General features: G+C 71.9%; 110 protein-coding genes and 1 tRNA gene (1 of these 111 cut by a window edge). 48 read left to right on the top strand and 63 right to left on the bottom strand.

Features of this window, described 5'->3' with window-relative positions:
* The 3 genes from J2X60_RS14670 to J2X60_RS14660 all read right to left on the bottom strand — a co-directional run.
* Positions 1-911 carry the 5' portion of an ABC transporter permease gene (locus J2X60_RS14670; protein WP_070417091.1) on the bottom strand. Its footprint begins 70 nt before the window's first position, so the window shows 911 of its 981 coding nt (coding positions 1-911); its start codon is at positions 909-911; its stop codon lies off the left edge, out of view.
* Entirely contained in the window at positions 908-2,638 is a 1,731-nt protein-coding gene (locus J2X60_RS14665; protein WP_309888456.1) for an ABC transporter substrate-binding protein, read from the bottom strand. Before J2X60_RS14665 ends, J2X60_RS14670 begins: the two co-directional genes overlap by 4 nt.
* A 255-nt stretch (positions 2,639-2,893) precedes the next feature.
* Positions 2,894-4,000: a LacI family DNA-binding transcriptional regulator gene (locus J2X60_RS14660; protein WP_070417092.1), complete on the bottom strand. Its 1,107-nt coding sequence runs from the start codon at positions 3,998-4,000 to the stop codon at positions 2,894-2,896.
* Between the two features lie 208 nt (positions 4,001-4,208).
* On the opposite strand from J2X60_RS14660, the gene J2X60_RS14655 reads away from it, so the two are divergent.
* Positions 4,209-4,364, top strand: a complete 156-nt coding sequence (locus J2X60_RS14655; RefSeq protein ID WP_156794780.1) for a hypothetical protein — start codon at positions 4,209-4,211, stop codon at positions 4,362-4,364.
* 81 nt (positions 4,365-4,445) lie between these two features.
* On the opposite strand, the gene J2X60_RS14650 is transcribed toward J2X60_RS14655, so the two are convergent.
* Positions 4,446-5,147, bottom strand: a complete 702-nt coding sequence (locus tag J2X60_RS14650) for a GntR family transcriptional regulator (protein WP_254790679.1) — start codon at positions 5,145-5,147, stop codon at positions 4,446-4,448.
* 107 nt (positions 5,148-5,254) lie between these two features.
* Between J2X60_RS14650 and J2X60_RS14645 the strand changes: the two genes are divergently transcribed.
* Positions 5,255-6,400, top strand: a complete 1,146-nt coding sequence (locus J2X60_RS14645; RefSeq protein WP_309888460.1) for an MFS transporter — start codon at positions 5,255-5,257, stop codon at positions 6,398-6,400.
* Positions 6,401-6,468: 68 nt separating this feature from the next.
* On the opposite strand, the gene J2X60_RS14640 is transcribed toward J2X60_RS14645, so the two are convergent.
* Positions 6,469-7,632 carry a Vms1/Ankzf1 family peptidyl-tRNA hydrolase gene (locus tag J2X60_RS14640; protein ID WP_092384694.1) on the bottom strand — a complete coding sequence of 388 codons (1,164 nt, stop codon included), beginning with the start codon at positions 7,630-7,632 and terminating at the stop codon, positions 6,469-6,471.
* A gap of 193 nt (positions 7,633-7,825) precedes the next feature.
* Between J2X60_RS14640 and J2X60_RS14635 the strand changes: the two genes are divergently transcribed.
* The 5 genes from J2X60_RS14635 (at position 7,826) to J2X60_RS14615 (ending at position 16,300) form a co-directional block, all read left to right on the top strand.
* Positions 7,826-9,190, top strand: coding sequence for an extracellular solute-binding protein (locus J2X60_RS14635; RefSeq protein ID WP_309888453.1), 1,365 nt, complete (start codon positions 7,826-7,828; stop codon positions 9,188-9,190).
* Positions 9,187-10,284: a sugar ABC transporter permease gene (locus J2X60_RS14630; RefSeq protein ID WP_309888451.1), complete on the top strand. Its 1,098-nt coding sequence runs from the start codon at positions 9,187-9,189 to the stop codon at positions 10,282-10,284. Before J2X60_RS14635 ends, J2X60_RS14630 begins: the two co-directional genes overlap by 4 nt.
* Entirely contained in the window at positions 10,281-11,216 is a 936-nt protein-coding gene (locus J2X60_RS14625; RefSeq protein WP_092384698.1) for a carbohydrate ABC transporter permease, read from the top strand. Before J2X60_RS14630 ends, J2X60_RS14625 begins: the two co-directional genes overlap by 4 nt.
* Positions 11,213-14,227 carry a glycoside hydrolase family 2 TIM barrel-domain containing protein gene (locus J2X60_RS14620; protein WP_309888449.1) on the top strand — a complete coding sequence of 1,005 codons (3,015 nt, stop codon included), beginning with the start codon at positions 11,213-11,215 and terminating at the stop codon, positions 14,225-14,227. Before J2X60_RS14625 ends, J2X60_RS14620 begins: the two co-directional genes overlap by 4 nt.
* 90 nt (positions 14,228-14,317) lie before the next feature.
* A complete protein-coding gene (locus tag J2X60_RS14615; RefSeq protein ID WP_309888447.1) occupies positions 14,318-16,300 on the top strand; it encodes a lectin-like domain-containing protein in 1,983 nt (660 codons plus the stop codon).
* A gap of 144 nt (positions 16,301-16,444) precedes the next feature.
* On the opposite strand, the gene J2X60_RS14610 is transcribed toward J2X60_RS14615, so the two are convergent.
* A complete protein-coding gene (locus J2X60_RS14610; protein ID WP_071294394.1) occupies positions 16,445-16,864 on the bottom strand; it encodes a DUF3151 domain-containing protein in 420 nt (139 codons plus the stop codon).
* 288 nt (positions 16,865-17,152) lie between these two features.
* Here J2X60_RS14610 and J2X60_RS14605 point away from each other — a divergent pair, with 288 nt between their 5' ends.
* The gene (locus J2X60_RS14605) at positions 17,153-18,721 is read left to right on the top strand and encodes an ABC-F family ATP-binding cassette domain-containing protein (protein ID WP_309888445.1); all 1,569 of its coding nucleotides are present in this window, start codon (positions 17,153-17,155) and stop codon (positions 18,719-18,721) included.
* 21 nt (positions 18,722-18,742) lie between these two features.
* Here J2X60_RS14605 and J2X60_RS14600 read toward each other — a convergent pair whose 3' ends face one another.
* The 11 genes from J2X60_RS14600 to J2X60_RS14550 all read right to left on the bottom strand — a co-directional run bounded on the left by J2X60_RS14600 (position 18,743) and on the right by J2X60_RS14550 (position 28,392).
* Positions 18,743-19,438 carry an SDR family oxidoreductase gene (locus tag J2X60_RS14600; RefSeq protein WP_309888443.1) on the bottom strand — a complete coding sequence of 232 codons (696 nt, stop codon included), beginning with the start codon at positions 19,436-19,438 and terminating at the stop codon, positions 18,743-18,745.
* 106 nt (positions 19,439-19,544) lie between these two features.
* Complete coding sequence (locus J2X60_RS14595) at positions 19,545-20,033, bottom strand: VTT domain-containing protein (RefSeq protein ID WP_309778243.1); 489 nt, start codon at positions 20,031-20,033, stop codon at positions 19,545-19,547.
* 36 nt (positions 20,034-20,069) lie between these two features.
* A complete protein-coding gene (locus tag J2X60_RS14590) occupies positions 20,070-21,101 on the bottom strand; it encodes a YihY/virulence factor BrkB family protein (RefSeq protein ID WP_309778242.1) in 1,032 nt (343 codons plus the stop codon).
* A 4-nt stretch (positions 21,102-21,105) separates the two neighbouring features.
* Positions 21,106-21,624 carry a hypothetical protein gene (locus tag J2X60_RS14585; protein ID WP_070417102.1) on the bottom strand — a complete coding sequence of 173 codons (519 nt, stop codon included), beginning with the start codon at positions 21,622-21,624 and terminating at the stop codon, positions 21,106-21,108.
* Positions 21,625-22,021: 397 nt separating this feature from the next.
* Positions 22,022-23,065, bottom strand: a complete 1,044-nt coding sequence (locus J2X60_RS14580; protein WP_070417103.1) for a Gfo/Idh/MocA family protein — start codon at positions 23,063-23,065, stop codon at positions 22,022-22,024.
* A 70-nt stretch (positions 23,066-23,135) separates the two neighbouring features.
* The gene (locus J2X60_RS14575; protein WP_070417104.1) at positions 23,136-24,062 is read right to left on the bottom strand and encodes a prenyltransferase; all 927 of its coding nucleotides are present in this window, start codon (positions 24,060-24,062) and stop codon (positions 23,136-23,138) included.
* Positions 24,059-24,439, bottom strand: a complete 381-nt coding sequence (locus tag J2X60_RS14570; protein ID WP_071294389.1) for a lycopene cyclase domain-containing protein — start codon at positions 24,437-24,439, stop codon at positions 24,059-24,061. Before J2X60_RS14570 ends, J2X60_RS14575 begins: the two co-directional genes overlap by 4 nt.
* Positions 24,436-24,777: a lycopene cyclase domain-containing protein gene (locus J2X60_RS14565; RefSeq protein ID WP_070417106.1), complete on the bottom strand. Its 342-nt coding sequence runs from the start codon at positions 24,775-24,777 to the stop codon at positions 24,436-24,438. Before J2X60_RS14565 ends, J2X60_RS14570 begins: the two co-directional genes overlap by 4 nt.
* Positions 24,777-26,408 (bottom strand): phytoene desaturase family protein, encoded by a 1,632-nt coding sequence (crtI, locus tag J2X60_RS14560; protein ID WP_309888437.1) that lies wholly within the window; start codon positions 26,406-26,408, stop codon positions 24,777-24,779. The genes J2X60_RS14565 and crtI overlap by 1 nt, the downstream gene beginning before the upstream one ends.
* A complete protein-coding gene (locus tag J2X60_RS14555) occupies positions 26,405-27,337 on the bottom strand; it encodes a phytoene/squalene synthase family protein (protein ID WP_071294387.1) in 933 nt (310 codons plus the stop codon). The genes crtI and J2X60_RS14555 overlap by 4 nt, the downstream gene beginning before the upstream one ends.
* Positions 27,334-28,392: a polyprenyl synthetase family protein gene (locus J2X60_RS14550; RefSeq protein WP_071303425.1), complete on the bottom strand. Its 1,059-nt coding sequence runs from the start codon at positions 28,390-28,392 to the stop codon at positions 27,334-27,336. The genes J2X60_RS14555 and J2X60_RS14550 overlap by 4 nt, the downstream gene beginning before the upstream one ends.
* Before the next feature lie 21 nt (positions 28,393-28,413).
* On the opposite strand from J2X60_RS14550, the gene idi reads away from it, so the two are divergent.
* The 6 genes from idi to J2X60_RS14520 all read left to right on the top strand — a co-directional run bounded on the left by idi (position 28,414) and on the right by J2X60_RS14520 (position 35,942).
* Positions 28,414-28,956 carry an isopentenyl-diphosphate Delta-isomerase gene (gene idi / locus J2X60_RS14545; RefSeq protein ID WP_309888434.1) on the top strand — a complete coding sequence of 181 codons (543 nt, stop codon included), beginning with the start codon at positions 28,414-28,416 and terminating at the stop codon, positions 28,954-28,956.
* A 350-nt stretch (positions 28,957-29,306) separates the two neighbouring features.
* The gene (locus tag J2X60_RS14540; RefSeq protein ID WP_309888432.1) at positions 29,307-30,356 is read left to right on the top strand and encodes a magnesium and cobalt transport protein CorA; all 1,050 of its coding nucleotides are present in this window, start codon (positions 29,307-29,309) and stop codon (positions 30,354-30,356) included.
* A 130-nt stretch (positions 30,357-30,486) separates the two neighbouring features.
* A complete protein-coding gene (locus J2X60_RS14535; protein WP_070417111.1) occupies positions 30,487-31,509 on the top strand; it encodes a LacI family DNA-binding transcriptional regulator in 1,023 nt (340 codons plus the stop codon).
* A 435-nt stretch (positions 31,510-31,944) separates the two neighbouring features.
* Entirely contained in the window at positions 31,945-33,468 is a 1,524-nt protein-coding gene (mmsA, locus tag J2X60_RS14530) for a multiple monosaccharide ABC transporter ATP-binding protein (RefSeq protein ID WP_175473765.1), read from the top strand.
* Complete coding sequence (gene mmsB, locus J2X60_RS14525) at positions 33,465-34,757, top strand: multiple monosaccharide ABC transporter permease (protein WP_309888430.1); 1,293 nt, start codon at positions 33,465-33,467, stop codon at positions 34,755-34,757. Before mmsA ends, mmsB begins: the two co-directional genes overlap by 4 nt.
* Before the next feature lie 78 nt (positions 34,758-34,835).
* Entirely contained in the window at positions 34,836-35,942 is a 1,107-nt protein-coding gene (locus J2X60_RS14520; RefSeq protein ID WP_309778232.1) for a substrate-binding domain-containing protein, read from the top strand.
* 122 nt (positions 35,943-36,064) lie between these two features.
* Here the strand turns inward: J2X60_RS14520 and J2X60_RS14515 are convergent, their stop codons facing one another.
* Together J2X60_RS14515 and J2X60_RS14510 are read right to left on the bottom strand one after the other, a co-directional pair.
* The gene (locus J2X60_RS14515) at positions 36,065-36,442 is read right to left on the bottom strand and encodes a HepT-like ribonuclease domain-containing protein (RefSeq protein ID WP_309888428.1); all 378 of its coding nucleotides are present in this window, start codon (positions 36,440-36,442) and stop codon (positions 36,065-36,067) included.
* Positions 36,439-36,954 (bottom strand): XRE family transcriptional regulator, encoded by a 516-nt coding sequence (locus J2X60_RS14510; protein WP_083403123.1) that lies wholly within the window; start codon positions 36,952-36,954, stop codon positions 36,439-36,441. Before J2X60_RS14510 ends, J2X60_RS14515 begins: the two co-directional genes overlap by 4 nt.
* Positions 36,955-37,108: 154 nt before the next feature.
* Here J2X60_RS14510 and J2X60_RS14505 point away from each other — a divergent pair, with 154 nt between their 5' ends.
* The gene (locus J2X60_RS14505) at positions 37,109-38,110 is read left to right on the top strand and encodes a hypothetical protein (protein ID WP_309778225.1); all 1,002 of its coding nucleotides are present in this window, start codon (positions 37,109-37,111) and stop codon (positions 38,108-38,110) included.
* A 5-nt stretch (positions 38,111-38,115) separates the two neighbouring features.
* Entirely contained in the window at positions 38,116-38,859 is a 744-nt protein-coding gene (locus J2X60_RS14500) for a hypothetical protein (RefSeq protein ID WP_309888424.1), read from the top strand.
* 25 nt (positions 38,860-38,884) lie between these two features.
* Here J2X60_RS14500 and dcd read toward each other — a convergent pair whose 3' ends face one another.
* Positions 38,885-39,472 carry a dCTP deaminase gene (gene dcd / locus J2X60_RS14495; protein ID WP_070417116.1) on the bottom strand — a complete coding sequence of 196 codons (588 nt, stop codon included), beginning with the start codon at positions 39,470-39,472 and terminating at the stop codon, positions 38,885-38,887.
* A gap of 88 nt (positions 39,473-39,560) precedes the next feature.
* On the opposite strand from dcd, the gene J2X60_RS14490 reads away from it, so the two are divergent.
* Complete coding sequence (locus tag J2X60_RS14490) at positions 39,561-40,652, top strand: GNAT family N-acetyltransferase (protein WP_309888423.1); 1,092 nt, start codon at positions 39,561-39,563, stop codon at positions 40,650-40,652.
* An 82-nt stretch (positions 40,653-40,734) separates the two neighbouring features.
* Complete coding sequence (locus tag J2X60_RS14485; protein ID WP_309888420.1) at positions 40,735-42,780, top strand: cytochrome c oxidase assembly protein; 2,046 nt, start codon at positions 40,735-40,737, stop codon at positions 42,778-42,780.
* Between the two features lie 27 nt (positions 42,781-42,807).
* Here J2X60_RS14485 and J2X60_RS14480 read toward each other — a convergent pair whose 3' ends face one another.
* Both J2X60_RS14480 and J2X60_RS14475 read right to left on the bottom strand, forming a co-directional pair.
* Positions 42,808-43,155 carry a hypothetical protein gene (locus J2X60_RS14480; protein WP_070417120.1) on the bottom strand — a complete coding sequence of 116 codons (348 nt, stop codon included), beginning with the start codon at positions 43,153-43,155 and terminating at the stop codon, positions 42,808-42,810.
* The gene (locus J2X60_RS14475) at positions 43,145-44,212 is read right to left on the bottom strand and encodes a DUF6177 family protein (RefSeq protein ID WP_309888418.1); all 1,068 of its coding nucleotides are present in this window, start codon (positions 44,210-44,212) and stop codon (positions 43,145-43,147) included. Before J2X60_RS14475 ends, J2X60_RS14480 begins: the two co-directional genes overlap by 11 nt.
* Before the next feature lie 210 nt (positions 44,213-44,422).
* Here J2X60_RS14475 and J2X60_RS14470 point away from each other — a divergent pair.
* From J2X60_RS14470 to J2X60_RS14430, 9 genes are all read left to right on the top strand, one after another.
* Positions 44,423-44,493 (top strand) — tRNA-Gly (locus J2X60_RS14470).
* Positions 44,494-44,585: 92 nt separating this feature from the next.
* Entirely contained in the window at positions 44,586-45,539 is a 954-nt protein-coding gene (gene bla / locus J2X60_RS14465; RefSeq protein ID WP_309888416.1) for a class A beta-lactamase, read from the top strand.
* A gap of 69 nt (positions 45,540-45,608) precedes the next feature.
* Positions 45,609-46,877, top strand: a complete 1,269-nt coding sequence (locus J2X60_RS14460) for an FAD-binding oxidoreductase (protein WP_309888414.1) — start codon at positions 45,609-45,611, stop codon at positions 46,875-46,877.
* The gene (locus J2X60_RS14455; RefSeq protein ID WP_309888411.1) at positions 46,874-48,004 is read left to right on the top strand and encodes an FAD-dependent oxidoreductase; all 1,131 of its coding nucleotides are present in this window, start codon (positions 46,874-46,876) and stop codon (positions 48,002-48,004) included. Before J2X60_RS14460 ends, J2X60_RS14455 begins: the two co-directional genes overlap by 4 nt.
* The gene (locus J2X60_RS14450; protein WP_309888409.1) at positions 48,001-49,563 is read left to right on the top strand and encodes an ABC transporter substrate-binding protein; all 1,563 of its coding nucleotides are present in this window, start codon (positions 48,001-48,003) and stop codon (positions 49,561-49,563) included. The genes J2X60_RS14455 and J2X60_RS14450 overlap by 4 nt, the downstream gene beginning before the upstream one ends.
* Positions 49,560-50,915, top strand: a complete 1,356-nt coding sequence (locus J2X60_RS14445) for a M20/M25/M40 family metallo-hydrolase (protein ID WP_309888407.1) — start codon at positions 49,560-49,562, stop codon at positions 50,913-50,915. The genes J2X60_RS14450 and J2X60_RS14445 overlap by 4 nt, the downstream gene beginning before the upstream one ends.
* A gap of 38 nt (positions 50,916-50,953) precedes the next feature.
* Entirely contained in the window at positions 50,954-52,069 is a 1,116-nt protein-coding gene (locus J2X60_RS14440; protein ID WP_309778206.1) for a glycerate kinase, read from the top strand.
* A gap of 151 nt (positions 52,070-52,220) precedes the next feature.
* A complete protein-coding gene (locus J2X60_RS14435) occupies positions 52,221-53,267 on the top strand; it encodes an NAD(P)-dependent alcohol dehydrogenase (protein ID WP_229085913.1) in 1,047 nt (348 codons plus the stop codon).
* Between the two features lie 147 nt (positions 53,268-53,414).
* Complete coding sequence (locus J2X60_RS14430) at positions 53,415-54,374, top strand: helix-turn-helix transcriptional regulator (RefSeq protein ID WP_309778204.1); 960 nt, start codon at positions 53,415-53,417, stop codon at positions 54,372-54,374.
* Here the strand turns inward: J2X60_RS14430 and J2X60_RS14425 are convergent.
* Genes J2X60_RS14425 through J2X60_RS14410 form a run of 4 tightly spaced genes read right to left on the bottom strand, consistent with a single transcriptional unit; the run spans position 54,371 to position 58,171 of the window.
* A complete protein-coding gene (locus tag J2X60_RS14425; protein ID WP_309888406.1) occupies positions 54,371-55,771 on the bottom strand; it encodes a hypothetical protein in 1,401 nt (466 codons plus the stop codon). The genes J2X60_RS14430 and J2X60_RS14425 overlap by 4 nt on opposite strands.
* The gene (locus tag J2X60_RS14420; RefSeq protein WP_309778200.1) at positions 55,761-56,540 is read right to left on the bottom strand and encodes a TIGR03943 family putative permease subunit; all 780 of its coding nucleotides are present in this window, start codon (positions 56,538-56,540) and stop codon (positions 55,761-55,763) included. Before J2X60_RS14420 ends, J2X60_RS14425 begins: the two co-directional genes overlap by 11 nt.
* Positions 56,527-57,558 (bottom strand): permease, encoded by a 1,032-nt coding sequence (locus tag J2X60_RS14415; RefSeq protein WP_071303407.1) that lies wholly within the window; start codon positions 57,556-57,558, stop codon positions 56,527-56,529. The genes J2X60_RS14420 and J2X60_RS14415 overlap by 14 nt, the downstream gene beginning before the upstream one ends.
* Before the next feature lie 28 nt (positions 57,559-57,586).
* Positions 57,587-58,171 carry a TetR family transcriptional regulator C-terminal domain-containing protein gene (locus J2X60_RS14410; RefSeq protein ID WP_309888403.1) on the bottom strand — a complete coding sequence of 195 codons (585 nt, stop codon included), beginning with the start codon at positions 58,169-58,171 and terminating at the stop codon, positions 57,587-57,589.
* Positions 58,172-58,268: 97 nt separating this feature from the next.
* Between J2X60_RS14410 and J2X60_RS14405 the strand changes: the two genes are divergently transcribed.
* Positions 58,269-58,583 (top strand): multidrug efflux SMR transporter, encoded by a 315-nt coding sequence (locus J2X60_RS14405; RefSeq protein WP_071303405.1) that lies wholly within the window; start codon positions 58,269-58,271, stop codon positions 58,581-58,583.
* A gap of 1 nt (position 58,584) precedes the next feature.
* A complete protein-coding gene (locus J2X60_RS14400) occupies positions 58,585-58,974 on the top strand; it encodes a multidrug efflux SMR transporter (RefSeq protein WP_309888401.1) in 390 nt (129 codons plus the stop codon).
* A gap of 99 nt (positions 58,975-59,073) precedes the next feature.
* Here the strand turns inward: J2X60_RS14400 and J2X60_RS14395 are convergent, their stop codons facing one another.
* The 4 genes from J2X60_RS14395 to J2X60_RS14380 form a co-directional block, all read right to left on the bottom strand.
* Complete coding sequence (locus J2X60_RS14395) at positions 59,074-60,213, bottom strand: LLM class flavin-dependent oxidoreductase (RefSeq protein ID WP_070417138.1); 1,140 nt, start codon at positions 60,211-60,213, stop codon at positions 59,074-59,076.
* A 105-nt stretch (positions 60,214-60,318) separates the two neighbouring features.
* On the bottom strand, positions 60,319-61,266 hold the full coding sequence (locus tag J2X60_RS14390) for a DUF4436 family protein (RefSeq protein WP_309888399.1): 948 nt from the start codon (positions 61,264-61,266) through the stop codon (positions 60,319-60,321).
* Positions 61,263-63,683, bottom strand: a complete 2,421-nt coding sequence (locus tag J2X60_RS14385) for a hypothetical protein (protein WP_309888397.1) — start codon at positions 63,681-63,683, stop codon at positions 61,263-61,265. Before J2X60_RS14385 ends, J2X60_RS14390 begins: the two co-directional genes overlap by 4 nt.
* 96 nt (positions 63,684-63,779) lie before the next feature.
* Positions 63,780-64,574 (bottom strand): phosphatase PAP2 family protein, encoded by a 795-nt coding sequence (locus J2X60_RS14380; RefSeq protein ID WP_309888395.1) that lies wholly within the window; start codon positions 64,572-64,574, stop codon positions 63,780-63,782.
* Positions 64,575-64,914: 340 nt separating this feature from the next.
* Here J2X60_RS14380 and J2X60_RS14375 point away from each other — a divergent pair, with 340 nt between their 5' ends.
* Positions 64,915-65,367, top strand: coding sequence for a DUF4383 domain-containing protein (locus J2X60_RS14375; protein ID WP_309888393.1), 453 nt, complete (start codon positions 64,915-64,917; stop codon positions 65,365-65,367).
* A gap of 158 nt (positions 65,368-65,525) precedes the next feature.
* Here the strand turns inward: J2X60_RS14375 and J2X60_RS14370 are convergent, their stop codons facing one another.
* The 12 genes from J2X60_RS14370 to J2X60_RS14315 form a co-directional block, all read right to left on the bottom strand.
* The gene (locus tag J2X60_RS14370) at positions 65,526-66,848 is read right to left on the bottom strand and encodes an AAA family ATPase (protein WP_309888390.1); all 1,323 of its coding nucleotides are present in this window, start codon (positions 66,846-66,848) and stop codon (positions 65,526-65,528) included.
* Positions 66,845-68,779, bottom strand: a complete 1,935-nt coding sequence (locus J2X60_RS14365; RefSeq protein WP_309888388.1) for a cytochrome c oxidase assembly protein — start codon at positions 68,777-68,779, stop codon at positions 66,845-66,847. Before J2X60_RS14365 ends, J2X60_RS14370 begins: the two co-directional genes overlap by 4 nt.
* Before the next feature lie 166 nt (positions 68,780-68,945).
* Positions 68,946-69,233: an HU family DNA-binding protein gene (locus tag J2X60_RS14360; RefSeq protein WP_022908191.1), complete on the bottom strand. Its 288-nt coding sequence runs from the start codon at positions 69,231-69,233 to the stop codon at positions 68,946-68,948.
* A gap of 288 nt (positions 69,234-69,521) precedes the next feature.
* A complete protein-coding gene (gene rpsN, locus J2X60_RS14355; RefSeq protein ID WP_070417144.1) occupies positions 69,522-69,827 on the bottom strand; it encodes a 30S ribosomal protein S14 in 306 nt (101 codons plus the stop codon).
* 2 nt (positions 69,828-69,829) lie between these two features.
* A complete protein-coding gene (rpmG, locus tag J2X60_RS14350; RefSeq protein WP_022908193.1) occupies positions 69,830-70,000 on the bottom strand; it encodes a 50S ribosomal protein L33 in 171 nt (56 codons plus the stop codon).
* Positions 70,000-70,236, bottom strand: a complete 237-nt coding sequence (gene rpmB / locus J2X60_RS14345; protein WP_022903747.1) for a 50S ribosomal protein L28 — start codon at positions 70,234-70,236, stop codon at positions 70,000-70,002. Before rpmB ends, rpmG begins: the two co-directional genes overlap by 1 nt.
* Before the next feature lie 297 nt (positions 70,237-70,533).
* On the bottom strand, positions 70,534-71,229 hold the full coding sequence (locus tag J2X60_RS14340) for an alpha/beta hydrolase (RefSeq protein ID WP_309888386.1): 696 nt from the start codon (positions 71,227-71,229) through the stop codon (positions 70,534-70,536).
* 10 nt (positions 71,230-71,239) lie between these two features.
* Entirely contained in the window at positions 71,240-71,653 is a 414-nt protein-coding gene (locus J2X60_RS14335; protein WP_070417146.1) for a Fur family transcriptional regulator, read from the bottom strand.
* Positions 71,650-72,597, bottom strand: coding sequence for a metal ABC transporter permease (locus J2X60_RS14330; RefSeq protein WP_309888384.1), 948 nt, complete (start codon positions 72,595-72,597; stop codon positions 71,650-71,652). The genes J2X60_RS14335 and J2X60_RS14330 overlap by 4 nt, the downstream gene beginning before the upstream one ends.
* Complete coding sequence (locus J2X60_RS14325) at positions 72,597-73,478, bottom strand: metal ABC transporter ATP-binding protein (RefSeq protein ID WP_396127804.1); 882 nt, start codon at positions 73,476-73,478, stop codon at positions 72,597-72,599. The genes J2X60_RS14330 and J2X60_RS14325 overlap by 1 nt, the downstream gene beginning before the upstream one ends.
* On the bottom strand, positions 73,475-74,386 hold the full coding sequence (locus tag J2X60_RS14320) for a metal ABC transporter solute-binding protein, Zn/Mn family (RefSeq protein WP_309888383.1): 912 nt from the start codon (positions 74,384-74,386) through the stop codon (positions 73,475-73,477). Before J2X60_RS14320 ends, J2X60_RS14325 begins: the two co-directional genes overlap by 4 nt.
* A gap of 115 nt (positions 74,387-74,501) precedes the next feature.
* Positions 74,502-75,767 carry a PTS transporter subunit EIIC gene (locus J2X60_RS14315; RefSeq protein WP_070417148.1) on the bottom strand — a complete coding sequence of 422 codons (1,266 nt, stop codon included), beginning with the start codon at positions 75,765-75,767 and terminating at the stop codon, positions 74,502-74,504.
* A 178-nt stretch (positions 75,768-75,945) separates the two neighbouring features.
* On the opposite strand from J2X60_RS14315, the gene J2X60_RS14310 reads away from it, so the two are divergent.
* Positions 75,946-76,182: a PTS transporter subunit EIIB gene (locus J2X60_RS14310; protein WP_022907163.1), complete on the top strand. Its 237-nt coding sequence runs from the start codon at positions 75,946-75,948 to the stop codon at positions 76,180-76,182.
* Positions 76,179-76,631 (top strand): glucose PTS transporter subunit IIA, encoded by a 453-nt coding sequence (locus J2X60_RS14305; protein WP_070417149.1) that lies wholly within the window; start codon positions 76,179-76,181, stop codon positions 76,629-76,631. Before J2X60_RS14310 ends, J2X60_RS14305 begins: the two co-directional genes overlap by 4 nt.
* 93 nt (positions 76,632-76,724) lie before the next feature.
* On the opposite strand, the gene J2X60_RS14300 is transcribed toward J2X60_RS14305, so the two are convergent.
* Positions 76,725-77,456: a GntR family transcriptional regulator gene (locus tag J2X60_RS14300; RefSeq protein ID WP_309888379.1), complete on the bottom strand. Its 732-nt coding sequence runs from the start codon at positions 77,454-77,456 to the stop codon at positions 76,725-76,727.
* A gap of 115 nt (positions 77,457-77,571) precedes the next feature.
* Here J2X60_RS14300 and J2X60_RS14295 point away from each other — a divergent pair, with 115 nt between their 5' ends.
* The 5 genes from J2X60_RS14295 to J2X60_RS14275 all read left to right on the top strand — a co-directional run bounded on the left by J2X60_RS14295 (position 77,572) and on the right by J2X60_RS14275 (position 82,962).
* The gene (locus J2X60_RS14295; protein WP_309888374.1) at positions 77,572-78,195 is read left to right on the top strand and encodes a response regulator transcription factor; all 624 of its coding nucleotides are present in this window, start codon (positions 77,572-77,574) and stop codon (positions 78,193-78,195) included.
* Positions 78,188-79,390: a histidine kinase gene (locus J2X60_RS14290; protein WP_309888372.1), complete on the top strand. Its 1,203-nt coding sequence runs from the start codon at positions 78,188-78,190 to the stop codon at positions 79,388-79,390. Before J2X60_RS14295 ends, J2X60_RS14290 begins: the two co-directional genes overlap by 8 nt.
* 97 nt (positions 79,391-79,487) lie before the next feature.
* On the top strand, positions 79,488-81,527 hold the full coding sequence (locus J2X60_RS14285; protein WP_309888370.1) for a DUF2156 domain-containing protein: 2,040 nt from the start codon (positions 79,488-79,490) through the stop codon (positions 81,525-81,527).
* The gene (locus J2X60_RS14280) at positions 81,524-82,804 is read left to right on the top strand and encodes an alpha/beta hydrolase-fold protein (RefSeq protein WP_309888368.1); all 1,281 of its coding nucleotides are present in this window, start codon (positions 81,524-81,526) and stop codon (positions 82,802-82,804) included. Before J2X60_RS14285 ends, J2X60_RS14280 begins: the two co-directional genes overlap by 4 nt.
* Positions 82,801-82,962, top strand: coding sequence for a hypothetical protein (locus J2X60_RS14275; RefSeq protein ID WP_309778173.1), 162 nt, complete (start codon positions 82,801-82,803; stop codon positions 82,960-82,962). Before J2X60_RS14280 ends, J2X60_RS14275 begins: the two co-directional genes overlap by 4 nt.
* Before the next feature lie 41 nt (positions 82,963-83,003).
* Here the strand turns inward: J2X60_RS14275 and J2X60_RS14270 are convergent, their stop codons facing one another.
* From J2X60_RS14270 to J2X60_RS14250, 5 genes are all read right to left on the bottom strand, one after another.
* Complete coding sequence (locus J2X60_RS14270; RefSeq protein WP_309778172.1) at positions 83,004-83,579, bottom strand: GNAT family N-acetyltransferase; 576 nt, start codon at positions 83,577-83,579, stop codon at positions 83,004-83,006.
* 79 nt (positions 83,580-83,658) lie between these two features.
* Complete coding sequence (locus J2X60_RS14265; protein WP_309888366.1) at positions 83,659-85,251, bottom strand: dihydrolipoamide acetyltransferase family protein; 1,593 nt, start codon at positions 85,249-85,251, stop codon at positions 83,659-83,661.
* 41 nt (positions 85,252-85,292) lie between these two features.
* Positions 85,293-86,252: an alpha-ketoacid dehydrogenase subunit beta gene (locus J2X60_RS14260; protein ID WP_070419276.1), complete on the bottom strand. Its 960-nt coding sequence runs from the start codon at positions 86,250-86,252 to the stop codon at positions 85,293-85,295.
* Between the two features lie 86 nt (positions 86,253-86,338).
* Positions 86,339-87,475, bottom strand: a complete 1,137-nt coding sequence (locus tag J2X60_RS14255) for a thiamine pyrophosphate-dependent dehydrogenase E1 component subunit alpha (protein WP_309888364.1) — start codon at positions 87,473-87,475, stop codon at positions 86,339-86,341.
* A gap of 23 nt (positions 87,476-87,498) precedes the next feature.
* Positions 87,499-88,578, bottom strand: a complete 1,080-nt coding sequence (locus J2X60_RS14250; protein ID WP_309888362.1) for a histidinol-phosphate transaminase — start codon at positions 88,576-88,578, stop codon at positions 87,499-87,501.
* A 71-nt stretch (positions 88,579-88,649) separates the two neighbouring features.
* Here J2X60_RS14250 and J2X60_RS14245 point away from each other — a divergent pair, with 71 nt between their 5' ends.
* The 3 genes from J2X60_RS14245 to purB all read left to right on the top strand — a co-directional run bounded on the left by J2X60_RS14245 (position 88,650) and on the right by purB (position 91,062).
* Positions 88,650-89,048 carry a phage holin family protein gene (locus J2X60_RS14245; RefSeq protein ID WP_309778167.1) on the top strand — a complete coding sequence of 133 codons (399 nt, stop codon included), beginning with the start codon at positions 88,650-88,652 and terminating at the stop codon, positions 89,046-89,048.
* A 119-nt stretch (positions 89,049-89,167) separates the two neighbouring features.
* The gene (locus J2X60_RS14240; protein WP_070419277.1) at positions 89,168-89,680 is read left to right on the top strand and encodes a low molecular weight protein-tyrosine-phosphatase; all 513 of its coding nucleotides are present in this window, start codon (positions 89,168-89,170) and stop codon (positions 89,678-89,680) included.
* Positions 89,677-91,062: an adenylosuccinate lyase gene (gene purB / locus J2X60_RS14235; RefSeq protein ID WP_070417158.1), complete on the top strand. Its 1,386-nt coding sequence runs from the start codon at positions 89,677-89,679 to the stop codon at positions 91,060-91,062. The genes J2X60_RS14240 and purB overlap by 4 nt, the downstream gene beginning before the upstream one ends.
* Positions 91,063-91,113: 51 nt before the next feature.
* Here purB and J2X60_RS14230 read toward each other — a convergent pair whose 3' ends face one another.
* Positions 91,114-92,028, bottom strand: a complete 915-nt coding sequence (locus J2X60_RS14230) for a LysR family transcriptional regulator (protein ID WP_309778165.1) — start codon at positions 92,026-92,028, stop codon at positions 91,114-91,116.
* A 72-nt stretch (positions 92,029-92,100) separates the two neighbouring features.
* On the opposite strand from J2X60_RS14230, the gene J2X60_RS14225 reads away from it, so the two are divergent.
* Positions 92,101-93,177, top strand: coding sequence for an EamA family transporter (locus tag J2X60_RS14225; protein WP_309888360.1), 1,077 nt, complete (start codon positions 92,101-92,103; stop codon positions 93,175-93,177).
* On the opposite strand, the gene J2X60_RS14220 is transcribed toward J2X60_RS14225, so the two are convergent.
* Both J2X60_RS14220 and J2X60_RS14215 read right to left on the bottom strand, forming a co-directional pair.
* Positions 93,146-94,123 (bottom strand): DUF1731 domain-containing protein, encoded by a 978-nt coding sequence (locus tag J2X60_RS14220; RefSeq protein WP_309888359.1) that lies wholly within the window; start codon positions 94,121-94,123, stop codon positions 93,146-93,148. The genes J2X60_RS14225 and J2X60_RS14220 overlap by 32 nt on opposite strands.
* Before the next feature lies 1 nt (position 94,124).
* Positions 94,125-94,790 carry a DUF4166 domain-containing protein gene (locus tag J2X60_RS14215; protein WP_309888357.1) on the bottom strand — a complete coding sequence of 222 codons (666 nt, stop codon included), beginning with the start codon at positions 94,788-94,790 and terminating at the stop codon, positions 94,125-94,127.
* Positions 94,791-94,837: 47 nt separating this feature from the next.
* Between J2X60_RS14215 and J2X60_RS14210 the strand changes: the two genes are divergently transcribed.
* Positions 94,838-95,758 carry a cation diffusion facilitator family transporter gene (locus tag J2X60_RS14210; RefSeq protein WP_070419278.1) on the top strand — a complete coding sequence of 307 codons (921 nt, stop codon included), beginning with the start codon at positions 94,838-94,840 and terminating at the stop codon, positions 95,756-95,758.
* A gap of 37 nt (positions 95,759-95,795) precedes the next feature.
* On the opposite strand, the gene J2X60_RS14205 is transcribed toward J2X60_RS14210, so the two are convergent.
* Both J2X60_RS14205 and J2X60_RS14200 read right to left on the bottom strand, forming a co-directional pair.
* Complete coding sequence (locus tag J2X60_RS14205) at positions 95,796-96,407, bottom strand: hypothetical protein (RefSeq protein WP_309778159.1); 612 nt, start codon at positions 96,405-96,407, stop codon at positions 95,796-95,798.
* A 167-nt stretch (positions 96,408-96,574) separates the two neighbouring features.
* Positions 96,575-97,849, bottom strand: coding sequence for an MFS transporter (locus J2X60_RS14200; RefSeq protein ID WP_309778157.1), 1,275 nt, complete (start codon positions 97,847-97,849; stop codon positions 96,575-96,577).
* A 48-nt stretch (positions 97,850-97,897) separates the two neighbouring features.
* Between J2X60_RS14200 and J2X60_RS14195 the strand changes: the two genes are divergently transcribed.
* Positions 97,898-98,827 (top strand): LysR family transcriptional regulator, encoded by a 930-nt coding sequence (locus J2X60_RS14195; protein WP_309888354.1) that lies wholly within the window; start codon positions 97,898-97,900, stop codon positions 98,825-98,827.
* Between the two features lie 73 nt (positions 98,828-98,900).
* Here J2X60_RS14195 and J2X60_RS14190 read toward each other — a convergent pair whose 3' ends face one another.
* The 7 genes from J2X60_RS14190 to J2X60_RS14160 all read right to left on the bottom strand — a co-directional run bounded on the left by J2X60_RS14190 (position 98,901) and on the right by J2X60_RS14160 (position 106,517).
* Positions 98,901-99,689: a hypothetical protein gene (locus J2X60_RS14190; RefSeq protein ID WP_309888352.1), complete on the bottom strand. Its 789-nt coding sequence runs from the start codon at positions 99,687-99,689 to the stop codon at positions 98,901-98,903.
* Entirely contained in the window at positions 99,679-100,218 is a 540-nt protein-coding gene (locus tag J2X60_RS14185) for a sigma-70 family RNA polymerase sigma factor (protein ID WP_309888350.1), read from the bottom strand. Before J2X60_RS14185 ends, J2X60_RS14190 begins: the two co-directional genes overlap by 11 nt.
* Positions 100,219-100,322: 104 nt before the next feature.
* Positions 100,323-101,771, bottom strand: coding sequence for a DHA2 family efflux MFS transporter permease subunit (locus tag J2X60_RS14180; RefSeq protein ID WP_309888348.1), 1,449 nt, complete (start codon positions 101,769-101,771; stop codon positions 100,323-100,325).
* A 19-nt stretch (positions 101,772-101,790) separates the two neighbouring features.
* The gene (locus tag J2X60_RS14175) at positions 101,791-102,054 is read right to left on the bottom strand and encodes a hypothetical protein (protein WP_070417166.1); all 264 of its coding nucleotides are present in this window, start codon (positions 102,052-102,054) and stop codon (positions 101,791-101,793) included.
* Positions 102,051-102,710 (bottom strand): DUF308 domain-containing protein, encoded by a 660-nt coding sequence (locus tag J2X60_RS14170; protein WP_309888345.1) that lies wholly within the window; start codon positions 102,708-102,710, stop codon positions 102,051-102,053. The genes J2X60_RS14175 and J2X60_RS14170 overlap by 4 nt, the downstream gene beginning before the upstream one ends.
* Positions 102,711-102,810: 100 nt before the next feature.
* On the bottom strand, positions 102,811-104,781 hold the full coding sequence (locus J2X60_RS14165; protein ID WP_309888343.1) for a lectin-like domain-containing protein: 1,971 nt from the start codon (positions 104,779-104,781) through the stop codon (positions 102,811-102,813).
* 98 nt (positions 104,782-104,879) lie between these two features.
* Positions 104,880-106,517 carry an alpha-amylase family glycosyl hydrolase gene (locus tag J2X60_RS14160; RefSeq protein WP_309888341.1) on the bottom strand — a complete coding sequence of 546 codons (1,638 nt, stop codon included), beginning with the start codon at positions 106,515-106,517 and terminating at the stop codon, positions 104,880-104,882.
* Between the two features lie 103 nt (positions 106,518-106,620).
* Between J2X60_RS14160 and J2X60_RS14155 the strand changes: the two genes are divergently transcribed.
* From J2X60_RS14155 to J2X60_RS14135, 5 genes are all read left to right on the top strand, one after another.
* Positions 106,621-107,178 carry an NAD(P)H-dependent oxidoreductase gene (locus J2X60_RS14155; RefSeq protein WP_309888339.1) on the top strand — a complete coding sequence of 186 codons (558 nt, stop codon included), beginning with the start codon at positions 106,621-106,623 and terminating at the stop codon, positions 107,176-107,178.
* A gap of 138 nt (positions 107,179-107,316) precedes the next feature.
* The gene (locus J2X60_RS14150; protein WP_070417171.1) at positions 107,317-107,829 is read left to right on the top strand and encodes a MarR family winged helix-turn-helix transcriptional regulator; all 513 of its coding nucleotides are present in this window, start codon (positions 107,317-107,319) and stop codon (positions 107,827-107,829) included.
* A 92-nt stretch (positions 107,830-107,921) separates the two neighbouring features.
* Positions 107,922-108,428 carry a Dps family protein gene (locus J2X60_RS14145; protein WP_144756919.1) on the top strand — a complete coding sequence of 169 codons (507 nt, stop codon included), beginning with the start codon at positions 107,922-107,924 and terminating at the stop codon, positions 108,426-108,428.
* A 10-nt stretch (positions 108,429-108,438) separates the two neighbouring features.
* Entirely contained in the window at positions 108,439-109,239 is an 801-nt protein-coding gene (locus tag J2X60_RS14140) for an SDR family oxidoreductase (RefSeq protein ID WP_309888336.1), read from the top strand.
* An 8-nt stretch (positions 109,240-109,247) separates the two neighbouring features.
* Complete coding sequence (locus tag J2X60_RS14135) at positions 109,248-110,441, top strand: FAD/NAD(P)-binding oxidoreductase (protein WP_309888334.1); 1,194 nt, start codon at positions 109,248-109,250, stop codon at positions 110,439-110,441.
* Positions 110,442-110,533: 92 nt separating this feature from the next.
* On the opposite strand, the gene J2X60_RS14130 is transcribed toward J2X60_RS14135, so the two are convergent.
* The 3 genes from J2X60_RS14130 to J2X60_RS14120 form a co-directional block, all read right to left on the bottom strand.
* Positions 110,534-111,613 (bottom strand): alpha/beta fold hydrolase, encoded by a 1,080-nt coding sequence (locus J2X60_RS14130; RefSeq protein WP_309888332.1) that lies wholly within the window; start codon positions 111,611-111,613, stop codon positions 110,534-110,536.
* Between the two features lie 89 nt (positions 111,614-111,702).
* Positions 111,703-112,578: an SMP-30/gluconolactonase/LRE family protein gene (locus tag J2X60_RS14125; RefSeq protein WP_092384822.1), complete on the bottom strand. Its 876-nt coding sequence runs from the start codon at positions 112,576-112,578 to the stop codon at positions 111,703-111,705.
* A gap of 48 nt (positions 112,579-112,626) precedes the next feature.
* A complete protein-coding gene (locus J2X60_RS14120; protein WP_309778134.1) occupies positions 112,627-113,460 on the bottom strand; it encodes a DUF1206 domain-containing protein in 834 nt (277 codons plus the stop codon).
* Positions 113,461-113,644 lie beyond the last annotated feature (184 nt).

The following is a 113,644-nucleotide window of genomic DNA, read 5'->3' as shown; positions in this document are numbered from 1 at the left end:
ACGGTGATCATCAGGAAGAGGGCCTGCATGAGCGGGTAGTCCTGCCCGATCACGGCGTTGAACAGCAGGTAGCCGATGCCCGGGTAGCCGAACACCTGCTCGACCAGGACCGAACCGCCGACCACACCACCGAGGGCCAGACCGAAGCCGGTCAGGTTCGGCAGGATCGCGTTGCGGGCCGCGTACCGGATCGCCACGGTGCGACCACGGAGGCCGTTCGCCTCGGCGAAGGTCACGTAGTCGTCACCGAGGGTGTTGATCATGGCGTTGCGCATGCCGATGATCCAGCCGCCGAGGCTCGTCACGAGGATCGTGATCGCCGGCAGGACCGCGTGCTGCAGGGCATCCCCGAGGAACGCACCGTTCAGCCCCGGGGTCGTCGTCGCGGAGTAGGCGCCCGTGGTCGGGAACCAGTGCAGGACGTAGCCGAGGAAGAACAGCAGCAGGAGCGCCGTCCAGAAGTACGGGAACGTCGACATGAACGAGCCCGACAGGGTCGGCAGCGAGTCCAGCCAGGTGCCGCGCTTCCAGGCCGCGCCGACACCGATCAGGGTGCCGAGCACGAACGCGAGGATCGTCACGACGCCGACGAGGATCAGCGTGTACGGCAGGGCCTGGGCGACGAGGTCGCCGACGGGCTGCGGGTAGAACGTGTAGCTCGTGCCGAAGTCGAGGGTGATGACCTGGTGCAGGTAGCTGACGTACTGGTCCCAGAGGTTGCCGCTCGGGACGCCGAGCTGGGCCTCGATGGCCTTCTTGGTGGCGTCGGTGACCGGGCCGTTCTGGCTGAGCTTCGCGAGAGCGGCGTCGGTCGGGCTGCCGGGCATGAGTCGCGGGAGCACGAAGTTCAGCGTGACCGCGGCCCAGAGGGTCAGGACGAAGAGGACGAGTTTCTGGAGGATGTACTTCACTTCTGGTCCTCTTCGGCCTTGATGATCGCCCGGCCGGCTGCGCTGTCGCGGAGCCGCAGCTTCGAGAAGATGAGCAGCGGTGCCGAGTCGTAGTTCTGCGGCGCCATGTAGGGGTCCTCGGCGCTGGGCCAGCCGACGAACTTGCCGGTGTTGAACAGGCCCCAGAGTCCGCCGTAGTACATGCCGATCACGGGCAGGTCGTCGTACACGATCTCCTGCAGCTGGTTCAGGATCTCCTGCTGCTTCGCGGTGTCCGTCGTCGCCTTGTACTCGTCGAGGAGCTTCTGCGTGTCGGCGTTCTGGTACCGCTCGAAGTTGTTCACCGTCGACTTGCCGACCGGCTGGTAGAAGTCGCTGCTGAGCAAGGAGTTGAACGCCTGGTAGACGTCACCGTTGCCCATGCCGCCCATCGCCATGTCGAACTGTCCGTTGTTGATGTTCGACTGGTAACCGGCGGGCTGCGGTGCCTGGATCGACACCTTGATGCCGATGGCCGTGAGGTTGCGCTGCACGGTCTGCGCGGCGCGGAGCCAGTCCGAGTAGCCGTTCGCGGTCATGATCGTGATGGACAGCTGCTTGCCGTCCTTCATGATCTTGCCGTCCTGCTCGGTCCAGCCGGACTTCGCGAACGCCTGCTTCGCGGCGTCGACGTCCTGCGCGATCATGCCCTGGTCGGGGATGTCCGGGTTGAGGTACTTCTCCTGGTTCGGCAGGATCAGGCCGGTCTGGCCCGCCGCCGCCAGGTTGCCCTCGGACGCGGTCTCGGCGATGTCGTCGCGGTCCAGGGCGAGGGAGATGCCCTTCCGGACGTTGACGTCGTTGTACGGCGCCTTCGTCAGGTTCGGGATGAGACCGATGACGCCGCCGGCCGGGAACCACCACGTGTTCGTCTTCGACGCCGCTCCCCAGGTGCCCTTCACGTCGGAGATGAAGGAGTACGCCCAGTCGTAGCCGCGCGTGACGGTGTCGAGCTGCGTGTTCGTCGCCGGGAGGATCAGGTGCTTGATGGCGATCTTGTCGGCCTGCCAGTACTTCGGGTTCTTGTCCATCGAGTACTGCTGGTCGGTGTAGTTGCCGAGCACGAACGGACCGGTCCCCACGGGGTTCGGGTCACGCCACGTCGTCGGGTCCTTCACACCGCCGTAGTGCTTCTCACCGAGGATGTACGTCGCGCCGATGATGTTCAGGCTCGGCACGTCGTCGCCCTTGAGGTGGAAGACGACGTGGCCGTCCGTGCTCTCGATGCTGTCGATGTGCTGCCAGGCGCCCTTGACGTCCATCGCCGGGAACTTCTTGAGCAGGTCGAACGTGAAGACGACGTCCTTCGCGCTGAACGGCGAGCCGTCCGACCATTCGACGCCCTTGCGGATCGTCATGTCGATCGTGCGCGCGTCCGGCTGGTCCCAGCTGCTCGCGAGCCACGGGGTGCCCTTGCCGTCGAGGGGGTTGATCTCGATGAGCGGCTCGTACATCCACTTGCTCGCCGTGCGGGCGTTCGCGATGTACGGGTTGAAGTTGCGGTCGAACAGCGGGTTGCCGTGGTCCGCGTTGATGAGCATCGTGTCCTTGCCGATGCTCGGGTCCGGCTGGGACCGGACCTGGATGCTGCAGCCGGTGGCCGCGAGGGCCACGACCGCGATGCCGGCGATGGCCGCGATGAGGCGGCCTCTCCGTCCCCGGCGGGTGCCCGGGGTGCGCGCTGGGACGCGCTGTGGGGGAAGCGTCATTGCTCGGTCGACCTCCGTGTCGAGTCGGTACGGAGACAATGTATGCGCTTACATCACGTCGCGCAACCGGGCGGGTTGTTTCGCGGGGCGGCACGTGTGCGCGCGGTCCGGACCGCAGTGTGAGAGGTTCCGACCAGCGTGCGGGGGCGCGAGCGTCCCACGGTGCGCGGAACCTCGCACACTGCGGCGGCGCGGCGACGCGGGTGCTCGCGCACTGCGGCGACGCGGGACCTCGCACACCGGCGCAGCCGCCACCTACAGCGCCGGCGGGCAGCTCTCGCGCAGGAGCACCTCGACCGGCAGGCGCATCGCCCGCGGCGGCCCCTCGCGGCGCTCCAGCCGGTCCACGATCGCCCGCACCGCCGCGCGCCCGAGCTCCCCCATCGGCTGGTGCACGGTGGTCAGGCGCGGCGACGAGAACCGACCCGCGTCGATGCCGTCGAAGCCCGTCACGACGAGGTCCTCCGGCACCCGCACACCCCGCGCCCCCGCGGCGTCGAGCACCCCGAGCGCCGACTGGTCGTTCGAGCAGACGATCGCCCGCGGGACGGCGTCCCCGTCGAGCAGCTGTGCCGCGAGCTCCCGGGCCCGCGCACGCCCGAAGTCGCCGTGCACGACACGCACCGACGACGCCGGCACCCCGTGGTCCTCGAGCGCCTGACGGAACCCCGCGGAGCGTTCGATGTCGTCCGGCGAGTCGATCGGCCCCGCCAGGTACACGAGCGACGACCGGATGCCGAGCCGCCCGATCACGTGCGCGCCGAGTGTCCGCATGCCCGCGGCGTTGTCCACGCTCACCGAGTCGAACCCGTGCGAGCGACGGTCGTCGGCGAGCACCACGACCGGGATCCGTCGGGCGACGTGTTCCAGCAGGTCGTCCGGCACCGTCTGGGCGAGCACCGCGAGACCGTCGACCCGGCCGGCGACGTCGTTCACGATGACGTCCCGCGAGGACCCCCGCCCCGCGGCCACCATCAGCGCCAGACCACGCTGCCACGCCTCGGTCTCGGCGCCGCGCAGGACCTCGTCGAAGTACAGGTTGGACGAGAACGGCTGCGTCACGTGCCGCCGGTCGTCGACGACCCGCACGCCGCCGTCCGTGACGAGGTCGGGGCGTTCGTCCGGCACGACGTCGAACCCGGGCAGCAGCAGTCCGACCACGCCGGTGCGCTTGCCCGCGAGGGCCCGCGCGTTCCCGGAGGGGACGTACCCGAGCGTCCGGATCGCCGCCTGGACCCGGTCGCGCGTGCCCTCGCGGACGGCGTCCGGCGTGCGGAGCACACGGGAGACGGTGGCGATGGAGACGCCCGCCGCGGAGGCCACGTCGTAGACCGTGGGAGGTGCGGTGCGCTGCTCGGCCAAGCCCGTCCCTCCTGTCCGACGTCCGCTGGTGTCGTGCCGCGAGCCGCGCGGCCGGACCATCCTAGGCATGGTGCCGGCCGGGACTTTCCCACATGTGACGGAAACCCCTTGCGCGATCCGGACAGCGCGCGCGACACTGTCACGACCTCAGCACGTCCCGTGAGGAAGCGCACCAACGACGGTGCCCACACACACAGGAGAAGACGCGATGTCCCAATCGACACGGTCCGGCAGCAAGAGCGCGATCCGGCTCACCACCGACGAGGCCGAGGTGCGCGACGCGCTGCTCGACCACTCCGACGGCGGCAACGCCTGGATCTTCGACCAGATCGACGCCGCCGAGGACGCGGCGACGAAACCGTAGCGGCCTTCCCGGAGGCGCGGTGCGGGTCCGCCCCGCACCGCGCCCTCCGCGGGTGGGCGCGTCCACGGCACGGCCGTCGCGTCAGCGCTCGGTGCTGCCCACGATCGCCATGCCGGCGCCACGCAGACGCCGGCGCTCCTGCGCGATCCACGCCAGCAGCCGGTCGTTCGTGCCGGCGACGTGCGCCGCGAGCAGCTCGGCCGCGCGGTCCGCGTCCCCGGAGCGCACGGCGTCGATGATGGCGCTGTGCTCCTCCCACGCGGCGTCGCGGGCCTCGGGCGTGCGCACCTCGATCCAGCGCGTGCGCTCCAGTCGGGTGAGTGCGTCGGCGATGGCGTCGGTGATGAACCGGTTGCCGCCGAGCGCGGCGAGGTCGAGGTGGAACGTCGAGCCCATCCGGATGCCGGCCTGCTGGTCGGGCGTCGGCCGGAGGGTGTCGAGGTGGCCGCGGACCTCGGCGAGCTGCTCCTCGGACGCGCGCGCCACCGCGAGCCGGGCGGCGGCGGGTTCGAGGACGCCGCGGAGTTCCGCGAGCGAGGCGATCTCGTCGAGGTCGATCGGGGTGACCGTCCACGAGCGACCCTCGTGCAGGATGAGCCCTTCGCGCTCGAGCCGCGACAGGGCTGCGCGCACGGGGGTCCGTGAGGCGTGGAACCGCGCCTCGAGCCCCCGCTCGGAGATGCGCTCCCCCGGGGCGATCTCGAGCGTGAGGATCGCGGCTCGGAGGTTGTCGTAGAGCTGGCTCGTCTGCGACACGGGCGCTGCGTCGGTCGTCTCGGTCACGGCGATCCAGCCTAGCGGCGATCCGGACCGGATGGTATACCGTTATGGTATACCAATCCGTTCCACACTGAAACGATCCCGTGACCACCACCTCCCGCGCCTGGACGATGCTCGGCCTCGGCGTCGCCGCCCAGGCCGCCGGCACCCTCGCGGTGTCCGCCCCCGCGCTGCTCATCCCGTACCTGCACGCCCACGGCACGACGCTGACCCTCGCCGGACTCCTGGCCGCCGCGCCGACGTTCGGCATGGTCCTGACGCTCATCGCCTGGGGCGCGATCACCGACCGCGTCGGCGAGCGCGTCGTCATCGCGGGCGGGCTCGTCCTCACGACCCTCGCGGTCGTCGGGGCCTGGCTGGCAGCGGGTGACCCGGTGCTGCTCGGCCTGGCGTTCCTCGCCGCCGGCATGACGAGCGCCTCGACGAACGCCGCGAGCGGACGGGTCGTGGTGGGGTGGTTCCCGAAGGAGCGGCGCGGCCTCGCGATGGGCATCCGACAGATGTCGCAGCCGCTCGGGGTGACGCTCGCGGCCGTCACGGTCCCGCAGCTCGCCGAGGCGGACGGCATCCGCGCGGCCCTCGTCCTGCCCGTCGTCCTGTGCGCCGTGCTCGCCGTGCTGTGCGCGATCGGCATCGCGAACCCGCCCCGGCCCGCGCGTGCGGACGCCCCGGTGGAGCACGTCGCGAACCCGTACCGGGCGAACGGGTTCCTGTGGCGGATCCACGCGGTGTCGGTCCTGCTCGTCGTGCCGCAGTTCACGCTGTCCATGTACGGCCTGGTGTGGCTCGTCGGCCTCGGCTGGTCGACCCCGGCCGCGGGACTGCTCGTCGGGGCGTCGCAGTTCGTCGGCGCCGTCGGGAGGATCCTCGTCGGCGCCTGGAGCGACCGCGCCGCCTCGCGCGTCGGGCCGCTGCGGATCGTCGCGGTGAGCGCCGCCGTGGTGATGGGGCTGCTGGCGGTGGTGGACGCCACGCACCTCGCCGCCGCCGCGGTGTTCCTCGTCGTCGCCACGAGCGTCACCGTCGCGGACAACGGGCTCGCGTACACGTCGGTGGCCGAGGCCGCGGGGCCGTTCTGGTCCGGGCGGGCGCTCGGGGCGCAGAACACCGGGCAGTTCATCGCGGCGAGCGCCGTGGGTCCCGGGGTCGGCGCGCTCGTCGGGGCGCTCGGGTTCGCGGCGTCGTTCTCGATCGTGGGGGTGTTGCCGCTGCTGGCGCTGCCCCTGGTGCCCCGGCGCGATCGTTCCCACGACTGACCGCGGGACGGACGGGAGGCGCGGTGCCAGGCGGCACCGCGCCTCCCGTCCGTCAGGTCGTCACCGCATCAGGCGGGCACGGCCGGCCCCACCGGCCACCGCAGCAACGCCGCCGCCGCGACCCCGCCCGGCAGCGACGCCGCGTTGACGAGCACGAGCTCCGCGTCCGTCAGCACCGCCGCACGCACGAGCGCGCACACCGCCGGCACCGCTCCGATGACGGGCGTCCCGGCAGCCTGTTCCGGTGCCGTCGCCACCCACGGGGCACCGGCGAGCGCGAGGAGCGTCCGCTCCCCGACCGCCACGGCGTCGAGCGCGACGACCGATCCCTGCGCCTGTTGCAACGCCCCGACGACTGCTCCGAGCCCGGTCACCGCGAGGTTGTCGCCCCGACCGACGTGGGTGCGGAGCAGGTCCTCGAGGTCGTGGCGTCGGGTGGCGACGACTCGAGCGAGCGCGGTCTCGACGTGCTCGACGAACGCCTGCTTCGACGAGGCGTCGGCGCGGGGGTCGCCCGGGAAGACGGAGGTCAGGGCACGGGTCTCCGACGACAGCGCCTTCACGAGGAGCTCCCGCGCGGTGACGTCCCCGGCGACCACGACCAGTCCGGGTCGGAGTGTCCGGACGGCCTCGTCCACGGCGGCGGCGGTCTCCGACGAGTTCTGCTTCCAGATCTCCTCGGTGTGCTGCTGCCAGTGCGGCTGCTTCCACCCGGTCCCGGCCTTGGCGTAGTGCAGGGTGTCGTTGCGCCCCTGGACCTGCTGCTCACCGCCGGTCGCGTCGAGCGGCGCGTGGCCGAGTCGGTAGGCACGGAAGGCTCCGCCCTCCTTGCCGGCGTGCACCACCAGGAACGGCAGGTCGACGGGCCGGTGGGCGACGAGCGGCACGAGGTCGGGGACGGCACCGACGCCGACCGACTCCGCGCCGTGCAGGTGGCCGGGCAGGACCTCGCTCAACACGAGCGCACCGTCGTGGACCAGCACGTACCGGGTGACGGGCGAGGGGACGCCGGGTTCCTGCTCGAACTCGCCGGCGACGAGGTCGACCACGTCGTCGGTCGCACCCTGCGCACGGAGTGCCTCCTCGACCGCACGCAGCTTCAGCGCCGCCTGCCGTCGGGGGTCCTCCACGTTGCCGGAGACGTCGGCGTACGCCCAGGCCCAGGTCCCACCGCCCTCCAGCCGCTGTCCCAGGATCCCGTGCAGTTCGCTCGTCGCGTTGGTCGACGTCATGGCAGCTCCTCTCGGACGGATGCCGGGGCTGTCACGGACCCCGACGTTTCGTGTTGGCCCACACTCCACCCCGGCGGGGCACGGTGTTCCACGTCCGGAGGGAACGTCCAGAGTCTTCGTGAAAGTACAGCTGCGCTCGGTTTTGTGGTTGGGTTGGAGGCATCCCGCTCGACGACGAACCGGAGTCCCGGCAATGACGCCTCCACCGAACCGACGGCCCATCTCCCGACGACAACTGCTGGGCTTCGGCCTCGGCGCGGCCGCGACCGGACTGCTCGCCGGCTGCGCGGTGCCGGGCTCGACCAACGTGAACAAGGCGGCGCTGATCCCCGCCGCTACGAGCGGGCAGAAGGTCGAACTGACCTACTGGGCCTGGCTCAAGGACCTGCAGAAGGTCTGCGACGTCTGGAACAAGACCCACCCGGACATCCAGGTGACCGCGAACTGGATCCCGGGCGGCAACAGCGGCGGGTACCAGAAGATGTACTCCGCGCTCGCGGCCGGTGGTGGCCCGGACATCGGGCAGGTCGAGCTCCGTCAGATCCCCGAGTTCATGCTCGCCAACGGCTTGGTCGACCTCGCCCGCTACGGCGCGAAGGACTTCGAGTCGAAGTACGACGACGCCGCCTGGGCGCAGGTCTCGTTCGTGGACGGCATCTACGGCATCCCCCAGGACACCGGCCCCATGGGCTTCTACTACCAGACGGCGCTCCTGGAGCAGGCCGGCGGCGAACCCCCGACGACGTGGGACGAGTGGCGCGACCTCGCCGAGAAGGTCCGGAAGACCGGGGCGCAGAACTACCTCGAGGTCTTCCCGGTCTCGGACGCCTCCCCCTTCGCCGCGTACGCGCAGCAGGCCGGTGCCCGGTGGTTCAAGGTCGACGGCGACGAGTGGGTCGTCGACATGACCGACGACAAGACCCTGATGGTCGCCGAGTTCTTCGACGGCGTGATCGACGACAAGCTCGTCGACACGAGCGCCGGCGCGTACTCCCCCGGCTGGTACGCCTCGGCCGCGAGCGGCAAGATCGCGGCCGTCACGAGCGCGAGCTGGGGCGACGCCCTCATCGAGTCCGTCCAGGGCGGCGAGGGCAAGTGGAAGGTCGCACCCATGCAGAAGTGGGGCGACACCGGGTTCGGGTCGAGCGCGATCGGCGGTTCGACGGCCGCGGTGCTCGCCAACGCGAAGCACCCGAAGGAAGCGCTCGAGTTCATCACGTGGATGACCACCTCGAAGGAGGGCATCGACGCGATGATCAAGTACTGCGGCATCGGGTGGTCGCCCGCGAAGGACTACATCGGGGCGCAGCGCGAGCAGCCGAGCAAGTGGTTCTCCGGGCAGAACTACAACGAGGACGTCTTCGTCCCCGCCGCCCAGGAGCAGAACGTCGAGTGGTCCTGGTCGCCCGTGACGCAGTCGGCGTTCACGAGTCTGCAGAACCAGTTCCGCCGCAAGCTCACGAGTGGGCTGAAGCTCACCGACGCGGTGGAGCTCGCCCAGAAGGAGATCGTCCAGTCCTTCAAGGACAAGGGCCTCAGCGTGAGGACGGCACGATGACCACGACGCAGCCGAAGAACGGCTTCCGCACGAGCACGAAGGCCACGGTCGCCCAGAAGCGCGCCCCGTGGATCCTGCTCGCACCCTTCCTCGCCCTGTTCGTGCTGACGTTCATCATCCCGATCATCAGCGCGCTGTTCCAGTCGTTCACGACCGTCGACCGCGAGGGGCTCTTCGGCGAGGACGGCGTCGTCGGCAGGTTCGCCGGGTTCGACAACTACGCGATCGCCCTGCAGGACGCCGGCTTCGTCGCCTCGATCGGCCGCATGCTGCTGTTCGGCATCGTGCAGGTCCCGGTGATGATCATCGCCTGCACGATCCTCGCGCTGCTGCTCGAGTCGGCGAGCGCCCGCTGGCCGGGCTTCTTCCGTGCGATCTACTTCATGCCGTACGGCGTCCCCGGCGTCATCGCGACGATCCTGTGGTCGTTCCTGTACGTGCCGGGCCTGTCGCCGATCGTGTCGCTGCTGCAGGGGATCGGGCTCCAGCCGGACTTCCTCGGCGCGAACAGCGTGCTCTGGTCGATCGCGAACATCGTCACGTGGACGTACACCGGCTACAACATGCTCATCATCGTGGCGCAGCTGAAGTCCATCCCCGGCGAGGTCTACGAGGCCGCCAAGGTCGACGGCGCGAACGCGTTCCAGGTCGCGTGGCGGATCCAGATCCCGCTCATCGCGCCGGCACTCGTGCTCACGACGGTGTTCTCGATCATCGGCACGCTGCAGCTCTTCGCGGAGCCGCAGATCCTGTCCACGGTCGCCCCCGCGATCGACACCGAGTACACGCCGAACTACGCCGCCTACACGAACGCGTTCGCGTTCAACGAGTACGGCGTCGCGAGTGCGCAGGCGGTCATCATCGCCCTGGCCGCGTTCATCCTGTCGTTCGCGTTCCTCGCGTTGACGAACCGTCCGCCGAAGGACGAGCGGGATCGCCGCAAGCGGGCGAAGCGGGACGGCCAGGAGGCGCGGGTCGCGCTCCAGACGCGCGTCGCGTCGGCCGGGACGGTCACCACCCAGGCCGCACCGCGCCTCCAGGGCCGATCCGGTCCGGACCACGGCACCACCGTCACGAAGGGGGCGGACGCATGAGCAGCGAAGCCATCGAAGCGCCGGCCACCGCGAAGACCGCGGTCCCGGTGGACACCACGTCGATCTCGGCGCACCAGCGCCGCAAGCTCGACCGATCCGGCAAGTCGCAGATCGTGGTGACGGGCATCCTCGTGATCGTCGCGATCTACTTCCTCGTCCCGCTGTACTGGGTGATCATCGCCGCGACGAAGACCACCGGCGCACTGTTCGCCACGAACGGGTTCTGGTTCGGCGGCGACTTCGCGCTGTTCAGCAACCTCCAGCAGGTGTTCACGTACGACGGCGGCATCTTCGTCCGCTGGATCGCGAACAGCATCCTGTACTCGGGCGTCGGCGCCGTCCTCGCGACGTACTTCGCCGCGGCGGGTGGCTACGCGCTCGCGAAGTACGAGTTCCGGGGTCGGCAGCTCGTGTTCGGCACGATCCTCGGCGGCGTGCTCGTGCCGGGGACGGCGACGGCCCTGCCGCTGTTCCTGCTGTTCTCGACGCTGGGCCTGACCGACACGTACTGGAGCGTGCTCATCCCGAGCCTCGTCTCGCCGTTCGGCCTGTTCCTCTGCCGGGTGTACGCCGCGGCGTCGGTGGACACGGCACTCCTCGAGCAGGCACGCATCGACGGGGCCGGCGAGCTCCGGATCTTCCACACGATCGTGCTCCGGCAGATGACGCCGGCACTCGTCACCGTGTTCCTGTTCCAGGTCGTCGGCATCTGGAACAACTTCTTCCTGCCGCTCATCATGCTGGCCGACCAGAAGCTCTACCCGATCACACTGGGACTCAACAACTGGCGCTCGCAGGTGGACCGGCTGCCGGAGTTCTACCAGCTCACCACCGGCGGGGTGCTCGTCTCGGTCATCCCGCTCGTCATCGCCATCATCGTCCTGCAGCGCTTCTGGCGCGGGGGCCTCACGGAAGGATCGGTCAAGGGTTGACCATCGCCGCACTCTCCTCCACCACCCCCGGTTCGGACACCCGGCTGGCCCCGCGGGCCTGGCTGCACACGGACGCCCCCGCCCTGTCGTTGAGCGGGGAGTGGGACTTCCGGTGGTCGCCCGTCGCGGACGTCCCCGAACCGGGGCCGGAGGACGAGTGGGGCACGATCCCGGTGCCGGCGCACTGGGTGCTGCACGGGCACGGCGCGCCGAGCTACACGAACCTGCAGTACCCGTTCCCGATCGACCCGCCGCACCCGCCGGAGGAGAACCCGACCGGCGACTACCGCCGCACCTTCGACGTCCCGATGTCCTTCGACGCCGCGGCCCGGGTGCTGCTCCGGTTCGACGGGGTGGAGTCGCACTTCCGGGTGTGGGTGAACGGCGTCCTCATCGGATGGTCGACCGGGTCGCGGCTCGCGACGGAGTTCGACGTCACGTCCGTACTGCGACAGGGGTCGAACGAGGTCCGCGTCCGCGTGCACCAGTGGTCGGCGGCCTCGTACCTCGAGGACCAGGACCAGTGGTGGCTGCCCGGGATCTTCCGCGACGTCACGCTGCTGGCGCGGCCGACCGCCCCGATCGACGACGTGTTCGTCCGCGCCGGGTGGACCTCGACGCTCGGATCCGCCGCGACCGCGGGCACGGCAGCGTCCGGCCGACCGTCGACCGGCACGGGGACGATCTCGTTCCCGACCGTCGATGCTGCGTTCCCGGTGCGCTTCACGGTGCCCGCGCTCGGCGTCGACGTCTCGTGGGCGTCCGCCGACGAGGTCGGACCGATCACCGTCGAGGGAGTCGAGCCGTGGAGCGCCGAGCTCCCGACGCTGTACGACGCGACGCTGTCCACCGGGACCGCAGCCGGTGGGAGCGCCGGTGGTGAGACCGTGTCGCTGCGGCTCGGCTTCCGCACCGTGTCGATCGAGGGCGATCGGTTCCTGGTGAACGGCGAGCGCGTGGTGTTCCACGGCGTGAACCGGCACGAGACCCACCCCGTGCGCGGTCGGGTGTTCGAAGAGGAGCACGCACGCGCCGACATGGCGCTCATGAAGCGGAACAACGTCAACGCCATCCGGACGTCGCACTACCCGCCCCACCCCCGCGTGCTCGACCTCGCCGACGAGCTGGGCTTCTGGGTGATCCTGGAGTGCGACCTCGAGACGCACGGGTTCATCTTCACCAGCTGGGTCGGCAACCCGTCGGACGACCCGGCCTGGCGCGAGGCGTACCTCGACCGCATCGCGCGGACCGTCGAGCGCGACAAGAACCACGCGTCGATCGTGATGTGGTCGCTCGGCAACGAGTCCGGGACCGGCCGCAACCTCGCCGCGATGTCGCAGTGGGTACATGACCGCGACGACGAACGTCCGGTCCACTACGAGGGCGACTACACCGGCGCCTACACCGACGTGTACTCCCGCATGTACCCGTCGCTGCAGGAGACCGAGTCGATCGGCGGCGGTCCGGCAACGCCCCTGCTCGGCTGCGGCCCGGCCGAGGCGGCTCGCCAGCGGTCGAAGCCGTTCATCCACTGCGAGTACGTGCACGCGATGGGCAACGGACCCGGCCAGATCGCCGAGTACGAGGCCCTCGTGGACAAGTACCCGCGCCTGCACGGTGGGTTCGTGTGGGAGTGGCGGGACCACGGGCTGCTCGCCCACACCCCGGACGGACGGCCCTACCACGCGTACGGCGGCGACTTCCACGAGGTCGTCCACGACGGCAACTTCGTGATGGACGGCCTGGTGCTGCCGGACGACACCCCGACGCCGGGGCTGGCCGAGTTCGCGGCCGTCGTGGCACCGATCCGGCTGTCCGCGTCGGACACCACCGTGCTCATCGAGAACCGGTACCACTCGGCCTCGACCGCGGGACTCCGGTTCCACTGGACGCTGTCCCGGAACGGCGTCGTGGAGCACGAGGGCCGGTTCACGCCCGGTGTCGTCGCGGCGCGGTCGTCCGCCACGGTGCCGGTGCCCGACGAGGTGCTCGAGGCCGCGACCGCGGCGCTCGCCCCCGGTGACGAGCTGTGGTTCGACGTCACGGCGGAACTGGCGGGGCCGACCGCGTGGGCGGACACCGGCCACGTCCTGGCACGCACCCAGACGCTCGTCGCATCGCGCGAGGCGGACGTGCCACGGGCCTCCGGTCAGGGGTGGGACGGCGACCGACTCGGGGACGGGACGTTCTCGGCCCGCGGTGACCTGGTGTCCTGGAAGGGGCACGAGGTGGCCGGGCCGCGGCTCGAGCTGTGGCGGGCACCGACCGACAACGACAGTCTGGCGTCGCAGGGCGGGTACGAGACGGCCGACCCGGTGCTGACGCACGGCGTGGGCGACCCGGACGCTCCCCCGTCGGCCACACGCTGGCGCGAACGCGGTTTGGACCGGCTCACGCACCGGCTCGTGTCGGTGTCGCGGACGGACTCCGGGCTCGAGCAGCGGGTCCGCGTCGCGGCGGCGAACAGCGGCTGGGGCGTCGACGTCACGCACCGCTGGGCCCTGACCGACGCCGGGCTGCTGCTGCAGACCGACGCGGTGCCGTTCGGCGCGTGGGACGTCACGTGGCCACGGATCGGGGTGCGGTTCGACCTGCCGGCGTCCCTGGCCGACTCGGACGCGTCGTGGTTCGGCACGGGGCCGCTCGAGTCGTACGCGGACTCGTCGCACGCCGCCCGCGTCGGACGCTTCTCGGCACCGGTGCGGTCGCTCGGCGTCGAGTACTCGATGCCGCAGGAGACCGGGCACCGGCCGTCGCTGCGCGAGCTGTCGGTCGGGCCGTTCACCGTGTCGACCGTCGGCTCGCACCGTGCGGGGTTCACCCTGTCGCCGTGGACCGCGCAGCAGATCGGTCGCGCGATGCACCCCTACGAGCTGCCGGTGTCGGAGCACCTGTACCTGTACCTCGACGCCGCGCAGCACGGCCTGGGGTCGCGTGCGTGCGGCCTCGACGTGCTGCCGGAGCACCAGCTCTGGCCGCAGGCGTTCTCGTGGAGCGTCGTGCTCGGCTGAGCGCAGCCCGGAAGTCGTATATCTGATACATATTCCTTGCGCCCGCGTCGGGCGTCCGGAAGGGTCTTCTCCACCAGCAGAGAGGACCCCATGCACAGCACTCCCAGGCGCGCCGTCGCGAGCGCCGCCCTGACCGCACTCGTGGTGGTCGGCGGCGGCCTCGCGACCGCGGTCGCCACGACGTCCCCCGCGCACGCGGTCGCGCCGTTCCCGGTCACCGACCCCTTCGTCGGCCTGCCGATCGGCACGACGATGCCCGCCGGCTGGACCCGGATCGCGACGGACGACGGACAGGCAGCGATCGTCGACCACGGCGCCGCCGGACGGTGGCTGCGGCTCACCGACGACACGAAGCGGGTGAGTTCCGCCGTCTACAACGAGTCGCCCTACGACTCCAGCCACGGCCTGACGGTCGAGTTCGACCAGCGGATGTGGAGCACGACGGACACCGGGTACGCCGACGGGATCGGGTTCTTCCTGCAGGACGCCGCCGTCCCGCTCGACGCGATCGGGCCGGTCGGTGCCGGCCTCGGCTACCACGACGGCACCCGCCCCTGCGAGGAAGGCCTCGACGGCGGGGTCGTCGGGATCGGGTTCGACCGGTTCGGCAACTTCGCGCGTCCCGACGTCGTCCCGAACGCGATCACCGTCCGGGGTCCGGAGCGCGAGTGCTACCCGGTCCTCGCGACCACCGGGGACCTCGGCGACGGGTTCCTCGAAGACCGCGAGACCACGGCCGAGGCGGCGACGCACCGTCACGTGCAGATCGATCTCCTGCCGACCGACGCCGGCGGGATCCGGGTGCTCGTCGCCATGTCCGAGCCGGCCGACCCCGGCGCCGACGCGGGCGAGCTGCGCGAGGTCGTCAGCGCCGACCTCCCCGCCACCGCGCTGCCGGAACAGGTGCGGTTCGGCTTCAGCGCATCGACCGGTGGCCGGACGCAGTTCCACGAGATCCGGAACCTGCGGGCGACGCAGCCGACCGACGTCGTCACGACCGCCCACACGCTGACGAACGCGCCGGTCACCCCCGGCGAGGACGTCACGTTCGAGCTGCGGTCGGTGAACGACGGGCCGGCGACGATCGGCGGAGCGGTCGACGCCGTCGCGCGCACGGTGGCGGTGACCGAGGGACTGCCGCTGACGGACGTGCGGTGGACGTGCCGTGCTGAGGCCGGGGCGACGTGCGGCGCCACTGCGGGACAGGGTGCGGTCGCCGCCGACTGGTCGGGCCCGCCCGGCGGTGCGGTCACGATCACGGTGCGGGGGACGGTGCCGGTGACGACCCGCTCGGGCCTCCACACGATGCCCGTCGAGAGCGTCACGGACTTCACGACCGACCGTCTCGACGCAGCCCGCCCCGCGATTGCGCTCGACGGTTCGGTGACCGACGTCGAGCTGCCGAACAACGCCGACCGGACCGCGTTCGAGGTCGTCCTGCCCGAGGCCGTCGCGGTCGACGACGAGGGCACGACGAAGCAGGGCGAGCCGGTGACGATCGACGTCCTCGGGAACGACCCGCTCGACGGGAGCTCGGCGGACCCGGACTCCCTGCGCTTGAGCGGCGACGGGATCGAGGGGGCGGAGCTCTCGGCGGACGGCAAGCGGCTCCGGGTCCCCGGCGAGGGCGTCTGGACGGTCGAGGGCGTGCAGGTGACGTTCACCCCGGAGTCGTCGTTCTCCGGACCGGCGACGGCAGTGCGGTACCAGGTGACGACGCACGCGGGGCAGACCGTGGTGGCGGTCGTCCGGGTCGTGGTGGAGCCGGTCGAGTCGGTGGTCGTACCGCCGACGCCGGACCCGGCCGCGGGCTCGGGCTCGGGCGGCGGCGCGGGGTCGGGGGCCGGCTCGGACGCGGGGCCGGGCGCTGCCTCAGGCGCTGGTGGCCGCGGAGCGTCCGACGCCGTGGCCGAGCGGGCGAGCGCGCGGGGCGTGCTGGCGTACACGGGCGTGTCCGGGCCGGCCGTCCTCGTCACCGGGGCCGTTGCGGCGCTGCTGCTCGCCGCGGGTGCGTGGGTGCTGCTCGCGCGGCGGCGCGCCGCGGCCGCGGCCGCGGCCGCGGTCGCGCGCTAGCCGCCGACGGCTCGCCGCGAGGCGGCGCGGCTCGCACAACGGAAGTCACCTCGAACCAGGCGGAAGCGTGGTTCGAGATGACTTTCGTTGTGCGACGGCCGGGCGCGCCAGCGCGAGCGCGCGGGCCGCGGGGCGCGGGGCGCTCTACGCGCTCAGCGCCGGGATCGCCGCCGGGTCGGACGCGTCGAGGAACTCCGTCAGCCGCTCGGGCTCGCCCGGCTCCTCGATCGCCGAAGCCGCCCGCCGCAACGCGAACAGCGCCCGCAGCACGCCCCGGTTCGGCTCGTGCGACCACGGCACCGGCCCGGCACCGCGCCACCCCGCCTTCCGCAGCGCATCGAGCCCTCGGTGGTACCCCACCCGCGCGTAGGCGTAGGACTCGAGGGTCGCCCCACGCTCCCACGCCTCGTCGGCGAGCAGTGCCCACGCCAGGCTCGACGCCGGGTGCGACACGACGACGCTCGCGACGGGGGCGTCGGCGGCGAGGGCGGCGGTCACCTCCGGCTCGGCGGGCAAGAGCGTCTCGGGGTTCGCGGTCGGGTTCGGCAGCAGGTTCTCCGGCATGCCCCCAGCCTGTCACGGCTCGAGGGCCTTGCGCGGCGCGAGACTCCCGGCGTACCGTGGGCGGGTCCTCGTCGTCATCGCGAGGCCACCGGTGCGGGACGACCGACCGGCGGTGCGGGTGGCGGTCACGCAGGGCTCCCCGACGGAAGTGGACGAATTGCTGTCGATCACCGGATCTGCTCAGCCCTCGCGCTGACACCGTGATCGTCGCGCCCCGTCGGGCGCTCCGCCCTCCCGTGGCGGGTCCGGTGTCGTGCGCCCAGCATCGACCACCGGGGAGGCACCCGTATGCCCATCAATCCGTCCGTCGTCCTGAACGACCTCAGTTTCGCCTGGCCCGACGGCACCGTCGCGCTGAGCCACCTCACCACCGCCTTCGGCCGTGGCCGGACCGGCCTGGTCGGGAGGAACGGTGCCGGCAAGTCGACCCTCGTCCGGCTGGTCACGGGTCGGCTCCACCCCACGTCGGGCACCATCACGACATCCGGCCCCGTCGACCACCTGCCGCAACGCCTGCAACCGCAGAACGACGACGCGGTCGCCGACCTCCTGCGCATCCGTCCGACCCTGACGGCCCTCCGCGCGATCCTCGGCGGTGACGCCGCTCCGGAGCACTTCGACGCCGTGGGCGACGACTGGGACCTCGAGGAACGTACGGCTGCGGCGCTCGACGGCATCGGCCTCGGCGCCGACCTCGAGCGTCCGGTGAGCACCCTGTCCGGAGGCCAGGCCGTCCTCGTGGCGGTCGCCGGCATCCGGCTGCGGGGGCTCCCGATCGCGTTCCTCGACGAGCCGACGAACAACCTCGACCGCCGTGCGCGAAGCATGTTGCTCGACATGGTCGACGACTGGCCGGGCACCCTCGTCGTCGTCAGCCACGATCGCGAGCTCCTGGAACACGTCGACGAGGTCGCCGAGCTCCGCGCGGGCGGCATGACCGTGTTCGGCGGGACCTTCAGCGCCTTCGAGGAGCACCTCGCGGTGCAGCAGGCCGCCGTCGAACGCGAGGTCCGGGTCGCCGAGCAGCGACACCGCACCGAGAAGCGGCAGCGCATCGAGGCCGAGACGAAGATCGCCCGTCGGGCCCGGTCCGGGGCGAAGGCCGCCGAGGGGATGCCGAAGATCTTCGCGAACGAGATGCGGAAGCGCGGCGAACAGACCGCCGGGCGGCTCCGTACCGGGTACGCCGAGGACGAGGCCGCCGCACTCGCCACCAAGCGCGAGGCGGAGGGACGGTTGCGCGTCGACGAGTCCATCCACGTGACGCTCCCCGACCCGGACGTGCCGGCATCGCGGCAGATCGCGACCATCACGCTGCGCGGGCGGAGGACGATCGTGCAGGGCCCGGAACGCATCGCCGTCGCCGGGGACAACGGCGTCGGCAAGACGACGCTGCTCGAGCAGCTCGTCGGGGTCCCCGGCGCGCGGGCGCACCCGTTGCCCGACACGGCTGCGGTCCCCCACGTCGACCGCATCGGCTACCTGCCGCAGCGGAAGGACTCACTCGACGACGCGCTGTCGGTGCTCGAGAACGTCCGGCGGGATGCCCCGCACGTCCCGCCGGCGGAGGTGCGGAACCGGCTGGCGAAGTTCCTGGTCCGTGGGGACACCGTCGACCGCCCGGCCGGCGCGCTCTCGGGCGGGGAGCGGTTCCGAGTGGCGCTGGCGAGCCTCGTGCTCGCGGATCCGCCGCCGCAGCTGCTGGTGCTCGACGAGCCGACGAACGACCTCGACGTGACGAGTGTCGACCAGCTCGTGGACGCGCTCCGGGCGTACCGGGGAGCCCTCGTCGTGGTCAGTCACGACGAGACGTTCCTCGACCGCCTCGACCTCACCACGAGGATCGAGCTCAGGTGACCCGCCCCTGGACGCAGCGGGTCAGCGCCGCCGCGTCGGCCGGATCGCCAGCGACTCGATCGTGCCCCGCTCCGGCAGGTCGACGACGGTCCGGACGGCGTCGGCAACGTCCGAGGGCGCGAGGTAGTAGTCGGTGTCGTAGTTCTCGCCGAGCTTCTCGGTCAGCGCCCGCTGCATGTCCGAGTCCGTCCGGCCCGGGTGCACGCTCGACACCCGGACGCCGTTCGCCCGTTCTTCTTCCCGCAGGGCATCGGCGAACGCCCGCAGCGCGAACTTCGACGCCGCGTACACGCCACCGCCGGGGCCGGAGTGGAACCCGGACCCGCTGTTGATCGGCACGACGATGCCCCGCGCCGCGCGGAGGGCCGGGAGGGCGAGCCGCGTCAGCTCGGCGACCGCGAACACGTTCGTGGCGAAGACCTGCTCCCACACCTCGCGCGGGGTGTCCGCGACGGTCGTGCCCTGCTCGACCCCGGCGGAGTGCACGAGGACGTCGAGGCGCTCCGGCAGCGGCGGGAACTCGCCCGCGCCGAGGTCGCCCACGAACGGCGACGCGCTGGGCAGCTCGGCGACGAGCGCGTCCACGGCGGCGGCGGTCCGGCCGCCGACGAGCACGTGGTGCGTGCGTCCCAGGTCGAGCGCGATGGCCCGGCCGATCCCACGGGTCGCGCCCGTGACGAGTGCGGTCGGACGGACGGGAGGCGCGGTGTCGGTCATGCGCACCACCCTACGGAAGCCGCGGGGCGAGCTGGCACCGCGCCTCCTGGACTGTGGAGAACCGGACGACGGCCGCGGGGCGGGCCGACACCGCGCCTCCTGGCCGTCAGACCCGGGACGTGTCCGCGGCGAGACGGCGACGACGCCGGACCGTCCACACGGCGACCGAGGCGGCCGCCGCCAGCACGACGAGCACGATCACGCCCCACGGCGACCCCGCGAAGGCCGCGAGCACCGCCCAGAACAGCGCGATCCCCACCGTCGCGTACACGAACGCCCACGCCACGCACCCCGGGACCATCGCGATCGTGTACCGCCACCACGGCACCCGGGCGATGCCGGCGGCCGCGTTCATGATCGTCTGCAGCCCCACGGTGAGGAAGCTGACCGTGACGACGGGCAGCCCCCAGCGGTCGAGCAACGCAGAACCCCGTCGGACCGCCGCCGAGTCGAGCCAGCGGCCCCAGCGGGACCGCGCCGCGCCGGTGACCGCGAGCCGTGCCAGCCAGTAGGTCGCCTGCGCGCGGCAGACCACCACGACGAAGAGCGCGAGGACCAGCCACCAGAACGGGAGCCCCTCGAGGAAGGACGGCACGGGCGAACCGTAGCGACCCCGACCGGGAATGTCCCGTCAGCGGCGGTCGGCGTCCTCGCGGATCTTGATGCCGTCGAGGACGTCCTGCGCGCGCTTCTCGTCCTGCTTCTCGATCTGCCGGGTGTCGCGTTCGGGCAGCTGGATGTCCTCCTCCGCACGGATGCCGGCCTGCAGCTGCCGTCCACGCTCGAGCTCGGCGTCGAACTCCGCGCCGAAGAGCAGCGCGTTGTTCGTGATCCACACCCACAGCAGGAAGACGATCACGCCACCGAGGGATCCGTACGTGGCGTTGTAGTTCGAGAAGTTCCCGACGTAGAAGCCGAACCCGACGCTGGCGACGATGAGGATCAGGATGGCCAGGATCGACCCGCCGCTCACCCACCGGAACTTCGGCTGCTTGACGTTCGGCGCCCAGTAGTAGAGCACCGCGACGACGATGATCGCGATGACGAGCAGGATCGGCCACTGCACGATGCTCAGGACCGTCGCGGCGGCGTCGCCGAGGCCGATCACGTCGCCGAAGCTGCGGGCGAGCGGGCCGGACACGAGCGCGAGCAGGCCGAGGACGAGCAGGACGACGGTGAAGAGCGTGACACCGAGCATGGTCGGGCGGAGCTTCCAGATCGGACGCCCCTCGCGGACGTTGTAGATCCGGTTCATCGCGCGGCCGAACGCGCCGACGTACCCGGAGGCCGACCAGAGCGCACCGACGACACCGATGATGAACGTGATCGGCGCCGCGGGCGAGCGGACGAGTCCTTCGATGGGGTCCCGGAGCAGGCTGACGACCTGTTTGCCCCCGATGTTGTTCACGAGGTCGAGCAGCGTGTCGATCGTCTTCTTCGGGTCGGACACGAGCCCGAGGATCGACACGACGGCCAGCAGACCGGGGAAGAGCGCGAGCACGGTGTAGTAGGTCAGGCTCGCGGCGAGGTCGGTGCACTGGTCGCTGGAGAACTCGCGGAGCGTCTTCTTCAGCGTGTAGACCAGCGTGGGCTTGGTGAGGTCCGCCGGGCTGTCGGGCTTGCGGGGGTCGTCGGGTTCGGGCTTGTGCTGCTCGCGTGCCACGGGACTACCCCCTCGCCTTCAGTGCCTGCTTCGAACGCTTGGCGGCCTGCTTGCGGTTCTTCGTCGCCCGGCGCTGGACCGCGGCGATGCCGGCACGCTGCTTGACGCGTGCGCGGTGCTGCGGGTCGCGTTCGAGCGACTCCTCGGCGGCCTTCGCACGGGCCTTGCGCCCCTTGCGTCCGGGCTGGCTCTGCTCGGCGGCGCCCGGGCCGTCGCCACCACGGGCCCCGAACGGCAGCAGCGCGGTGAAGGCCGACGACGCGGGCGGCTCGGCGAGGTGGCCGGCGGGGTTGTTGCGGATCGCGATGCCGACGACGATCGCCGCGACACCCGCTGCAGCGGTCACGCCCATCGCCACGAGCGGGGTGGGGTCGCGGTGCCAGCGCTGCTTGGTCTTCGCGATCGCCAGGCGGGTGCGCGCCGGGATGTCCGCACGACGACGGATCTCGGTCACGGTGTCCGTGATGCCCTCACGTGTGCGGACGTTCGCGAGTTCGAGCTCGGGGAGACTGTCCTTGGCCATTCCCCATTTCGTACACGCTCGGGCCGGGGTCGTGTCCAGCCCCGGGCGTGTCCCGCGCACGGCGGACGCGGCCGGCGGCGTGCCGCCGGTGCCGGGGCCGGTGCCGGTGTCGGTGTCGGTGTCGCGAAAGCGACAGATCCGCGGGCCGGCCCGCCGTCCGTGTCGCGAAAGCGACAGGGTGCCGCGGGAACGCGACGGCAGACCGTCGCTTTCGCGGGGCGGGAGCGCGACCGGACGGCGGCCGGGAGGCGCGGGTCGGGCCCGCACCGCGCCTCCAGTCCGTGCCGCCGGAGCGACAGATCCGTGGGCCGGCCCGTCGTCTGTGCCGCGGAAGCGACAGGGTGCCGCGGGACCGCGGCGGCAGACTGTCGCTTTCGCGAAGCCGGACCGCCGGGCGTCAGGACGGGACGACGACGTCCTCGGGCAGGCCGGACGCCGCGGAGCGGCCCGCCGCCTCCATGAGCGCGAGGCTCCGCAGGTTGTCGCGACCGCTCGTCGCCGGCGCGGGACCACCGGACACCGAGCGCGCGAACGCCTGCAGCCCGCCCTGCCGGTCGGTGTGCGCCATCGTCGGCAGCTCGACCGCCTCAGCCTCGTCGTCCTGCGTCCGGCGGACCGTCACGCGGTCCCCGGCCACCGCGTTCGGCTCCCCCGAGCGGCTCGTGAACCACAGTTCGCCGTCCTCGCCCTGGATGCTCCACTCGCCCGCCCAAGCCGTCCGGGGGCCGCGCGAGAGCCAGCTGCCGCGGTAGCTGACCACGAGGCCGTCGTCGAGCTCGATGATCATCGAGGCGACGGCTTCGTCCTGGTACTTGCTGTACGACGGGTACGACGACTTCGCGAACACCCGGACGGCCTCGCGACCGGTGATCATCCGGAGGAGGTCGAAGTGGTGGATCGCCATGTCGTTGATCATCGCGTGCGGGAACCGGTAGTGCGGGTGCTCCTCGAACGCGAGGTCGTTGTCCCACTGCCGGAAGTCGACGTTGATCGCCGAGAGCTCGCCGACGGTGCTCGCGGCGAGCAGGTCCTGCACGACCCGGGGTGCGGGGTACCAGCGGTAGTTCTGGCTGACCTGCAGCACGAGCCCGAGCTCCTCGGCACGACGGACTGCGGTGACGGCCTCGTCCGTGGTGTTGGCGAAGGGCTTCTCGACGAGGACGTGCTTGCCGGCCTCGAGCGCCTCGAGGGCGAGCGGCACGTGCGTCACGGCGGGGGCGGTGATCACGACGGCATCGGCTTCGACCCCGGCGAGCGCCTCGGTGAGGGACGCGAACGCCGCCGACTCGGGCAGGCCGAGGTCCGAACGCACGGCGTCCAGTGTCGCCGGGACCGGGTCGACGATCCCGACCACCTCCACTTCGGTGACCTCCGGGATGGCGGTGCGGGCCCAGTTGCCGCCCCACCCTCCGAGACCGACGTGGATGATCCGGACCGTCATGCGTGCACTCCTTCGTGGCTGGCGCCCCACGACTCCCGCGGCGCGTGCGTCCAGTCTGTCAGGGCACGGGTCAGTGCGTGAACGCGTACGCGATGAGTGCCATCGTCACGATGAACCCGGCGAGGTAGTTGATCCAGAGGAACCGCTTCCACCCGGCGTTCGCGGACTCGGCGCCCGCGTCGGTGACGTTCCACCACGGCAGCACGTTGAGGGCGTACGGCACGACGACGATCGCGGCGATCGGACCAGGGAACGCCGAGAACAGCAGTGCGACACCGGCGACGAGGTACGCCACGAACGCCAGGCGCACGGTGGCGCGGGCACCGATGACGGTCGCCACGGAGCCGATCCCACCGGCCCGGTCGGCGAGGACGTCCTGCACGGCGCCGAACGCGTGCGACGCCACGCCCCACAGGAAGAACGCCACGCACACGGCGACGAGCTGCCCGGTCCAGTGCGGGCCGGCGAGCGCCAGGCCGTAGATCGCCGGCGACACGAAGTGGGTGCTCGACGTGAGCGAGTCGAGGAACGGCTTCTCCTTGAAGCGCAGCCCCGGTGCCGAGTAGGCGATGACGGCGAACACGCTGATCGCGAGGACGAGCCACGACCACGGCCCGTTGCCGGACACCGCGCCGAGCACGACGAGCGCGACCAGGAACGGCACGTTCGTGACGACGACGGCCCACAGCGTGGTGCGGTGCACGCTCTTGTCGAGCAGGGCACCCTCGACCCCGCCCTTGCGCGGGTTCCGCAGGTCGGACTCGTAGTCGAAGACGTCGTTGATGCCGTACATCGCCAGGTTGTAGGGCACGAGGAAGTACACGACGCCGACGAGGAACGCGACGAGCGAGAACCCGCCGCCGCCCTCGACGCCGACCCCGCTGCCGAGCAGGTACGCGGCGCCGAACGGGTAGGCGGTGTTCACCCAGCTGATCGGCCGGGACGACACGAACAGGGCGCGCAGGGTCGACGGCCTGGAGGCGGTGCTCGCGTTCATCGGGTCGGTTCCTCTTCGTGGGATGGCCGGGTGGGTCGGTCGAACAGGACCCACAGGCTGGGGAGCAGCACGATCGCGGCGATCGAGTACGCGAGGTCCTCGACCGGGATCGCCCCGATCTTCGCACCACTGATGAGCGCCGGGTCGTACGCCACGATCCGCAGCGTCACGATGACGTTGTCGAACACGATGGTCATGACGAGCAGCGCGATGCCGGCGACGAGCCCGGTCACGAGGGCGATCCGCCGGCCGGTCGGTGCGCGGCGGCCCCGGGCACGAGCACGTCGTGCGGCGACGACCCCGGCGGCGACGGCGACCACCGCGACCGCGGCGAAGAACGGCAGCGCGAGCAGGGCGTACGCGCCGGAGCCGGTCACGATCGGCTCCGCTCGGCCCGCCGCAGGCCCCGCGCGACGAGGGGCTGCACGAAGCCGACCAGGTTCATGGTCGTGTAGCAGAGCAGCAGGAGGAAGAAGAGCTCCTCGAGCGGGACGTCCGGCGCGAGGAGGACCCCGGTCAGCAGGTTCTGCGGCCCGATGAAGAAGATGCCGAGGGCGACCCCGAGCACGTCCCACAGCAGGAAGAACGCGACGCCGACGACCATCACGGCCGCCGCACGCCACGGCGCCCGCCAGAAGAACAGGTGCAGCCGGGCGTCGAGGACGGTCATGCCGACGAGCGACACCAGCAGCCCGGCGAGGTAGAGCCCGGGCATCAGTCAGTGGCGCCGGGTCGCCGGAGCGGTGCCGGGAGCGGTTCGGTGCTGGTGTCCCCGTGGATGCGCTTGAGGAGCACCTCGGCGCTGATCAGGCACATCGGCAGCCCGATGCCCGGGATCGTCGAGGCACCGGCGTAGTAGAGCCCGTCGACCTTCGCCGAGGCGTTCTTCTCGCGGAAGAACGCGCTCTGCTTCAGGGTGTGCGCCGGCCCGAGCATCGAGCCGCTCCAGGCGTTGTAGTCGTCGGCGAAGTCGCGGGGACCGATCGTCCGGCGGACCCGGATCCGGTCGCGGAGGTCCGGCACCCCGGCACGCTCCGCGACGACGTCGATGGCGCGGTCGGCGATCCGCTCGACCTCGTAGTCGCCGGCACCGTCGATGCCGCCCTTGCCGATCGACAGGTCGGCGGGCAGCGGCACGAGGATGAACAGGTTGCTCGATCCCCGCGGGGCGACCGAGGCGTCGGTCTCCGACGGAGCGCAGACGTAGATCGACGCCGGGTCGGGGACGTGCCGGTCGGCACCGAAGATCGCACCGAAGTTCGCCTTCCAGTCCTCGGTGAACACCAGCGTGTGGTGCAGCAGCCCCGGCACGGGCCCGTCGACGCCGAGGTAGACGAGCACGGCGCTCGGCCCCGGGTCGCGCTTCGCCCAGTGTGCTGCGGGGTACGTGCGGTGCTCCGCGTCGAGCAGCTGCAGCTCGGTGTGCCGGAGGTCGGCGGCGCTCACCACGAGGTCGGCGGGCGCCGTGTGCTGCGCACCCGCGCGGTCGCGGTGGACGACACCGGTGACGTGGCCGTCCTCGACGACGATGCGCTCGACCTTGGCGCCGGCGATGATCTTCGCGCCCTCACGGCGGGCGACGCGTTCGACGGCGGAGATGACCTCGGTGATGCCGCCCTTCGGGTAGAGCACCCCGTCGGCGAGGTCGAGGTGGCTCATGAGGTGGTACATGCTCGGCGCCGCGTACGGGCTCGTGCCGAGGAAGACCGCCGGGTAGCCGAGGACCTGCCACAGGCGGCGGTCCTTGACCGCGGACTCGGCGAAGGTGGAGAGCGGCTCGATGAGGAGGCGCGCGAGCTTCGGCAGCCGTCGGAGGACGTCGGGGGCCGCGAGCTTCGTGAGGTCCTGGAAGGTCGTGTAGAGGAACCGGCGGATCGCCATCGCGTAGGTGTCCTCGGACGAGGCCAGGTACTTCCGCATCCGTCTGCCGGCGCCCGGCTCGACGGACTCGAACAGGGCGATGTTCGCCTCCCTGTCGGCACGGAGGTCGATCGGGTCGTCGTAGCCCTCGCTGTACACGCGGTACCCGGGGTCGAGCTTCTCGAGGTCGAGTTCGGCGTCGGCCGAGGTGCCGAGCAGCTGGAAGAAGTGGTCGAACACCTCGGGCATGAGGTACCAGGACGGGCCGGTGTCGAACCGGAAGCCGTCCTGCTCCCACGACCCGGCGCGGCCGCCGAGCTGCCCGCGCTGCTCGAGCACGGTCACCGAGAAGCCGTCCCGCGCGAGCAGGGCGGCGGACGCGAGTCCGCTGATGCCGCCGCCGACGACGACGGCACGTCGGGCGGGCACCTTGCGCCTGGTCGTGGTGCCGGCGTCCTTCGGACTGGAGGCGCGGGGCGGGGTCACGCCGTGCCTCCCGTCCGGTGGTGGGTCGCGCGCGACCGCAGCGGCGCACGTCCGGCGAGCACCTGCGCGGCCAGGCGGGCCTTCACCGGGTTCGGGACGCGCACCCGGGTGGTGACCAGGCGGTCAGCGGGCGTGGCGGCGATGCGGTCGTTGAGCTCCTGGAAGAGCGCGTGCGCCAGGCCGACGGCGTTCCGCGCGTCGGCCGGCAGCAGCCGGACGGTGCGGGCGGCCCGGTCGAGGTCGGACTGCACGTCGGCGACCAGCCGGTCCTTCGTCGCTTCGTCGAAGCTGCGGATGTCGACCCCCGGGAAGTAGGAGCGGCCGAGCACCTCGAAGTCGGCGTGCAGGTCGCGCAGGAAGTTCACCTTCTGGAACGCGGCACCGAGCGCTCGGGCACCGTCGACGAGCACGGTGCCGTCGAAGGTCGGCCGGCCGGCGCGGTGGACGAACGCGCGCAGGCACATCAGGCCCACCACCTCGGCCGAGCCGTACACGTAGCGGTCGAAGGACTCCTGGTCGTGCTCGGTCCGCTCGAGGTCCATCCGCATCGAGGCGAAGAACGGCCGCGTGAGCTCCGGGCCGAACCCGGTGACCCGAGCGGTCCGCGCGAAGGCATGCACCACCGGGTTGACGGAGAAGCCGAGCGCGATCGCCCGCTCGGTGTCGGCCTCGAGCTCGTCGAGGACCGTCCGGGCGAGGTCGTGGTCGAGTCCGGCCTCGGTCGCGGGCCCGTCGACGACCTCGTCGGCGACCCGGACGAGGGCGTACACGTTGCGGATGTGCTCACGCGTGTCCTTCGTGAGCAGCCGACTGGCGAGCCCGAAGGACGTCGAGTACCGGTCGATGACGACGCCCGACGCGGCCTCGGCCGTGGCGTCGTAGAGCGGGAGCCGGGTCGTGGGACGCGGCTCCGTTCGGCTGTGGCTCACCGGGCGCGCTCCACGAGTTCGGTCACGAGGGCCTCCAGGCGGTCGGCGAGGTCGTACGGCAGTCCGGCGAGCTCGGCACGGGCGAGTGCGGTGTGCTCGGCGATCCGCGATTCGGCGGCGGCCCGGGCGCCGCAGGTGACAAGGGTCGCACGGAGTTCGGCCGCGCGCTCCTCGCTGAGGTCCGGGTCGCCGAGGTACGGCGCGATGTCCGGCCAGCACTCGGTCGTCGCGGCGTGGGCGATCAGCATCGTGCGCTTGCCCTCGCGCAGGTCGCCGAGGACGGTCTTGCCGGTCGTGCCCTCGTCGCCGAAGACCCCCAGCAGGTCGTCGACGATCTGGTAGGCGATCCCGATCTCGCGGCCGAAGGCACCGAGGGCCTCGACGATCGGTTCGGCGGCGCCGGCCAGCACCGCACCGGACTGCAGTGGCGCCTCGAACGAGTACACGCTCGTCTTCGCACGCTCCATCTGCAGGACCTCATCCACCGTCGGCATCACCCCGAGGGCGAGGTCGACGTCGGTCATCTCGCCCGCGGCGCTGGCGAACACGGCCTCGTCGAGGAGCTCGAGCAGTCGGGCACGTCGGTCACCCGTGACGCCGGCCGACTCGATGAACCGGGGTGCGCCCGCGAGCGCCAGGTCGCCGGCGATGACCGCGGCGCTCATGCCGCGGTGCTCGGCGGTGGGCAGCGGCAGGCCGCCCGTCGTGCCGGTGTCGCGGAAGGACCCGGCGACGTTCGGCTGGCCGCGGCGCGACCAGTCGCGGTCGATGACGTCGTCGTGCACGACGAGCGCGGTGTGCAGCAGCTCGTACGCGGCACCGACGTGCGCGGCCGCGTGCAGGTCGTCGCCGCCGAGGCCGGTGTAGGCGGTGAGGACCATGCGCGGGCGGAAGCGCTTCCCGCCCATGCTCGCCTTGCGGAGCACCCGCCAGAGTTCCCCGGACGGTCGTCCATACCGCTCGGCGCGAGCCGACGACACGGCGAAGAAGCGCTCGAGGCAGTCGTCGACGAGCGCGAGGTCGATGTGCGCCACGGTGGCCGCTTCCTCGCTCATTGGCCTAACCTATCGATGCAGATGACGACTTTCCCTGAATCCGTGGTGCTCCTGGCCGATGACCGTACCCCGATCGGTACGGCGGACAAGTTCACGGTGCACACCGACCACACGCCCCTCCACCTGGCCTTCTCGTGCCACGTGCGGAACACCGACGGCGACGTCCTGGTGACCCGTCGTGCGCTGTCCAAGACGACGTGGCCCGGGGTGTGGACGAACACGTTCTGCGGCCACCCCGGTCCCGACGAGTCGTTCGAGGACGCGATCGCTCGACGGGCCTCGCGTGAACTCGGCATCACCGTCCGCGACGTCGAGCTCGTGCTGCCGGACTTCCGGTACCGCGCAGTCGACGCCTCCGGGATCGTCGAGAACGAGGTCTGCCCGGTCTTCCGCGCGGTCACCGACGACGTCCCGGCTCCGGCCGACGACGAGGTCGCCGAGTACGCCTGGGTCTCCGAGGCCGCGCTGCGCGAGTCGGTCGCCGGTGCGCCGTTCGCGTGGAGCCCGTGGCTCGGGTGGCAGCTCACCGAGCTCGCGACGGCCGGTCTGCACATCACCCGCTGACCCCCGCCGGCCCGGCCCCGCCCCGGCGGCGAGCCCGAGACTCGGCTCCGCGGACACATCCGCGCGCCGATCGCCACGGAACTGTCCGCCGGGCCGAGACTCGGCGCCGTTCCGGGGCGTGTGAGCGTTCGTTCACTTGGCCCCGCCGATCCGGCGGAGTAGGGTCGGGCGTCGGCTGCACGGGCAGCCCACGGACGACGAAGGGCAGGTGAGGCGCGATGTCGGGTGACCATCCTCGATCGGGCCGGCCGCCCCTGACGGTCGTCGCCGAGCCCGTTCGCTGAGCAACCCCTCCCCCGGACCTCTCCGGGGTCACTTCGCGCCTGCCTGCTCCCGAGAGGAGCACGCACATGGCACTGATCGACAACGCGATCTACGTCGAGGGACGTCGCGTCGGGTCACCGTCGACCCTGTCGCTCGCCACCGGGGGCGACCTCGCCTGGATCGGGCTCTTCCGCCCCGACGACACCGAGCTCGAGGCCGTCGCGACCGAGTTCGACCTGCACGAGAACGCGGTGGAGGACGCCCGCAAGGGACACCAGCGCGCGAAGCTCGAGCGGTACGGCGACACGCTCTTCCTGGTGCTCCGGCCGGCGTGGTTCGACACCACTGCCGAGACCGTCGAGTTCGGCGAGGTGCACCTGTTCGTCGGCGACCGGTTCGTGGTGAGCGTCCGGCACGCCGAGCGTCCCGACCTGGCGGCGCTCCGTGCCCGGGTCGAGGCCGACCCGGAGTTCCTCGCCCGGGGCTCCGAAGCCGTCACCGCCGCCGTGCTCGACGAGGTCGTCGACGGCTACGCCCCCGTGGTCGAGATCCTGCAGGACCACGTCGACGCCATCGAGGACCAGCTGTTCGCCGGGCAGGTCGACCCCGGCGTCTCGAAGCGGATCTACCAGCTCCTCAGCGAGGTCCTGGCCTTCCAGCGCGCCACGAAGCCGGTTCCGGCGATGGTGAAGGGGCTGCTCCGCGGCGCCGACAAGTACGGCGTCGACGACGAGGTCCAGCACCGCCTGCGGAACGTGCTCGACCACGCACTGCGGGTCACCGAGCGGGTGGACTCGTTCCGGGCCCTGCTCGAGAACGCCCTGACGCTGCACGCGACCCTGGTGTCGCAGGAGCAGAACGAGGCGATGCGCCGCATGACGAGCGCCAGCCTCGCGCAGGGCGAGGAGAGCCGCCAGCTCGCACACGCCGCGCACCGGCAGGGCGAGGAGGTCAAGAAGATCTCCTCGTGGGCGGCGATCCTCTTCGCGCCGGGACTCATCGCCGGGGTCTACGGGATGAACTTCGACCACATGCCCGAACTCCACTGGCGGTACGGCTACCCGGTCGCGATCCTCGGGATGCTCGCCCTGATGGGCGTGCTCTGGGCGATCTTCCGCAAGCGCAACTGGCTCTAGGCACGTCCTGTCCCCGGCCAGGCAGCGACGGCTCAGGTGGCGTGGACGCTCGAGGCGTGCATAATGATCTGGCTCGGAATGTGAACGTGCACATGGGCGTGCCACGGCCCCGGGCAGGAAACGAGTAGCAATGGCGTCGACGCGGGCACAGCAACCGCGGTCGCCCAGCATCCGCGACGTCGCGCGGGTTGCCGGTGTGTCCCACCAGACGGTGTCTCGGGTGCTCAACAACTCGGACGCGATCCGGGCCGAGACCCGCGACCGTGTCCTCGCGGCGATGGAGCAGCTGCAGTACCGGCCGAACCGTGCCGCACGGGCACTGGTCACCAGCCGGACCCGAACGATCGGTGTGCTCACCGCGCAGCGCTCGCACTACGGGCCGGCGGTGACGATGCAGGCGATCGAGGACGCCGCGGTCAGCCGCGGGTACTCCGTGACGACGGCGAACATCGCCGAGCCGACCGACACCGCCGTCCGCGACGGACTCGGGCACCTGCTCGACCAGGACGTCGAGGGGATCGTGGTCATCGCGCCGCAGCAGCGGGTGTTCGACCTGATCGAGGAGCTCGGGATCCGGACGCCGTACGTCACGATGCGCTCGAGCGTCGGCGAGGACCCGACCGCACTCTGGGTCGACCAGATGGAGGGCGCCCGGCTCGCGACGGCGCACCTGCTCGACCTCGGGCACGAGTACGTCCGGCACATCGCCGGACCCCAGGACTGGATCGAGGCGGACGCCCGGATGCAGGGCTTCCTGCGCGAGATGTCCGACCGCGACATGCCCGTCGTCCCGCCGATCCTGGGCGACTGGTCCGCCGACTTCGGGTACCACGCCGGCCGGGAGCTCCTGCGCTGGCGGGACTGCACCGCGATCTTCTGCTCGAACGACGCGATGGCGCTCGGGGTGGTGCACGCCGCACGCTCGTACGGCCTCGACGTCCCCGGGGACCTGTCGGTGGTGGGCTACGACGACATCCCCGAGGCGAAGCACTTCTGGCCGCCGCTCACGACCGTGCAGGTGGACTTCGCCGAACTCGGCCGACGGTGCGTGGACCTGCTCCTGCCCGGCGACGACGACGCCGTCCTCCGGCCGATCGACATCGTGCCCCAGCTCGTGGTGCGCGGCTCCACGGGCGCCCCCCGCAAGCGCTGAGCGCCGCGTCGGGCGCCCGTGCGGGGTGGGCGCGCCCGTGTGCAGACGGGAGGCGCGGGGCGGCGCCGACCCGCGCCTCCAGGCAGTCATCGACCCACCCGGGTACCCCAACGCGGGGGACGTGCGGTGCCCGGTTCCGCCAGATCACGCGGCCCGTTACACAAACGCGACCAAACCGAATTGACAGGCGCGCCGATCGCGTGCGTAGTATTACCTCCGTTCCGCCGATGTGAACGGTCACATGACCGTCACGACGCGGATCTCCGGACGCGACAACGAAGTCCACACAGACCTCCTGTGCCTTCGCTGCCGCTCGCAGAACCACCCGAAGGACTGCCGCATCGCAGCGGCAGAAGGAGATGCACCGTGGCGTCAACCCCGATCGACACCGGCCTCGAGACCCGGTCGATCACCGCACCCGAGACGATCCTCGAGATGCGCTCGATCACCAAGGAGTTCCCTGGTGTCAAGGCGCTGTCCGACGTCTCGCTCAGCGTCCGTGCCGGCGAGATCCACGCGATCTGCGGCGAGAACGGCGCCGGCAAGTCGACCCTCATGAAGGTCCTGTCCGGCGTGTACCCGTACGGCACCTACGACGGCGAGATCGTCTTCGAGGGCGAAGAGGTCCGGTTCAAGGACATCAAGCAGTCCGAGCAGTCCGGCATCGTGATCATCCACCAGGAGCTCGCGCTGATCCCGGAGCTCTCGATCACCGAGAACCTGTTCCTCGGCAACGAGCCGGGCAAGTTCGGCGTCATCGACTGGACGAGCGCCCAGCTCCGTGCACAGGACCTGCTCGCCCGCGTCGGCCTCGCCGACGACCCGGACACGCAGATCAAGAACATCGGCGTCGGCAAGCAGCAGCTCGTCGAGATCGCCAAGGCCCTGCACAAGGACGTCAAGCTCCTCATCCTCGACGAGCCGACCGCGGCGCTCAACGAGAACGACTCGCAGCACCTCCTCGACCTCATCGTCGGGCTGAAGGCCAAGGGCATCTCGAGCATCATCATCAGCCACAAGCTGAACGAGATCGAGCAGATCGCCGACGAGATCACGATCATCCGCGACGGCAAGACCATCGAGACGCTGAACGTCAAGGGCGACGGCGTCAACGAGGACCGCATCATCCGCGGCATGGTCGGCCGGTCGCTCGAGAGCCGCTTCCCGGACCGCACCCCGAAGATCGGCGAGACGTTCTTCGAGGTCCGCGACTGGACGGTCCAGCACCCGCTCGACTCCTCGCGCCTGGTCTGCAAGGGCTCGAACTTCCACGTCAAGCGCGGCGAGATCGTCGGCTTCGCGGGTCTGATGGGCGCCGGCCGCACCGAGCTCGCGATGAGCATCTTCGGTCGCTCCTACGGCACGTGGCTCGGCGGGCAGATCATCAAGGACGGCGAGGAGATCAAGGTCACCAACGTCCAGCAGGCGATCGAGCACGGCATCGGCTACGTCTCCGAGGACCGCAAGGCACTCGGCCTCAACCTGCTCGACACCGTCAAGCGGTCGACCGTCGCGGCCGACCTGCAGAAGATCTCGAAGGCCGGCGTCGTGGACTCCCTCGAGGAGTACAACGTCGCCGAGAAGTACCGGAAGCTGCTCCGCACGAAGGTGCCGACCGTCGAGGAGAACGTCGGCAAGCTCTCCGGCGGCAACCAGCAGAAGGTCGTCCTGTCGAAGTGGATGTTCACCGACCCGGACATCCTCATCCTCGACGAACCGACCCGCGGCATCGACGTGGGCGCCAAGTTCGAGATCTACGGCATCATCCAGCAGCTCGCAGCCGAGGGGAAGGGCATCATCCTCATCTCCTCCGAGCTCCCCGAACTCCTCGGCCTCTCCGACCGGATCTACACGATCTTCGAGGGCCAGATCACGGCCGACATCCCCTCGGAACAGGCCGATCCAGAAACGCTCATGCGCAGCATGACCTCCGCGCGGAAGGGCGCTCTCGTCTCATGAAGAACCTGAAACTGCTGTTCGGCAAGGGCAACAGCATCGGCCAGTACGGCATGATCATCGCGTTGATCGCGATCGTGATCTTCTTCTCGATCACGACCAAGGGCCTGATCCTCGAGCCGACGAACGTCATCAACCTGTTCCTGCAGTACTCCTACATCCTCATCCTCGCGCTGGGGATGGTGATGGTGATCATCGCCGGCCACATCGACCTGTCGGTCGGTTCGGTCGCGGCGTTCGTCGGCATCATCGTCGCGCAGTCGATGTCCGTGTGGCACTGGCCGGCGTGGGCCGCGATCATCCTCGGCCTGGCCGTCGGTGCCCTCGTCGGTGCCTGGCAGGGCTTCTGGGTGGCGTTCGTCCGGGTCCCCGCGTTCATCGTGACGCTCGCCGGTCAGCTCATCTTCCGCGGTGCGAACCAGATCATCGGTCAGTCGACCTCGGTGCCGACCCCGGACTCGTACAACGCCATCGGCGCCGGCTACCTCGGTGACTTCGGCCCGGACTTCGGGTACTCCAACGGCACGCTGCTCATCGGTCTGGCCACGATCATCGCCCTGATCGTCATCGAGGCCCGCGGCCGCTCCCGCCGCAAGAAGATGCAGGCCGAGGTCCCGCCGCTGTGGGTGTCGATCGTCCGCACGGGCGTCCTCGTCGCCGTCACGCTCGTCGCGACCTACCTGTTCGGCGCCGGCCCCGTCGGTACGTCGATCCCGATCGTCGCGATCATCCTCGGTGTCCTCACGATCATCTACGGCTTCATCACGAAGAACACGATCTTCGGTCGCCAGGTCTACGCGGTCGGCGGCAACGCGAGCGCCGCGGTGCTCTCCGGTGTCAGCGCCCGCAAGGTCAACTTCTTCGTCATGGCGAACATGTCCGTGCTCGCCGCGGTCGCCGGCATGGTGTTCGTCGGCTACTCGAACGCCTCGGGTCCGGCTGACGGCACCGGCTGGGAGCTCGACGCGATCGCCGCCGTGTTCGTCGGTGGCGCCGCGGTCGCGGGTGGCATCGGCACGATCTCCGGGTCGATCATCGGTGGCCTCGTGATGGCGCTCCTGTCGAACGGCCTCCAGCTCATGGGCATCGAGTCGAACAAGGTGCAGATCATCCGTGGTCTCGTCCTCCTCGTCGCGGTCGCCTTCGACGTCTACTCGAAGTCCCAGGGCCGCCCGTCGCTCATCGGCGGCATGATGCGGCAGTTCCAGAAGAAGGACACCGAGCAGAACACGGTGGCGGCCCAGCAACCGCAGTCCATCCAGGACCAGCCGGAGAAGGTCAACACCCAGTAAAGACGTGGCGCCCCGGGCGACCGGGGCGCACGAACCCCTCACCACAGCACCACCCCTCAACGAAGAGAAAGCACTCACATGCGCAAAAAGCTCATCGCCGGCATCGGCCTGGCGCTCGTCGCGGGCCTCGCCCTCAGCGGCTGCTCGGCTCGCGGCACCTCCGGCTCGGACTCGGGCTCGAGCACCGAGATCAAGAAGGGCGACCTCATCGGCGTCGCCCTGCCGGCCAAGACGTCGCAGAACTGGGTGCTCGCGGGCGCCGCGTTCGAGAAGTCGATCGAGGACGCCGGCTTCAAGGCCGACATCCAGTACGCCAACGCCGGCAACCCCGTCCCGGACCAGCAGTCGCAGATCTCGGGCATGGTCACCAAGGGCGCCAAGGTCGTCATCATCGGTGCCGCCGACGGTTCGCAGCTCGGCTCGCAGGTCAAGGCCGCCAAGGCGAAGGGCGTCACCGTCATCGCCTGGGACCGCAACATCCTGAACACCAAGAACGTCGACTACTACGTGGCGTTCAACAACTACAAGGTCGGCCAGCTGCAGGCGCAGGCACTCCTCGACGGCCTCAAGGCCGAGAAGGGTGACGGCCCCTACAACATCGAGCTGTTCGCCGGTTCGGCGGACGACGCGAACGCCACCGTGTTCTTCAACGGTGCGATGAACGTCCTCGAGCCGAAGATCAAGGACGGCACCGTCAAGGTCACGTCCGGCCAGGAGACCTTCCAGAAGGTCCAGACCAAGGGTTGGCTCGCGCAGAACGCCCAGTCCCGCATGACCGACCTGCTGTCGCAGTACTACTCGGGTGACACCAAGCTCGACGGCGTCCTGTCGCCGAACGACACCCTCGCCCGTGCGATCCTGACCGCGACGAAGGCCGCCGGCAAGCCGAACCCGGTCGTCACCGGCCAGGACTCGGAGACCGCGTCGATCCCGCTCATCATGCAGGGCACGCAGTACTCGACGATCTACAAGAACACCACCGAGGAGGCCCAGGCCGCCATCGACCTGGTGTCCGACCTCTCGAAGGGCAACAAGCCCGACACCAAGATCGACAAGACGAACAACTACAACGGCGTCAAGACGGTCCCGGCGATCGAGCTCACCCCGATCCTCGTGACCAAGGAGAACGCCGTCGAGGCCTACAAGGGCAACGACACCCTCGAGGCACTCGCCAAGAAGGGCTGATCTCCCCGATCACACGACGACGGCCCCGTCTCGCTCCGGCGAGACGGGGCCGTCCCGCGTTCGCGGCGGGGCCACGGTCGGACGGGAGGCGCGGTCCGGGGCCGACCCGCGCCTCCCGTCCGTCACCGCGTCAGGTCCGCTGCCCCTGCCGCGCCCCGACGGTCACCGCGCGCTGCGTGCGCGGCGCGCAGGCGGTGGACCGCCTCGCAGAGCGACGGCACGTCCACCCGGGCCGTCCCGAACACGACGGCCGGCGTCGTGTCGAAGTACCGCCGGGTGAGGCGTTCGCCGAGGAGCGACACCCGCGACCACGGGATGCTCGGCTCGGTCGACGTCACCGCGCTCGGGAGCATCCGGACCGCCTCGCCGATCTCGACCAGTCGCATCCGGACCGCGTCGTACACGAGGCCCTCCGGCAGTGCGTCGTCGTCGACGTAGGCACGGATCACCCCGCAGGCACGGATCACGTCGTCGAGCCGGTCCCCGACGTCGCGGCTCACAGCGGCACCGCGTCCCGGACGGCGTCGGCGCCCATGCCGGCGGCGTCCACCACGTCCACCCGCACGCCGAGGAGCTGTTCCGCCTCGTCCTGGATCCGCATGAGCGCGAAGATGCCGAGCCCGGGGTCGAGGTCCACCATCAGGTCGACGTCGCTCGCCGGGCCGTCCTCGCCCCGGGCCACGCTGCCGAAGAGCCGGGGGTTGCGGCCACCGAGGCGCTGCACGATCGCGACGAGTTCCCGCCGTGCGGCCATCACCCGTTCGCGGAGGGGCGGCGGTTCCTCGACGGGGTGCAGGTCGATCGCGGCCGTGAACCCCGCTGCGAGCAGGAGCCGCTGCAGTGCGGCGAGGGACGGCTCGCGGCGTCCGTTCTCGTAGGTGCTGATGACGCTCTGCGTGACGCCGGCGCGGTCGGCGAGCTGCACCTGGGTGAGTTCGGCGCGGAGGCGGGCGTCCCGGATGAGCCCGGCTGCCGACACTGGCGGCGCGGGTCGAGGGAGTACTGCGGACATGCGGCCACGATACACAGAATGCGACATTTCTTTACGCACATCCTGCGGTTCGGAGTGCCGCGTCCAGGATATTGCGACGGGCGATATCGCGGGCCGCGTTATGCCGAATACAAGTTTTTCCTCTCGACGTCCGCTTTGCTTGTACGATCACGCCATGGACGTCGTGCGAGGCCTCGAGCTGCTCGAGACAGTTGCGCCCGACCTGGACCTCTCCGTCCGTGCGACCTCGTCACGGACCGCCAGTCTGACGTCTCGGCAGGGGCTCCGCCACGTGCTCATCCGGGCGCTCGACACCCCTCCGACCCCGGCGCGCGTGATGCGTGAGCTGGGCACTCTCGGCCGAGGCGCGATGGCGGCTGAAGCGCTGCTGTACGTCGTTCCACGATCGACCGCCTCCCTCCGCGCGATCGCGCTCGCTGACTCGCGGGTGATCGTCGCGGCCGTCGACCAAGGTGCCGTACTGATCGACGGCACCGAGTGGTCGCGGACGCCCGTTCCGGCCCCGGTGCGTGGCTCACGCGGCCGCACGCCCTGGGGACGGTTCGCGCTGATGCGAGCGCTCGTGCGCACCGGCGCTCCGCGAACACAGTCCGAACTCGCGAGCGAGACGGGCGTCACCCAGCAGGCGATCGCGCTCGCCCTGCCCGCGTTGCACAGCCTCGGCGTGGAGCGAACGGCCGGAGGATGGGTCGGTCGTGATGCCTCAGCACTGTGGGACGAGTTCCTGTCGGCGTACCCGGGCCCGTCGGGGGTACGCCGACGCTGGACGAGCGTGGCCGCGCTCGACCTCCAGCGGCAGCGGGCAGTCGAGGCAGCGCGCTCCGAGTCACGTTCGGTGCTCGTCTCCGGCGACTCGGCCGCCGACACCCTCGCGCCGGTTCGTCGCCCGGTCGTCGCGGTCCTCTACAGCGAGGCCGACCTCGACCTCGCGGCACGCTTCACCACGGCACCACCCGGTGACGAGACGCTCGCGGTGGTCGTCCCCGCAGATCCCACCGTCTTCGCGACCGCTCGAGCCTGGGACCCGCACGGCGCACCGACGCTCACGGATCCGCTGGTCACGGCATGGGAGGTCGCCAACTCCCGGGGTCCCGACCGCGACGACGCGGTCTTGGCACTGCGCCGCGTCACGCTCGACGGGCGGGACGAACGGTGATCCGTGTGAGCGCGGTGGTCCCGTGCACCTCGGTCGCCGACGAACTCGCTTTCGCCTCGCTCGGTGACGCAGTACGCGCGATCGCCGATCGCAGCGCCGCGCGCATCGTCGGAGGCCACATGGTCGGACTGCTCCTGACAGCGTTCCCGGTCGACGGCCTCGCGGCGCGGCGGACCGTCGACGCTGACGCGGGCGTGAGCACTGAGATCGCGGCCCGCGGTGACGTGGTCGACAGGCTGCTCGCCGACGGGTACCGGGCAACCGCCGGAAACCGGTTCGAGCGGGACGGCCGAACGATCGACCTGCTCGTGGAGTCGCTCGACGGACGCTTTCGCCCACGGCACCTCGGCGGGCGGCACTTCGACGCGAGTCCCGGCCTCGACGTCGTCCTCGCACAGGACCCGATCGAGGTCGACACGACCGTGGTCGACACCCACGGTCGCGAAGAGCGCTTCGTGGTCCGGGTCCCGACCGTCGAGATGGCGACGATCCTCAAGACGTACGCCTGGGCTTCGCGCCGCTCCACGAAGGACCTCGCAGACCTCGGGCACCTGCTGGAGATCCGTCATGCACACGGTGCCGCCGCCGTCGGCGGGTGGGCCCTCGACACCGAACCGGTGAGCGGGCGCCGGCTGGACACCGCACGAACCCTCCGGAGCATCAGGCCGGCCGATGCACGATTCGCGGACTCCGGGATCGCCGGGCCACGCTTCGTTGCGCTGATCAGGGAGTACGTCGCGGTGGTCTGACGTCCGACGTCCACCCGGGTGCCGGTCAGGAGCGGCGGGAGACGTCCGTCCGCAGGAAGTTCTGCGCCGAGCGGGACGGCGTCGGACCGCGCTGCCCCTGGTACCGCGACTGGTACTCGGCGGAGCCGTACGGCTTGTCGGCGGGGCTCGACAGCTGGAAGAAGCAGAGCTGGCCGATCTTCATGCCCGGCCAGAGCTTGATCGGCAGGGTCGCCACGTTCGAGAGCTCGAGGGTGACGTGCCCGGAGAAGCCCGGGTCGATGAAGCCCGCCGTGGAGTGGGTCAGGAGGCCGAGGCGCCCGAGCGAGCTCTTGCCCTCGAGCCGTGCCGCGATGTCGTCGGGCAGCGTGACGACCTCGTACGTCGACCCGAGCACGAACTCCCCCGGGTGCAGGACGAACGCCTCGTCCGGGTCGGTCTCGACCAGCCGGGTCAGGTCGGGCTGGTCGACCGCCGGGTCGATGTGCGGGTACTTGTGGTTGTCGAACAACCGGAAGAACTTGTCGAGCCGGACGTCGATGCTCGACGGCTGGACGAGCGAGGCGTCGTACGGGTCGAGGCCGATCCGGCCCTCGGCCAGCTGGGCGGTGATGTCGCGGTCGGAGAGCAGCACGCGACGAGCCTAGCGGCAGCGGAACGGCACCGGTAAGCTGCGAGGCTGCCCAGCGTCGGGCGGCGTCACACGGCCAGGAGGAACCGACATGACCGCGTACACCGTGCACGAACTCGACGTGCCCGCCACCATGGACGACGACGCCGTGACGGTGCAGGCCTTCCGCGACTGGGTCCGCGTGCAGAACGCCGCCGAGGTCGCCGTCACCGGGTTGCCCGAGATCCTCTGGACGCCCGAGGAACAGCTGCCGTACCTGCTCGACCCCGAGGCACCGAGCCGCCTCTTCGTCGTGCGCGGCTCGGACGGCGACGTCGTAGCCGCCGGCTCCTACGACACCAAGCGGGCACCGGGGACTCCGAACTGCTGGATCGCGGTCGCCGTCGCGCCCGACCACCAGCGGCGGGGCATCGGCACGCTGCTGGCCGATCACCTCGAGGACACCGCCCGCGACGACGGTCGCACCCAGTGGAAGACGTACGCGGTGTCACGGCAGGTCGGACCGGCGTCCGGACCGGGGTACCTCGTCCCGCCCACCGGCCACGGCGCCGTGCCCGAGGACGAAGCCGGCGCACGGTTCCTCACCGGGCGCGGCTGGCGCTTCGGGCAGGTCAACCGGATCAGCCGCCTGGCGCTGCCGGCCGACCACTCCGTGGTCCGCGAGCTCCACGACCGTGCAGCGGCCGCCGCCGGGCCGGACTACCGGGTGCACGCGTGGGCCGGGCCGACGCCGGAGCAGTGGCTCGACGGCATCGCACTGCTCGAGACCCGGATGAGCACCGACACTCCCGAGGGCGACATGGAGGAGCCGGAGGACGTCTGGACGCGCGAGCGCCTGCAGGAGCACGAGGCGCAGCTGCAACGCTCGCCGCGCACGATGGTCACGGTCGCGGTCGAACACCTCCCGACGACCACCTTGGCCGGTTTCACGCAGCTGGCAGTGCCGGACGCGGTGCACCAGCCGGTCATGCAGGGCGACACCCTCGTGCTCCGGGAGCACCGCGGGCACCGGCTCGGATGGCTGCTCAAGGTGGCCGGGATCGAACGCGTCGAGCAGGACTTCCCGGGGCGGCCCTCGATCATCACGTTCAACGCCGAGGAGAACCGCCCGATGCTCGACGTCAACGAGGCCGTCGGGTTCGTGGGCGTCGGGAGCGAGGGCATCTGGGAGCGCCGCGTCTGACGTCGTGACCTGAGGCGGGCCGCAGCCGGTGCGCGCGACGCACGCCGCGCCTCCAGGCCCACACGCCTACGATTGGACGGTCATGACCGTCACGTCACCCGAAACCCAGCCAGGAGGCGCGGCGCCGGAATCGGCGCCCGTCACCGCGCGCACGTCCACCGTCGCGACGGTCCTCGTCGTCGCCGTCCCGCTCGCGGTGGCGTGCTCGATCCTCGGGATGACGCTCACCGGCGCCTTCACCGCGAACCAGCAACTGGTGTCCGCCGGCGACCTCGTCGAGTACGGACTGCCCGTCGCGCGCGTCGTGCACGACACCATGGCGGCACTGACGATCGGCCTGCTCGTCGTCGCGGCGTTCGCACTCCCGGCGCAGAAGAAGGACCACCGGGCGATGTCGAGCGTGCAGCACCGCGCCGCGCGCTGGGCGGCCGCGACGGGTTCGGTGTGGTTCCTCGCGGCCGTGGTGAGCATCGTGCTGACGGGCGCGAACACCCTCGGTGTCCCGCTGACGAACCCGGTGTTCGCGCGGAACTTCACCCTCTTCGCGTTCCAGGTCGAGATCGGGCAGGCGCTCGTGGTGTCGGCCGTGGCGATCCTCGTCGCGACCGTGGTCGCCGCCTTCGCCACCCGGGTGACGACGCTCGCGGTGGCGACGGTCGCCGGGCTGTTCGCGCTGCTGCCGCTCGCCCTGTCCGGGCACGCGGCCGGGTCGCTCGAGCACGCGAACGCGGTGAACTCGCTCGCGGTCCACCTCGTCGCCGTCTGCGTCTGGGCCGGTGGCCTCGTCGCCGTGCTCGTCCTGCGCACCCGGACGAAGGGCGCCACCGGTCGGGTCGTGTCGCGGTACTCGACGCTCGCGGGGTGGGCGTTCGCCGCGGTCGCCTTCTCGGGCATCGTGAACGCGTCGCTCCGCCTGACCGGCCCGCTCGACCTGTTCACGACGACCTACGGGTGGCTCATCACGGTCAAGGCCGTGATCCTCGTGCTGCTCGGGCTCGCCGGCGTCGTCCAGCGCCGGCGGCTCGTGCCGGGGCTCCTCCGCGCGCCGCTCGACCGCCGGGTGTTCGTGCGGTTCGCCCTCGCCGAGATCGTGTTCATGGCGATCGCCATCGGGGTCTCCGTCGCCGTCTCCCGCTCGCAGCCGCCGATCCCGCAGACGCCGGAGACCGGGGACGACACCCGCTCCGGACTCATCGGGTTCCCGTACCCGCCCGCGCAGACCGTGCAGACCTACCTGACCCAGTGGCACATCGACTGGGTGTGGCTGGCGCTCGCGGTCGTCGGGGCCGGCTGGTACCTGCTCGCCGTCCGGAAGCTCCGGAAGCGCGGGGACAAGTGGCCCGTCGGACGCACGATCGCGTGGCTGCTCGGGTGCGCGCTGTTCATCTGGACGACCTCGGCGGGCCCGGCGGTCTACGGCATGATCCACTTCTCGTCGCACATGATCCAGCACATGCTGCTGATGATGTTCGTGCCGCTGCCGCTCGTGCTCGGTGGCCCCGTGCTCCTCGCGCTGCGGACCCTGCCGGTGCGGAACGACGGCTCGCGCGGTGCCCGTGAGTGGCTCATGCTCTTCACGCACTCGCGGTACATGCAGTTCCTCGCGAAGCCGGCCGTCGCCGGGGTGATCTTCGCCGGGTCCCTCGTGGTGTTCTACTTCACGCCCGCGTACCAGTACGCCATGCAGTCGCACGAGTGGCACGTGGCGATGGTCGTGCACTTCGTCTTCAGCGGGTACCTGTTCTTCTGGGTGTTCATCGGCGTCGACCCGGGCCCGAAGCGGCCGCAGTACCCGATCCTCATCATCGCCCTGCTCGCGACCCTGGCGTTCCACGCGTTCTTCGGCGTCGCCGTGATGACGTCGGAGTCGGTCTTCGCGATCGACTGGTTCCACGCGCTCGGACAGACGAACGACGCCGCGCTCCTGGCCGACCAGCACACCGGCGGCGGGATCGCGTGGGGTGCGTCCGAGCTGCCGATGGTGTTCGTCGCGCTGCTCGTCGTGCGCAACTGGGTGAAGTCGGACACCCGGGACGCGAAGCGCCTCGACCGCAAGGCGGAGCGGGACGGGGACGCGGACCTCAAGGCGTACAACGAGCGCCTCGCCGCCATGCACGACCGCGACTGACGCGGCGCGGCGCGACGCGGCGCCCGCTCAGTCGCCGTGGACGATGCAGACCGCGTCGAGGTCCATCGCGGCCTCGAGCGCGGCGGAGATCCCGGACTCGCCGTCCGCCCCCTCGGGCGTCACGGTGTCCACCCACCACAGCGGCGTCGACAGCGTCGGGGCGTCCGGCAGGATCCGCTCGACCTCGTCGAGGGCGTCCACGCGCCGCACCGCGAGCACCGTGATCACGGGGTGCGTGGCGTCCCGGCAGACCTGCATCATCGGGCCGTCGTCGAGCGCCCGGACACCCCAGGACTCGTCGTGCAGGAGCAGCGCCTCGGCGACGTCGCGCGTCTCCACCGGCCCGCGGCAGAGCAGGGTGACGTCACGGGGCACGGTGACCGCCGAACACGTGCGAACCGTCCCCGACGTGGCCGTCCAGCGTGCCCTCGTCGTGCGCCGGGTCGAGCGGGGCGCCACCGACGAGCTGCAGGAACCGGTCCTCGTCGATGCGGTCGAGGAACTCCTCGAGCGCTTCCCAGCCGTCGTCGAAGCGCACGACGAGACCGCCGCCGCCGAACGTCGAGGTGGTCGTGCGCGGCGGGGGCCACACGCCGTCCCGGTCGAGGAACTCGGTCGCCTCGGGCCCGACCACGACCGCCAGCGGCGCGGGTTCGCCGTGCGAGACGGCACGGACGAGGTGGTCGGCGTCACCACGACGCTGCATCACCACACCGAAGACGGGTTCGACGTCCTCGGCGACGCGGTGCACGGCGTCGAGGAGCCGCGGCGCGAGCGTCTGGTCGGCGCCGTCCTCGGGGATCGTGAGCACGGCGGACATCGTCTCGACGACCACGCCGTCGAGCAGGTGCGCGGTCATCGTCGCCGAGAAGCCCTCGCCCACGGCGTACGACGTCGACACCGCCGGGGCCTCGTGCTTGGCGTACTGCGTGACGACCCAGCGGTCCCACGGCACGGTGAGCGGTTCGGCGGTGCCCCAGCGCGTCGGGCAGGTGCCGACCGTCTCGCACAGGGCCTCGATCGCGGACCCGATGTCGATCGCGCGTTCGGCGTGGTGGCGCAGCGTGAGGTCGATGCTGATCTGCCGCACCGAGTCGCGCGCGACGGGGTGTTCCGGCGAGGGGGTGCCGACGAGCTCGGGGCCGCGGTGCACGAAGTCCTCGATGCGGGAGGCTGCGACGCCGGTCCGTCCGTCGCGGAGCGTGCCGTCGGGATCGGTGACGGCCCACGCGGCCCCGTACGCGCCGAGGGCGTGCCGGAGCGCCGGTGTGAGCGCGGAGCCGGGCCCGGTGCGGAGGACGACGAAGCGTCCGGACTCGGATGCCCGACGGAGCAGGGAGGCGAGCGCCTCGGTCAGCCACACCACCGGCGAGGCCGAGTCGACCACGATCGCGGGGCCGACCACGTCGTCGATGAGGGGATGTCTGACCATCCGGGTCCTCCTCGGGTTCGCGGGTCGCTCGATCCACCTGGACGGTACACACGGGGGCGACACCTGTCCGTCAGACGGACCGGCTCACAGCGGAGACACGGGTCCGGCCAGGAGGCGCGGTGCGGGCCGGCAGCGCCACGCTCGGCGGGCACTCGGCTGGCGTCCAGCGCAGAATCCGCTAGGCTTGCGACGTCCCGCTGAGCGGGGTGCGCGAGTGTAGTTCAATGGTAGAACTCCAGCTTCCCAAGCTGGTAGCGCGGGTTCGATTCCCGTCACTCGCTCCGACACGAAGGGCCGCCCGACCGGGCGGCCCTTCTGCGTGTGGCCCCGGAGCGTGCGGGCACCGTCCAGGGCCGCGCGCGAGAGTGCTGCCATGCGCGCCACCGCCCCACTCGTCGCCGGCATCGTCGCCGCACTCGCCCTGACCGGCTGCAGCGGCGGGAGCCCGGGCAGCACCGCGACGGCACCGTCACCGATGCGCACACCCACGTCCTCACCGACGCCCTCGCCGACCCCGACCATCACCGCCGCCGACCGGGCTGCCGTCGCCCGCACCCTCGCCGCCCTCGAGCGGGAGTACGACGCCACGGTCGGCGTCGTCGCGACCGACACGACCACCGGCGAGACCGTCGCGTACAACGGCGACCGCCGCTTCGGCTACACGTCGACCCTCAAGGCGTTCGCGGCGGCGCAGTTCCTCCGCGCGGTGCACGGCACCGACCGGGACGAGCGGGTGCACTGGAGTGCGGCGGACGCCACCGCTGCCGGCCACTCCCCCGTCACGAGCGAGCACGTCGCCGACGGCCTGACGGTCGCCCAGCTCGCCGAGGCCGCGGTCCGGCAGAGCGACAACCTGGCCCTGAACCTCGTCCTCGACCGCATCGGAGGCCCCGCGGGGCTCGACCGAGCACTGGCGGAGCTCGGGGACCGCACCACCGAGGTCGTGCACGACGAACCGGCCCTCAACACGATCGAGCCCGGCGGCACCGAGGACACCACGACCCCGGCGGCGTTCGCGGCGACCCTCGCCGCGGTGCTCGACGGCCGGACGCTCGGACGCTCCGACACCGCGCTGCTCGAGCACTGGATGAGCGGCAACGCCACCGGCGACACCCTCGTCCGCGCAGGCGCTCCCGACGGCTGGACGGTGGTCGACAAGTCCGGCGGCGCGGGCGGCATCCGGAACGACGTCGCACGCGTGACCCGGCCGGACGGCGGCCCGATCGTCATCGCGGTCCTCACGACCCGCAACACCCCCGACACCGCCTACGACGACGCCCTCGTCGCGCGGTCCGCCGCTGCGGTGCTCGACGCGTTCGACGGCTGACGGCCGCCCGGCGTCACACGGCGTCATGCACGACACCTGTCGGGTACGCCGGGCAACTACGATCTGGTCATGTCCTCCCCCGACTCCCCCACGGTCGTCGTCGGCGCCGGCATCATCGGTCTGAGCACCGCGTGGCACCTCGCCGACCTCGGGCAGCGCGTCGTCCTCGTCGACAGCGGCCCCGCAGCCGGTGGCACGACGACCGCGGGCGCCGGGTTCGTGGGCCAGTGGGCGACCGGGTACGCCTGGTACTGGAACGAGTCCGAACGCGACGTCGAGCAGTACGGCATCGACTTCTACCGGCGGCTGGCCGAGTCCGGCCACGGTCCGACGGGCTACCGCCGCAACGGGAACGTCTGGCTGACGGTCACCGAACAGGGCCGCGCGGACCACATCCCGCCGTTCGAGGACCACCCGCTGCGCCCGGCCGGTGCACGGACGCTCACCCCGGCCGAGGCGGCCGACCTCGTCCCCGGACTCGACCCGTCCGCCGTGACCGCCGGATTCCTCCACCCGGACGGCATCCAGATCAGCGCGCCCGACACGGCCGCCGCGCTGGTCGGTGCGCTGCGTGCGAAGGGCGTCGATATCCGCGAGCACACCGCGGTCGCGGGCCTGGAGGCGCGGGACGGCTCCGTCACGGGCGTCCGGACCGCGGGCGGCGAGGTCATCGACGCCGCGCGGGTCGTCCTCGCCGCCGGCAGCTGGACGAACGCCCTGCTCGCACCCCTCGGTCGCGAACTCCCGACGGTGCGCGTGGTCGCGAGTCGCCTCGTCACGAAGCCGTTCGGCCTGCCGGGCACGCTGCCGACCCTGATGCTCCCCGAGCTCGAGGGGCTCTGGATCCGGGAGCACCGCGGCGGCCTGACCTACGGCGCCGGGAGCGGGTACGAGGCGCTGCACGTCGGTGGCGCGGACCGGGGCACCGATCCCGCGCGCCGCCCGGTCCGGACGGACCTGCTCGACGCCATGCGGACCTCCGTGCACCCGATCGTCGCGCGGCTCCTGCCAGCGGCGGCGAGCGTGCTCGGAGCGGACGAGACCCCGACGCAGGGCGTGGTGTCGATGACCGCCGACCGGAACTTCATCGTCGGCCCGGTCCCCGAGCTCGCCGGACTCGTGGTGGCCGGCGGGGACAACGAGTCCGGCGTCACCCACGGCCCCGGTCTCGGCCGGATCGCCGCCGAGCTGAGCGTCACGGGGACGACCACCCTCGGCGACGCGAGCCGGTACGACCCCGCACGCTTCCCGGCCCGTGCGCCGAGCGAGGCCGACGTGGTGGCGATGATGCCGGCCCGACGCGAGGCCGATGCCCGACGAGCCGGAGCGACGGCATGAGCGACCGGACGACGACGCACGTCGTGATCGGCGGCGGGGTCGTCGGCGCCGCCACCGCGTACGCCCTCACGCTCCGCGGCGAGCGCGTCGTGCTCGCCGAGCAGCACGAGCGGGGTCACCACCGGGGGTCGTCGCACGGCGCCACCCGGATCTTCCGGCAGGGCTACGCCGATGCCGAGTACGTCGCACTGACCACCCGGGCGCTCGCACGGTGGGAGGCGCTCGAGGCCGCGGCGGGCGAGGAGCTGATCGTCCGGACGGGCGCCGTCGACCACGGGCGGCCCGCGGTCGTCGACGCCATCGCCACGGCGCTCGCGGACGCCGGCATCCCCCACGAGACCCTCAGCCCGGACGCCGCCGCCGAGCGCTGGCCGGGCATCGCGTTCGAGGGGCACGTCCTGACGCACGCGACCGCGGGGCGGATCCGGTCCGACCGCGCGATCGAGGTGTTCCTCACGCTGGCCGACCGCACGGGGCTCGCCGACCTCCGCTTCGACACCCGGGTCACCGGGCTCGAGGACCACGGCGACGAGGTGACCGTGGCGCTGTCCGACGGGTCCACCCACCGCACGTCCTCGGTGCTCGCGGCCGTGGGGTCGTGGGCACCCACGCTGGTGGGCGACCTGCTCGCGGAACGCGGGGCGCGCCTCCCGGCCCTCCGTGTCACGCAGGAGCAGCCCGCCCACTTCCCCAGCCACCTGCCGGACGAGGCGTGGCCGAGCTTCGTGCACTGGGCCGACGGCGACGACGTGTACGGCCTGCTGACCCCGGGCGAGGGCGTCAAGGTCGGGTTCCACGGCACCGGCCCCGTGGTCGACCCCGACCACCGCGACTTCACCCCCGTGCCCGCCGAGGCCGAGCGCCTGCAGGCGTACGTCGCCCGGTACGTGCCGGGGGTCGACGCGACGAAGCCGACGTTCATCAGCTGCCTGTACGACAACTCCCCCGACGAGGACTTCGTGATCGACCGTCGAGGTCCGGTCACGGTCGCGACCGGGTTCTCCGGCCACGGCTTCAAGTTCGCTCCGTTGCTCGGCGACATGATCGCCGACCTCGCGACCGACGGGCCACCACCCCCGGCCCGCTTCTCCCTCTCGAAGCACCACCCCACTCCCTCAGGACCATGACGATCCGACTCCTCAGCGCCATCGCGCTCACCGCCACCGCCGCCGCCGTGCTCACCGGTTGCGCGTCCACCGGCTCGTCCGGCACGGACGCCGTCGACGGGCTCGTCGTCGGTACCACCGACGTCGTGACGTCCCTCGACCCGGCCGGCGCCTGGGACCGCGGGAGCTACACGGTGCAGACGCAGCTCTACCAGCACCTGCTCACCTACCCCGCCGGGAAGACCACGACCAGCCCCGAGGTCGCGAAGTCCTGCGACTTCACCGACGGCACGCACTACGTGTGCGAGATCCGGGACGGCCTCACGTTCTCGAACGGCGACGACCTGACCGCGAAGGACGTGGTGTTCTCGTTCGAGCGCCAGGTGTCCCTCGGGTCGACGAACGGACCGGGCTCGCTGCTGGCCAACATGGCGTCGGTGTCGGCGTCGGGCAGCACCGTGACGTTCACCCTGAAGCAGGCGGACGACCAGACGTTCCCGTACGTGCTCGCGAGCATGGCGGGGGCGATCGTGGACTCGAAGGTGTTCTCCGCGACGAAGGTGCACGCGAACGACGGGGTCGTGGGCTCCGGGCCCTACGCGCTGCAGGACGCCGCCGACGGCGGGGCGACGATCGCCCTCACCGCGAACACTCGGTACGACGGCGACGCGCCGGCCACGAAGAGCGTGACGATCAAGCAGTACACGAAGTCCGCGGACCTCAAGCTCGCCGTGCAGAAGGGCGACGCCGACGTCGCCTACCGCCAGCTCACCCCGACCGAGGTGACGTCGCTGTCCTCGGACGACTCGCTGCAGACCGTGCACGGCGACTCCGGCGAGGTCCGGTTCCTGGCGTTCAACCTGCAGACGATGCCCGGGAAGGACGCCGCGCAGAAGCAGGCGATCCGGCAGGCCGTCGCGGCGACGATCGACCGCGAGGCGATCGCGAAGGACGTCTACCAGGGCACCTACACCCCGGCGTACTCGATCGTGCCGAACGGGTTCCAGGGCGCCACCGAGGCGTTCGAGGACGCGTACGACGGCGCCGACGCGAAGTCGATCCTGCGTGATGCCGGCGTGACCACTCCGGTGCGGCTGCCGATCGAGTACACGACCGACCACTACGGCTCGGGCTCCGACGACGAGTACGCGCTCATCCAGCAGCAGCTCGAGGACACCGGCCTGTTCACGGTCGACCTGCAGTCGGCCAGCTGGGACACCTACGTCGGGAACGTCGGCAAGGGCGAGTACCCCGTGTTCCAGCTCGGCTTCTTCCAGGACTACCCGGACGCCTCGTCGTACCTGACCCCGGCGTACGGCGCGACCGACGTGAACCTGCTCGCGAACCACTTCGACGACGCCACGGTGAACGGCCTCGTCGCGTCGCAGGCCGTCGAGCCGGACGCGGCCGAGCGGAAGCACCAGATCGAGCAGATCCAGCAGGACACCGCCGAGTCGGTGCCGCTCATCCCGCTGCTCGCCGGGCAGGAGAACGTCATCGGGCAGGGGTCGCTGACCGGGCTGTCGAAGTCGGTCGACGCGTCCGGCGAGTTCCGGATCTGGGAGATCGGGCGCTCGTGAGCAGCTCCCCGCTGCGCGCCGCCGTCCGCGCCCGCATGCCCGCCGGGCTCGACGACCTCGCCGCGCTCGTCGCGATCCCGTCGGTCCACGACCCCGCCGTGCAGTCGCTCGACGACTGTCACCGGGTCGCGGAGGCTGTGCGGGTCGCGTTCGGCGACCTCGGCCTGGAGGCGCGACTCGCCACCACCGCGGACGGCTCGCAGGCGGTCATCGCGACCCACCCCGCGCCGGCCGGGGCACCGACGGTGCTGCTCTACGCGCACCACGACGTGCAGCCCGCCGGTGACCTCGCGGCCTGGACGAGCGATCCGTGGACCCTGACACCGCGGGACGGGCGGCTGTACGGCCGCGGCGCGGCGGACTGCAAGGGCGGGATCGTCACGCACCTCGTGGCACTCCGGGCGCTGCTCGACGTGCACGGGGCGTTCCCGGTCGGGCTCGTCGTGGTCGTCGAGGGTTCGGAGGAGCAGGGCACCGACGGCCTCGAGCAGTACGTGTCGTCGCACGCCGCCGACTTCCGGCACGTGGACACCGCCGTCGTGATGGACGCCGGGAACGCCGCGGTCGGGGTGCCGGCGCTCGTGACGACGCTCCGGGGCACCGCGTTCGTCGAGCTCCGGGTCCGCGCGCTGCGGGGCACCGTGCACTCCGGGATGTTCGGCGGGGCGGCGCCGGACGCGATCGCGGTGCTGGTCTCGCTCCTCGCCACGCTCCGCGACGAGGTCGGCGACACCACGGTCGACGGCCTCGACGCCTCGCAGACCTGGGACGGCCTGCCGTACGACGCCGACCGGTTCGCCGCCGACGCCGGGCTGCTCGCCGGCGCCGTGCCGATCGGCTCGGCGGACCCGGCGTCCCAGGTCTGGGCACGGCCGGCCCTCACGGTCGTGGGCATCGACGCCCCGGCGGTCGCGGGGTCCTCGCCGTCCGTGCAGGCGACCGCCGGTGCCGCGCTGAATCTCCGCGTGCCGCCGGGTGTCGACCCCGCGGCAGCCGGCGAGCTGCTCGTCGCGCACCTGTTGCGTCGCGCACCGGCCGGCGTCGAGGTGACGGCTCGGGTCACCGGGGTGGGCGCCGGGTTCCGTGCCGAGGGTGGTCCGTCGTCGGCGGCGTTCCGCGCGGCGCTCTCGGAGGCGTACGACGGGGCCCCGGTCGGGTCGCTCGGCGGCGGCGGCTCGATCCCGCTGTGCGCGACGCTCGAGCGGGCGATCCCGGACGTCGAGGTGATCCTGGCCGGGGTGTCGGAGCCGGCGGCGAACGTGCACGGCGCGGACGAGAGCGTGGACCCGTCCGAGATCGAGCACATGGCCCTGGCCGAGGCGCTCTTCCTCGACTCGCTGACCACCCCCTGACCCCGTGCGGCGCACGGGCCGTCCGCTACGGTGGTGCCGTGCGCATCGTGGTGGCTCCGGACTCGTTCAAGGGGACCGCGACGGCGGCCGAGATCGCAGCGGCCGTGCGCGACGGCTGGCTCGCCGAACGTCCGGGCGACGAGGTCGTCCTGGCACCGATGGCGGACGGCGGCGAGGGCACGCTCGAGGCCTTCGAGACGGCGATCCCGCTGACCGTCCGGGTGCCGATCACCGTCACCGGTCCCGCCGGCACCCCCGTCGACACGCACTGGCTGCAGCTGCCGGACGGCCGCGCCGTGGTGGAGCTCGCCGCCACGAGCGGGCTCCCCCTGCTGCCCGAGGTCCTGCCCGACACCGCGACGAGCCGGGGCTTCGGCGAGGCGATCGCCGCCGCCCTCGACGACGGCGCGACCGGGCTCGTGCTCGGCATCGGCGGCAGCGCCTCGACCGACGGCGGTGCCGACGCCCTGATCGGGCTGGGAGCACTCATCCATATCGATCCCGCGGTCCCCGAACACCCGCCGCGACCGCGTCAGGGCGCCGAGCTGCTCGACGACGTCACCGGCGTCGACACCACGTGGATGCGCCGGCTGCCGGAGCACGGCGGCATCGTGCTGACCGACGTGACCTCGCCCCTGCTCGGACCGACCGGCGCCGCCGCGGTGTTCGGCCCGCAGAAGGGCATCGCACCGGAACGGATCGCCGCTTTCGACGCCCGGCTGGCCGACTGGGCGCGCTGCTTCCCCGACGTCGACCCGACGACCCCCGGCGCCGGAGCGGCCGGCGGTGTCGGGTTCGGACTGCTCGCCTGGGGTGCGACGCTGGCGGGCGGAGCGGCCGCCGTCGCCGAGGTCCTCGGGCTCCCGGCGCTCCTCGACGGCGCCGACGTCGTGATCACCGGCGAGGGCCGGTACGACGGGCAGTCCGCGGCCGGCAAGGTGCCGAGCGTGGTGCGGACCCTCGCGTCGACGCACGCACCGGGTGCCCGGGCGATGCTCGTGGCCGGGGCGATCGACGCCGCGCTCGACGACTTCGACGCTGCCGCCTCGCTCACCGTGCTGGCCACGCAGACGACGGGCGAGCCGGACGACGCCCTCGCCGACCCGCTGCGCTTCGCCCGGATCGCCGGCCAGCGGCTCGCCCGCCTGGCCTGACGCACGGCGAGCCCGGCGAGCCCGGCGCCCGCGCGCGACACGCCCGCATTCCGTGCAGGGGTGCCCCAACGGGACCTCCCACCCGATGGCGCGCTCCACCACACTGGTGGAGGGCCGGAACCGGCCCGGACGCACCACCCACGAGGAGACCATGCGCACCGTCAACGCGTACGCCGCACCGTCGGCCACCGAGCCGCTCGTCAAGACCACCATCACCCGTCGCGACGTCGGCCCGAACGACGTCGAGATCGACATCGCCTACGCCGGCATCTGCCACTCGGACATCCACACCGTCCGCGGCGAGTGGGGCGAGATCCAGTACCCGCAGGTCGTCGGCCACGAGATCGTCGGCCACGTCACCTCCGTCGGGGAGAACGTCACCAAGCACCAGGTCGGCGACCGCGTCGGTGTCGGCTGCATGGTGAACTCCTGCGGCGAGTGCGAGAACTGCGTCAAGGGCGAGGAGCAGTACTGCCTCAAGGGCAACATCCAGACCTACGCCGGCGTCGACCCCGCCGACGGCAGCATCACCCAGGGCGGCTACTCGCAGGCCGTCGTCGTGAACGAGGACTTCGTCCTCCGCGTCCCCGAGTCGCTCGACATCGAGAAGGTCGCACCGCTGCTGTGCGCCGGCATCACCACCTACTCGCCGCTGCACCACTGGGGCGTCGGCCCCGGCTCGAAGGTCGCCGTGATCGGCATGGGCGGGCTCGGCCACATGGCCGTGAAGATCGCCGTCGCACTCGGCGCCGAGGTCACCGTCCTGTCGCAGACCACCTCCAAGCAGGAGGACTCGCTCCGCTTCGGCGCGAAGGCCCACTACGCGACGAAGGACCCGGAGACGTTCGAGAAGCTCGCGAGCTCCTTCGAGCTGATCATCAACACGGTCTCCGCGAAGATCCCGATGGGCGCCTACCTCGGCCTCCTCAAGGTCGACGGCACCCTCGTCAACGTCGGCGCACCGTCCGAGCCGCTCGAGGTCCCGGCGTTCGCCCTGATCCCCCGCCGGCTGAGCTGGGCCGGGTCCGCGATCGGCGGCATCCGCGAGACCCAGGAGATGCTCGACTTCTGCGCCGAGCACGGGATCCTGCCGGAGACCGAGCTCATCAGCGCCGACCAGATCAACGAGGCCTACGAGCGCGTCCTGTCCTCGGACGTCCGCTACCGCTTCGTGATCGACGCGGCGACGCTCGCCTAGTACGCGACCACCAACGCGACGGGAGGCGCGGTGCCAGCTGGCACCGCGCCTCCCGTGCGTGCAGCGGTCTGTCCCCACAACGCGAGCCGGTCGTCCGGCTGGCGCAGCTGGCGGGCCGGGCACAGCCGTTCACGCCAGACTCGATGCATGAGCAGCACGGCGGAGGAGGGCCCCGCATCCCTCGTGTCCGTCGCCGGGACGGACACCGACACCGCTGTCGCCGACCTCGCCGGCATGTACGCCGGCCGTGCTTGGCACTCCGGCCGCACCGACGGCGACTACTGGTACCGCTACGTCGGGATCGGCGACGAGCGGATGAGCATCCGACGGTCACAGATGCACGGATCGCTCCGCGGGGACGTCGCCGTCGAGGGCGAGGTCGTCGTCCAGTGGATCGACAGCGGCTCCGCGTCCATCGACGTCGGCCGCGACGAGATCCGCCTGCAGCACGGTGTCCCGACACTGTTCCCGATCGAGCGACGCTTCGACATGGACTACCGCGACTGGGACCAGCGGCTCGTGCACCTCGACCGTGACCTCGTGCTCGACGTCGCGTCGGAGCGGTACCTCGTCGACCGCACGGTCGACTTCGACCGGACGACGCCGCCGACGCCCGCGGCGATCGCCGAGTGGCGCCGAGCGGTCGCGCAGTCCGTGCAGGCACTGCGCACGTCGGGGAACGAGTCGCTCGCCTGGCACGAGGCGCAGCGCGGGGTCGCGTCGGCGCTCCTCGACCTGTACCGGTTCCGCGCCGAGGCGGTCCCGGCGGGATGGGGACAGCACCGCAACGCACGCATCCGGGCGGCCGTCGAGTACCTGCACGCCCACGCGCACGAGCCGTTGACGGTGTCGGACCTCGCACGGGCTTCCGACCTCAGCGTCCGCGGGCTGCAGGAGGCGTTCCAACGCACCCTGGACCGGTCGCCGATGCAGTACCTGCGAGAGGTCCGCCTCCGTCGCGCCCACGAGGACCTCGTGGCCTCCCACGTCGGTCAGGTCTCCGTCGCGGATGTCGCCGCCCGGTGGGGTTTCACGCACATGGGCCGCTTCTCGGGCGAGTACCTGCGTCGGTTCGGGGAGTACCCGAAGCAGACGCTCCGCCGCTAACCGACCTCGTCGCCGGACGGCAGCGCCGTGCACCAGTCCACGGACCCGGCGACGACGCTCGCCTCGAGCGCGCCGGACGCCGCGTCGACGATGCTCACGAGCACACCGCCGGCCGACTTCGTCGCCACGGCGACGAACTGCCCGTTCGGGGACGGGCAGACGGCCGTGACGCTCGCGTCGTCGGGGACGGAGACGGGCAGCCTGGAGGCGCGGCTCCCCTCCACGCGCACGATGCGTTGCGCGAGTGTCCCGTCGGCACGCACGTCGCCCACCACGCGCAGGTAGCCGTCGTCGGTGAGCGGGGCGATCCGGCCGAGGTACGCCGCGTCGGTGCTGCCGGCCGGCGCCCGCAGCGCGGTGCGCTTCCCGTCCGTCAGGTCGAGGCGGACGATCCCCGTGCCGGTCTCGACCACCGCCGTGGTGCCGGTGCCGACGAAGCCGTGCAGGTACGTGGCGCTCCCCAGCCGGACGGGGTCGGTCCGCCCGCTCATGTCGACGAGCACGAGGTCGTCGCTGCCGGTGCGGACGAGGGCGCTCTCCGTGCGGGGCACGTAGGCCCACTGCCCGACGCTCATCGGGACCGCCCCCGTCCTCGGCTTCCCGCTCGCGTCGATCGCGGTCGGCAGGTGGGTGCCGGTCATGTCGACGACGTAGAGCCCGACGTTGCGCGACTGGCCGGTGGACGTGTCGGCGTACTCGAAGCCGAACGAGGCGCCGTCGTCGGCGGCGTGCAGGGCCGTGACGCGTCCCTCGGCGGTCGGGAGCGTCAGGTGCTCGACCGGGAGGTCCTCGTCCTGCACCCCGCCGGCGAGCGGCACGATGTCGACCGACGACCCGGCGTCCGTGCCGCTCACCACGACGAGCGACCGGCCGAGGCGGACGTACTCCGAGATGCCGGCGCCCTCGTACACGGTGGTCGCTCCCCCGGCGTCGAGGGACCGGCGGACGATGCGGTCCTTCCCGCCGGCGCCACCCGGGACCAGCGCGAGCACGTCCGTGGTGCCCGTGCGGATCGAGGTGCGGAGGTCGGCGGTCGCGCGCTGCCCCGGCGCCCGGACGCCCGCGACCGAGATCTCGTACGAGCGGTCGTAGGCCAGGGGTCCGGTGAACTCGACCGCGATGGTGTTGCCGCTCGACGTCACGGTGTGCGCCGCTGCCGGACTGACCCGGACGTCCCGCGCCGACACGCGCTCGATCGCCTGGTTCGCGGTGAGGATCACGCGCTGTGCCGGTCGGGACACCAGGCCGGAGGCGTCGTACGACACGTCGCGCAGCCGTGGGCCCTGCTGCGACCCGACGACCGCGGCCGCGGTGCCGACGACGACGAACACCAGCACGGTCGCGACGAGTCGACGGCGGAAGCGGTTCCGGGGGCGTTCTCGCAGCTCAGTACTCATACGGGTCCTCGGGCTGCTCGACGCCCCGCACCGTGGCGGCGCGGATGACGATGCGGGCGTCGGCGGACTGGTCCGGGTTGGCGGCGAGCGCTCCGCGGACCCGGACCCATGCACCCTGGGCCGGGACCGTCCCGTCGGTGTCGACCCCGATCCCGACGGGTTGGGCGTCCACCGCGCAGCAGCTGATCACGAACCGGGTGAGGGTGAAGGAACCGTCCGCGCCCGGGACGACGAAGCCCGTCAGGTCGACCCGCTTGCCGACGAGCGACGTGGTGTCGGTCGTCTGCCGGATGAGGGCGGCCCAGTCCTTGACGCCGTACTCGGAGGTGTCGACCGAGGTGCTGCCGAGCAGGGACACCGCGGCCTGGGACCCGGTGGCGTTCGACAGGGTCGCCGAGTCGACGCTCCGCTGCTGTGCCGTGCGTGCGGACAGCGTCGTCGGGGGCAGGACCAGCATGGCGGCGGTGACCCCGACGGTGACGAGGGCGGCCACGCCGCTGAGGACGATCCGTGTGCGCCGAGCCGCGCCTCCTGGGCGGTGGTCGTGCCCCTCGTCGTGATCGTGCCCGTGTCCGCGCGCGGTCACCACCAGGCCGGCGATCGACGCGGGCACCGCGACGGCCGCGAGCACGACCGTGAAGACCGAGTAGCGCGGGTTGATGTACAGGTCGAGGTGTCCGGCGAGGGCGAGCCACAGCGTGCACAGCGCCACCGCGAGCACGGACCCGAGGCCGAGGGACGACGACAGGCGGGACTCAGACGAGGACATTCATCACCAACCCGACGGTCGCGGCGAACAGGACGCAGACGACGGCGAGCAGCACCAGGAAGCGCGCACGGAACGTCGTCCGGAGCAGGGCGATCATCTTCACGTCGATGATCGGCCCGATGATGAGGAACGCGGTGATCGACCCGGGGAGGAACGTCGACGCGAAGGACAGCGCGAAGAAGGCGTCGACGTTCGAGCACAGGGAGACCGTCATCGCGAGGAGCATCATCGCCGCGACGGAGAGCACCGGGTTCGCGCCGATCGACACGAGCGTGGACCGGGGCACGGCGACCTGGATCGCTGCGGCGAGCCCGGCGCCGACGAACAGCGCGGGCATCATCGTCGCGGTCTCGCCGCCGAACTGCGCGGCGCTGTCCCGCCAGCGGTTCCGGGACCGAGGGGCACCGACGGCCGCTCGGCAGCGGGCCTCGAACGCGGGCAGCAGCAGCTCGGTCGGACGACGGTGCGCGGCGACGATCCAGCCGACGAGGTTCGCGATGACGAAGCCGCCGACGATGCGCACGGGCAGGATCCAGCCGGACCACCCGAACGCCTGGGCGGTGCTGATGATCACGAGCGGGTTGAGGATCGGGGCGGCGACGAGGAAGGTGACGGCCTCGGCGGGCGTGAAGCCGCGCATCATGAGGCCGCGGGCGAGGGGCACGTTCCCGCACTCGCACACCGGGAAGAGCATGCCGATCAGGGAGATCACGGCCCGCCGCGGGATCGGCCGCTGCGGCAGGACCTTCTCGAGCGCGCCGACGGGGACCCACACCTCGACGACGATGGACAGCAGGATGCCGAGCACCACGAACGGCAGGGACTCGACGACGACGCTGATCGCGAGCGTGAGGAAGTCCTGCACGACGTCGGGCAGACCGGCGGTGCCGACGGCCGGCGAGAGCAGGCGGATCCCGAGGAGCACGGCGACGGCGAGCAGCACCAGCCCGGGGCCGGTGAGGCTCCGGGAGCGGGACGCGGCGGTGGGGCGCTGCTGCGGCGGCGTGGTCGTCGTCACCGGGCAAGGATAGGCCGCTCGCGCGCTCCTACGGTGAGCGCCGCGCGAGCCCGTCGAGGTGCCGGTCGAGCACGTCGATCGCCCAGTCGCCGGACTCCCCCGGGGCGAGCCGCACGAGGTGCATCGCGAGCCCGTCGATCAGCGCGTGCAGCCGGCGGGCCTCGTACTCGCGGTCGGCCGCCGGGACGCCCACGAGCTCGAGCACCTCCTCGCTCCACTCCCGCATCTCGACCACGACCAGGTCGAGCGCCGGCCGCAGTTCGGCGTCCGTGAGGGCCGCGTTCGCGAGCGCCAGGTACACCTCGAGCTCGATGACCCGCTCGTCGTCGAGGGGCAGCAGCTCGAGCAGGAGCTGGTGCGCGCGCTCGCGGTTCGGCAGCCCGTCGGGGATCGCGGCGATCCGTTCCCGGGTGCGGTCGAACACGAGCGTGATGGTGTGCTCGCGCAGGCTCGACTGCGTCGGGAAGACGTATCGGACGGTGCTCGGCGGCAGCCCGGCCTCGGCCGCGACGTTCCGCACGCTCAGCGCGCCGAGGCCGTCACGGGCGAGGACCCGCCACGCCGCCTCGGACACGGAGCGACGTCGTTCCTCGATGTCGATGCTCCTGGCCACGGGGCAATACTCGCACAGTCGTACGAGTTCGTGCTACCGTGGAGTTCGCTGTCGCACAGTCGTGCGACTTGCGGATCGAGATCGAAGGGAGACCGTCGTGGCGTGGACAGTCCTCGTCCTGTCGGGCGTGCTCGAGGCAGTGTGGGCCACTGCACTGAGCGCATCGAACGGCTTCAAGAAGGTCGTGCCGACGATCGTGTTCGTCGTCGGCATGGCACTCAGCATGGTGGGCCTGGCGTTCGCCATGAAGGAGATCCCGGTCGGCACCGCCTACGCGGTCTGGGTCGGCATCGGCGCATCGCTCACCGTGATCGTCGCGATCCTCCGCAGGCAGGAGGCCGCGTCCGTCGCCCGGGTCGCCCTCGTGCTCGGGCTCGTCGCCTGCGTCGTCGGCCTGAAGGTGGTGAGCTGAGGTGCCGTGGATCGTCCTGTTCGTCAGCGCCGCGCTCGAGACCGTGTGGGCCACCGCCCTCGGTGCGAGCGACGGCTTCACCGAGCCCCGTCCGACGATCGTCTTCGCGATCACCATCGTGGTGAGCCTCGGGGCCTTCGGGTACGTGCTCAAGCACATCCCGATCAGCACCGCCTACGCGGTGTGGACGGGGACCGGAGCGGCCCTCACGGTCCTCTGGGGCATGGCCACCGGCGCGGAGCCCGTGACCGCACTTCGCCTGCTGCTCATCGCCGGGATCGTCGGGTGCGTGGTCGGCCTGAAGCTCGTCCCGGCCCGCGCCGCTACCAACCCGCGAGGCTCGGCCCCGCGGACACTTCCGCGCGAGGAACGCGCGAGTTCTGTCCGGTAGCCCGAGACTCGCGACGGCGACGTGGGTGGCGACCCGAGACGGACTGGAGGCGCGGTACCAGCTGGCACCGCGCCTCCAGTCCGTCAAGCGGTCACGCGATCAGACGGACGCACCCGTCCACTCGTCCTCGGCGGCGACGTGGTCGCTGCCCAGGGTGCCGGCGGCCATCGCCGCGGCCACGCGGTCGGCGTGCGACGGCGGGTTCGAGGGGACGCCTTCCGGGCGGCCCTCCTCGTTGATCTTCCGCAGCTCGGGGACGATGTCCTCAGCCAGGATGTCGATCTGCTCGAGCACCGTCTTGAGCGGCAGCCCGGCGTGGTCGACGAGGAACAGCTGGCGCTGGTAGTGCCCGACGTGGTCCTTCATGGCGGCGTACCGGTCGATCACCTGCTGCGGCGAACCGACCGTGAGCGGGGTCTGCTCGGTGAAGTCCTCCATCGAGGGGCCGTGCCCGTAGACCGGGGCGTTGTCGAAGTACGGGCGGAACTCGTCGATGGCGTCCTGCGAGTTCTTCCGCGCGAAGAACTGGCCACCGAGCCCCACGATCGCCTGGTCGGCGCGGCCGTGCCCGTAGTGCTCGAAGCGCTGGCGGTACAGGCCCACCATCTGCTCGGTGTGCTGGATCGGCCAGAAGATGTTGTTGTGGAGGAATCCGTCACCGTAGTAGGCGGCCTGCTCCGCGATCTCCGGCGTGCGGATCGACCCGTGCCACACGAAGGGCGCGACGCCGTCGAGCGGACGCGGGGTCGAGGTGAAGCCCTGCAGCGGCGTGCGGAACTTGCCCTGCCAGTTGACGACGTCGTTCTCCCAGAGCTGGCGGACGAGCGCGTAGTTCTCGATCGCGAGGTTGACGCCCTGGCGGATGTCCTGCCCGAACCACGGGTAGACCGGCCCGGTGTTGCCGCGGCCCATCATGAGGTCCATGCGGCCGTCGGAGATGACCTGGAGCATCGCGTACTCCTCGGCGATGCGCACCGGGTCGTTCGTGGTGATGAGGGTCGTCGACGTCGAGAGCGTGATGTGCTTCGTGCGTCCGGCGAGGTAGCCGAGCATCGTCGTCGGGCTCGAGGCGACGAACGGCGGGTTGTGGTGCTCACCGGTGGCGAAGACGTCGAGTCCGGCCTGGTCGGCGTGCTCGGCGATCGTCAGGATGTCGCGGACCCGCTGGGTGTCGTCGGGGGTCCGGCCGGTGACCGGGTCGGTCGTGACGTCACTGACCGTGAAGATGCCGAACTGCATGATGCGCCGCCTTCCGCGGAGTCCCTCCGCCTGCGATTTCGATGCGTTTGCATCGACTTGCTCGGTACAACGTAGCGCAGGCCGAGGCATTCCCGCCAGCGGCGACTACGCGGCGTCGTCGTCCAGCACGCGGTTCCGCAGCACCTTCGACTCCCGCCACAGCATGTACGCGCCGGTCCACACGAACATGATCGCCACCAGCGCCAGGCAGGGGAAGAGGAAGACGAAGTCGAGCGTGGTCCCGATCGGCGGGGCGCCGGGCATCGCCGATCGGAGCGCCGGGAACGACAGCAGCGTGGCGCTCAGCCAGATCACGTTCGCGAACTCGAGCTTCCGCCGGAGGATCGCGCTGCCGATCGTCACGACGGCCATCAGCGTCGTGAAGAGGATCGCCATGATGTAGAACGACACGATCACGACGCTCAGGGTGTCTCGGTGCCCGTCGATCTGCATCGGGACGAGGGTGCGGTCGCTCTGCACCTCGGCGGCGCTCCGCTCGGCGTTCATCACCCACGGCCGGGCGGAGTTCGACATGTCCACCTCGAACGGCACGGCGTCCCCGGAATCGTCGTCCTGCACGCTCAGCTGGAAGTTCGCGAACGGCTGGTCGAACGGGTACGAGGTGTCGCCGCGGTCGAGCGTCAGCGTCAACGAGGTCGCGTCCACCACCGACTGCCCCGGGAACGTCACGACACTCGTCGTCACCCCGCCGCTCGAGACCTCGATGCGCAGCGGCTGCGAGATCTCGCCGGCCTTCTCGCCCTCGAACGAGCCGTGCGGGATCGGCAGGACGTTCGCCTGCATCACCCGGTTCGAGAGGTCGACGTCCTGCACGCTCATCCGCAGGGTCATGTAGTCGCCGGACTGGCTGTTCGACCCGCTCACCGGGACGGCGGTCGTCGTCTTGAGCGCTCCGGAGAGGCCGATCACGACGTAGTACACGGCCAGGAGGGCCACCGCCACGAGCAGGATGACCGGCGCGGGGTTCCTGCGGGTGCGCTTCGCGGTCGGAGCGCCGGGTGCGTCGGTCGGGGCGTCGGTCGTGTGGGTCATCGGTTGCTCCCGGACGGTGGGTCGGTGGCGGGTCGGCTCGGGTCGGTTGCGGGGCCGGTCGGACCGCTCGGTGCGGCGCTCGGACCGCTCGGTGCGGCGCTCGGACCGCTCGGTGCGGCGGTCGGACTGGAGGCGCGGTTCCCGTCCGACGGACCGGACCCGGTCGGCGAGGCGGTCGCCGCTGCGGCGGGTCCGCTCGTGGCCCGCCGGCCGACGACGGTCGCGGCGAGCGCGAAGAGCAGCATCGCGAGGAGCGGCACCATCGCGCCGGGGAACTCCGTCGCGTTGAAGGTCGTGATCTGGTCGGCCAGCTGCGACGCCTCGGTCTCGCCCTTCGCGACGGCCGTGGTCACCGTCATCGCGTTGGACTGCGACGCCCGGTTCGACGCGAGCGAGATCTGCTGGACGGCGGTGTCCGGCGCGTTCACCGGGTCGGCGTACACCCGGACGTCGACGTCCGCCTGCTGCCCGGGGTCGAGCGGGATCATGCACGAGAACGAGCTCGTGGCGACGGTGCAGTCGAGCGGGGAGTCGTCGACCTCGACGTTCACGTTCCGGTAGACCATGCCAGTGGTGATCCGGGCCTCGAACGTGATCGCGACGGTCGCCCCGGAGGCGTTCGGGCCCAGCGTGCCCCGCATGTCGGCTGCGGTGCCGGGCACGATGCGCTGCGTGCCGAAGCGGAGGTCCATCGCGAGCGGACCGTCGTCCGTACCGCCGATGCCGCTGCCGCCCCCGCTGCCGTTGCCGTTGCCGGCGCCGGCGTTCTCCCCCGGCGCGGGCGGTGTGCTCGAGGGCGGCGACGACGGGCCGGTGCTGCCGCCCACGTCTCCCGACCCGACCCCCTGGCCGGCGCCGGAACCGCTCCCGGCTCCTGTGCTCGGACTGCCGGGTGTGCTCGGCGCGGTCGGCGCGGTCCCGCCACCGGCGCCGCCAGGCCCGCCCGTGGAACCGCCGCCGGTGCCGGGGAGACCACCCGCGCCTCCTGGAGCGGCCGGTGTCGCGACCGTCACGGTGAAGGCGGTCGACGCGCGCGCGGACTCGACGCCACCGTACGTCTGGCTCGCCGTCAGGGCGACCGCGCCGAGGGCGAATGCGCGCTCCGGCGTGCAGGCGAAGGAGGTGGCCCGCGTCGCGGTGGCCGTGCAGACCACGGTCTCCCCCTGCCGGACGGTCACCACCGCGTTCGGGATCACGCCGCGGCCACGGACCTCGGGTGTGCGGTCCGTCGTCGACGTGCGGTTGCCCGGGGCGGTGATCACCGGCGCTCCGGGAGCGATCGTGCGGACGGTGCTGCCGGACTCGACCGGTGAGACGGCCGCGGTGGTGGAGGACGCTCGGGCCGTGATGGTGAACGCCGATGCGGGGACGGTCCCGGACCGGGCGGCGACCGTCAGCCGGAGGACGTGCCGGTCGCCGGGAGCGATCGTGCCGAGGTCGACCCCGGCGGCGAGCTCGGCGCAGTCGATCGTGGCGCCGTCGAGCTCGCACACGGGGACCTGCAGGCCGCCGGTGTCGGCGGTGAGGAGGACGCCTCTCGCCTCGCCCTCGCCGGTGTTGGCCAGTGTGACCGTCCGGATCGCCGGGAAGCCCGCGTAGAGCTGCGTCGCACCGGCCTGGGTCACGCTGAGGCCGGCCGGCGCCAGGACGGTGAACGTGCTCGTCACCGCCGGGGAGACCTGCCCGAAGCGGTCCGTCTGCGTCGCGCTGATGGTGTGCTCTCCGACCGCGAGCGGCTCGGTCGGCGTGCACGACCAGTCCGGGGTCGTCGCCGGGTCGACCGTGCACAGCGGCTCGCCGTCGATCGTGGCCGCGAGGGTCGTTCCCGTCGTGTCCGCCGCACCGGCCACCTTCGTGCCGGTGATCGTCGGCTGCGTCGCGATCGACTCGTCGCCCGCGGGCGGGGCGGTGATGGTGGGGGCAGCGGGGGCCGGGGGCGCGACGACCGTGATCGAGTAGGGCGCGGCTGCCTCGAACGGGCTGATCTCGGACGAACCGGCGACGGTCCCGAGCGGCGAAGCCGGATCGATCGTCATCGTGATGGCGACCTGGTTGCCGGTGCCCCACGTGCTGGCGCCGCACGCCGCCTGCGTCCCGCCGTTCGTGGGCACGCAGGTGAACTGTCCGAGCCCGGGTGCGGGGACCGACTGCGCAGCCGTGATCGTCGTGTTGGGCGGCGCGGTGATCGTCCAGGTCCCGGTGCCGGCGGACTGGTTCTGCACGATCGCCGTGGCGGTACCACCGGGTGTTCCTTCGTCGGCCGGCCCGTTCGGGACCTGGACCATGGCGGATGCGGAGGTCGCGGGGACGAGCACCCCGGTGGCGACGAGGAGCGCCCCGAGGGCAGCGGCCACGGTGCCACGGACCCGACGTGCCCGCGTCGGGGTGTGCTCCACCCGCATGTGTTCCCCGTCCACGGCGGCTCCCGAGGCCGGCGTGTGGACGACGCTAGTCGGACAACGGCCGTCCGGTCCGGAGGCGTTACAGGCCTGTAACCCTTACGGATGCGATGGCTACCGGCCGGGGATCGCCTCGGAGTCCGTCCGCGCCGCGTGGTGCATGCCGTCGGCGATCCACACGATCGTCACGACGGCCAGCACGCTCGCGCTCGACGCCATTCGGCCCGCGACGAGGATCGCACCGTGGTCGTGTGCCCCGCCCGAGATGCCGTACACGAGCGCCGCGACACCGACCAGGAACGTCACCCCGGTGGCGACGAGGAGGACCCAGGTCACCAACCGACGCGGACCGCGGTGGCCGTCGCGGTCGCCCCGCGCGCCACGGTCGACCCGTGGTCCGAACGCCCGCACGGCCCCGACCCAGAAGAGCGCGATCGCGCACGCGCCGATGATGTCGCTGACCCGGTGCCAGCCGTAGACCACGGTCTGGTTCGCGACGAAGACCGCGTAGGCGGCGCCGACGATCACGACGAGCGGACGGAACCGACGCGGCGTGACCATGAGCACGGCGAACAGGGCGGCGAGGGCGATCGTGGCGTGACCGGACGGGAACGAGTTCGGCGTAGTCGACTGGGCGATCTCCGGGCGCTCGGCGATACGCTTGACGAGCGTCGAGGTGGCCGCCGAAGCGAGCACGACGACACCGGCTCCGAGCCCCACTGCGAGCCGGCGCCGAGCGAGCGCGACGGCGGCGATCACGACCACGAGCAACAGGATCACCGGTACCGAGATGACGTTCAGGGCAGTGTCCGACGAGAACAGGTCAGATTCCCGGACTCCGCCGAGTGCGGCGTCCTCGACCCGCTGCCCCACCGGCGTCAGCACCGCCACCGCGTAGACGAGAGGCACGATCACGAACCCCAGAGCCGACAACAGTCCCCACCGCAACCGCCGTGAGACGCTCGGTCCACGCGACTCGGGTGCGCTGCGTTCGGGCGTTCGGGTCACCGGGCTGGTCCTCCTCGGGGTGCTGGTCGTCGGTGTCGTCGCACGCCTGTTCACGCGCGTGCGATTCGGACGGTCGGGGTCCGACACGATACCGTTGGGACGCCGGTCGGAGCCTGGGAACCGCGGGACAGCGACCTTCGGATCCGGCAACGCACCGACCGGCCGCGCGCGGGCGAACGCACCGGCGCGCATCGCCGGACCGACGTACACGGCGTCGGCTGCGTACGAGGAGGAAACCGAAGTGGCCATCAAGGAACCGAGCATCACCGCTTCCCCGAACCGCGGTCTCGCGCTCACCGTGGGCGCGCTGCTCCTCATCTGGGGCATCCTCGGGTTCTTCTTCGCCGCCGACGGCGACCCCGGCTTCTTCAGCCGCAAGGGCGGCATGCTCTGGAACGCGTTCGGCGTCAACCCGCCGCTGGCACTGCTGTGGGTCCTGCTCGCGGCCGTGCTGCTCATCGTCGGGCTCGGCAACACGATCGGGTCGCGGAACGCGAACGTCCTCGTGGGCGCCGTCCTCGTCGTGCTGGCGGTCTACGGCTTCGTGTTCGTGAACACCTCGGCGAACGTGTTCGCGCTCAACACGACCGACAACGTCTTCCACGCGATCGTCGGTGTCATCATGCTCCTCACGGCGTTCGGCGCCGACAAGGAGAACCTCCGCGCGCTGCGTGCGGACACCGCCCGGGCCTGATCCAGCGCGTCCCGACGCCCCGCCCGCCCCTCGTGGCCGGCGGGGCGTCGTGCGTCCGTGCCGTCGCACGCCCGGGCCGCCGCACGCCCGCGCCGCCGCGCGCCCGCGCCGTCGCACGTCCCGGCCGTCGCGCGCCTAGGCCGTCGCGCGGGGGCGGGTCAGTCGCCGCCGTCGGCGTCCGGGGCGGGAGCGGGAGCCGCCTCGAGCTCCGTCGCCACCACCCGCGGCGCCTCGGACATGAACCGCCGGACGTCGAGGTCCACGATGATGTCCTGCGGCCGCAGCGGACGCGTGAGGTACAGCCCCTCGAGCGAGGTCAGCCGTGACAGCGCCACGTACGTCTGCCCGGCGCTGAACACCCGGTTGCCGAGGTCGACCACCGCCCGGTCGTAGGTGCTGCCCTGCGACTTGTGGATCGTCACCGCCCACGCGAGCCGGAGCGGGAACTGCTGGAACTCGCCGACGGTGTCCTTCTTGAGTTCCTTCTTGTCGGCGTCGTAGGAGTACTTGAACTTCTCCCACACCGACGGCTGGACCTCGAACGACTCCCCGTCGACGTCCACCCACACGGTGTCGCGGATCGTCTGCACGACCCCGAGGGTGCCGTTCACCCAGCGCTGGTCGGGGTCGTTGCGCAGGAACATCACGTGCGCGCCGGGCTTCAACTCGAGAGCTTCGTCCGCCGGGAAGTTCCGTCCGCCGAAGTCACCGTTGACGTCGGCCCGCGCGGTCCGCACCTTGCCGGGCAGCCGGTCGAGTGCGGCCTTGTTGATGCGCGCCACGGTGTCGTTCCGGGTCGCCAGGGTGATCGCGTCGTCCGGAGCGGGTCGGGCGCCCGCCGCGTTGAGCTGCCCGGCGACGTCGGCCGTCACCCGCCCGTGCCGCACGGCCGTCAGCATCGCGGCGAAGGCGTCGTCGCGCTGCCGGTGGACGGTCGCGAGCTCGACGATGTTGAGCTCCGCCTCGAGCCACACCTTGGCGTCGAAGAACCACATCGAGCGGTAGTGGTCGGTGAAGTACGCGCGCTCGTCCCCGTCGCCCGGCACCGGCGGCAGCTGGTACGGGTCGCCGAACATGACCACCTGCACGCCGCCGAACGCCTCGAACTGACGCCCACGGGCCTTGCGCAGCGAGCGGTCCATCGCGTCGAGGAGGTCGGCGTTCACCATCGAGACCTCGTCGATCACGAGGGTGTCGATCGTGTTGAGGAGCTTGCGGGTGTCGGGCCCCTGCCGGAGTTCGGCGTCGGCGATGAGCCCGATCGGCAGGCGGAAGAGCGAGTGGATCGTCTGCCCACCGACGTTCAGCGCCGCGACACCGGTCGGCGCGCAGATCACGACCTGCTTCTCGGTGTTCCACGACAGGTGGTTCAGGAGCGTCGACTTGCCCGTGCCCGCACGCCCGGTGATGAACACGTGGTCGCGAGTGTGCTCGATGTACTCGAAGACGGCCCGCTGCTCGGCACTGAGCTCGACGCTCATCGGGTCGCCACCCGGTCGTCGCTGCGCGGTCCGTCGACGGCAGGCTCCGCCACGGCACGGCGCACCCGGACCAGCACCACCACGACGACGGTCACGACGACGGCGACACCGGCGACCACGAGCAGGGCGCCCGCCCGGGCCTGGTCGACGAGCGGATCCGGTCCCCACGTCCGGCCCATCGCACCGAACCACGACGCCTGCAGGAGCCCGAGCGGCCCGCGCATCGCGATGCCCAGCGACACCAGGCCGGCCGCGACGACCACCGCCCCGGCGATCCGGACGAGCGCCGCGGGCATCGAAGCGCGCCGGGAGCCGACCGCGATCGGCGTGAGCAGGGTGGGGACGGCGAGGAGCCCGACGAGCAGGAACCCGACGTCGATCACGGTGCGGCCCGTCGAGTCGCTGACCGACCACCGGAGTGCGTCGGTCACGAAGAACGCCCACCACGCCGCCGCCAGGAACAGGAACGCCGGGAACGGCTGCACGAGGTACCGCACCGCCTGGTTGTCGACCAGGACGCCCGTCCACTCGCGGACACCGGTGCTGCCGTCGTCGCGGGGGTGCACGGCGGCACGGATGAGCTGCACGGGTGCCGACGCCCAGACGAGCGCCGGCACGACGAGCCCGAGGAGCACGTGCGACCCGACGTTGGCGGACACGAGGAAGCGGTCGTAGGTGTGCAGCGAGCCCGACGTCGCGACGACGAGCGACACGATCGCGATGCCGGCGGCGACCGTCCGGCGCACGGGCCAGCGCACACCGGCGCGACGCAGGCGGACGATGCCGGCGGTGTAGGTCGCTGCGAGCAGGACAGCGGCCATCAGCCAGAACAGGTCGATGTTCCACGCCGTCAGCCATCCCCAGGCACCCGGCGCGTGCGGCAGGGCGTCGTCGGTCAGCAGCTCGGCCGGCGACGGGTTCGTGGTCTTGCTCAGCGCGACCTGGTCGACGGGGGTCGCGGTGCGGCCGAGCGCCGCGGCGAACCCGCTGGCGACGCCCATCACGGCGAGCTCCGCCACGACGAGGAACCAGAACGGACGACGGCGCTCGCGGGCGGTGCCGAGCGCACGGATCGCCCGTCGACGCTGCACGACACCGAGCACACCCATCGCGACGATGGCCGCGATCTTCACGAGCACCAGGACGCCGTACGCGGTGAAGAGGTTGGAGAGCGCCCCGACCCGGATCTGCGCCGAGGCCACACCGGACACGGCGACGAGCACGAAGCACCCGAGCGCGATGCTCGAGTAGCGCCCGACGACGACGGGCAGGCGGTCGCCGTCGATCACCGGGCGCAACAGCACGAGCATCACGAGTCCGCCGACCCAGAGTGCGGCGCCGACGAGGTGCAGCCCGAGTGCGGTGACGGCCGCGTCGTGGCTCGCCGTGCCCGCGGCGTGCCCCTGCTGGGCGAGCGGGACGAGCCCGATCATCGCGACGCCCGCGGTCAGGGCGACCATCCCGCGGGAGCGCACGGCGAAGCACAGCACCGTGACGGCCGCGGCGACGAGGACGGTGACGAGCCACGCGAGGCCGAGGTCCGTCCCCGTGAGGAACACCCCCATCGACTGCCCGAACTGCTCGTCGATGCTGATCCTCGAGCCGGCGACGCTGAGGAAGGTGAAGAACGTCGTCACGGCCGACGACACGGTCCAGACACCCGCCGCACCGGCGGCCACGTCGATCGCGCGGTTCCACTCTGGCGCGGTGCGGGACAGCCCGACGGTCGCGAGTGCGAGACCACCGATCGCGGCCGCGGCGGAGAGGTCGACCACCAGTCGGGCGATCGGCAAGCCGAACCGGACGACGGCGCCGGGGTCGGCGATGAGCGCGGCGTTCGCGCCGCCCCCGATGACGAGGGCGACGAGGAGTGACACGAACCCGACGAGCAGCAGCACGGCGGGGCCGGCGATGCGCGCGATCCGATTCACCCGTCAAGCCTAGGCGCTGCCCTACCCGGCCACGGAATCGAGCGGGGCGACCTGTGGAGGGCGATCCGCGCCTCCTGGATGTGGAGGACCGACCACGGACCCAGCGCAGGCCGGGAACGACGAAAGGGACGGCCGAAGCCGTCCCTTTCGTGGCGCGGGAGCAGTCTTACTTGACGGCAGCCTTGAGCTTCGAGCCGGCGCTGACCTTGACCGAGTCGCTCGCGGCGATCTCGATGGCCTCGCCGGTCTGCGGGTTGCGGCCGGTGCGGGCGGCACGGTGGGTCTTCTCGAAGGCGATCCAACCGGGGATCGTGACCTTGGTGCCGTCGGCGACCGAGCCGGAGACGACGGAGAAGAGCGCGTCGACGACGCCGTTGACGGTGGCCTGGCTCTGGCCGGACTCAGCGGCGACGGCAGCGACGAGCTCGGTGCGGTTCAGGGACTTGTCAGCCATGGATGTCCTCCTCGGACTTCTTGCAGTATCGGTCGGACGACTTCTCGTCCGGCGCCCGGAGCGGGTGCTCCGTGCCACGGTGCCGGTGGGCGCGAGGCCCTGCGGAACCGGAGTCGAACGTACCAGCCACTAGGGACGAAACCTGCCGACTCGCCCGGATTTCCGGGGTTGTCGGGGTACTGGAGGGGCGGAAGTGACCGATGTGACGAAGATGTCCCCCGAAACGGCCCGGGAACGGCGAACGCCCCGCCACCACTGGGGTGACGGGGCGTCCGCGGAAGCTGGTGCTTACCAGGAGCTCTTCGTGATGCCCGGCAGCTCGCCACGGTGGGCCATGTCGCGGAAGCGGACACGGCTGATGCCGAACTCACCGAGGTGGCCACGGGGGCGACCGTCGATGGCGTCGCGGTTGCGGTAGCGGACCGGCGACGCGTCGCGCGGGAGCTTCTGCAGGCCGACGCGGGCGGCCTCACGCGACTCGTCGGAGCCGTTCGGGTCCACGAGGGCCTTCTTCAGCTCGAGACGACGCTCGGCGTAGCGCGCGATGATCTCGGCGCGCTGGTTGTTCTTCGCGATCTTGCTCTTCTTCGCCATGCTTAGCGCTCCTCACGGAAGTCGACGTGCTTGCGGATCACCGGGTCGTACTTCTTGAGCACGAGGCGGTCCGGGTTGTTGCGACGGTTCTTCTTGGTCACGTAGGTGAACCCGGTGCCCGCCGTGGAGCGGAGCTTGATGATCGGACGAACGTCCTGACCCTTCTTGGCCATCAGATCTTCTCCCCACGGGCGAGGAGATCCTTGACGACGGACTCGATGCCGCGTGCGTCGATCACCTTGATGCCCTTCGCGCTGAGCGTGAGCGTGACGTTACGACGAAGCGAGGGCACGTAGTACGTCTTCTTCTGCACGTTCGGGTCGAAGCGACGCTTCGTCCGGCGGTGCGAGTGCGAGATGTTGTGTCCGAAGCCGGGGGTGGCTCCGGTCACCTGGCACACTGCTGCCATGGTTTCCTCCTGAGGTACCGTGCGACCGGACGGCCGCACCCAAGGTCACTTGCCTGGCGCGCACGCGCTGCGTCGCCGAGCGACGGAGCGAGGGGGTTGTGCGCACCGCCCAGGCCCGCGATCCCTGTCGAAGGGGCCGTGGACACCGCGCGACCGCGGCGTACGCGACGGTCGGAGGGCTTGGAACAACTGGGCTCGCCACGCGAACGCGGAGAACCAAGGGTCAAGCGTACGCGACGACCGGGCGTGTCGCAAACTGCCGCAGCTGCGTGGGTCGCTCTGGAGGCGCGCCCCGCGCTACGGCGCCTCGGCCGGCCTCGGCGCCAGCGCCTGCACCATGAGCTCGCCGAGCTCCCGCGGCGCCGTGAACATCGGCCAGTGCCCCGTCTCGAGCCCGAGGATCGCGAGCTCCTCCGTCGCCACGAGCTCCGCTGCCCAGGCCTGGTGGTCGGCCACCATCGTCGCGAGGTCCGCCGCCGGGATCTCGCACGTGATCACCGTCGCCGGGATCGTGTGCCGCGCGCCGTCGGCGTAGTGGAACCGGTCGGACGGCACCGCAGCGGGCTCCGGGATCGCGCGGTGCTCGAACTCCGACCGCAGTGCCGGTGTCATCCCCCGCACGGTCGCCGGCTCCCACACGTCCCACGAGGGCAGCGGCACGACACCGTCCACCACGGGCAGCTCGTCGTTGACGCAGCCGCCCTCGGGCCCCGGGAAGGTGTCGACGTAGAGCAGGTGCGCGACGAGCGAGGGCCGCTGGTCGGCGGCCATGTACGCGATCGGCCCCGCGCCGGAGTGTCCCGCCAGCACCACGGGCTCGTCCGGCGTCGCGACGTCGTCGAGCTTGTCGACCAGGGCGGCCACCTGCTCGTCGAGCGTGTCGCCGTCGCGGGTGATCGCCTCGACCGAGTGGCCCGCGGCTCGGAGCACCGGGGCCACCTCCTCCCAGGCGCTCGCGTCGAGCCAGAAGCCGGGCACCAGGATCACGTGCATGAGGCGGAGACTACGCGCCGGTGCGTGCGGCCGTGCAGGACGCGCACTCCCCGAAGATGTCCACCACGTGGCTGGCGTTCGTGAACCCGTTCGCCGCCGCGACCTCCTGCGCCCACCGCTCCACCGGGTCCGCCTCGATCTCGACCGTGCGGCCGCAGTTCCGGCAGATCAGGTGGTGGTGGTGCGCGTCGGTCGTGCACGCGCGGTACAGCGACTCGCCGTCCTGCTGCAGCGAGTCGGCGTCGCCCTCGGTCGCCAGGTCGGAGAGCGCCCGGTAGACGGTCGCGAGTCCGATCGTGGAGCCGTCGTCCCGCAGGTGCTGGTGCAACGCCTGCGCGCTGACGAACCCCTCGGTGCTGGACAACGCGGTGCGCACCGCTTCGCGCTGCCACGTGTTCCGCTTCGGCTTCTGCACGGCGTTCATGCGGTCGCTCCTTCCTTCCGGCCGGCGGCGGCCCGGTGGTCCGCATCGTCGGCCTGGAGGCGCGGTGCGCCTCCGTCACGCTGGTCACGGCGCACGATCCGGTCGCGTCCGCGCTTGTCCTTGCGTCCGCCGACGATCCGGCAGACCACCCAGATCACGAACGAGATCGTCGTGACGTACGGGCTGATGGGGAGCCCCCCGCCGAGGGCGAGCAGGATTCCGCCGACGACCGAGACGACGGCGAACACCGTCGACAGGACCGGGACGACGACCGGGTGGGAGCTGAGGCGCAGGGCAGCGGCCGCGGGGGTGACGAGCAGCGAGAGCACGAGCAGCGCGCCGACGATCTGCACCGACACCGCGGTCGCGAGTCCGAGCACGAGCATGAACACGAGCGCCAGCGTCCGGACCGGCACCCCGGCGGCAGCGGCCACGTCGGGGTCGACCGACGAGAACATCAGCGGGCGCCAGATCACGAGCAGCGTCACGACGACGATCGCCGCGACGACGACGAGGAACGTCAGCTGCGGGTTGTCGACCGAGACGATCTGCCCGGTGAGCAGGCCGAACTTGTTCGCGGCGCGGCCCTTGTAGAGCGCGAGGCAGAGGATGCCGAGGCCGAGGCCGAACGGCATGAGCACGGCGATGATCGAGTTGCGGTCCCGCGCCCTCGACCCGAGCAGCCCGATGAGCAGCGCCGCGATCACCGACCCGACGAGCGACCCGGTCACCACGTTCACCCCGAGCAGCAGCGATGCCGAGGCGCCGGCGAACGAGAGCTCCGAGATGCCGTGCACGGCGAAGGGCATGTTCCGGGCGACGACGAACGGCCCGATGAGCCCGCCGACGATGCCGAGCACCGCGCCGGCCCAGATCGAGTTCTGCACGAGCACGACGAGTTCGCCGTAGTCCTGGAAGGAGAAGACCTGCGACCAGATGTCCATCAGATCCGCCCGTCGTCCGGCGTCGCGGCGTTCGGGTCCGCGTCGCAGTGGTGGTCGTGCGCGTCGTTCGCGCCGACGATGACGATCCGCCCCATCGTGCGGACGACGTCGACGGGGGTGCCGTACAGGTCGGAGAGCACGTCCGTGCGGAGGACCTCGTCGGGGGATCCGATCCGGAACCGCCCGCCGGCGATGTAGAGCACCCGGTCGACGACGTCGAGGATCGGGTTCACGTCGTGGGTGACGAACAGCACGGCAGCGTCCTGCTGCCGACGCTGCCGATCGATGAGCTCGGTGACGTCGCGCTGGTGCCGGAGGTCGAGCGAGATGAGCGGCTCGTCGCAGAGGAGCAGCGCGGGGTCGGCGGCGATGGCCTGCCCGACCCGGGTGCGCTGCTGCTCGCCGCCGGACAGCTCGGCGACCGGGGCGTCCGCGAACGCGGTGGCCCCGACCTCGTCGAGGATGCGATCGACCCGGGACCGTTCGGCACGGCTCGCGGGCTTGATGCCCCACCGGGAGCCGGTCACGCCCTGCGCGATCATGTCCCGCGCCCGGAGCGGGGTCCCCGCGTCCATCAGGCGCTGCTGCGGGATGTACCCGATCTTGCGGTGCCCGCGCCGGACGGGCTGGCCGAGGAACGACATCGTGCCGCTCGTCAGCCGCTGCTGCCCGAGGACCGTGCGGAGGAGCGAGGTCTTGCCCGCCCCGTTCGGCCCGAGCACCGCGACGAACTCGCCCGGCGCCAGGTCGAGGTCGAGGTGCGACCAGAGTGCACGGGAGCCGTACGACAGCCCGGCGTCGCGGAGTTCGAGCACGGCGGAACCGCCACTGCCCGGGGCAGTGGCGGTCCGCTCGGTCGTCGGGTGGGAGACGGTCGTCACTTCTGGAGCGCTGCCTGCACCTGGTCGATGTTCGCCTGCTGCCACGAGACGTAATCCTCCCCCTTCGGGAGCGTCTCCGTGACACCGACGACCGGGACGCCGTTCTCGTCGGCGGCCTTCTTGACCTCCTCCGTCTCCGGGCTGGAGGTCTGGTCGTTGTAGGCGAGGAGCTTCACGGTCTTGTTCGTGAACAGCTTGAGCGTGTCGTTGAGCGCCGCCGGCGGCACGTCGTCGCCTTCCTCGATCGCCTCGGAGAAGGCGTCCGGCGTGACGTTGTCGAGGCCGATCGCGTCGAAGAGGTACCCCGGGACCGGCTCGGTGTACGCGACCTTCTCGCCGCCGTACGTCTTCTCGAGCTCGGCCGTCTTCGCCTCGAGCCCCTCGAGCTTCGTCGTCAGGGCGTCGGCGTTCTTCGTGAAGGTGTCCGCGTCTGCCTGGTCGAGGTCACCGAGGCGCTTCGCCACGTCGTCGGCGAGCTTCACCATCGTCGGGTAGCTGTAGAACACGTGCTCGTTGAACTCGGCGTCGCCGCCCTTGTCGAGGCCGGAGAGCTCGACGACGTTGATCGTGTCCGCCTTCGTACTGGACGCGTCGGCGAGGGTCGTCATGAAGTCGTCGTACCCGCCGCCGTTCTCGATGAGGAGGTCGGCCTTGGACACCGCGAGCTGGGTCGTGGCGCTCGACTCGAACGAGTGGGGGTCCTGCGACGGGTCGTCCAGGATGCTCGTGACGGAGACGTGGTCGCCGCCGATCGCCTCGACGATCGAGCCGTAGACGTTGGTGGAGGCGACGACCCGGACGGTGCCGTCGCCCGAGGCGTCGCCGGAGGCGGAGGACGTCGCGCAGCCCGTCAGGGCGAGCGCGGCGGCGCCGGCGACGAGCGGCAGGGCGAGGAGACGGTTGTGCATGTCGACGAGCGTAGGGCTAGTTGATAACGGTTGTCAAAACCAGTATCAGCCGGATGACGGACGGGAGGCGCGGTGTCAGCCGGCACCGCGCCTCCCGTCCGCCACATGGTGACGGCTACGGCTTCGTGGCCGCCTCGATCGTGTTCTCCGCGATCGTGTCGTCCTCACGCCCGGGCGTGCGGAGGTTCCACTTCTTGATCACGAAACTGAACAGGAAGTAGTAGATCACCGCGTAGCCGAGGCCGATCGGGATGAGCCAGATGGCTCCGTCCGCCTTGCCGAAGTTCAGCACGAAGTCGATCGCGCCGGCCGAGAAGGAGAAACCGTCGTGGATCCCGAGCGCGTTCACCAGCGCCAGCGAGGTACCCGTGAGCACCGCGTGGATGATGTAGAGCGGGAACGCGACGAACATGAACGAGTACTCGAGGGGCTCGGTGATCCCGGTCACGAACGAGGTGAGCGCGGCCGAGAGCATGATGCCGCCGACGAGCTTGCGGTTCTGCGGCTTGGCGTTGCGCCAGATCGCCAGGGCACCGGCGGGCAGGGCGAACATCATGATCGGGAAGAAGCCGGTCTGGAAGATGCCGGCGGTCGGGTCGCCGGCGAGGAACCGGGCGATGTCGCCGTGGTACGTCGTGCCGCCGGTGGTGAAGCTGCCGAGCTGGAACCACGGGAAGAAGTTCAGCAGCTGGTGCAGGCCGATCGGGATGAGCATGCGGTTGACGAACCCGAAGATGCCACCACCGATGACGGCGTTGTCCGCCACGGCCTGGCCGGCAGCGGTCAGGGCGATGTCGAAGTACCGGTAGAAGAACGACATCACGACGGCGATGAGGAGACCGGCGACCGCGGTGAGGATCGGCACGAGGCGGCGCCCGGAGAAGAAGCCGAGGAAGTCGGGCATCTTCGTCCGGTGGAACTTCTCCCAGAGGAACGCCGACACGAGCCCCATCACGATGCCGCCGAGGACACCGAAGTTGATCGTGGCCTGGTTGCCGTTCGCGTCCTTCACCCCGTCGAGCACGATCGGGGACATGGCCGCGAACACCTGGTACATGACCATGTAGCCGACGACCGCGGCGAGCGCCGTGGTGCCGTCCGACTTCTTCGCCCAGCCGATCGCGATGCCGACGGCGAAGAGCAGCGGCAGCCAGGTGAAGACGCCGTTGCCGGCGGCGGCGATGATCGTCGCGCCCTTCTCGAAGCCGGGGATCGCTCCGAGCATGTCGGCCTGGCCGAGGCGGAGCAGGATGCCCGCTGCCGGCATGACCGCGATCGGCAGGAGCAGGCTCCGGCCGAGGCGCTGGGCGTTGGCGAAGACGCGCGACTGCTTCTTCGGGGTCTTCTTCTCCGGCACATCCGTGGCAGTGGTGGTGCTCATCGGAGGTCCTCTCGTCGTTGGGTGGAGCTGTCGGGGTGAGTTGAGTCGTACAGTCAGCGCAGGTAACCTCGGCGGTGTCGCCAGGTCCGGTCCTGTCCGGTCATGACCAGTTCCGTAGTCTGAACCGCGACCACACGCCTGTCAACCCGGCACGCGTTTTCGTAACGAGGAGGAAACGATGGCTGACATCAAGGCCGCTGACATCATCGCCGCGCTGGGTGGCGCCGAGAACATCGACGAGGTCGAGGGCTGCATCACGCGCCTGCGCGTCGAGGTCGAGGACGGGGACCTCGTCGACAAGGACGCACTCAAGGCCGCTGGCGCACAGGCCGTCGTCGGGGGCGGCACGGGCTGGCAGGTCATCGTCGGCCCGATCGCCGACAACCTCGCGCAGGACATCCAGGACGAGCTGTGACCGCCGTCCGGACCCCGTTCCAGGGCCCGGTCGTCTCGCTCGCCGACGTGCCGGACCCGGTCTTCGCCGGGCAGCTCGTCGGCGCCGGCGTCGCGGTGGACCCGACCGGGGTCGAGGGTGCCGTAACGGCGGTCGCACCCGTCGACGGCACGATCGTGAAGCTGCACCCGCACGCCTTCGCGCTGCAGGGCGCCGCGGGCACCGACGTGCTCGTGCACGTGGGCATCGACACCGTGAAGCTCTCGGGCGAGGGCTTCGAGCTCATCGCGGCCGAGGGTGACACCGTCGTCGCGGGCGACCCGGTCGTCCGGTTCACCCCTTCGGTGATCTCGGCCGCCGGCTACTCGCCGATCTGCCCGGTCGTCGTGCTCGGCTCCGCGCCGGACTCGATCGCGCAGGACGCGGTCGGCACCACGGTGCGCGACGGCGACACCCTGTTCGAGGCGTAGCACGCAACACCCTGCCGCGAGACTCGGCTCCGCGGACACTTTCGGGCCCGATCGGTCGCGAATGTGTCCGCCGGGCCGAGTCTCGGCGGGCGGCTACGCGACCGCGTGCGCCGTGACCTCCATCTGGACCCGGTAGCGGTCCGAGCGGTACCAGCTCCGCGTGTGTTCGACGGGGCGCTCCCCCGCGTACGACACCCGGTCGAACTCCAGCAGCGGCGCCCCGGTCTTCGTGCCGAGCAGCGTCGCCACGTCGTCCGCCGCCGGGTTCGCCGCCACGGTCTGCTGCGCGCGGTCGATCGGCGTGCCGTACTCGGTCGCGATGATCGAGTAGACCGACCCCGACAGGTCGTGCTCGAGCAACCCGGGGAACGCGTCCGCGACGAGCCAGGCGTCGTCGATCGACACCGGCGCCCCGTCGGCCATGCGCAGGCGCTTCACGTGGAAGGCCGCGACGTCGGGGTCGAGTCGCAGGGCCGCGGCGGTGTCGGACGGCGGGACCCGCTCCTCGCGCACGAGCACGACGGTCGTCGGCACGTGCCCCATCGCCCGCATCTCCTCGGTGAAGGACGCCAGGTGCAGCGTCGACTGCACGGGGCGGTGCGCCACGAAGGTGCCCTTGCCGCGCACGCGTTCGAGGTAGCCCTCGTTCACGAGCTGACCGAGGGCCTCGCGCACGGTGATCCGGGACACCCCGTACTCGGCGATGAGCTGGCGTTCCGACGGGATCGCCGCCCCGGGTGCGAGCCGGACCGTGGCGAGCTCGAGGAGGATGCGCCGCAGCTGCTGGTGCTTCGGTTCGGCACCCTCGGTGATCCGGCTCGTCATGCGGTCCTCGTGCTCCGTCGCTGGTCGTGCGGGTGGTCATGCGCGGACATGACCAGTGCCTGCCACAGTAGCGAGTCCCCCTCGGAACGCCAACGTGCATGACAAGATGACGCGCGTGACAACCGTGGTGATCGTCGACGACGAGACGCTCGTCCGCTACGGCTTCGAGCTGATCCTCGGCGCCGCACCGGACATCGACGTCGTCGCCACCACCGGGGACGTGGACGCCGTGCAGGTCATCCGGTCGCACGCGCCCGACGTCGTGCTCCTCGACGTGCGGATGCCGCGGGTGAACGGCCTCGAGGTCCTCCGCGAGCTGCAGGCCTTCCCCGAACCACCGGCGGTCGCGATGCTCACGACCTTCGACACCGACGAGTACGTCGGCCGGGCGATGGAGCTGGGCGCCGCCGGCTTCCTGCTCAAGGACACCGACCCCGAGGGCCTGGCCGAGTACGTCCGGGTCCTCGCCCGCGGCGGGGTCGTGCTGGCACCGGGCGTCGACCGGACCCGGCTGTTCGCGGCACGTCCGGCGGCCCCCGCGCCGTCCGTCAGCGAGCGCGAGCACGCGGTGCTCCGGCTCGTCGCGGACGGCATCAGCAACCCGGACATCGGCCGACGGCTCGGTGTGAGCACCGGGACCGTCAAGGAGGACATCCGGTCGCTGCTCGCCGCGTTCGGCGTCCCGACGCGCGTCCAGCTCGCGCTGCGCGCGGCCGAGGCAGGACTGCTGGATGGCTGACACGCAGCGGTCGGGGCGCGTCCGGCGGGTGCTCGCGGCGACCGACGGGAGGCTCGACCGCCTCGTCGACGTCGGCCTGCGGTGGGCGCGCACCCACCGTGCACCGTGGTGGCTGGTCGACGCCCTGTTCATCGCCGCCGCCGTCGCGGACGCCGTGCTGGACATCTCCGGGGCGACCGCACTCGAGACGTGGTTGTCGCTGCTCGCGGCCGCCGCCCTGTTGCTCCGTCGTCGCTTCCCCGTGCTCGCGTTCGCCCTAACGGTGCCCGGGTTGTTCGTCGGTTCCGCGGTGGTGGCGGCGAGCGTGGCGCTGTTCACCCTCGGGGAGCGCACGAGCCGCCGGTGGCTGATGCTCCTCGCCGCGCTGGTGCAGTTCGTCGGCTTCAGCGGGTTCGTCGGGCCGCCGCAGACCCTCGACGAGATCGTCGTCTCCGTCGTCTACGCGCTCATCTTCGCGCTCGGACCGCTCGCCGTCGGGCTGCTCGTGCAGACCCGTGCGCGGCTGACCGACCAGCTCGTCGAGTCCCGCCGGGCCCGCGAGGACGAACGCCGGCAGGCCGCGGCCGTCGCCCTGTCCCGCGAGCGGGCGCTGCTCGCGCGGGAGATGCACGACGTCGTCTCGCACCAGGTGACCCTCATCGCGGTGCAGGCCGGTGCGATGCAGATGGCCGGCCGCGACGAGGCCGAGCGCGGGTTCGCCCGGACGATCCGGCAGCTGTGCGTGGTCACCCTGCAGGAGCTCCGCGAGATGGTGCAGGTGCTCCGCGCCTCCGGCGGCACCGACCGCGAGATCGCGCCCCAGCCGGTGCTCACCGACCTCCCCCGGCTCATCGCGGAGAGCGGGCTCGAGACGAGCACGACCGTCGACCTGCCGGACACCCTCGCCCAGCCGCTCCAGCGCGCGGTCTACCGGTTCGTGCAGGAGGGGCTGACGAACGTCCGCAAGCACGCCCCCGACGCGACCGTCCGGGTGAGTGGCCGGATCCACGGCGAGCACGTCCTCGTCGACGTCGTGAACGGCCCGGCGCGTTCCGAACGCCTCGAACTGCCGGGGTCCGGGCTCGGCCTGATCGGACTCGGGGAGCGGGCGTCGCTCCTCGGCGGCAGCATGGAGTCGGGCCCGCAGCCGGACGACGGGTTCGCACTGCACCTGCGGCTGCCGGTGGAGCACGTGCCGGCTGCCCGGGCGGTCTGACGGTCATCCTCGGAGCCAGCCCGTCCTGGCCGATCGGCCATCGCGGTTCACGCCGTGGAGCGATGCCCCGGCGGGGGCGATCGGCTGGGATGGGACCGTGGCACCAGCAGCGCTCCTCGGACGACTCCGTCGATCCCCCGTCTCCGTCGCCGTGGCGGTGGTCGCGGTCGCGCTCGTCGTGACCGCGCGGATGGCCCACTCCGAGCCGGACTTCCCGCACCACCCGCCCGTCGCGTGCCTCGCCCTCGTGGCGGTGGTCCTGACGACCGTCCTCGCCGAGCGCTCCCTCGGATCGCTCCGGACGCTCGTGATCGGGGTCGGCGCGCCGCTGCTCGGGGTCCTCGCCACCCTCCTCACCGTCACGATCGGTTCGGCGCTGGGCGAGGCACACGCCGAGTTCGCCGTCGGACAGCCGCTCTTCGCCCCCTCCGTCGTCGCCGCCGCGTTGCTCGGGGCCGCGTCCGCGGCGATGCCCGCGCAGCGCCGCTGGCGGACGCGCGCCGCGCTCTGGACCGTGGTGCTGACCCTCGTGCTCTTCGCGGGCCACGGGTCGGACCTGGCCCGCGCACTGGCGACCCTGCTCGGGACCGCAGCCGGCGCGTGGATCGTGCGCCGCGCCTCCAGGCCCCAGAGCCGCACCACCCGTGTCACCGCACGGACGGTCGTGGTGAGCGCCCTCATCGCGCTCGGTGCCGGCACCCTGGTGACCCCGATCGTGCCGGACCCGGACGGCGTGCTCTCGCCGTTCGCCGACGCGATGCCGGACCGTTCCGTGGTCGTCGTCGGGGTGCTGCTGCTCCTGGCCGCCTGGCTCGTGCACCGCGGTCGCCGGACGGGCATCGCGCTGGCGATCGGCGTGCTCCTGACGCTCACGGTCGTGCTCGCCGACGTCTTCCTCATCGAGCCGGTCAAGGACGACGCGGTGCAGTGGCAGGGGCTCGGACTCGACGCGATCGAGTGGCAGGTCACCCTGCTCGGCGCGTGGATCGTGCCAGCCGCCGTGCTGCTCGCCGTGCTCCTCCTCCGACCGCGGCTCGTCCGGGCGCGGTTCCGGGCCGCCGGTGCACGCCGTGACGACCTCGTCGAGATGCTCCGCGACGGCGACGCCGGGACCCTCGGGCACATGGGCACCTGGCGCGGGAACGCGACCTGGACCCACCCGGACGGACGCGGCGCCGTGGCCTACCGGGTGCGCGGCGAGGTCGCCCTCGCCGTCTCGGACCCGGCGTGCGCCACCGCCGACCGCGCCGATGTCCTCGCCGGCTTCACCACGTTCTGCGAGCGCAACGGCTGGGTGCCCGCATTCACGAGCGTCCACGAACCCGTCCGCGCGATCCTCGGTGCCGAGGGGTGGACCGCGCTGCCGGTGGGCGTCGAGTGCGTGCTCGACGTGACGACGTTCGACCTGCGCGGCAAGAAGCGGCAGGACCTCCGGACCGCGTCGAACCGGGCCGACCGCGAGGGCCTCCGCGACGAGTGGACCACCCTCGACGCGCTCGACGCCGGCCGTCGTGCCGAGGTCGAGGCGATCTGCACGCGGTGGGCCGCCGATCGGCGTCTGCCGGAGATGGGCTTCACGCTCGGTGGGTTCCGCGAGCTCGACGACCCGGACGTCCGGCTCATGCTCGCCGTCGACGCCGACGGGCACGTCACCGCGGTCACGAGCTGGCTGCCCGTCCACGAGCGGGGAGCGCTGACCGGCTACACGCTCGACGTCATGCGCCGCGGTGACGACGGGATGCCCGGGGTGATGGAGTTCCTCATCGCCCGGACGGCGCTCCGTGCCCGCGAGGCCGGCCTCACCACGATCAGCCTCTCCGGCACGCCGCTGGCCGCCCACGCCGGGGCCCGGTCGCTGGTCGTCCGTGGGTCGGTGCTCCTCGCCCGCGTGCTCGAGCCGGTGTACGGGTTCCGGTCGCTGCAGCGCTTCAAGGAGAAGTTCGGCGCGCGGCACGAGTCCCTGTGGTTGGTCGTCCCGACGCCGTTGCACGTGCCGCGGGTCGCCCGGGCCCTGGCGTCGGCGTACGTGCCGGGCCTGCGCCCGAAGCACCTGTGGGCGCTCCGGCAGGCGCACCGTGCGGCGGCGGACGCCCGAGCGGTGGCCGAGGCCCGTGCCGCGGGTGCGGCGCGCTCGTGAGTCCGACCGAGTGGCTGCTCGCCACCCAGCTGCAGGCGCCGTCGAAGCTCGTCCCGGTGGACATCGCGTTCGCGGTGCTCGCCGTCGCGGTGCTGCTGCCCGCTCTCCGGCACACCCGGTCCGGGTCCGCCTGGCGTGCCGTCCGGCTGCGCGCCGTGGTCGCCGTCGGGGCCGCCGTCGCCGTGCTCCTCGTCTGCTGGGTCCTGAGCGACGTCCTGAACCTGTTCGGCGTCGCCCTGAGTCCGGTCACGCGGATGTGGGTCGCGATCGCCACCGCCGCACTCGCCCTGGCGGTCACCGGCATCGTGCAGGGCGGTCGCGGACGCCGGGTGCTCGCCGCCGTGCTCGTCCCGGCGGCGCTGCTCGTCCCCGCACTCGGGGTGAACGTCGAGTTCGCCAAGTACCCGACCCTCGGCACCGTGGTGCAGAGCGACCCGTACCCGGCGCTCGACCTGCACGCGGCTCCGGCAGCGGCGCTCCCGGCGCACGGCGAGGTCCGGACGGTGGACATCCCCGGGACCCGCTCCGGCTTCCCGGCCCGCCCCGCCGTCGTCTACCTGCCGCCGGCCGCGCTCGTCCGGGACCCGGCACGCCTGCCGGTCGTCCTCGCGTTCGCCGGGCAGCCCGGGGCGCCGAGCGACATGTTCACCGCCGGGCAGATGGGGACCGTGCTCGACGCCTACGCGGCCGCGCACCACGGATCGGCACCGATCGTCGTGTCCGTCGACCAGCTGTCGGCTCCCGGTCGGAACCCGATGTGCGTCGACTCGACGCTCGGGAAGTCCGCGACCTACGTCACCGAGGACGTGCCCGCCTGGATCGCAGCGCACCTCCCGGCGACGCCGGACCGGCACGCCTGGGGCCTCGTCGGGTTCTCGCAGGGGGCGACCTGCGCGATGCAGTTCGTCACCGCCGACCCGGGGTCGTTCGGCACCGCGCTGGCGATCTCCAGCGAACTGCAGCCGATCGACCAGAACCCGCGGCACAGCGCCGACCAGGCGTTCGGTGGGTCGGTGGCCCGGTGGAAAGCCGCCGCCCCGATCGCGCAGATGCGGGCGAACGGCCTCGGCGGTCACGCGCTCTGGCTCACGGCCGGGTCCGCCGACCACCAGTTCAGTCGGAACGCTCGGGCACTCGGCAGTGCGGCCCGGGCGGCCGGCGCGGACACCGTGGTCGCGTTCGCGCCGGGGAGCGGGCACGACTGGAACACCGTGCAGTGGTCGCTGCGCACGGAGCTGCCGCACGAGGCCGAAACCCTGTTCGGGGCCCTCGGGTGAGGCCCGTCGTGCTGGCGGTCGTCGCCCTCGTGGCGGTCCTGCTGCTGACGGTGGGGCCGGTCGCCGTGGCGCCGCTCGCCGCCGTGCTCCTGCTGCTCTGCGTGGGTGCGGCTGCCCTCGCGACCGGGGACGACGGCTCGGGGCCGTTGGGCTCCTGACCGGTGCGGCTCGGGGCCGTCGGGCTCCTTGCCGGTGCGGGTCAGGCGTTCGCGACGAGCCAGGCCCGCTGCGTCCGTGAGAGCGCCCGGTCCGCCCAGACCTGCCGCTCGACACCGTCCGGCAGCGTCGACGACGTCGAGCCCTGCCACACCAGCTGCAGCCCCGCGCGGTCGAGCACGGCCGCCGAGGCCGGGTTGTTCGTCAGCACCCGCCCGGTGACCGCGACGTCGGGAGCGACGTCCGCCGCGGCAGCCACCGCCGCGAGTGCGATCTCCGTCGCGTAGCCGTTGCCCCACGCCGCCGGTGCCAACCGGTAGCCGAGGTTCCACACCCCGGCCGCGGTCATGTCCACGCCGCCGACACCGAGGAACGCGTGGTCGGTCGCGGCGCGGACCGCCCACGAGCCGAGCCCGTGTCGTGCCCGGCCGCCGATCTTGCGCTGGACGAGGTCGACCGTCGAGGCCCGCACCGCGTGCCGTCCCGCGGGGAGGTGGGTCCACGTCCGGGCGTCGGAGAAGACCGCGTGCACGTCGTCGATGTCCGCCGGTGACAGCGGGGTGAGCAGGAGGCGATCCGTTCGGATCTCCTGCGAGGGCATCAGGAGCTGGTGGACCATGTCTCGATCATCCCGCCGCCCACCGACATCCGTGTGAACACCACGCGACGAATGCGGGAGTCCGCAACGGCGGTGACGGCTAGTCGAGCAGCAGCGCCGGCTCCTCGAGCACCGAGGCCACGTCGTGCACGAAGCGGGACGCCACGTCGCCGTCGACGACCCGGTGGTCGAACGAGGCGCCGATCGTCGTCACCATGCGCGACCGGACCTCGCCATCGACGACCCACGGCTTCGGCTTGATCGTACCCATCGCCACGATCGCGACCTCGCCCGGGTTGAGGATCGGGGTACCGGTGTCCATGCCGAACACGCCGATGTTCGTGATCGACACCGTGCCGTTCGCCATCTGCGCCGGAGTGGTCTTGCCGTCGCGGGCGGTCAGGGTGAGCTGCTCGAGGGCCTGGGCGAGCTCGAGCAGGGACATGTCCTGCGCGTCCTTGATGTTCGGCACGATGAGGCCGCGCGGGGTGGCCGCGGCGATGCCGAGGTTCACGAAGTGGTGGACGATGATCTCGCGGTCGGTCCAGGTGGAGTTCACCGAACGGTTGCGGCGGACCGCCCAGATCACGGCCTTCGCCACGAGGAGCAGCGGCGACACCTTCACGCCCGCGAACGTCGGCGAGGACTTCAGCCGCTTGACGAACTCCATCGTGCGGGTGGCATCCACGTCGACGAACAGCGAGACGTGCGGTGCGGTGAACGCCGACGTGGTCATCGCGGTCGCGATGGCCTTGCGGACGCCCTTGACCGGGATCGTCTCGCTGCGGACGTCGCCCCACTCGGGCGTCTCGATGTTGCGGAAGACGCTGGCCTGCTTCGCGTGCCGGATGACGTCGTCGCGGGTGACCTCGCCCGCGAGGCCGGTCGCGACGATCTCGCTCAGCTCGACGCCGAGGTCCTTCGCGAGCTTCCGGATCGGCGGCTTCGCCAGGACGTTGGTCGCCACACCGTGCTTGCGCGCCGAGCCGGAGCCCTGCGCGGAGATGGCTTCGGCGGTGGTCTCCTCACCGGGGTCGGTGGCGGCTTCGGCGGCAGCTGCGGCGTCGGCACTGGAGGCGCGGCTCGCCTCGGCCGCGAGCGCTGCGGCCCGGCGGGCGCCCGGCTTCCGGCGGGACGGCGACGAGGTCGCGGAGCCGTAGCCGACGAGGACAGCGCCGGAGGACTCGTCCGTGCCGACGACGGAAGCGTCGACGGCGACCGGCTGGGCGGGTGCGGCTGCGGGCTGCACGGGAGCGGTGGCGGGCGCCGCGGCGGCCCGCGGCGGGGTCGGCGCACTCACCGGAGCGGGTGCGGCGGGGGTCTGCGCGACCGGGGCGGCGGGCGCGGCCGGTGCCGGCGGGGTGGCGGTGACGTCCGGCGAGGTCGGGACGCTCTGGTCGACGTGTGCCGCGCCTCCTGGGCCGGCGAGCGGCGCACCGGACGCGACCTGCGCGTCGGACTCCACACGGATGATCGGCTTGCCGACCTCGACGGTGTCGCCCTCGGAGACGAGCAGGCCGGTGACGGTGCCGGAGAACGGCGACGGGAGCTCGACGAGGGACTTCGCCGTCTCGATCTCGACGAGGACCTGGTCGACGGCGATCTCGTCCCCGATCGCGACGCGCCACTGCACGATCTCGGCCTCGGTGAGGCCTTCACCCACGTCGGGCAGGGGGAATTCGGCGACGGCCACTACGGCTCCTTCGGCGTTCTGGTCGAGCTCGGACAGGGAGGTCAGTAGGCGAGGGCGCGGTCGACGGCCTCGAGGACGCGGTCGGCGTCCGGCAGGTGCAGGTGCTCAAGCTTCGACACCGGGAACGGGACGTCGAACCCGGAGACCCGGAGCGGCGGTGCCTGCATCGTGTAGAACGCCTTCTCGGCGACGGTCGCGGCGATCTCGCTGCCGACGCTGACGAAGCCGGAGGCCTCTTGCGCGATGACGAGACGACCGGTCTTCCGGACCGACGCCAGGAGCGGCTCCCAGTCGATCGGCGAGATGGAGCGGAGGTCGATGACCTCGCAGCTCGTGCCCTCGCCCTCGGCGATCTCCGCCGCCTGCATGAGCGTGGCGACCATCGCGCCGTGGCCGACGAGGGTGACCTCGGTGCCGGTGCGGGCGACGCGCGTGGTGTGCATCGGGACGTGCCCGTCGACGAGGTCCACCTGACCCTTCGGCCAGTAGCGCGACTTCGGCTCGAGGAAGACGACCGGGTCCTTCGAGGCCACTGCTTCCTGGATCATCCAGTAGGCGTCGTTCGGCGTGCTCGGGCTGACCACGCGGAGACCCGGGGTGTGCGCGAAGTACGCCTCGGGCGACTCCTGGTGGTGCTCCACGGCACCGATGTGGCCGCCGTAGGGGATGCGGATGACGACGGGCAGCGACATGTGCGCCGGCAGCCGGTTCGCCATCTTCGCGAGCTGCGAGGTGATCTGGTCGAAGCCCGGCCAGACGAAGCCGTCGAACTGGATCTCGACGACCGGGCGGTAGCCGCGCAGGGCCAGACCGATCGCGGTGCCGATGATGCCGGCCTCGGCGAGCGGGGTGTCCCGCACGCGCTCGGGGCCGAACTTCTCCTGCAGGCCCTCGGTGATGCGGAACACACCGCCGAGTGCGCCGATGTCCTCGCCCATCAGCAGGACCTTGTCGTCCGCCTGCATCGCGGCGGCGAGCCCGGCGTTGAGCGCCTTGGCCATCGTCAGGGTCGGGGTGGGGTCGCTCGGGACCTCACCGGCGCCCGGGTGGGAGCGCAGGGTGTAGTCGAAGAGCTGCTCGGTGGTGCTCATGCGTGGGCGCCCCCTTCGAAGCCGGCCTCGTACTGTTCGAGCCAGGCCTTCTGCTCGGCGATCAGCGGGTGCGGCTCGCGGTAGACCTTGTCGAACATGACGTCGACGGACGGCGGCGTCAGGGCCACGGTGCGGCGGCGGACGTCGGCGGCGATGTCCTCGCCCTCTTCGTCGAACGCGGCGAACTGCTCGTCGGTCGCGCCCTTGGAGCGCAGGTACGCCTCGGACCGGACGATCGGGTCGCGGCGGACCCAGTCCTCGAGCTCGCCCTCGGCGCGGTAGCGGCTCGGGTCGTCGGAGCTCGTGTGCGCGCCGATGCGGTACGTGTCGGCCTCGATGAACGCCGGGCCCTGGCCGCTGCGGGCGTGGTCGGTGGCGACGACCGAGGCCGTGTACGAGGCGAGGATGTCGTTGCCGTCGATGAGGACGCTCGGGATCCCGAAGCCGCGCGGACGGTCGACGAGCGGGGTCGGCGACTGCACCGACACCGGCACCGAGATCGCCCAGTGGTTGTTCTGCAGGAAGAAGACGACGGGGGCCTTCGTCGAGGCCGAGAACACGTACGCCTCGTTCACGTCGCCCTGGCTCGTCGCGCCGTCGCCGAAGTAGACGATCGAGCACGCGTCGCGGTCGGGGTCACCCGTGCCGACGTCGCCGTCGAGCTTCTGCCCGAGTGCGTACCCGGTGGCGTGCAGGGTCTGCGAGCCGATCACCAGGGTGGAGATGTGGGTGTTGCCGCGCTCGTCCGGGTCCCACCCGCCGTGCGTCTGGCCGCGGTACATCGCGATGATCTCCATCGGCTCGACGCCGCGGTGCATCGTGACCGCGTGCTCGCGGTAGGACGGGAAGACGTGGTCCTGCGCACGGAGGGCGAAGGCGGAACCGGTCTGTGCGGCTTCCTGCCCGTGGCTCGGCACCCAGAGGCCGAGCTGACCGGTGCGCTGGAGGTTGTGACCGGCGTGGTCGAACCGACGGGTGAGGACCATCCGGCGGTGCATCGCCAGCAGGGTCTCGTCCGGGATCGCCCGCGCGGCGGCGGCGAACTCGGCGTTCTCGTCGGTCTCCACGAACCGACCCTCGGGGTCGAGGAGCCGGACGGTGGTCGTCGCGGGGGCCGCGGCGCGGAATGACATGCGGGCCAGCGTAGCGGCAGCGACTACTCGGCTGCCTGGAGGTCCCCCACAAGCGACCGTGCCGTTTCGAGGAGCGTTCCCACAGCCTCGTGCTCCCCGATCGAGATGCGGATGCCCTCGTTCCCGAAGGCCCGGACGATGATGCCGACCTGCTCGAAGCGCTCCGTCGCGTGCGCCGTCAGCTCGCCGGTCGGCAGCCACACGAAGTTGCCCTGGGCGTCGGGCACGTCCCAGCCCTGCTCGCGGAGCGACGTGACGACGTGGTCCCGCAGGACAGCGATCTCGGACACGCGCTCGAGCAGTTCGGACTCGCGTTCGAGGCTCGCGAGCGCCGCCGCCTGGCCCTGCGCCGTGACCGAGAGCGGGATGGCGCAGGCGCGTACGGCATCGAGCACGTACGCCGGGCCGAGGGCGTACCCGACGCGGAGTCCGGCCAGCCCGTACGCCTTCGAGAAGGTGCGGAGCACGACGAGGTTCGGGTACCGCTCGAGCAGTGGTGCACCACGGACGGCGGTCGGCTCGGTGACGAACTCGGCGTAGGCCTCGTCGAGGACCACGAGCACGGTGGCGGGCACCTGCGCCATGAACGCCTCGAACTCCGCGCCGGTCACGATCGGACCGGTCGGGTTGTTCGGCGTGCAGACGATCACGAGCCGGGTGCGCTCGGTGACGGCGGCGGCCATCGCGTCGAGGTCGTGTCCGCCGTCGGGGCGGTTCGGCACCTGCACGCTCGTGGCACCGGCGACCGTGACGACGCCCGGGTAGGCCTCGAAGGAGCGCCACGCGTAGACGATCTCGTCGCCGGGGCCGGAGGTGGCCTTGGCGAGTTCGTGGAGGATCGCGACGCTGCCGGGGGCGACGTGGACCTCGTCGACGGTGGTGCCGAAGCGGTTCGCGAGCACGGCCCGGACGGCGAGGGCGGTGGCGTCGGGGTAGCGGTTGAACGCGGTCTGCGCCTGCACGGCCTCGACGACGCCGGGCAGCGGCGGGAACGGGTTCTCGTTGCTCGACAGCTTGAAGGCGTCGGCCGCGGCCTGGCGCCCCTGCTTGTAGGCGGGGAGAACGGCGATCTCGGGCCGGATGTGCACGCGCTCGTCAGTCACGGGATCAGGCTACCCGGCCGGGTGAACGGCGATGCGGTGCCCATCCGGGTACCGGAGGGCATCATGGACGCATGCGATTCCTCGTCCGCCTCGTCGTCAACGCCGTCGCCCTCTGGCTCACCACGCTGATCGTCAGCGGCGTCTCCGTCACGCCCTTCGGCGACGGCGGCACCACGGCCACCGTGCTCACCTACCTGCTCGTGGCGTTCGTGTTCGGCCTCGTGAACGCGGTCATCGGCACGCTGATCCGGATCGTGGCCTTCCCGATCTACATCCTCACGCTCGGGCTCATCTCCTTCGTCGTGAACGCGATCCTGCTGCTCATCGTCGCCGGGATCTCGGACGCCTTCGGCTTCGGGCTGCAGGTCGAGTCGTTCGGCTGGGGCATCGTCGGCGCCTTCGTGCTCGCGGTGTTCGCGTGGCTGATCGGGCTGTTCGTGCGGCCGGTGCTGAACCGCCCGCGCGCGTGACGCTCGCCGACGACCCGTCGGCGAGCACCCCGTCGGGGCGGGCCGACGACCGGACCGGCACCGCGCCTCCCGACAGCAGCAGCGTCGCGGACGGACGCTCCCTGCGCCATGATGTCCCCATGACCCCGGACGCCGACGCCCCCTTCCGGGTCTCGTTCGTCTGCAGCGGCAACATCTGCCGCTCCCCCATGGCCGGCATCGTCTTCGCCCAGCTCGCGGCGGACGCCGGCATGGCCGACCGGTTCCAGGTCGAGTCCGCCGGCACCGGCGACTGGCACGTCGGCGAGCCCGCCGACGAGCGCACGATCGCAGCACTCGCAGCGCGCGGATACGATGGCAGCAGGCATCGCGCCCGTCAGTTCGATCCGGACCGGTTCCCGGACCTCGATCTGGTGGTCGCACTCGACCGCTCCCACGAACGCATCCTGCGCTCGTGGGCACCGACCATGGACGACGCCGCGAAGGTGACGCTCCTGCTGCGGTACGACGACGCCTGGCCCCAGCAGACCGACGTACCGGATCCGTACTACGCGGACCGGCACGAGTTCGACCGAGTGCTCTCGACCGTCGAACGGGCCTGCCGGGCGCTCTTCCGCCAACTCGAGCCGGCAGTCCGTCAGGGAGCCCCATGACCCCCCTTCCCCCGCAGCCGATCAGCCCGCTCGACGGGCGCTACTACCCGATCGTGCACACGGTGGGCGAGCACCTCTCCGAGGCCGGGCTCAACCGCGCGCGCATCGTGGTCGAGGTCGAGTGGCTCATCTTCCTGACCGACCACGCGATGTTCACCACGTCGCCGCTCAGCGTCGATGACAAGGCCGCGCTCCGCCGGGTCGTGGAGACCTTCGGCCAGGAGCAGATCGCCGAGCTCGCCGAGATCGAGGCCACGACGCGGCACGACGTCAAGGCGGTCGAGTACTTCGTCCGTCGTCGTCTGTCCGAGCTCGGGCTCGACGCGATCGCCGAGCTCACGCACTTCGCCGCGACGAGCGAGGACGTCAACAACCTCTCCTACGCGCTGACCGTGCGCGACACCGTCGACCAGGTGTGGCTGCCGGCCTACCGCGCCGTCGTGGCGAGGCTCCGCGAGCTCGCCGACGAGCTGAAGAGCGTCCCGATGCTCTCGCACACGCACGGGCAGCCGGCGACGCCGACGACGCTCGGCAAGGAACTCGCGGTCGTCGTCTACCGCCTCGAGCGCGTGCTGTCCCAGATCGAGGGCGGCGAGTACCTCGGCAAGTTCTCCGGCGCGACCGGCACGTTCTCGGCGCACCTCGCGGCCGACCCCGAGGCCGACTGGCCCGCACTCTCCCGCGAGTTCGTCGAGGGTCTCGGGCTCACCTGGAACCCCCTCACGACGCAGATCGAGTCGCACGACTGGCAGGCCGAGCTGTACGACCGGGTGCGCCACGCGAACCGGATCCTGCACAACCTCGCGACGGACGTGTGGACCTACATCTCGATGGGGTACTTCACGCAGATCCCGGTGGCGGGTGCCACGGGCTCGTCGACGATGCCGCACAAGATCAACCCGATCCGGTTCGAGAACGCCGAGGCGAACCTCGAGATCTCGTCGGCGCTGTTCTCCACGCTGTCCGAGACGCTCGTGACGTCGCGGCTCCAGCGTGACCTCACCGACTCGACCACGCAGCGGAACATCGGCGTCGCGTTCGGGCACTCGCTGCTCGCGCTCGACAACCTGCGCCGTGGCCTGGGTGAGATCGCCGTGAACGAGGTGCGTCTCGCCGAGGACCTCGACCGCAACTGGGAGGTGCTCGCCGAGGCCATCCAGACGGTCATCCGCGCCGAGGTCACCGCCGGACAGTCGAACATCGAGGACCCCTACGCGATGCTCAAGGAGCTCACGCGCGGGAAGCGCATCGGGCAGGCGGAGCTCGTCGCGTTCGTGAACGGCCTGGACATCTCGTCCGGCGCGAAGGCCCGGCTGACGAACCTCACCCCGGCCACCTACACGGGCCTCGCCGACGAGCTGGTCGACCACCTCGACGTCTGACCAAGCGTCGGCCTGGAGGCGCGGGTCGGCCCCGCCGGCAGCGTCACCGCCTCAGGTGGTGACGTCCAGGGCCTCGGCGACCAGCGCCTCCAGGACCGTCCGGACCACGGGGCGGACCGCACGGTCCGGCCGGACGAGCGCCTCGATCCGCCGCCCCGCGCGGACGTCGGCGAGCTCGGCGAGGTGGAACCGACCGGACGCCCGGGTCCCCGAGGTGTACCGCGGCACGAGCGCCACCCCGTGTCCGGCGGCGACGAGGTTCTCGATGACGGGCAGGTGGATCGTCCGGAAGCCGACGCTCGGCGGTGTGTCCGTCGCCGCCGCCATGGCCGTGAGCACCCGGTCGATCGGGTAGCCCACCGGCACCCCGATCCAGGACTCCCCGACGACGTCGTCGATGCGGACGCGCTCGCGGGCGGCCAGCCGGTGGTCGAGCGGGAGCGCGACGTCGAGCGGCTCGCGGAGGAGCGGGACGGTCTCGAGCGCCTCCCGGCCGGCCGGCGGGGCGCCGTCCGGCCGGTGCCCGATGACGACGTCGTGGTCGGCGGCGAGGGGGCCGAACGCGTCCTCGCTGACGTCGACGTCGACGAGCACCAGGTCGATGCCGGGGTGCTCGCGCATCCGGGTGAGCAGGCCGGGCAGCAGGAGTTCCGCGGCCGACGGGAACACGGCGAGGTCCACCCGCCCCGTCGCGCCGCCGAGGTGCTCCCGCCACGCCGCGTCCACAGTGGCGATCGCCGTCGCGACGCCGCTCGCCAGCCCGGCGAGCACCCGGCCGTGCTCGGTGAGCCGGACCCCGCGGCCGACCCGTTCGACGAGGGCGACGCCGACCTGTCGCTGCAGGGTCTGGAGCTGTTGCGAGACGGCGCTGGGCGTGCGGTGCGTGGCCTCGGCGACGGCGGTGACGCTCCCCCGCTCGGCGAGTTCGCGGAGGACGGCGAGGAGCTGCACGTCGAAGCCGACCATGCAGGGAGCCTACAACGTCGGTGCGGAACTCTTCGCTGGTGCTGAACGGTGCGGCTGCGTCACGATCGACCCGTGCGCACCCGTGACCGTCTCCTCGCCGTGGTCGTCGCCGTCGTGTGGGGGCTCAACTTCCCCGCGACGGCCCTCGCCCTCGAGCACTTCCCGCCGTTCCTGCTCGCCGCGCTGCGGTTCACGCTGCTCGCGATCCCGACCGTGCTGCTCGTCCCGCGTCCGAGGATCCCGTTCGGCCGGCTCCTGCTCGTCGGCTTCGGGCTCGGCGTCCTGCAGTTCGCGTTCCTGTACCTCGGCATGGCCGCAGGGCTCCCGTCCGGGCTGGCGTCGCTCGTCCTGCAGGCGTCGGCGCCGTTCACGGTCGTGCTCGCCGGGGTGTTCCTGCGCGAGCGACTCACCGGCCGGCAGGTGATCGGGGTCACGATCGCGGTGGCGGCGCTGGCGGCGATCGCCGTGCACCGGGCGCAGGCGGCGGCGCTGCTGCCCGTCGTGCTCGCGCTGTGCGGGGCGCTCGGGTGGGCGATCGGCAACGTCGCGACCCGTCGGGCCGGGGCGGCCAACCCGCTGCACCTGACGCTGTGGTGGTCGATCGTGCCGCCGGTGCCGATGGCCGTCCTGTCGTTCGTCGTCGAGGGGCCGTCGCGCATCGGGAACGCGCTCGGGACGGCGTTCACCGCGGAGGCGCTTCCGGCGGACCTCGGGCTGCTCTACATCGTGCTGGTGGCGACCCTCGTCGGCTACGGCATCTGGTCGCGGCTGATGGCGGCGTACCCGTCGAGCACCGTCGCGCCGTTCTCGATGCTCGTGCCCGTGGTCGGGGTGTTCGCCTCGTGGGTGGCGTTCGGGGAGGTGCCGGACGCGGTGGAGATCGCGGCCGGGGTCGTCGTGGTGGCCGCCGTGCTGTGGTCGTCCCGCCCCGCGCGGTCCCGCCCGGCACGGGTCCGTCCCGCGCGGTCCCGCCCGGCGTCGTCACCGGTCGAGGTCGCACCACACGCCGCGGACGCTCCGCCGAGGTCGCACGACGTGCCGCCCGCCGACGGCCGGGGCGGCAGTACGAGCGACCTCGGCGACCCGCCCCCGCCGAGGTCGACACCGGCGCCGGCGCTCAGCCCCGGTGCTGCCGACGCTCCGCGATGATCCCGGCGAGTGCGCCGCGCAGGTGCGGGTAGCGGAACTCGTACCCGGCCTCGACCAGGCGCGTCGGCACCACCCACCGGCTCTTCAGCACGAGCTCGGTCTCGGTCCGGATCGCGAACGACCCGAGCTCGAGCATCCACCGCCACGTCGGGATCCCGAAGCGTCGCCCGACGGCGTCCCGGATGGTGGCCATCACGGTGCGGTTGTCCGACGGGTTCGGGCTCGACACGTTGACCGCGCCGTCGATGTCCTCGTGGTCGCGGACGAAGCGGATCGCCCCGAGGACGTCCGCGATGTGCACCCAGCTGAACCGCTGCCGGCCCCGGGTGTGCCGGTTCACGTGGTAGGTGCCGGCACGGAGCCGGGAGCGCTTCGGGAACCACGGGCCGTCGTACTGCGGCCCGCCGAGTCCCGTCTGCGCCAGCCGGAGCAACGGCACGAGGGCGCTGCCGTCGCCGAACACGATCGCCATCCGGAGCGCCACGCGGCGGGTGCCGGGCAGGTCGACCGCGGACAGGGCGTCCTCCCACGCCTTCGCGACCGACACCGAGAACCCCTCGCCGAGCTCGCCCGTCGCCTCGTCCTGGGGGCGGTCGTCGGCGTGCCGGTAGATCGTCGCTGTCGAGGCGTTCACCCACAGCGGCGGCGGGTGCTCGCTCGTGCGGATCGCCTCGGCCAGTTCGAGCGTGGTGTCGACCCGGGAACGGATGATCTCCGCCCGGTTCCGGCGCCCGTACCGGCAGTTGACGCTCTTGCCGGCCATGTTCACGACGAGTGCGGCCCCGTCGACGAGCTCCCGGATCCGCATGGTGTTGCCCCACACGGCGTCGCCGGTGCGGCCGATCGTGACGACCTCGTAGCCCTCGTCGCGGAAGGCCTCCTGCAGGTACTGCCCGACGAAACCGGTCGCCCCCGCGATCACGGCGCGGCCCTTGTGGTCGCTCATCTCATCCCCGTCCTGTGTCCGGCGCGATCTCGTACCGGAACGCCCCCTCGTACCGGTACAGCGTGCCGACCAGCGGGGCCGAGAGCACCAGGGACACGCGCTGCTGGTCGGCATCGTCATCGAATCGTTCCACGAGCGTCACACGCGGTGCGATGCGGCCCGGGAGGCGCACCTCGCGTCCCAGCGCACGGAACGACACACGGGTGGAGACCAGGCGCAGGGCGCCCGCGTCCGGGCCGTGCGCGTCGACCTCGGCCCGGAGCAGGGCGCTGACGCGCCCACGGCGACCGAGGTGGTCGACGAGCCCGTCGGGTCCGGCGGTGATGGCGTCGACCATCGTTCGGGTGCCGGAACGGAAGCGGAAGGTGCGGTGCGCGCGGACGGCGACCCGACCCTCCTGGACCGCCGGCCCGCGACCGACGCGAGCCGGGCGGTTCTCGACCGTGAAGGGGACGTCCCGTTCCCAGACCGGGAACATGACGGCGTCGCGGGCGAACCACGCGAGCACCGGCCAGAGCCAGCGGCGGGGTGTGCCGACGACGTCGAAGACGCCCTCGCCACGGCCGACGTGTCCGGGCGGGACCGCACCGAAGTACGTCGACAGTCGCGGGTGCAACCGGGTCAGCACGTCGGGCGGTGTGGACAGCTCGTAGGGCGACCGGGTCACGTCCCGATCCTGGCATGTCGTCGGTACGGATCCCTACGATGATGCGCATGGGACACGACCACGGAGCAGGGCACTCGCACGGGCACGCGTCCGAGCGCGCACTGCTCATCGCGTTCTGCATCTCGGCGACGATCCTGCTGGCGGAGGTCGTCGGTGCCGTCGTGACCGGATCGCTCGCCCTGCTCGTCGACGCCGGGCACATGGTCGTCGACACCGGCGGGCTCGGCATCGGCCTCGTGGCGACGCGGCTCGCACGACGCTCGCCGACCGCGCAGCGCACGTGGGGCTTCCAGCGTGCCGAGGTGCTCGGGGCCACGGCGCAGGCGGCGATCCTGCTCGCCGTCGGCGTCTACGTGATCATCTCGGCGATCCAGCGGCTGTTCGTGCCGGCCGAGATCCACTCCGGTCCGCTGCTCGTGTTCGGGATCATCGGCCTCGTCGGCAACCTCGTGGCGTACGCCGTGCTGCTGCGGGCCTCCGGCGAGGGGTTCACCTCGCGGGCCGCCCGGCTCGAGGTCCTCAACGACACCCTCGGCTCCGTCGCGGTCATCGCCGCCGCGGTCGTCCTCATGCTGACCGGGTGGGAGCGTGCCGACTCGGTCGCGGCGATCCTGATCGGGCTGCTCATCCTGCCGCGGGCGATCCGGCTGCTGCGCGAGACCGCCAACGTGCTGCTCGAGTCGACGCCCCCGGGGCTCGACCTCGACGACGTCCGGGGGCACATCCTCGAGCTCGACCACGTCATCGCCGTGCACGACCTGCACGCGACCCTCGTGGCGACCGGGGTGCCGAACCTGACCGCGCACGTGGTGGTGGACGACGAGTGCTTCTCGACGGCGCACGCCCCGCGGATCCTCGACGAGCTGCAGCAGTGCGTGGCGGAGCACTTCGACGTCCCCGTGGAGCACTCGACGTTCCAGCTGGAGCCGGCGTCGCACCGGCGGCACGAGCACGAGGTGCACGCCTAGGCGGTGCCCGGCGCGCCACCGTCGCCCGGGAACGAGGTCAGCAGCCGCCGTCGCTCGTGGGGAACGCCGTGATCACGCGGTCGGTGGTGGCCGACACGATCACGCGGACGAACGGCTCGGCCGCGGGGCGAGACCCGTCGTCGAACCGCACGGGAGCGGCGAAGCAGACCTTGCCGTCGCCGGCGTCCTGCGGGTACCCGGTCGCCGGTGCCTCGAGGGCGGACTGCACCGCGGTGAGCATGGCGTCGTCCCAGTCCCGGGAGCCGTGGCCGGTCACGACGTCCTCCCAGTCCGCGGTGTGGCGGACGCGGATGTGCTCGTAGCCCTGGCCGGAGTTCCCGCACTGCAGCACGACCGTGCCGAGCGCCTCGGTGTCGTACCGGGCCACGGTCTCGCGGGTGCTCGTGTCGCAGCGGGCGAGGACGGCGTCGCCGGGCAGGTCCGGGCCGGTGCGGGTGATCGTCACCGTGCCGTCCTTCGTCGCGTCCCCGCCGGCGGTCGCGCTCGGGACGACGCTGGCCGCCGTGCCCCCGAGCACCGGGTCGTCCGCACCGCGCTGCGCCGTCAGTGCGACGCCACCGGCCACGAGGCCGGCGGCCAGCACGGCGGCGACCCCGGTGATGACGGAACGGTTGCGCTTCTGGGACACGCGCCCAGTATGCCGGACCGGTGTCGCGCCTCCTGGACCGGCCGCGGGACGCAGTCGAACCACGTTCCCGACATCGCACCGCGCCCCAGCGGTGGTGCGATGTCGGAAACGTGGTTCGACGTGGCCGAACGCGCAACGCGGCCGACGCGCGGGACGCGGACCAGCGCTCAGGCCCGCGCCGCCAGGCGGGTGCCGGCGACGACGGCCAGTACGACCACGAACACGACGTACCCGAGCAGCACGGGCAGCGTCGGCAGCACGAGGAGCGCGGCGCCGACCGCCACCACCGGCACGGTCAGCCCGGCGTAGGCGATGAGGAAGGTCGCGGCGAGGACACCGCCGCGACGTTCCGGGCCGACGAGGGCGCCCGCGCTGCCGATCGACGCGCGGAACAGCAGCCCGACGCCGGCTCCCGCGACGACCCCGCCACCGATGAACCCGGCGACCTGCAGCACCACCGCGGCACCGGCCAGGACGACCAGACCACCGACGAGCAGGACCATCCCGAGACGGATCTGCGCCCGCTGCGACAGCCGGGCGAAGACGATCTGCGACACCGCGCTCGCGGCGAACACCCCGAACGTCGTGGCTCCGGCGGCGAGCCGGTCGGTCACGTGGAAGGTCGTCCCGAGGAACGTCGGCGCGACCGAGGTGAAGAGTCCCTGCACCGCGAGCGCGGCGAACGCGGCGGTGCCGGCGGTCCAGAACGCTCCGGCCTGCCCCTCCGGTGCCTGCAGTCGCTGCGGGCGGTAGGGCACGGGCGACGTGGGACGGTCGACGGTCTCCGGGGCGGCGAGCACCACCACGAACGCGACGGCCAGCGCCACGACGAACACGACGTACGGCACCATGAGCGGCTGCCCGACGAACTCCGCGAGCGCTCCTCCGACGAGGGCGCCGAGCGACAGCCCGCCGAGGTTCACGACCCCCGCGACCACGCCCGCCCCGCCGACCGACGACTGCGAGCCCGTCGCCCGGACCCGCAGCTCGCCGAGGTGCGCGGTCGCCGTCGCCGTCAGGAGCCCGACCCCGAGGCCGGTCACGAGCCGGGCGACGATGAGGCCGCTGACGTCGTTCCAGAGCAGGAAGAGCACCGCTGCGACGAGCTCGAGCGCCACCGACACGAGGATGAGCGGGCGCCGTCCGTGCACGTCGCTGAGGTGTCCGGCGAGGTACAGGGAGCCGACGACACCCACGCCGTACGCCGCGAAGACCACGGTCGTCGTGAAGGTCGGGAAGCCGTCGCGTGCCTGGTAGATGACGTAGAGCGGTGCGGGCACGGTCGCGAACGCCATCACCGCGAGGAACGCGAACGCCACGGCCCAGAACCCGACGCCGTGCCGACGGCGCGTGTGCGCTCGTCGTCCGCGCGGGGCGGCGACGCGCTCGCTCGCGGTGGCGGCGGTCGACGACGTGGGAGCGGATGCGGTGGCGGTTGACATGCTCCGATCGTCCCGCCGAACACCCATCGAGTCCAACGGATCCTCTTGATGACGTCCATCGACCTGATCGATACTGAGCCGGTGGAGACCCGCCTGCTCGAACAGTTCGTCACCGTCGCCGCCGAGGGCAGCGTCACCCGCGCCGCCGAACGGCTCTGGGCGGCGCAGTCCACGGTGTCCGCGGGGATCGCGTCACTCGAGCGGAGCTTCGGGGTCCGGCTGTTCGACCGCACCGGACGGCACCTCGTGCTGACGACCGCTGGTGAGGACCTGCTCCCCCACGCCCGCGCCGTGCTGGAGTCCCTCGACCGGATGCACGACCTCGCGACCGTCGACGACACCGACCTGCGGGGACGGGTCCGGCTCGGCATCTTCACGAGCATGGACGTCGTCGACCTCACGGGCGTGCTGCGGCGGTTCCGGCAGCGGCACCCGCTGGTCGCGGTGGAACTGATGACCTCGCCCTCCGGGACGACCGGGCTCGTGCAGGACCTGGTCGCCGGGCGGCTCGACATCGCCTACACGGGCCTCCCGGCCGTCCCGGCCGGGGTCGACGTGGCGCCGCTCCGGGAGATGCCGTTCCGGGTCTTCACCGCCGCCGACCACCGGTTCGCCGGTCGTCGCTCGGTCTCGCTCGCCGAGCTCGCCGACGAGCCGTTCATCGACACCGCGCACGGCTTCGGCAACCGGATCATCCTCGACACCGCGTTGGAGCGGCTCGGGATCCGGCGGCGGATCGTCGCGGAGATGAACGACATGCCCGCGGTGATCCGGTTCGCGTCGGCCGGCCTCGGTGTCGGCGTCGTCCCGGACTCCGGGGTGCGCCACGACGGTGCGGTGCTCGAGCTCGAGGACGAGGTCGATCCCCTGCGCATCGGACTCGCGATGCGGACGAGTCCGGAGCCGAACCGAGCGGTGCGCACGCTGGCGCGCGACATCGTGGCGGCGCGCGTCGACGTCGCTTCGCAGCCGGGCTGAGCGGCCGGATCCCGGTCGTACCCCACCGACGGACTGGAGGCGCGGGTCGTCCCCGCCACGCGCCTCCAGGCCGTCAGTCCCCCCAGATCTCCCCGACGATCGCGGGCAGGAGCCCGTCCGTCGGGAAGTCGGTCTGGTCGATCTGGATCGTGACGCCGTCGCGCTGGAGCGTCGTCACGGTGAGCGGCAGGACGCGCTCCGCCGAGGTCGTGAACTGGCACACGCGACCACCGAAGCGGTCCGCGCAGCTTCCGCTCTGCTCCGCGTACTGCTCGGGGGTGTCCGGCCCGATGTCGGCCGTGTGGCTGACCCGGATCGTGATGTTGGCCTCGACGCCGTAGTTCTGCCAGGTGCAGTACAACCACTCGTGCGGGTCGCGGAGGTGGCCCTGGACACGATCGTTGCCGTCGGGTTCGCGGGCGGTCCCCGAGCCGTAGACCGTCGAGGTGTGGGCAGCGGCACCGAAGAACCGGTCGTAGTCGGCGTCCGGCACCAGCTGGTAGCAGTCGCCCGGGATGAGCACGTTCGATGCCGGTTCCGCCGTCGGCGTCGGCGACGGCGACATTGTCGGGCGTGGTGTCGGGCGCTGGGTGATCGGCGCGGACGTCGGGGTCGTCGCGGAGGGCGACGGCTCCGGCTGCTGCGTCCGGGTGGGTGCGGCGACGGGCGTCTCCTGCTGGGACAGCGACAGGGCCACGGCGCCCGTTGCGGTGCCGATCGCCAGCAGGCCGATGACGCCGAGCGCGATGCCCGGACGGAACCGACGCCGCTTCGGACGCGGGGTGGCACGTTCGAGGACGTTCTGCTTCATCGAGACGAGCAAGCGCTGCAGGTCGTCTCCCTCGGGGGGCTCAGTGTTCATCGTGCATCACCACCTTCTTGAGTCGGCGTCGGGATCGGGAGACCCGCTGGGTGACCGCACCGACGCTGAGGCCCAGCATCTCGGCGGCCTCGGCGTAGGAGTGCCCCTCGAGGAGGCACAGTTCGCAGATGCGTCGGTCGGTCTCGGGGAGCGCGGCGATCTCGTCGCGGACCCAGCGGAGGCGCTCACGGGCCTCCGCGTGGTCGTCGGGTGCGGCGAGCTGCTCGGGGAGCTCGTCGGCGCGACGGCGGGCCTGCTTCCGGCCGGTGTTGAACGCGTGGTTCCGGCACACGACGAGCAGCCACGGGAGCATCGTGTCCGCCGGGAGCTCGAGGGTCTCGGCACGCTGCCAGAGCGTCAGAAAGGCGTCCTGCACGATCTCCTCGACGTCCTGGCGGTCGTCGACGAGTGCCCAGGCGTAGCGGGTGAGGGTCGCGGCGTACCGGTCGAACGCCCGGGCGAGCGCGCTCTTGTCGCCTCGTGCCATCGCACGGACGATCGCCTCGTCCGTGTCGGTACCGGTCGTCACGTCCACATCCCACCTCCTTCACTCCAGAGGTGTCGGCTGCACGCGCGATCGTGACAGGACCGTGGCGAAAACGTGATCCCGGGCGTGTCGGTCGCCCGAGCTGGTCAGGCGTCGAGCAGGTGCGCGATGCCGGCGACCGAGCGCTTCGCCGCAGTCGAGGTCGACAGGTACCCGACGAGGACGATCCCAGCTCCGATCCCGACGACGATCCACCACATCGCGTGCGTGGCCACCGCGAACCCGGCACCGACGGTCGCGACCGCACTCGCGCCGGTCACGGTGCCGGCGAGTGCGACCCCGAGCGACACCCCGGTCTGCCGGCTCGTGGACGCGACGGCCGCAGCGGACCCGGACTGCGCGCGGGGCATGCCCGAGACGGCCGTGTTCGTGATCGGCGCGTTCACCATGCCGAACCCGAACCCGAACAGCACGAAGGCGACGACGAGCACCCACATCGGTGTCGTGGCGTCGATCGTCGTGAGGATCGCCCCGGCGCCGCCGACACCGATGCCGGCGAGGACGAGCGGGACCCGGGTGCCGATCGAGCCGACGAGACGCCCGGACAGCGGCGAGACGAGCATCGTCGCGACCGCCGCGGGCAGCGTCCACAGGCCGGCCTGGAACGGCGACATGCCCCGGACCTCCTGCAGGTAGAGCGCGTTGAGGAAGAGGAACGCCCCGTTGGCGCCGAACGCGCCGATCGCGGTCACGACCGCGGCCGAGAACGGGATGCTCCGGAAGAACCGGACGTCGATGAGCGGTTCGCGGCGACGGCGCTCGACGGCGACGAGCACGACGAGGGACGCCGCGGCGAGGACGAACAGCCCGAGGGCGGCCGGTGACGTCCAGCCGAGCCGCGGCCCCTCGATGAGCCCGCCGACGAGCGTCGCCAGGAGCACGATCACGAGCACCTGGCCGACGGGGTCGAGGCGTCGGGGCTTCGGCGACTTCGACTCGGGGACGAACAGGAACGTCAGCACGATCGCCGCGATGCCGATCGGCACGTTGATCCAGAAGATCGCGCGCCAGCCGACGGTGTCCGTCAGCGCGCCGCCGACCAGCGGACCGAGCCCCATCGACACACCGACGACGGCACCCCAGACGCCGACGGCGCGGGCACGCTCCTTCGCGTCGTCGAAGGTGGCGGTGATGATCGACATCGCGACCGGGTTCATCATCGAACCGCCCACCGCCTGGACCATGCGGAAGACGACGAGCCAGCCCACGCCGGGCGCGAGCGAGCAGAGCAGCGACCCGACCGTGAAGAGCGCGAGCCCGATCTGGAAGGTGGTGCGGCGGCCGATGCGGTCGGCGGTGGAGCCGGAGAGCAGCAGCAGGCTGGCGAGGACGAGCGTGTAGGCGTCGATCGTCCACTGCAGCCCGGAGATCGAGCTGCCGAGTTCACGCCCGATCGAGGGCAGGGCGACGTTCACCACGGTGGCGTCCATCGAGACGATGAACAGGCTCATGCAGCACACCGCGAGGATGAGGTACCGGTGCCGGTACCGCTGCGGCAGACCCGGGTCGCCCTGGAACGGCCGCCGTGACGGCACCGCGGGGGCGGCCTCCGACTCAGTGGAAGTCGTTGCCGTCTCCTTCGCCCGGGGTCTTGTGACCACCGAGCATGTCGTTGTCGTCCTGGTCGCTCGTCGACGCGAGCTGCAGCATCGCGAGGACGACCACGACGACGATGAACGCGATGCCGAGGAAGATCGCGGCGAGCTGGAGCTCACGCGTGGCGAGCAGCACGACGAGCCCGGTGAAGACCGCGACGATCGCGGAGATCCCGAGGAGCTCGACCGGGCGCAGGCGGTCGCGACGGCTGGGGGTGGTCATGCGTGTGGTGCTCCGTCCGGGGTTGCGGCCGGGGCCGCCGTTCCCCACTTGTGCGAGAGGCCGGCGATCACGTGGAAGACCGCGGTGATGGCGAGGTAGGCGCCGAGCAGGCCGACGAGGACGATCGAGGCGTCCAGCGTGCCGGTGACCCGCTCGACACCGCCGAGCTCCTGCGAGTAGTCGGGCGGCGTCACCAGGAAGGCGATGGCGAGCAGCAGCGTCAGGCCGCCGACGGTCGTCCAGTCGCGGGCGAAGGGCGAACGCCCACGGGCGCGGAGCCCCTGCGTCAGCTCGAGCGCCCCGGTGAGGACGGCGAAGGCGACGACGACCGCGATGAACGCCGGCAGGCCGAGGCCGTTGCACGCGAACGCGGCGACCGCGGCGACGAGGGTGATCACCGCCTGCAGGAGGGTCGTCCGGCGCGACCGTCCGTCCGCCGGGAGCCGCGTCGTCCCCGCGAGCAGCAGCACGAGTCCGTCCACCGCCGCGAACCCACCGAACAGCAGCAGGCCGTAGCCCGCGGCGTGGTTGGACGAGAAGGTGATGACGATGGCCACGATCGCGGCTGGCACGGCCCGGAGGACGGGGATCGGCCAGTACCGCGCGCGCTGGCCGGAGTCGTCCACGGAGTCGGACACGAGACCTCTTTCGGGCATGCGGATCGTGGTTCGATCCTACCGCCGCACGGTGCAGCGGCCGACCGCGCGGGGCGATCGGCCGCTGAGGATGCTCGAACCAGCAGGCGTCAGCGAGGGGTCAGCGGGGCGTCGACCCGACCTCGTCCTCCGCCGCACGTCGGCGTGCACGCCGCCGCGCCAGCCACCAGCACGTCGCCCCGGCCGCCACACCGACGGCGGCCACCGCCGCGACCATGCCGAGGTCCTCCGTGCCGGTGTAGGCGAGCGCTCCGGTCCGGGTCGGCCCGGCGTCCCCGCCGTCTCCACCGTCCCCGGCGGGACGGGCCCCGCGGCCGTCGGGCGTCCGGTCGCGCGGGCCCGGGTCAGTGTCCCCGCCGTCACCCGGCCCGTCGGAGCCGCCGTCGCCGCCGTCACCACCGCCGTCGCCGCCGGGGACCACCACGATCCCGACGCCCGGCGAGGGGTCGCCGCCGTCCGGATCGCTCGGCGACGTCGCGGTCGCCACGTTCACCACGTCCGACCCGTCCCCGGAGTACGCCGGGTCGAGCTGCGCCCGGACTCGGAACGACACGGTCTCCCCCGCGGCGAGCGCGGCACCGGAGCGGCAGGTCACGTCCTGCCCCTCGGCCGTGCAGTCGTCCGGCGACCCGACGAACCGCATCGCGCTCGGCAGTTCGTCGACCGCCCCGACGTCCTCGGCGGTGCCCGGGCCCCGGTTGCGGGCGGTGATCGTGTACTCGACCTCGTCACCGGGCTCGACCGCGGTCGAGGGGGACACGGACTTGTCCGTCTCGACGTGCGCGTCCACCCGGGCGGCGACCGTGGTGCTCGCCGCCGAGGTGTTGTCGTCCTCGTTCGTGTCGGCGGTCCGGGGCGCCGGTCGGATCGTGGCGAGGCTCTCGAGCGTGCCCTCGGCGTCGTCGGCGGTGCGGCCGCGGATCGTCACCGTGGCCGTCCCGTCGCGCGGCAGGCCGAGATCGGTGGCGACGTCGCCGGCGCCCGACTCGGTCCCGCAGGACGACCCAGCGACCGCCGCGCAGGTCCACGTGACGTCGCGCAGGGCGTCGGGCACGTCGACCTCGAGCGCGCTCGGGTCCGACGCGTTCACGCCGGCGTTCCGAGCGGTCACCGTGTACTCGAGGTCGGCACCCGCCGGGACGCTCGGCGCGAGGTCGTGCGTGACGGCGACGTCCGTCGGCGTCCAGACGCGCAGGGCGTCGACCTCGTGCACGTTGACGTGACTGCCCGTCGCCCCCGCGAACCCGAGGCGGAGCGTGCTCGGCAGCGGTGCCTGGCCGTCGCCGTGCAGGGAGACCCGGTCGAGCACGGTCCGCATCCGGTCCCCGTCCTGCAGCCGGACGGTGACCGCGAGTTCCCCGGCGTCCCCGGGGAGCAGGGTCACGCGGACCTTCCGGAGCGTCGCCCCGGCGGTCTCCGTGCCACCGGGAGCGGGGGCCGCGCCGACCCAGCGGTAGCCGAGCACCCCGTCGCCGGAGCCGCGGATCGACACGGTGTCCGGCCGCGCCCCGGGTCCGGAGTAGTTGATCGGCGTCGAGAAGTTGCCGTAGTGGTCCACCGCGATGCCGGCGAAGCCGCCGGGGACCCCGGGCAGGTCGCAGGACAGGCCACCGCCCTGGGACGCCTCGCGCCGGCACGCGTAGCCGAGCCCGGCGCCGAACGACCCGACGCCCTGCTCGGCCGCGCCGTCCGCGAGGAAGAGCAGCAGGCCGTCGGCACCCGGGTCGTCGACGTCGCGGTACATCGCGTAGCTGAACTCGATCTCGAGCCCGAGGTCGGACGGGAACGTGTCGTGCATCGACCACGCCCCCGCCTGGTCCTTGACGTCGTCGGTCAGCCGGAGCCGACCGTCGACGATCGCCGCGTCGCCGTGCAGGGCGCCGCCGGCAGCGGTGGCGAACTGGTTCTCGTAGGGGAAGGCGAGCTCGTCGGCCGAGGAGGCGGACGGCACGAGGCCGGGTGCCGCGAGGACACCGAGCGCGGTCAGGACGGACGCGACGGCCGCGACGCGGCGGAGCCGGCGTGACCTGGCGGGCGGTCGACCGCCCGGCGGGGTGTTGGGAGCTGTCATGCCCCGATCGTCGCGACCGGAGGGTCCCCGTCAGGCGGGCGTCGGCCGATCTGTGGAACGCGTCCCCGCGCCTCCTGGCTGTGGAGGAAGAGTCGGGCTCAGCGCAGCCAGACGGTGGTCTCCCCGGGGAGCACCCCGTCGCCGAGCGGACCGGACGACACGACGACCTCGCCGGCGGGCAGCCGCACCGGCTCGGTCCCGAAGTTCGTGACGGAACGCCACCCGTCGTGCCGCGCGAACGCCACGACCCCGTCCGGCGCCTCGATCCACGCGAGGTCCTCGCCCCGCTGCAGGTCCCGTCGGGCGGCGGTCGCCGCGCGGTACAGGGAGAGGGTCGACGCGGGGTCGCCGTCCTCTGCCTCGACCGAGGACGCCCCGAAGTCGGCTGGTTGCGGCAGGTGCGGTGCGACCGCCCCGAACCCGAACGACGGCCCGGACGTCGTCCACGGGATCGGCACGCGACACCCGTCCCGCCCCTTCACGGTGTGCCCGGTGCGGATCCACTTCGGGTCCTGCAGCGCCTCGTGCGGGATCGCAGCGGCCTCCTGCAGCCCGAGCTCCTCGCCCTGGTAGACGTACGACGAACCGGGCAGCGCCAGCATCAGCAGCGTCGCCGCCCGCGCCCGCCGGAGCCCCCGTGCACGATCGAGCGACGGCGTCGTGCCGTCGGTCATGAGCCACGCATCGGTGTCCGTGCCGTCCGGCAGGCCGTACCGGGTCGCGTGCCGGACGACGTCGTGGTTCGAGAGCACCCACGTGCTCGACGCCCCGGACTGCGCCGACGCCGACAGGTTCCGCTCGATGATGCCCCGGAACGCCGCGGCCTCGAACGGCGCCTCGAGGAGGTCGAAGTTGAAGGCCTGCCCGAGCTCGGTCGGCCGGGCGTAGAGGACGCGGCGCGGCGCGGGCGCCCAGGCCTCCGCCACGGCGGCTCGCGGCGGGTCGTACTCGTCGAGCACCCGGCGCCACGCCGCGAAGATCTCGTGCACCTCGTCGCGGTCGTAGAGCGGATCGGAGCCGTCGAGCGGCAGGTGGTGCTCGTCGGACGGACGGTACGGGGTCGACAGGTCCTTCGCCAGGCCGTGCGCGACGTCCACCCGGAAGCCGTCGACCCCGCGGTCGGACCAGAAGCGCAGCGTGTCCTCGAAGTCGGCACGGACCTCCGGGTTCGACCAGTCGAGGTCCGGCTGCTCGGGCGCGAACAGGTGCAGGTACCACTGGCCGTCGGACACGCGGGTCCAGGCGCTGCCGCCGAAGTTCGACACCCAGTCGCTCGGCGGGAGCGAACCGTCGGCACCGGTACCGTCCCGGAACACGTAGCGAGCGCGCTCGGGCGAGCCGGGGCCCGCGGCGAGCGCGGCACGGAACCACGCGTGCTCGTCCGAGGTGTGGTTCGGGACGATGTCCGCGATCAGCCGGATGTCGTGCTCGTGGAGCGCACGGACCAGTGCGTCGAAGTCGTCGAGTGTGCCCAGGCGATCGTCGACGTCCCGGTAGTCGGCGACGTCGTAGCCGCCGTCCGCCAGCGGGGAGGGGAAGAACGGCGACAGCCAGACCGCGTCGACGCCGAGCGACGCCAGGTAGGGCACGCGGCTCGTCACGCCCGCGAGGTCGCCGAGCCCGTCGGCGTCCGTGTCCGCGAAGCTCCGCGGGTAGACCTGGTAGACGACGGCGTTCCGCCACCAGTCCGGGTCGGTCGTGCGGGGCGTGCTGGCCGGCGTCCGAAGCGTGCTCACGTCGCCAACGTACCGACGATCCACCGGACCGGGAATAGGGGTCCACGCGCATGCATTGGTTGTCGATGACACCTTTCCGTCACAGAACCAGTAAGGATCCCCGATGACGAACGTCCTCGCCCTCGTCGGCAGCCTCCGCGCCGAGTCCATCAACCGCAAGCTCGCCGAGGCGGCCGCGCACCACGCCCCGGAGGGCATCGAGCTGTCGACCTTCGACGGCATCGTCGACCTGCCCTTCTACAACGAGGACATCGACGGCGACACCCCGCCCGCCTCGGCCGTCGCCTTCCGCGACGCGATCGCCGCCGCCGACGCCGTCCTGCTCGTCACCCCCGAGTACAACGGCACGATCCCGGCCGTCCTGAAGAACGCGCTGGACTGGGGCTCGCGTCCGTTCGGCGCCTCGCCGCTGTCCGGCAAGCCGCTCGCCGTCATCGGCTCGGCCTTCGGCCAGTTCGGCGGCGTCTGGGCCCACGACGACGCCCGCAAGGTCGCCGGGATCGCCGGCGCGAAGGTCCTCGAGGACGTCAAGGTCGCCATCCCGCAGTCGGTGGTCCGGTTCGCCGAGACCCACCCGCGCGAGGACGCCGAGGTCACCACGCTCGTCCAGGGCGCCCTCACCGCGCTCGCCGAGGCGACCGAGGAGCAGGCCGCAGCCTGACGACGTCACGCACGTGACGACGGACGGGAGGCGCGGTGCGGGCCCGCACCGCGCCTCCCATCCGTCCACGGGTGCGGGAGACCGCATCCCGTGAGATCCCTAGACGCTCTAGCAACGAGACGGGCTACCCTGAACGCCATGTCCACGCAGGAGATCACGGAAGCGTCCGGGTACTGGTTCCCCGATGACGACGCGACCCAGCGGGGCGTCACCGTCCTGAACGCCCTCCGCCGGTACCGCGCCGCCGAGACCGCGATGCGTCGACGCACCCGCGACTCGATGGGCATGGGCGAGACCGACCTGCTCGCGGTGCGCTTCCTGTTGCAGGCGCAGCGCGCCGGGCGCACCGTGAAGCCGAAGGACCTGGCGGCGTACCTCAAGATCTCGTCCGCCTCGACCACGATCCTCATCGATCGCCTCGTCAAGTCGAACCACGTCCGCCGCGACCCGCACCCGACCGACCGCCGCGCCCTCGTGATCACCCCGACCACCGAGACCGACGAAGAGGTCCGCGCGACCCTCGGCATCATGCACCGCCGGATGATGGGCATCGCCGAGGGACTCTCCCCCGAGGACGCCCGCGTCGTCGCCGTGTTCCTCGAGCAGATGCGCTCCGCCGTCGACCAGGTCGACCCCGCCGTCACGCACTGATCGGACCACGGGGGACGCGTCCTCTGAGCGGACGTCCTGCCGCACCGCGTAGACCGGTGTGGTACCGGCCACCAACGCGGAAGGAACCGATCATGCACGCATCGGACAAGCTCGCCAAGAACCTCCAGGCGGTCCTCGTGGACCTCATCGACCTGCACGTCCAGGGCAAGCAGGCCCACTGGAACATCCTCGGGACCAACTTCCGGGACCTCCACCTCCAGCTCGACGAGATCGTCGACGCCGCCCGTGAGTTCGCCGACGACACCGCCGAGCGCATGCGCGCCCTGTACGCGGTCCCGGACGGCCGCTCGAGCACCGTCGCGGCGTCGAGCCACCTCGACCAGTTCCCCGAGGGCGAGATCACCACGCACGACGCCATCGACCAGGTGACGCTCCGCCTCTACCAGGCGACCGGCACCATGCGCGACGTCCACGACGAGGTCGACGAGGAAGACCCGACGACGGCCGACCTGCTGCACGGCTTCATCGAGCGCCTCGAGCAGCTCGCGTGGATGGTCTCGGCCGAGAACCGCGCACCGAGCACCCCGCTCGCCTCGGCCACCACGCCCGCGGTCGCGGACGCCTCGGCGCACGCGTAGCGGCCACCAGGTGGACCTCGGGATCCAGGGCAAGACCGCCCTGGTCTTCGGCGCGGACTCCGGCATCGGCTGGAACACGGCTCGCATCCTCCTCGCGGAGGGTGCGACCGTGGTCGTGTCGGACCTCGACCAGTCGCAGCTCGACAACAGCGCCGACCAGCTCGAGGCGCCGCACGGCAGGCTGCACGCCTTCGCCGCGGACGTCACGAGCGCCGCGAGCCTGGCCGACCTGCACACCAGGGTGCGCGACGCCGTCGGCGAGATCGACATCCTCGTGCAGTCCTCCGGCGTCACGGGCGCCCAGGGCCTGTTCCACGAGATCGACGAACAGGGATGGCTCGACACCATCGACGTCGACCTGATGGGGCCGGTGCGGATCACGCGTGAGTTCATCGGCGACCTGCGCCAGGGCGGCTGGGGTCGCATCGTCTACCTCGTGTCCGAGGACGCGTCGCAGCCGTACGACGACGAGCTCCCCTACTGCGCGGCCAAGGCCGGGGTGCTGTCCTTCGCGAAGGGCCTCTCCCGCACCTACGCGAAGGAGGGCCTGCTCGTGAACACCGTGTCGCCGGCGTTCATCCACACGCCGATGACCGACGCGATGATGAAGAAGCGTGCCGAGGAGACCGGCCAGACCTTCGACGAGGCGATCGCGTCGTTCCTCGACGACGAGCGCCCGTACATGGAGCTGCAGCGTCGCGGCGAGCCGGAGGAGGTCGCGAACGTCATCGCGTTCCTCTGCTCCGACCTCGCCAGCTTCGTGAACGGCTCGAACTACCGGGTCGACTCCGGCTCGGTCGCAACGATCTAGGAGACGCCATGACCGACTTCCGCTACCTCGTCGTCGGCGGCGGGATGGTCGCCGACGCCGCTGCCCGCGGTGTCCGCGAACTCGATGCCGACGGCTCGATCGGCATCATCAGCGAGGACGTCGACCGGCCGTACGCCCGGCCGGCGCTCTCGAAGAAGCTGTGGACCGACCCGGACTTCAGCTGGGACGAGAAGGTCGACCTCCACACCGAGGAGACCGGCGCGACGTTCGTGCTCGGGACCGCCGTGACGGCGATCGACCGCGCGGCGAAGACCGTCACGACCTCGGACGGGCAGACCCACGGCTACGAGCGACTGCTCCTCGCGACCGGCGGCAAGCCTCGCGGGCTCCCCGGGCTGTCGCCGTCCGACCGGGTGCTCGACTACCGGAGCGCCACCGACTACCGACGCCTCCGCGAGCTCGCCGACGCCGGGGCCCACGTGGCCGTCGTCGGTGGCGGGTACATCGGCACCGAGATCGCGGCCGGCGTCGTGCAGAACGGCGCCCGGGTGACGCTCGTCGACCCGGACGAGGTCGTCGGCGGCCGGATGTTCCCGGCGGACCTCGCCCGGGCGTTCCAGCAGCGCTTCGTCGACCACGGCGTGGAGCTCCGGCTCGGGCGCCGGGTGGACCACGGGTCCGAGCACGAGGGTGGCGTCACGCTGACCCTCGACGACGGGTCCGAGGTGACCGCCGACGCGGTCGTGGTCGGACTCGGCATCGAACCGGCGACCCGGCTCGCCGCCGACGCCGGGCTCACCGTCCGGGACGGCATCGTCGTCTCCTCGACGCTCCTCACCGACGACGACTCGGTGTTCGCCGCCGGCGACGTCGCCGAGTACCCCGACCGGATCCTCGGCACGCGCCGGGTCGAGCACGTCGACAACGCGCAGCAGCAGGGCCGGCAGGCGGGGCGCAACCTCGCCGACGCCGACGAGACCTACGACCACACGCCGATGTTCTACTCCGACGTCTTCGACATGGGGTACGAGGCGGTCGGGCAGGTCACCACGAAGCTGCGCACGGTCGAGGACTGGCAGGACCCGACCGTCACCGGTGTCGTCTACTACCTCGACGACGACGACCTCGTGCGCGGCGTCCTGCTCTGGAACGTCTGGGACAAGACCGACGAGGCCCGCAAGGTCCTCGCCGAGGCCCACGCGCTCACGCCGGACATGCTGATCGGGCGCATCACGCCGTAGCGTCGCGTCCACCCTGGAGGCGCGGTGCCGGTCCACGAGACCGGCACCGCGCCTCCAGTCGGTCGCGTCCGTCCGCGGGCCGATCCGCGGGATCAGCCCGCCTTGCGGGTCTCCGGAGCCACCTCGTCGACGATCTCGCGGCGATCCGCCGGGTCGACCGGCAGGTCGTCGCCGTCCGCCATCGCGACCGCGTGCGCGGACTTCGCCGCCTCGAGCGTCTCGTCGTCGTTCTTCGCCATGCCGAGCAGTTCGACGAAGCGCGACTTGACGAGCATCCAGGCCTCGCGCGGGCCGAGCCGGGACAGGTCCGACGCCGTCGAGTCGTCGCGGACGCGCTGCAGCGAGGACACGCCGCGGTCGGGGAGCCGGCCGGCGACGTGGTCCACCGCGAGCCGTGCCACCGCGTCCGCCTGTGCGTGCATCACCGAGTGCGCGCCGTCGACGACCTCACGCAGCACCGCGTACGGGAACACCCGGGCGAGCCGACGCACCCAGTCCCGCGGGACCATCGCGTCGTGCTCCCCGCGCACGATGAGCGTCCGTGCCTGCACGCGGGCGGCGCGCTCCTCGATCGGGAAGGCGATCATCCGCGGCAGCACCTTCGAGAACCAGTGCCAGCCGCACAGGGCGTACGCCGTGATGCCGTGCCAGCGGACGGCCGCCGGCTCGTGCAGCGTGGACCGGAGGAACCGGAACGCCGACTGCCGGACCGTGCGCGCGTGCGAGTCGACGACCGGGCTGATGAGCACCAGGTCGGAGATGTCCGGACGACGCGCTGCCACCTCGGTCACGACCTGGGTGCCCATCGAGTGACCGACGAGCACCGGGTCGACGAGCCGGAGGTCGTCGATGACCTTCTCGACCGCGTCGGCGTACCGCTCGATCGAGACCTTCCCGCGGAAGCGCGGGACACCGGCGAAGCCGGGCAGGTCGAGGGCGTGCACGGGGCCGTTCTCGTTGAGGTGCGGGGCGAGCCGCTCGTAGTACGTGGCGGCGATGCCGAGCCCCGCGACGAGCAGGAAGGCGCGGTCGCCGGGTTCGCCGACGGAGCTGACGCGCACGTACGTGCCGTCGACGGCGACCCGGTCGACCTCGACCGTGACGTCGGCGTTCTCGGCCTCGTCCAGTCGCTTCGCGGGGTCCGGTGTCGCGTCCGTGTGCTCGTCGTCCACTTCGGTCTCCTCGGGTCGGGCGTCGCTCCTCGGTTCGGGCGATCGCCCAGGATACCCGCGGTGCCCCCGATCCCGCCGTCGGCGCCCCGTCAGCCGCTGAAGGTGTTCGCGGGGAACCCGTGCACCCGCGTCGGCACCGCGAGGACAGCACCGGAGTGCGGGTGCGCGACGAGCTGCTCCTCGGTGAGGTTCTCCCGCGCCGAGGCGACGAACAGCGTCGACATGTCCGGGCCGCCGAACGCCACCGACGTCACGTTCGGCACCGGGAGCTCGACGGTCTCGAGGTGCGATCCGTCCGGACCGTACCGCTCGACCCGACCGCCGCCGTAGACCGCGCTCCACGAGCAGCCCTCGTCGTCGCGGACCAGCCCGTCGTGCGCGGACCCGACGACGAACGGCTCGAGCTCGCCGAGCTCCCCGTCGGGGCCGTACGACCCGCGGTAGATCGTCGACGCGCTCGTGTCTGTGACGTACATGACCGTGCCGTCCTCCGACCACTCGATGCCGTTCGTCACGCCGAAGCCGCCGCGGAGGAGTCTCGTGGTGCCGTCCGGCTCGATCGAGTACAGGGCACCGTCCGGCTCCCCCGTGGTGAGGTTCATGCTGCCCACGAGGAACCGGCCGAACGGGTCGCACTTGCCCTCGTTGAACCGGAGGCCGGCCGTGGCGTGCTCGACCCGGGCGATCTCACGCTCGACGACGCCCTGTGCGTCCGTCACGACGACGGAGTCGCCGAGGGCCGCGACGAAGCCACCGCCCGCGCGGGGCTGGAAGCTCGCCAGCGGGGGCGGCAGCTGCACGGTGGACGTGGTCGTGCCGTGGGCGTCCGCGGTGGTGAGGGTGCCGAGGGTGATGTCGACCCACCGCAGCTCGTTCGTCCCGGGGTCCCACACGATGCTCTCCGCGAGGACGGCCCCGGCGTCGGAGAAGACGGTCACGGGTCCGGTCGTCGCGCTGCTGCTCATGACACCGGTCTACCGGTGCCGCCTCCGTGCGCGTCCACCGTGTCCGTGTCAGAGGCGAGCGTAGCGGGCGCGGAAGAAGCTGTAGACGCCGAAGGCCACGAACCCGATGCCGACGGCGACGAGCACGACCGCCCCGCCCGGCATCGAGCGGAGGGCGTCGAACGCCCCGTCCAGTCCGGTCGCCTGGTCGGGGTCGCTCCGGAAGGCAGCGACCGCGATGAGCACGCCGACGACCACCACGGCGATCCCCTTCAGCACGTACCCCACGACGCCGAGCACGGTGACGACGCGTTCGAGCGGCTGGCGCGGGCGCACGAGCTGCTTCCAGAACGAGCGGCGGCAGCCGATCACCACGAGGCCGACGCCGATCGCGACGGCCACCGCGGCGACGAGCAGCAGGAGGAACACGCCGCCGGGCGTCGCGAGCGCCTTCGCGGCAGCACTCCGCGAGGACCCGCTCGAACTCGTGCCGGCTCCGACCGCGTAGGACGCCGCGGAGTACGCGATGACCCCGTAGACCACGGCCTTCCCGACGTTCTTCAAGCGGTTGCCCCAGGCGCGGGCGCTGTCCGTCCTCCCACCGACCACGGCTTCGAGCACCAGCCGGATCGTCAGCGCAGCACAACCGACGGCCATGACCCAGAGCAGGACGACCCCGCCGGGGACCGCGGCGAGCTGCTGCAGCGCACCCGACTGGTCGGTCTCGCTGCCCGACGACGCGTTGCCGACGCCGAGCAGGATCGCCAGGTAGCCGATCAGCAGGTGCACGATGCCGCTGCCGACGAACCCGGCGCGCGCCGTCAGCTCGAACCACCGGCTGTCGGCCACGCGCTTCGCTCCACGACCGGTCTTCCGGGCCGCCTGTTCCGCCTGTTCACTCACGCCATCGAGCGTGCCCGACGGAACGGGCCGTGTCCGGCACGGGCGGTGACACCCGGCCATCTGGCAGACGGGAGGCGCGGGGGGGGGCCGCCCCCCCCCCCCCCCCCCGCCGGGGGGGGGGGGGGGGGGGCCCCCCCCAGTTGGGCCCAGCCCCCCGCGGGGGGGGGGGGCCAAACGACCCCAC

This window comes from Curtobacterium sp. 320 (genome assembly GCF_031455235.1).
Lineage (GTDB): Bacteria > Actinomycetota > Actinomycetes > Actinomycetales > Microbacteriaceae > Curtobacterium.
The sequence above is the reverse complement of the archived record's forward strand: the minus strand, read 5'-3'. Positions and strand labels throughout refer to the sequence as shown.

Excerpts from the sequence above, each read along its gene's own strand:
- J2X60_RS14135 (WP_309888334.1), top strand. The coding sequence starts at position 109,248 with ATGACCGACTTCCGCTACCTCGTCGTCGGCGGCGGGATGGTCGCCGAC.
- J2X60_RS14145 (WP_144756919.1), top strand. The coding sequence starts at position 107,922 with ATGCACGCATCGGACAAGCTCGCCAAGAACCTCCAGGCGGTCCTCGTG.
- J2X60_RS14300 (WP_309888379.1), bottom strand. The coding sequence starts at position 77,456 with ATGACGAGCCGGATCACCGAGGGTGCCGAACCGAAGCACCAGCAGCTG.
- J2X60_RS14450 (WP_309888409.1), top strand. The coding sequence starts at position 48,001 with ATGACGATCCGACTCCTCAGCGCCATCGCGCTCACCGCCACCGCCGCC.
- J2X60_RS14370 (WP_309888390.1), bottom strand. The coding sequence starts at position 66,848 with ATGAGCGTCGAGCTCAGTGCCGAGCAGCGGGCCGTCTTCGAGTACATC.
- J2X60_RS14420 (WP_309778200.1), bottom strand. The coding sequence starts at position 56,540 with ATGTCCTCGTCTGAGTCCCGCCTGTCGTCGTCCCTCGGCCTCGGGTCC.
- J2X60_RS14540 (WP_309888432.1), top strand. The coding sequence starts at position 29,307 with ATGGCACTGATCGACAACGCGATCTACGTCGAGGGACGTCGCGTCGGG.
- J2X60_RS14320 (WP_309888383.1), bottom strand. The coding sequence starts at position 74,386 with ATGCACAACCGTCTCCTCGCCCTGCCGCTCGTCGCCGGCGCCGCCGCG.
- J2X60_RS14485 (WP_309888420.1), top strand. The coding sequence starts at position 40,735 with ATGACCGTCACGTCACCCGAAACCCAGCCAGGAGGCGCGGCGCCGGAA.
- J2X60_RS14655 (WP_156794780.1), top strand. The coding sequence starts at position 4,209 with ATGTCCCAATCGACACGGTCCGGCAGCAAGAGCGCGATCCGGCTCACC.
- J2X60_RS14245 (WP_309778167.1), top strand. The coding sequence starts at position 88,650 with ATGCGATTCCTCGTCCGCCTCGTCGTCAACGCCGTCGCCCTCTGGCTC.
- purB (WP_070417158.1), top strand. The coding sequence starts at position 89,677 with ATGACCCCCCTTCCCCCGCAGCCGATCAGCCCGCTCGACGGGCGCTAC.
- J2X60_RS14200 (WP_309778157.1), bottom strand. The coding sequence starts at position 97,849 with ATGTCAACCGCCACCGCATCCGCTCCCACGTCGTCGACCGCCGCCACC.
- J2X60_RS14605 (WP_309888445.1), top strand. The coding sequence starts at position 17,153 with ATGCCCATCAATCCGTCCGTCGTCCTGAACGACCTCAGTTTCGCCTGG.
- J2X60_RS14315 (WP_070417148.1), bottom strand. The coding sequence starts at position 75,767 with ATGAGCACCACCACTGCCACGGATGTGCCGGAGAAGAAGACCCCGAAG.
- J2X60_RS14195 (WP_309888354.1), top strand. The coding sequence starts at position 97,898 with ATGACGTCCATCGACCTGATCGATACTGAGCCGGTGGAGACCCGCCTG.
- J2X60_RS14505 (WP_309778225.1), top strand. The coding sequence starts at position 37,109 with ATGGACGTCGTGCGAGGCCTCGAGCTGCTCGAGACAGTTGCGCCCGAC.
- J2X60_RS14390 (WP_309888399.1), bottom strand. The coding sequence starts at position 61,266 with ATGACCCACACGACCGACGCCCCGACCGACGCACCCGGCGCTCCGACC.
- J2X60_RS14170 (WP_309888345.1), bottom strand. The coding sequence starts at position 102,710 with ATGCCCGAAAGAGGTCTCGTGTCCGACTCCGTGGACGACTCCGGCCAG.
- J2X60_RS14625 (WP_092384698.1), top strand. The coding sequence starts at position 10,281 with ATGAGCAGCGAAGCCATCGAAGCGCCGGCCACCGCGAAGACCGCGGTC.
- J2X60_RS14340 (WP_309888386.1), bottom strand. The coding sequence starts at position 71,229 with ATGCACGTGATCCTGGTGCCCGGCTTCTGGCTCGACGCGAGCGCCTGG.
- J2X60_RS14640 (WP_092384694.1), bottom strand. The coding sequence starts at position 7,632 with ATGACGTCGACCAACGCGACGAGCGAACTGCACGGGATCCTGGGACAG.
- J2X60_RS14260 (WP_070419276.1), bottom strand. The coding sequence starts at position 86,252 with ATGGCCAAGGCGCTCAACGCCGGGCTCGCCGCCGCGATGCAGGCGGAC.
- J2X60_RS14425 (WP_309888406.1), bottom strand. The coding sequence starts at position 55,771 with ATGAGTACTGAGCTGCGAGAACGCCCCCGGAACCGCTTCCGCCGTCGA.
- J2X60_RS14635 (WP_309888453.1), top strand. The coding sequence starts at position 7,826 with ATGACGCCTCCACCGAACCGACGGCCCATCTCCCGACGACAACTGCTG.
- idi (WP_309888434.1), top strand. The coding sequence starts at position 28,414 with ATGACGACTTTCCCTGAATCCGTGGTGCTCCTGGCCGATGACCGTACC.
- J2X60_RS14550 (WP_071303425.1), bottom strand. The coding sequence starts at position 28,392 with ATGAGCGAGGAAGCGGCCACCGTGGCGCACATCGACCTCGCGCTCGTC.
- J2X60_RS14395 (WP_070417138.1), bottom strand. The coding sequence starts at position 60,213 with ATGCAGTTCGGCATCTTCACGGTCAGTGACGTCACGACCGACCCGGTC.
- J2X60_RS14155 (WP_309888339.1), top strand. The coding sequence starts at position 106,621 with ATGACGAACGTCCTCGCCCTCGTCGGCAGCCTCCGCGCCGAGTCCATC.
- J2X60_RS14430 (WP_309778204.1), top strand. The coding sequence starts at position 53,415 with ATGAGCAGCACGGCGGAGGAGGGCCCCGCATCCCTCGTGTCCGTCGCC.
- J2X60_RS14510 (WP_083403123.1), bottom strand. The coding sequence starts at position 36,954 with ATGTCCGCAGTACTCCCTCGACCCGCGCCGCCAGTGTCGGCAGCCGGG.
- bla (WP_309888416.1), top strand. The coding sequence starts at position 44,586 with ATGCGCGCCACCGCCCCACTCGTCGCCGGCATCGTCGCCGCACTCGCC.
- J2X60_RS14610 (WP_071294394.1), bottom strand. The coding sequence starts at position 16,864 with ATGCCGGAGAACCTGCTGCCGAACCCGACCGCGAACCCCGAGACGCTC.
- J2X60_RS14150 (WP_070417171.1), top strand. The coding sequence starts at position 107,317 with ATGTCCACGCAGGAGATCACGGAAGCGTCCGGGTACTGGTTCCCCGAT.
- J2X60_RS14435 (WP_229085913.1), top strand. The coding sequence starts at position 52,221 with ATGCGCACCGTCAACGCGTACGCCGCACCGTCGGCCACCGAGCCGCTC.
- J2X60_RS14535 (WP_070417111.1), top strand. The coding sequence starts at position 30,487 with ATGGCGTCGACGCGGGCACAGCAACCGCGGTCGCCCAGCATCCGCGAC.
- J2X60_RS14240 (WP_070419277.1), top strand. The coding sequence starts at position 89,168 with ATGACCCCGGACGCCGACGCCCCCTTCCGGGTCTCGTTCGTCTGCAGC.
- J2X60_RS14630 (WP_309888451.1), top strand. The coding sequence starts at position 9,187 with ATGACCACGACGCAGCCGAAGAACGGCTTCCGCACGAGCACGAAGGCC.
- J2X60_RS14290 (WP_309888372.1), top strand. The coding sequence starts at position 78,188 with ATGGCTGACACGCAGCGGTCGGGGCGCGTCCGGCGGGTGCTCGCGGCG.
- J2X60_RS14585 (WP_070417102.1), bottom strand. The coding sequence starts at position 21,624 with ATGGCCAAGGACAGTCTCCCCGAGCTCGAACTCGCGAACGTCCGCACA.
- J2X60_RS14230 (WP_309778165.1), bottom strand. The coding sequence starts at position 92,028 with ATGGTCGGCTTCGACGTGCAGCTCCTCGCCGTCCTCCGCGAACTCGCC.
- mmsB (WP_309888430.1), top strand. The coding sequence starts at position 33,465 with ATGAAGAACCTGAAACTGCTGTTCGGCAAGGGCAACAGCATCGGCCAG.
- J2X60_RS14520 (WP_309778232.1), top strand. The coding sequence starts at position 34,836 with ATGCGCAAAAAGCTCATCGCCGGCATCGGCCTGGCGCTCGTCGCGGGC.
- J2X60_RS14175 (WP_070417166.1), bottom strand. The coding sequence starts at position 102,054 with ATGACCACCCCCAGCCGTCGCGACCGCCTGCGCCCGGTCGAGCTCCTC.
- J2X60_RS14270 (WP_309778172.1), bottom strand. The coding sequence starts at position 83,579 with ATGGTCCACCAGCTCCTGATGCCCTCGCAGGAGATCCGAACGGATCGC.
- J2X60_RS14335 (WP_070417146.1), bottom strand. The coding sequence starts at position 71,653 with ATGAACGCCGTGCAGAAGCCGAAGCGGAACACGTGGCAGCGCGAAGCG.
- J2X60_RS14360 (WP_022908191.1), bottom strand. The coding sequence starts at position 69,233 with ATGGCTGACAAGTCCCTGAACCGCACCGAGCTCGTCGCTGCCGTCGCC.
- J2X60_RS14255 (WP_309888364.1), bottom strand. The coding sequence starts at position 87,475 with ATGTCATTCCGCGCCGCGGCCCCCGCGACGACCACCGTCCGGCTCCTC.
- J2X60_RS14645 (WP_309888460.1), top strand. The coding sequence starts at position 5,255 with ATGCTCGGCCTCGGCGTCGCCGCCCAGGCCGCCGGCACCCTCGCGGTG.
- J2X60_RS14490 (WP_309888423.1), top strand. The coding sequence starts at position 39,561 with ATGACCGCGTACACCGTGCACGAACTCGACGTGCCCGCCACCATGGAC.
- J2X60_RS14220 (WP_309888359.1), bottom strand. The coding sequence starts at position 94,123 with ATGAGCGACCACAAGGGCCGCGCCGTGATCGCGGGGGCGACCGGTTTC.
- J2X60_RS14460 (WP_309888414.1), top strand. The coding sequence starts at position 45,609 with ATGTCCTCCCCCGACTCCCCCACGGTCGTCGTCGGCGCCGGCATCATC.
- J2X60_RS14475 (WP_309888418.1), bottom strand. The coding sequence starts at position 44,212 with ATGGTCAGACATCCCCTCATCGACGACGTGGTCGGCCCCGCGATCGTG.
- J2X60_RS14125 (WP_092384822.1), bottom strand. The coding sequence starts at position 112,578 with ATGAGCAGCAGCGCGACGACCGGACCCGTGACCGTCTTCTCCGACGCC.
- J2X60_RS14665 (WP_309888456.1), bottom strand. The coding sequence starts at position 2,638 with ATGACGCTTCCCCCACAGCGCGTCCCAGCGCGCACCCCGGGCACCCGC.
- J2X60_RS14580 (WP_070417103.1), bottom strand. The coding sequence starts at position 23,065 with ATGACGGTCCGGATCATCCACGTCGGTCTCGGAGGGTGGGGCGGCAAC.
- J2X60_RS14310 (WP_022907163.1), top strand. The coding sequence starts at position 75,946 with ATGGCTGACATCAAGGCCGCTGACATCATCGCCGCGCTGGGTGGCGCC.
- mmsA (WP_175473765.1), top strand. The coding sequence starts at position 31,945 with ATGCGCTCGATCACCAAGGAGTTCCCTGGTGTCAAGGCGCTGTCCGAC.
- J2X60_RS14210 (WP_070419278.1), top strand. The coding sequence starts at position 94,838 with ATGGGACACGACCACGGAGCAGGGCACTCGCACGGGCACGCGTCCGAG.
- J2X60_RS14455 (WP_309888411.1), top strand. The coding sequence starts at position 46,874 with ATGAGCGACCGGACGACGACGCACGTCGTGATCGGCGGCGGGGTCGTC.
- J2X60_RS14330 (WP_309888384.1), bottom strand. The coding sequence starts at position 72,597 with ATGGACATCTGGTCGCAGGTCTTCTCCTTCCAGGACTACGGCGAACTC.
- J2X60_RS14575 (WP_070417104.1), bottom strand. The coding sequence starts at position 24,062 with ATGAACGCGAGCACCGCCTCCAGGCCGTCGACCCTGCGCGCCCTGTTC.
- J2X60_RS14600 (WP_309888443.1), bottom strand. The coding sequence starts at position 19,438 with ATGACCGACACCGCGCCTCCCGTCCGTCCGACCGCACTCGTCACGGGC.
- rpsN (WP_070417144.1), bottom strand. The coding sequence starts at position 69,827 with ATGGCGAAGAAGAGCAAGATCGCGAAGAACAACCAGCGCGCCGAGATC.
- J2X60_RS14565 (WP_070417106.1), bottom strand. The coding sequence starts at position 24,777 with ATGCCCGGGCTCTACCTCGCCGGGCTGCTGGTGTCGCTCGTCGGCATG.
- rpmB (WP_022903747.1), bottom strand. The coding sequence starts at position 70,236 with ATGGCAGCAGTGTGCCAGGTGACCGGAGCCACCCCCGGCTTCGGACAC.
- J2X60_RS14190 (WP_309888352.1), bottom strand. The coding sequence starts at position 99,689 with ATGAACACTGAGCCCCCCGAGGGAGACGACCTGCAGCGCTTGCTCGTC.
- rpmG (WP_022908193.1), bottom strand. The coding sequence starts at position 70,000 with ATGGCCAAGAAGGGTCAGGACGTTCGTCCGATCATCAAGCTCCGCTCC.
- J2X60_RS14615 (WP_309888447.1), top strand. The coding sequence starts at position 14,318 with ATGCACAGCACTCCCAGGCGCGCCGTCGCGAGCGCCGCCCTGACCGCA.
- J2X60_RS14165 (WP_309888343.1), bottom strand. The coding sequence starts at position 104,781 with ATGACAGCTCCCAACACCCCGCCGGGCGGTCGACCGCCCGCCAGGTCA.